We start from the raw sequence: 113,783 nt of genomic DNA, 5'->3' as shown, positions 1-113,783 counted from the left end.
CACGACGTGCACGGCCTCTTCCTCGGCTGGCTCCCCCGCCTCGGCTTCCGCAGCCTCGAACTCGTCGACCTCGTCCGCTCCCTCGACGATGTCGAGCTCATCATCCACGGACTGGTCCGGCTCGATGGCGTCGTTCAGGTTCGGGTCAGACACTGTGGCTGCTTCTTCCTGGATACAAGGGGTGGAACACGCGAAAGGGGCGCCTGGTACGGCGCCCTTCGCAGTCGGCTCAGCCGAAGACGTACTTGGCGGCCTTGTCGAGTCCGAAGTCGATCACGGTCACGAGACCGATCATGATGACCACGAAGACGATGACCACGGTGGTGTAGGTCGTCAGCTGGGAGCGGGTGGGCCAGACGACCTTCCGCAGCTCCGCGACGATCTGACGGTAGAAGAGCGCGAGACGCTTCAGTGGACCCTTCTTGGCGCGCTTTCCGCCCTTACGGGTCTTCTTCTTGTCCTCGGGCACCTCGTCCTGGGCATCAGGCGTGTCGATGGAGCCCACGGCGTCCGTCATTCATCCTCACCTGATTCCGGTCCGGGTCCATGGCCGTGCCGCGCCCGGTCTGAGCCGCACGGCGGAACATTGCTGTACGTACATGCGCACACATCCTGGCGTGAGGAGTGTGTAGCAGGGCCGGAGGGACTTGAACCCCCAACCGCTGGTTTTGGAGACCAGTGCTCTACCAATTGAGCTACGACCCTTTGTGGTGCTCCACCAACGTACCGCATCCGACCGGGTGCTCGGTGTGCACCTGATGCCGCGGCCGGTGAAGGCCAACGAGGTGAGAGTGTACGTGGTCCGAGGCCCGTCGTCGAACAGAAAGCGTCCGCTGGGGCGTTGCGCGTCGAAGATCGGCCGTCGCCGCGTCCGTATCCGGACGGTTGTTCCTGTGTCGTTCAGTCTGTGAAACCCGTGTGCCGGGCGCGTTTCCGGTCTGGAACGATGGCCCCATGAGCGCTGCAACCCCTCCGACCGAGCGCCGGGTCTCCGCCCGCATCGGCGCGATCTCCGAGTCCGCGACCCTCGCCGTCGACGCCAAGGCCAAGGCCCTCAAGGCCGCCGGTCGTCCGGTGATCGGCTTCGGCGCCGGTGAGCCCGACTTCCCGACCCCCGACTACATCGTCGAGGCGGCCGTCGAGGCCTGCAAGAACCCGAAGTACCACCGCTACACGCCCGCCGGTGGTCTGCCCGAGCTGAAGGCCGCGATCGCCGCGAAGACGCTGCGCGACTCGGGCTACGAGGTCGACCCGGCACAGGTCCTCGTCACCAACGGCGGCAAGCAGGCCATCTACGAGGCGTTCGCCGCGATCCTCGACCCGGGCGACGAGGTGATCGTCCCGGCGCCGTACTGGACGACGTACCCGGAGTCGATCCGTCTGGCCGGCGGTGTCCCGGTCGAGGTCGTCGCCGACGAGACCACCGGCTACCGGGTCTCCGTCGAGCAGATGGAGGCCGCGCGCACCGAGAAGACGAAGGTCGTCCTCTTCGTCTCCCCCTCCAACCCGACCGGTGCGGTCTACAGCGCCGAGGACGCCGAGGCGATCGGCCGCTGGGCCGTCGAGCACGGCCTGTGGGTGCTGACGGACGAGATCTACGAGCACCTCGTCTACGGCGACGCGACGTTCACCTCGCTGCCCGCGCTCCTGCCCGAGCTGCGCGACAAGTGCATCGTCGTCAACGGCGTCGCCAAGACGTACGCCATGACCGGCTGGCGCGTCGGGTGGATCGTCGGCCCGAAGGACGTGGTGAAGGCCGCGACCAACCTCCAGTCGCACGCCACCTCGAACGTCTCCAACGTCGCCCAGGCGGCCGCCCTCGCCGCCGTCTCCGGTGACCTGGACGCCGTGGCGACGATGCGCGAGGCCTTCGACCGGCGCCGCAAGACCATCGTGCGGATGCTCAACGAGATCGACGGCGTCCTGTGCCCGGAGCCCGAGGGCGCGTTCTACGCCTACCCGTCGGTGAAGGCGCTGATCGGCAAGGAGATCCGGGGCAAGCGGCCGCAGAACACGGTCGAGTTGGCCGCGCTGATCCTGGAGGAGGCCGAGGTGGCGGTCGTCCCGGGCGAGGCGTTCGGCACGCCCGGGTACCTGCGGCTGTCGTACGCGCTGGGTGACGAGGACCTCGTCGAGGGCGTGTCGCGGATCCAGAAGCTGCTGGCCGAGGCCAGGGACTGACGACGGACCGACGTTCCTTCGGCCGGGCGGCTCGCCTGGCCGTCGGCCTCTCGGCCCGCTTCGAGGGCGGGCATCTTCCGGGTTCCGGGAGGTGCCCGCCCTCAGTCGTGTGTGCGAGCAAGACCACGTTCAGGGATTCCGCTTCCGGGACGGTGGCGGCGTGCGGCAGGATCGGGCGATGGAGCGTGTACGTGATCTCTCTGAACTGCCGAAGGCCCATCTGCACCTGCACTTCACCGGGTCCATGCGCCCGGGGACCGTTCTGGAACTGGCCGACAAGTACGGGGTGCGGCTGCCCGACGCGCTGACGGAGGCGCTGACCAGCGGGGAGCCGCCTCGGCTGCGGGCCACGGACGAGCGCGGATGGTTTCGCTTCCAGCGGCTGTACGACGCGGCGCGCTCGTGCCTGCGGGAGCCCGAGGACATCCAGCGGCTGGTCCGGGAGGCCGCCGAGGAGGACGTCAGGGACGGCTCCGGCTGGCTGGAGATCCAGGTCGACCCGACGTCGTACGCCCCACGGCTGGGCGGGCTGATCTCCGCGCTGGAGATCATCCTGGACGCGGTGGACACGACGGCGCGCGAGACCGGGCTCGGGATCCGGGTGCTGGTGGCCGCGAACCGTATGAAGCACCCGCTGGACGCGCGGACGCTGGCCCGGCTCGCGGTGCGGTACGCGGAACGGGGCGTCGTCGGCTTCGGGCTCTCCAACGACGAGCGGCGGGGCATGGCGCGGGACTTCGACCGGGCGTTCGCGATCGCGCGCGACGGCGGGCTGCTGTCGGCGCCGCACGGGGGCGAGCTGACCGGTCCCTCGTCCGTGCACGACTGCCTCGACGACCTGTTCGCGCACCGGATCGGGCACGGGGTGCGCGCGGCGGAGGACGCGCGGCTGCTGCAGCGGCTCGCCGACCGGGGGGTCACCTGCGAGGTGTGCCCCGCCTCGAACGTCGCACTCGGTGTGTACGAGAAGCCGCAGGACGTGCCGTTGCGCACACTGTTCGAGGCCGGTGTGCCGATGGCCCTCGGGGCTGACGACCCGCTGCTCTTCGGCTCCCGTCTCACCGCCCAGTACGAGATCGCCCGTACCCATCACGGCTTCACGGACGAGGAGCTGGCGGAGCTTGCCCGGCAGTCGATCCGGGCGTCGGCGGCGCCCGCGGACACGAAGGCCCGGCTGCTGGCGGGGGTGGACGCCTGGCTCGCTTCCTGACCGCCGCGGGTCGCTGCGGGCCGCTGCGGGGCGCTGCGGCCCGGATGCGCGGATGCGGCGCGGTCGGCGAGGGGCCGCCGGGTCGCTACAGGCTCACGCCGATCGTCACCGGCTCGTTGACGAGGGTGATGCCGAAGGCGTGGTGGACGCCGGTGACGACCTCGCGGGCCAGGGCGAGGAGGTCCTCGGTGGTGGCCGCGCCGCGGTTGGTCAGGGCGAGGGTGTGCTTGGTGGAGATGCGGGCCGGGCCGGTGCCGTAGCCCTTGGTGAAGCCGGCCTTGTCGATGAGCCAGGCCGCTGAGGTCTTGGTGTGGCCGTCGCCCGCGGGGTAGGCGGGCGGGGTGACGTCGTCGCCGAGCCGGGCGCGCACGCGCGCGTGGAACGCGGCGAACTCGTCGTTCGTGAGGATCGGGTTCGTGAAGAAGGAGCCTGCGGACCAGGTGTCGTGGTCCTCGGGGTCGAGCACCATGCCCTTCCCGGCGCGGAGCTTCAGCACGGTCTCGCGGGCGGCGGCGAGCGGGACGCGGTCGCCGGGTTCCACGCCGAGGGCGCGGGCCGTCTCGGCGTACCTGATCGGGCCCGAGAGGCCGTCGGCGTCCTCCAGTTCGAAGCGGACGCGGAGGACGACGTAGCGGTCGGGGTCGTTCTTGAAGCGGCTGTGCCGGTAGGAGAAGGCGCAGTCGGCGTTCGTGAGGTTGACCGTCTCGCGGGTGCGGCGGTCGTAGGCGACGACCTCCGTGATGGTGGAGGCGACCTCCTGGCCGTAGGCGCCGACGTTCTGGATGGGGGTGGCGCCGGCGGAGCCGGGGATTCCGGCGAGGCATTCGATGCCGGCGAGTCCGGCGTCGACGGTGTGGGCGACGGCGTCGGTCCAGACCTCGCCGGCGGCGAGCTCCAGCTTCGTGCCGTCGAGGGTGACGCCCCTGGTGGCGATGACCAGAGCGGTGCCGGCGAAGCCCTTGTCGCCGATGACCAGGTTGGAGCCCCCGCCGATGAGGAGGAGGGGGGTGCCGGCGTCGTCGGCTTCGCGGACGGCGGCGACCACCTCGTCGTCGGTGGTGGCGGTGATCAGCCGGTCCGCGGGGCCGCCCAGCCGGAAGGTGGTCAGCGGGGCGAGGGGGGCGTCGTGTCGTTCCTGCACGCGCTCAAGAGTACGCAGGACCGCTGTTGGGGCGGGTGCGCGGGTGCGGGTGGGTGGGGGTGCGCGTTCGCCTGGCGGTACGCACCCCCGCACGTCCGTACGCGGCCACCCCGCCGTCGCGGCTGCGCTGCCACGACGACGGGGTACTGGGCTGCGATCCCGTACGGGACTCGGCGGGCCCGACGGCGTGGGCTACGCCGGGACCTCCCGTGGGGTCGGGGTCGGCCGTGTGGGGCCGGGTGCGGGGGTGTGCCTCGGGATGGCCAGGGCTGCCGCTCCCGCCAGGGCCACGATCGCGGCGCCCACGGCCAGTGCGGGGCGCAGGCCGTCCACGAAGGTCTGGGGGGTCTCGTAGCCGCCCTGCGCCGCGAAGATCGAGGACATCACCGCGATGCCGAGGGCGCCGCCGACCTCGCGGAGGGCGTTGTTCGCCCCGGAGGCGACGCCCTGCTCGGTCGTGCGGACGCTGGACATCACCAGGTGGGAGGCGGGGGCGAAGAAGAGGGCCATGCCGACGCCGCTGATGACGAGGCCGGGCAGTTGCACGCTGTAGGAGACGTCCGTGGTGGCGACGTAGCCCAGGTGGGCGAGCCCGGCGGCCTGGAGGAACAGCCCCGCGGCGACGATCGGGCGGCCGCCCATGCGGTCGGAGAGGATCCCGGCGATCGGGGCGACGAGCATCGGCATCCCGGTCCAGGGCAGCATCCGCAGCCCCGCCTCGGTCGGCGAGTAGCCGAGGACGCCCTGCATGTACTGGCTGAGCAGGAAGATCGAGCCGAACATCCCCAGGAACATCAGCATGCTCGCCGCGTTGACGCCGGCGAAGGCGCGGGACCGGAACAGCCGCATCGGGAGCATGGGGTGCGCCGCCCGGGCGCCGTGGAGCACGAAGCCGGTCAGCAGCGCGGTGCCCGCGAGGAGGCCCAGCAGGACCGGGCCGGCCGTCCATCCGTCGGCGGGGCCGCGGACCAGGCCGTAGACGATGCCGAAGAGGCCGCCGCTGGCCAGCAGGGTGCCGGTGATGTCGAGGGGGGCGCCGGTGCCGTGGGACTCCCGGAGGCGGAGGCGGGCGAGCGGGAGCAGGGCGAGGCCCAGCGGAACGTTCAGCCAGAAGATCCACTGCCAGGAGATGTGCTCGGTGAGGGTGCCGCCGATGAGCGGCCCGGAAGCGACGGCGAGACCGTTGACGGCGCCCCAGACGCCGTACGCCATCCCGCGCCGCGCGGGCGGCACCGCGGCCGTGAGCAGGGTGAGCGTCAGCGGCATCATGATCGCGGCCCCGACCCCCTGGACCGCACGGGCGGCGATCAGCGAGTCGATGCCGGGCGCGACGGCCGCCGCGGCGGAGGCCCCCGTGAACACCGTGATGCCCACGAGGAAGAGGCGTCGCCGGCCGAACCGGTCCCCCAGGGCCGCGCCGAACATCAGCAGCACGGCGAAGGTGAGCGTGTACGCGCTGACCGTCCACTCCAGGTCGTGCAGTTCTCCCCCGAGGTCCTCGCGGATGGAGGGCAGCGCGGTGGTCACGACCAGGTTGTCCAGGGCCGCCATGAATCCGGCGACGCTGGTCACGGCGAGTGCCCAGACGGCACCCGCGCGTGTCGGTGAGGTTTCCCTCGTCTCCTTCGGCATCTCTCCCCCAGCGGGTTGATTAGTTATTGATCAATAACTTTTGCGGGCGCGAGAAGGCGGCCGTGCCGCCCGTCCCGCGGTCCGCCTACTTCTCCAGTCGGCCGGTGGCCCGCGCCGACGGGTACATCCCTTCCCAGACCCGGTGTCCGGGCGGGAAGCCCATGGCCACCAGGCAGTTGATGAGCATGCCGCGGGCCAGGAAGTCGGTGGTCTGGCCGGCGTCCGCACCGAGGGGCAGGTGGATCGCGTCCCACAGGCGCATCCAGCCGGCCCGCACGGCCTCACCGAACTCGTGATCGCCGGACTGCTCCGCCGCGCCCACGGCGACGTACATCTGCATCTGCATCATCAGGCGTTCGGGATGCTCGGCGATGACCTTGGTGTACGCGTTGGCCATGGCGTGCAGGGCGTCGTCACCCTCCAGGCCCTCGGCGGCTTCCGTGAACATGCGGATGGTGTCGTCCACGCACCGCTCCGCCGCCGCGAGGAAGATCGCCTTCTTGCCCGGGAAGAGCCGGAAGAGGTACGGCTGCGACACCCCGACCCGTTGGGCGATGGACTCGGTCGACGTGCCGTGATAGCCACCGCGGGCGAACTCGCTCGTCGCCGCCCGGATGACGCTCTCGCGCCGCTCCTCCGCGCTCATCCTCACCATGGAGAGAAAGTTAGTACTCAATCACTAACTTGGTCAAGGGGTCGGTCGGGTGTGCGTAAGGGGCGCCTCTCAGCAGAGGGCGCCCCTCGGGTTCGCCGTGTGCCCGTGGGCGGGTCAGGCCAGCCGTACGACCGCGCGGGACATGCCCAGCACCTTCTGGCCGGCGCTCATGGCCGTGAGGTCGACGCGGACGGTGTTGTCGTCGAGCTTGGCGCCGACCTTCGCGGTGACCTCGATGGTCGCGCCCTGGTCGTCGTTGGGGACGACGACCGGCTTGGTGAAGCGGACGCCGTACTCGACGACCGCGCCGGGGTCGCCGGTCCAGTCGGTGACGACGCGGATCGCCTCGGCCATGGTGAACATGCCGTGCGCGATGACGTCGGGGAGGCCGACCTCCGTGGCGAACTTCTCGTTCCAGTGGATCGGGTTGAAGTCGCCGGAGGCTCCCGCGTACTGGACGAGGGTGGCGCGGGTCACGCCGAAGGTCCGGGCGGGCAGCTCGGTGCCGACCTCGACGTCGTCGTAGGAGATCTTCGCGGTCATCGTGTCCTCACGCCTCCTCGGCCGCGCGGGCCACGAGCTTGGTCCAGGCGGTGACGACGTGCTCGCCCGCCTCGTCGTGGACCTCGCCGCGGACGTCCAGGATGTCGTTGCCCGCGAGCGACTTGATGCCCTCGATGGTCGAGGTGACGGTGAGCCGGTCGCCGGCCCGGACGGGGCGCCGGTACGCGAACTTCTGGTCGCCGTGCACGACGCGGCTGTAGTCGAGCCCCAGCTGGGGGTCCTGGACGACCTGCTGCGCGGCCCTGAACGTGATCGAGAACACGAAGGTCGGCGGGGCGATCACATCGGGGTAACCGAGCGCCTTGGCCGCGTCCGGGTCGGTGTACGCCGGGTTGGCGTCCCCCACGGCCTCCGCGAACTCGCGGATCTTCTCCCGGCCGACCTCGTACGGGTCGGTGGGCGGGTAGGACCGCCCCACGAAGGACTGGTCGAGCGCCATGGGCTCGGCACCTCCTGATTGCTCAGCGGGAACGGCGGCCATCGGCCGGGGCTCGGCGGTCGGCCGCGGGGCTTGGCCCGTACCGGTCGGCGGTACCAGTCGGCAGTACCGGCCGGTACGGGTCACTGAACGACGCGAGGCCGTCCCCGATCTCTCGGGAACGGCCTCGCGTACGAGCCTGATTTATCGCGTCTCGCGGTGCGCGGTGTGCGCGTTGCAACGCGGGCAGTGCTTCTTCATCTCAAGACGGTCCGGGTTGTTACGCCGGTTCTTCTTGGTGATGTAGTTCCGCTCCTTGCACTCCACGCAGGCCAGCGTGATCTTCGGGCGGACGTCGGTGGCAGCCACGTGAGTGCTCCTTGACGAACGGATGGGACAGGTTTAACGCATAGAAGAGTAGCCGATCGAAGGACCGACCCCACAATCGGCTACTGTCAGTAGCGGTGACCGGACTTGAACCGGTGACACAGCGATTATGAGCCGCTTGCTCTACCGACTGAGCTACACCGCTGTGATGCGATCGGGCCCCGCCTGACGGCGGGAACCTTTCACACCAGAGCCCCAATACGGAATCGAACCGTAGACCTTCTCCTTACCATGGAGACGCTCTGCCGACTGAGCTATTGGGGCGAGCGATGAAGACATTACACGCCCCACCGCCGTTCGCCCAAATCCGTTTCCGGGCCCCGCTTCGCCGGGCTCCGCGGGGATCTTCCGGGAGGTGGGCGGGGGCTCGGGCCACCCCTGCAGGGTGGCCCTCCGGCACCCGGGAACCACGCCGGTACGACTATTGCGCTCCTCCGCGCTGCGGCCGTTCTGCCCGCCTAGGCTCGTCTCACTCTGCGTGATCTTGTGTCCCTCACCAGCCGTCCCGTCCCCCAGCCCCCGCCCCACGCCACCCGCCGACCCACCTCCCACCGTCCCGTCCGCCTCCGCCGTCATGAGCAGCCGTCGCCGAGCCTCTGGGAGCGCGATGCCCGACAGCCAGCCGCAGCCGTCCCCCTCCTCGTCCGACCCGCCCTCGGGCCCGGACGAACCCGGCGCCCTGCTGCTGTGCGGGGCGCGGCTCACGGACGGTCGGGTCGTGGACGTCCGGCTGGGCGGTGGCCGCATCGAGGCGGTAGGCACGGCGGGCAGCCTGGGGACGGGCCGTACGGCCGCGTCCGGCGCCCCCGCCGCTCGCGTCGACCTCACCGGCCATCTGCTGCTTCCCGCCCCCACCGAACCCCACGCCCACGGCGACACGGCTCTGTCGGCCGTGGTCGAGGGGCCGGTCCCGTACGACGGCCAGGACATCCAGCGGCGGTTCACCGAGGCCGCCCTGCTGCACCTCGGGCACGGGGCCACGGCGTTGCGCTCGCACGTGCACGTAGGGGACGTCCAGGGGCTCGGGGCGCTGGCGGCGGTGCTGCGGGCGCGGCGGGCGCTGCGCGGGCTCGTCGAGGTGACGGTGGTGGCGATGCCCCGGCTCCTGACGGGGGTGGCGGGGGCGGAAGGGCTCGCGATGCTCCGGGACGCGGTGCGGATGGGCGCCTCCGTGGTGGGCGGCTGCCCCGACGTCGACCCGGACCCCGCCGGGTACGTCGAGGCGGTGCTGGGCGTCGCCTCCGAGCACGGCTGCCCGGTGGACCTGCACACCGACGCCGACGACCCGGCCCGGCTCGCCCGCCTCGCGGCCATGGCGGGCGGGCTGCGCCCCGGCGTGACTCTCGGCCCGTGCGCGGGGCTCGCACGCCTTCCCACCCCGGTCGCGTCCCGCGCCGCCGACCAGCTTGCGGCAGCCGGTGTGGGCGTCGTCGCCCTGCCCCAGGGCGGCTGCGGCACGGTGGACGGCGGGGGCACGGCGCCCGTACGGCTGCTGCGGTCGGCCGGGGTGCGGGTCGCGGCGGGCAGCGGGGCCCTGCGGGACGCGTCCAACCCGGTGGGGCGCGGTGATCCGCTGGAGGCCGCCTATCTGCTGGCCTCGCGGGGCGGGTTGCGCGCGGAGGACGCGTACGACGCGGTGAGCGGGGCGGCGCGGGCGGCCCTGGGCCTGCCCGAGGTGCGGGTGGAGGCGGGCTTCCCCGCCGAACTGCTGGCCGTCCGCGGCGACACGCTCGCCGGAGTGCTCTCCCTGGCCTACACCCGGCTCGTCGTGCACCGGGGGCGTGTGGTGGCCCGCACGAGCGCGGTCCGGGAGTTCTGCGGTTCGGCGACGGGGGCGGCGCCGGACCTTCCCCGGCAGGGGCGGGGTGGGCCGTTCGCGGGGGCGTAGGCGCAGAGGGCGAAGGCGCAGAGGGCGGAGTGAGTATGGCCGTGCGCGGGGGTGGGGAAACGAGCGCGGGCACGCGCGCGTGGGCGTTCTCGTGCTCCACGCGTGCGTGCCCGGTGTCGTACCCGGTGTCGTGCCCGTGTTCAGTGGTGTGCTCAACGGGGGCCGGGGGCGGGGCCGGTGCTGATCACCGGCGGGACCGGCCCCCGGCCCGGGCCCGGTTGAGTCGAGGTCAGACGGAGATCGCGTCGGACGGAGATCGCGTCGGAGATCGCGTCGGACGGAGACCAGCGTCAGATGGCAATCGACGTCGGACCGGCATCGACGTGAGACGACGCCAGACGGGTATCGACGTGAGACGACGTCAGACGGGTATCGACATCAGACGGGAACCGACGTCAGACGCCCAGCATCCCGCCGCCCAAGGGGCCGCCGAAGTCGTCGACCGGGATCTCGGCGGCGCCCTGCGGGGCGCCGATGTCGCCGGCCTTGCCGAAGGTGAGGACCAGGGGGGCCTTGGCGCCCTTGGGGTCCTCGGCGAGCACGGCGAGGTCGGTCTCGATCCGGGTCAGGTCACCGTTCTTGATGGTGAAGTCGACGGCGACCTTCTTGTTCGGCGCGTCCTTCAGGTCCTTGGCGGTGGGGAGTTCGGCGCCCGGCGGCAGGTCGTCCTCCAGCGGCTGGAGCTTGTCGAAGACACCAGTGAGCAGCTCGCGGAAGTTGGCCTTGGCCGTGATGACCTCGGCGCCGTCCTCGCCGTCCTTGGCCTTGAAGGTGACCTCGCGGGCGAACACGCCACGGACGGCGTCGAGGATCTTCTTCTGCGTCCTGGCGTCGAGTTCGTCCCGACCGCCGGAGCCGGAGCCGCCCGCCTCCTCACCGGCCTTCTCCAGGTCGTCGGCGTTGATCTTGACCCAGTCGCCCTCGAAGAGCGGCTTCAGGTGCTGCTCGCTCTCGGGGAGGTCGTCGAGATCGTCGGGCGACGGGAGCGGCATGCCCATCGCGTCGCCCATGGCCTCCATGTCCATGCGGTAGTACATGTAGTCGCCGACGAGCCGGTACTCGGTGATGACCTTCCGGTCGGCCGAGATCTTCATACCGACACCGACGAGGTCCTTCTCCCCGGAGTCGGCCAGCGGCTTCTTCGACTTGACCGCCACGTCGACGCGGAGCCCGGTGAAGAAGTCCGCCATCTCCGGCGGCATTTCCTCGCTGTCGCCGCCCATCAGCGCGGTGAGGTCGTCCTGGTCGGCGTCGAGCCGCATGCCGAACGCCAGCGACTTCTGCTCGCCGAGCCGCTCGACGGCGTTGTCCACCTTCTGCCCCGCGCTGAGGTTCTGGACGGTGCCGCACGCGGCGACCGTGACGAGCACGGCGGCGGCGCAGCCCACCCCGGTGAAGGCGCGGCGAAAGACGGGCGCCCCGGCGGCGGACGCGCGCGCCATGGACGTACGTACGGCGGATGTGTGCATGACGGTGATGACGTCCCCCCTGTGTTTTCGGCGCTCGCCGACACGGCGAACATGGTTGAGACACACGAGGCGCCCGAATGGTTGCGCGGCGAACACAATCGTTCAGGCGTACGGTCGAAGACATGCGCATTGTCATCGCTGGAGGACACGGTCAGATCGCGCTGCGGCTGGAGCGACTGCTCGCCGCGCGCGGGTACGAGGTCGCGGGACTCGTCCGCCGCGCCGAGCACGCCGACGATCTGCGCGCGGCCGGCGCCGAGCCGGTGCGCTGCGATCTGGAGTCGGCCTCGGTGGAGGAGGTCGCCGCGCATCTGCGGGGCGCGGACGCCGCCGTGTTCGCGGCGGGCGCCGGCCCGGGCAGCGGCGCCGCCCGCAAGGACACGGTGGACCGCGGCGCGGCGGTCCTGTTCGCGGACGCGGCGGTACGGGCGGGCGTACGGCGCCACATCGTGGTGTCGTCGATGGGGGCGGACCCGGACCACGAGGGCGACGAGGTCTTCGACGCGTACCAGCGGGCGAAGGGTGAGGCCGACGCGTACGTCCGGGGGCTGGACGCCCTGGACTGGACGATCCTGCGTCCTGGCCGGCTGACCGACGACGCCGGCACCGGTCTCGTACGCCTGGAGGCGTCCACGGGGCGCGGGGCCATCCCCCGCGACGACGTGGCCGCGGTGCTGGCGGAGCTCCTGGAGACCCCGGCCACCGCCGGACTGGTCCTGGAGACGATCAGTGGGTCCACCCCGGTGCCGGTGGCGGTGAAGGCGGTCGCGGGCAACTGAGGGCTGCCCGGCGGGGACGGTCAGACCGGTCAGAACGGTCAGAAGAGGGGCAGCTGGCCGGGGAACTCCGGGACGGCGTATCCGTCGAGCGTGGGCTGGGCCGCCCCGATGTGGGCCTGCCTGCGCGATCCGGGGCACGACACGAGTTCCCCGCTCGCGCCGGGCGGGTCGTGCCGCGCGAACCGGCCGGCCACGACGGCGATCTCACGACGGCACTCGGGGCAGTTCCTGCGGCGCGATGACATGGGGTCAGTGTGCCCGGTGCCGGGGGCCTAATGCTGTGCGCCGGGGGCCGGACGACCTGGTGCTGGGTGCCGGGTACCAGGGGCCGGGTGCGCCGACCCGTACGGCTGTCCGTGGCACGGCGGGGCACGGCGGGGGCGTGACCGGGCGCATGCCGCCGCAACCTGGCGACGTCCCGCTCGTGCTCACGGTGCTCTACGTCCTGCCGAACGGCGCCCCGTTCTCCCAGGACGCCCCGAACCCCGGCTGCTCGTCGAGTAGGCGGGACGCGGGGCGGAGCGAGCAGGCACGCCCAGGGCGACCATGCTTGCACCGCCGCGTGAGACACGTCACCTCCCCGTCGCCGCGGTGCCCGCCCGGACAAAGGTGGCCGCACGACGAAGAGACCCTCTCCGATCCGCTTCTCAACGGATCGGAGAGGGTCTCTCTCCACGTGGCGGCGCCAGGATTCGAACCTGGGTAGGCTAAGCCGACGGATTTACAGTCCGCTCCCATTGGCCACTCGGGCACACCGCCTGGGATCTGCCACCCTTCGAACCGCTTTTCGGCGGTGCTCCGTGGCGACGTCGTAAACGATACCCGATGCGTGGGGGTGCTTCGCCACCTGATTGATCAGCACTCGGAGGGGGCTGGGTGGCTAGGCTTGTCCGGATGCGGCGCGGGACCTGACACCGGGCTCGGCGATCGCCTTTTCGCGCGCGCCGGCACGCATCCGATGGTCCCGACCCGCCTCCCGATACCCCGATACAAGGAGCCACAGGACATGGCCGACTCCAGTTTCGACATCGTCTCGAAGGTCGAGCGGCAGGAGGTCGACAACGCCCTCAACCAGGCCGCCAAGGAGATCTCGCAGCGCTACGACTTCAAGGGCGTCGGCGCCTCGATCTCGTGGTCCGGCGAGAAGATCCTGATGGAGGCGAACTCCGAGGACCGGGTGAAGGCCGTCCTCGACGTCTTCCAGTCCAAGCTGATCAAGCGGGGCATCTCGCTGAAGGCGCTGGAGGCGGGTGAGCCCCAGCTGTCCGGCAAGGAGTACAAGATCTTCGCGGAGATCCAGGAGGGCATCTCCCAGGAGAACGCCAAGAAGGTGGCGAAGATCATCCGCGACGAGGGCCCCAAGGGCGTCAAGGCCCAGGTGCAGGGCGACGAACTCCGCGTGAGCTCCAAGAGCCGTGACGACCTGCAGTCCGTGATCGCCCTCCTCAAGGGCAAGGACTTCGACTTCGCCATCCAGTTCGTCAACTACCGGTAGCCGACCACGCGTAGGGGCTCGACCGGCGGCACCGCCAGGAGTGGTGTCGCCGGTACCACGTGGCCGGTGGGCGCCCGGCCGAACCGGGGGCCCGCCCGTGCTTCCGCGGGCGGGTGTTCTCAGCGCCGGGAGTGGCCGAACAGCAGGCGGTAGGCGATCAGCAGGACCAGTGAGCCGCCGATCGCGGCCGCCCAGGTGGCGCCGTCGTAGAAGTCCTTGCTGATCGGGTGGTCCAGCCAGCGGGCGGAGATCCAGCCGCCGATGAACGCTCCCGCGACGCCGATGAGGGTCGTGCCGATGAAGCCGCCCGGGTCGCGGCCCGGCAGCAGGAACTTGGCGATGGCGCCGGCCAACAGCCCCAGAACGATCCAGCCGATGATGCTCATGCCGTGAACCTGCCCTTCCATGCCGTGCCTGTGCCCCGCCCGGGGTGTTGTCTCCGTCACGTCGAAGCCGTCGGTCGCCCGCCCGGTCCCTGACGGGTTCCGTGGTGCCGGGGCCCGGTCGTCGTGCTCCGTTGTCCTGGAGGACGCCTCCCGTACGTCCGGTGGTTGCGCTGGTCAGTAGGGTGCGGCCCATGACACAGCCCGTTTCGGACGCCCGGTTGCGGCGCACGCTCGGCGTCGGTGACGCGGTGGTCGTCGGCCTCGGATCGATGGTCGGCGCGGGCATCTTCGCGGCTCTGGGTCCCGCGGCGCGCGCCGCCGGGTCCGGGCTGCTCCTCGGTCTCGCGCTCGCGGCAGTCGTCGCCTACTGCAACGCCATGTCCTCCGCCCGGCTCGCGGCCCTCTACCCCGCCTCGGGCGGCACCTATGTGTACGGGCGGGAGCGGCTCGGCGCCTTCTGGGGTTATCTGGCCGGCTGGTCCTTCGTCGTCGGGAAGACCGCTTCCTGCGCGGCCATGGCGCTCACCGTGGGGGCGTACGTCTGGCCCGCACAGGCGCACGCCGTGGCCGTGGCCGCGGTGGTGGCGCTGACGGCCGTGAACTACGGCGGCATCCAGAAGTCGGCCTGGCTGACGCGGGCGATCGTCGCCGTCGTCCTGGCGGTCCTCGCCGCCGTGGTCGTCGTGTGCCTCGCCTCCGGCCGGTCCGACGCCGGGCGGCTGGACGTCGGGGCGTCGGGCGGCGTCGGCGGGGTGCTGCAGGCGGCCGGACTGCTGTTCTTCGCGTTCGCCGGGTACGCGCGGATCGCGACGCTGGGCGAGGAGGTGCGCGACCCGGCGCGCACCATCCCGCGGGCGATCCCCCTGGCGCTGGGTATCGCGCTGGTGGTGTACACGGCGGTCGCGGTCGCGGTGCTGTCCGTGCTGGGGGCGGGCGGGCTCGGGCAGGCGTCGGCGCCGCTGGCCGAGGCGGTACGGGCGGCCGGGGCGCCGGGGCTGGTGCCGGTGGTGCGGGTCGGCGCGGCGGTCGCCGCGCTGGGGTCGCTGCTGGCGCTGATCCTGGGGGTCTCGCGGACGACGCTCGCCATGGCCCGGGACCGGCATCTGCCGGGGGTGCTGGCCGCCGTGCACCCGCGGTTCCAGGTGCCGCACCGGGCGGAGCTGGCCGTCGGCGCGGTGGTCGCCGTGCTGGCCGCGGCCGTCGACGTCCGGGGTGCGATCGGCTTCTCCTCGTTCGGCGTGCTCGCGTACTACGCGGTCGCCAACGCGTCCGCCTGGACGCTGAGTTCCGCGCCGGTCGCGCGGATCGTGCCCGTCGTGGGGCTCGTCGGCTGCGTCGTCGTGGCGTTCGCGCTGCCCTGGGTGTCGGTGGCGGTGGGCGCCGCCGTACTGGGCGCCGGGGCGGCGGCGTACGGCGTGCGGTGGTGGTGGCACCGCCGGGGCCGCGCCGGTCAGTAGCGTCCGGCGAAGGGCTCGTCCGTGGAGACGATCTCGCGGCCCAGCGGCATCAGGGAGAGCGGGACGAGCTTGAAGTTGGCGATGCCGAACGGGATGCCGATGATCGTGACGCACAGCGCCAGGCCCGTGACGATGTGGGTCAGCGCGAGCCACCAGCCCGCCAGGACCAGCCACAGGACGTTGCCGACACACGAGGGCGCGCCCGCGTCACGGCGCTCGATCGTCGTGTACCCGAAGGGCCACAGGGCGTAGACGCCGATGCGGAACGCGGCGATGCCGAAGGGGATGCCGATGATCGTGATGCAGAGGAGGAGTCCCGCGGCGACGTAGCCGAGGAAGAGCCAGAAGCCGCTGAGGACGAGCCAGATGATGTTGAGGATGGTCTTCACTGGGGGCGACCTGCCATCTTCTCGAGTCGGGCGATGCGTTCGGCCATGGGCGGGTGCGTGGAGAACATCTTCGAGAAGCCCTGACCGGGTCGGAAAGGGTTCGCGATCATCATGTGGCTCGCCGTCTCGATGCGGGGTTCGGGGGGCAGCGGGAGCTGTTTCGTGCCCGCTTCGAGCTTGCGCAGGGCGGCGGCGAGGGCCAGTGGGTCGCCGGTGAGCTGGGCTCCGGAGGCGTCCGCCTCGTACTCCCTGGACCGGCTGATCGCGAGCTGGATGAGGCTGGCGGCGAGCGGGCCCAGGATCATGATCAGCAGCAGGCCGAGGAGACCGGGACCGTCGTCGTCGTCGGAGCGGCCGATGGGGATCAGCCACGCGAAGTTGACCAGGAACATGATCACGGAGGCCAGGGCGCCCGCGACCGACGAGATCAGGATGTCGCGGTTGTAGACATGGCTCAACTCGTGGCCGATGACGCCGCGCAGTTCCCGTTCGTCGAGGAGGCGGAGGATGCCGTCCGTGCAGCACACGGCCGCGTTGCGCGGGTTGCGGCCCGTCGCGAACGCGTTCGGGGCGTCGGTCGGGGAGATGTACAGGCGGGGCATGGGCTGCCTGGCCTGGGTGGAGAGCTCGCGGACCATGCGGTAGAGGGCGGGGGCCTCGAACTCGCTGACCGGGCGGGCGCGCATCGCGCGTAGAGCCAGCTTGTCGCTGTTCCAGTAGGCGTACGCGTTCGTGCCGAGGGCGACGACGACCGCGACGATCAGGCCCGTCCGGCCGAAGAAGCTGCCGATGACGATGATGAGTGCGGACAGTCCCCCGAGGAGTACGGCGGTCCTGAGCCCGTTGTGCCGGCGGTGCACGGTACGCCCTCCAAGTCGTGCGGCAGGGGAACCCTTTGCCTGCTGTCGCTGTTGACTCCACTTGTCAGTGGACCCTCCCGTACTGGTCAACGCCAGGCGGGAAGCACTAGTTCCCTTGTGCGTACGGGGCGGGGCGGGGCCGTCCGGGTGAGGGCCGGGCACGGCACGCACGCGTGCGGGGCATCGAGTGCCCACGCGTGCGTGCCGGGTGCCAGGGGGGTGGCTGTGCCTGTCGGGCCGGCCTGCCCTAGAAGAGGGCCGTGTCGGCGAAGCGCAGGATCAGCTGGGGGGCTCCCGACAGGGCGATGCCGACGACTCCGGTGAGGGCGATCGCGAGGGTGAGCGGGGCGGGGACGCGGTGCGGCTGGGCTGCGCCCTCGGGGGCGCGGAACAGCAGCGCGGTCCACTGGAGGTAGTAGAAGAGGGCGATCACGACGTTGACGGCCATGACGACGGCGAGCCAGCCGAGGCCCGCGTCGACGGCCACCGAGAAGACGGTGACCTTGGCGAAGAGGCCGATGATGCCCGGCGGCAGTCCGGCGAGGCAGAGCAGGAAGAAGCCCAGCAGCAGCGCGGTCAGAGGGCTCGACGCGTAGAGGCCGCGGTAGTCGCTGAGGCGGTTGAGGGTGCTGGTGCGGCCGACGAGGGCGGCCACGGCGAAGGCGCCGAGGTTCACGGCCGCGTACATCAGCGCGTAGGCGACGGTGGAGCCGACGGCCCGCTGGGCGTCGTCGGTGTTCTCGGCGTACCCGGCGGCCGCGATCGGCACCAGGAGGTAGCCGGCCTGGCCGACGGAGGACCAGGCGAGCAGGCGGACCGCGCTGTACGCGCGCGTGGAACGCTGTCGGAGGGCGCCGACGTTGCCGACCGTCATGGTGAGGGCGGCCAGCGCGGCGAGGGCGGGGCCCCAGGCGTCGGCGTACGAGGGGAGGGCGACGACGGTGACGAGGACGAGGCCGGAGAAGCCGACCGCCTTGCCGACGACCGACAGGTAGGCGGCCACCGGGAGGGGGGCGCCCACATAGGTGTCGGGGACCCAGAAGTGGAACGGTACGGCGGCCGTCTTGAAGGCGAAGCCGACCAGGGTGAGGACGACGCCGGTCTGGGTGACGGTGTGGAGCTGGCCGTCGACGTTCTGGACGCGGTCGGCGATCTGGGTGAGGTAGAGGGTGCCGGTGGTGGCGTAGACGAAGCTGATGCCGAGGAGACTGACGGCGGTCGCGGTGACGGACGACAGGAAGAACTTCAGGGCCGCCTCGGAGGACCGCTTGTCGCCGTGGCGGATGCCGACGAGGGCGAACGCGGGCAGCGAGGCGACCTCCAGGGCGACGACGAGGGTGGCGAGGTCGCGGGCGGCGGGCAGGAGGGCGGCGCCCGCGGCGGACGACAGCAGCAGGAACCAGTACTCCCCCGCCGGCAGTTCCCTGCGGCCGTCCTTCAGGGCCGTCATCGACAGCAGGGCGGTGAGGAGGGCGCCGCCGAGCACCATGAACTGGATGACGAGGGTGAAGCGGTCCGCGGTGTAGCTGCACACGTCCGGGCTGCCGGTCAGGCAGAAGGTGGCACGGTCGCCGTCCAGGAGCGGCACCAGGGCCAGCAGGGACAGGGCGAGGCCCGCGACGGACGTCCAGCCGAGCAGGGCCTTCTTCCCGTCGTCCACGAAGAGGTCCGCGACCAGCACGACGAGGCCGACGACCGCGGCGATCACGGGCGGCGCGACGGCGAGCCAGTCGACGGACTGGACGACGGACTCGGCCAGTGGCCGGGCCGCCTGCTGGGCCGTCGTCAGGGCCAGGGAGCTCATCGGGTGCCTCCTGCGAGGAGCTGCTGCACGGCCGGGTCGGTCAGGCCGAGGAGGGCCGCGGGCCAGAGACCGGCGAGGACGGTGAGGGCGACGAGCGGGGTCCAGGCCGCGAACTCGTACGTCTGTACGTCGGCGAGCCGCGGCCCCTCCTGCGGGGCGCCGCCCATGCATACGCGGCGGACCACGATCAGCATGTACGCGGCGGTCAGGAGGGTGCCGAACGCGCCGATCGCCATGAAGGTGAGGAAGGCCGGGCGGCTGAGCCCGTCGGCGGGGTCGAACGCGCCGAACAGGGCGAGCATCTCGCCCCAGAACCCGGCGAGGCCGGGCAGTCCGAGGGAGGCGACGGCGCCGAAGGCGAGCAGGCCGCCGAGGCGCGGCGCCCTGCCGTAGAGGGCGGCGCCGGTCTCCTGGGCGAGGCTGTCGAGGTCCGTGGTGCCGGTGCGGTCCTTGAGGGCGCCGACGAGGAAGAACAGCAGGCCGGTGATGAGGCCGTGGGCGATGTTGGCGAACAGGGCGCCGTTCACGCCGGTGGGGGTCATGGTCGCGATGCCGAGGAGCACGAAGCCCATGTGGCCGACGGAGGAGTAGGCGATGAGGCGCTTGAGGTCGCCCTTCGCGCCCGGCCTGGCGAGGGCGAGGCAGGCGAGGGACCCGTAGATGATGCCGACGACCGCGAAGGCGGCGAGGTACGGCGCGAAGGTGCCAAAGCCGTCGGGGGTGATCGGCAGCAGGATGCGGACGAACCCGTACGTGCCCATCTTCAGCAGGACGCCGGCCAGGAGGACCGAGCCGACGGTCGGGGCGGCGGTGTGGGCGTCCGGCAGCCAGCTGTGCAGCGGCCACATCGGGGTCTTCACCGCGAGCCCGATCCCGATCGTCAGAACGGCGATGACCTGCACGGACGTGGTCAGCTCGGGGTGACTGTCAGTGGCGAGTGCCACCATGTCGAACGTGCCCGCCCTGAGTCCGATCAGGAGCAGGCCGAGCAGCATGACCACGGAACCGAGCAGGGTGTAGAGGATGAACTTCCAAGCGGCCTGCGTGCGGTGCTCACCGCCCCAGCGGGCGATGAGGAAGTACATCGGGATGAGCACCGTCTCGAACGCGAGGAAGAACAGCAGCAGGTCGAGGACGGCGAAGGTCGCGAGGGTGCCGGACTCGAGGACGAGCAGCAGGGCGACGAACGCCTTCGGGGACGGGCCCGAGGGCAGCTTGAAGTACGAGTAGAGCGCGCAGAGGAAGGTCAGCAGCGCGGTCAGGACCAGGAGGGGGAGGGAGATGCCGTCGATGCCGAGGTGGAGGCGCACGTCGAGTGCGGGGATCCAGCTGATGTCGGTGCCGGCCTGCATCCTCGACGGGTGGTCGTGGTCGAAGCCGAGCGCGAGGACGATCGCGGCGATGAGCACCACGCCGGTCACGGTGACGCCGTGCCGGAGCACGGCCTGCTCGGGTGACGTCCCCTTCAGCCCCGGCGGGGCGGGCAGGAGAGCGGCGGCGGCGCCGATGAGCGGGCCGACGACGACGAACGCCAGAAGGAACTGCATCACGGACTCGTTGATATCGATCACGCCTGCTCACGCTCCCGTGGCGACGAGAAGGGCGGCGACCACCAGGACGACGGTGCCGGCGAGCAGCGCGCTCACATAGGTCTGCACATTGCCGGTCTGCGCCCGTCGTACGGCCGCGCCGAGCAGGCGGGGCAGGGCGCCCGCGCCGCGTACGTAGGTGTCGACGACCTCGCGGTCGAGGAACCTCACGAGTCGCGCGCCGGACAGGACCGGGCGGACGAACAGGGCCGTGTACACGGCGTCGAGGTGGAAGCCGACGGCGGCGTGGCGGTGCAGTCGGCCGAGCAGGACCCGGGAGGGGTCCGTCGGGTCGGGTGCCGAGGCCACGTCCCCGTAGGCGGGCTCGTGGCTCGCGATGGCCTCCGCCTCGACGGTCGCGGCGTCGGCCTCGGGGTGGGCCGCGACCGCGCCGAGCGGGGTGCGGGCCAGGGCCGTGGTGTACCGCCAGGCCGCGTACGTCACGATGCCGCCGGTGAGGGCGAGGCCGGTGCCGAGGACGGACGTGGTGAGGGTGGGGGCCAGGTCGTCGCCGTCGAACCAGTCGGGGAGGGTGCCGTAGGCGAACCCGCCGAGGGCGAGGGACGGCACGGCGAGGACCCACAGGACCACGGTCATGCTGAGCGGCTGGCGGCCGTGGTCGGGGGCTTCGTCGCCCTGGCCGCGGAAGGCACGCAGCCACAGGCGGGTGGCGTACGCGGTGGTGAGGAGGGCCGTGAGGAGGCCGGCGACGAGGACGGTCCAGCCGGCGGCGCCGGGGACGTGCCCGGCGGACGCGGCGTGGCCCTCGGCGGCGCTCTCGGCGGCGCCGAGGACGGACTCCTTGGAGAAGAAGCCGCTGAAGGGCGGGATCGCGGCGAGCGCGAGGAGCGCCACGGTCATCGTCCAGTACGCGTCGGGGACGCGGGCGCGGAGGTTGCTCATGCGGGACATGGCGGCCAGGGAGTTGGTGCCGGCGGCGTGGATGATCACGCCGGCGGCGAGGAACAGCAGCGCCTTGAAGGCGCCGTGGGAGATGAGGTGGAAGACGGCGGCGCCGCGGTCGCCGACGGCGAGGGCGCCGGTCATGTAGCCGAGCTGGCCGATCGTCGAGTAGGCGAGGACGCGTTTGATGTCGTCCTGGGCGAGGGCGGCGAGGGCCGAGCCGGCCATGGTGACGGCGGCCATCACGGCGAGGACGACCAGGGCCGCCGCGGAGGCGGTGAAGACCGGGAGGAGGCGGGCGACGAAGTAGACACCGGCGGCGACCATCGTCGCGGCGTGGATCAGCGCGGAGACGGGCGTCGGGCCGGCCATCGCGTCGGGCAGCCAGGTGTGCAGGGGGAACTGCGCGGACTTGCCGGCCACACCGGCCAGGAGCAGCAGGGCGATCGGCGTCGGGTGGTCGAGGCCGCCGTCGGCGACGGTGTCGAGGATCCGGGTGAGGCGGAACGACCCGGCGTCCGAGGCGAGGGCGAACAGACCGATCAGGAAGGGGACGTCGCCGAGCTTGGTGACCAGGAACGCCTTGAGGGAGGCGGCGCGGGCCTCCGCGGTCTCCCAGTAGTGGCCGACCAGGAAGTAGGAGCAGATGCCCATGATCTCCCAGCCCACCAGCAGCACCATCAGGTCGCCGGAGTAGACGACGAGGAGCATGGCGGAGGTGAAGAGGGAGACGAGGGCGGCGTACGAGGGGTAGCGCGGGTCGTCGCGCAGGTAGCCCGTCGAGTAGATCTGCACGCAGGTGGCGACCAGGCCGACCACCACGGCGACGAGGGCGGCGAAGCCGTCGATGTACAGGGCGAGGTCGATGGGGACCGAGCCGGTCGGGGTGAGCTGCGTGGCCGCCTCGACGGGGCGGTCGCCGCCCTGGCGTACGGCGACGAGGACGGCCAGGACGAAGGCCGCGAGGGTCGGCAGGACGGCGAGGGGGCGGACGAAGCCGGGGGCGGTGCGGCCGAGGAGCAGGCCGGCGGCGGCGCCGAGGAACGGGAGGACGGGGACGAGGACGGCGAGGGTGGTCGTGGTCACGCGCTGGCCTCGGCCTTCTCGCTCCGCTCGGGGCGCTCGGCGGTGTCGCGGAGCCTGTCGATGTCGGCGGTGCCGCGGTTGCGGTGGACGGCGAGGACGATGGCCAGGCCGATGCCGATCTCCGCGGCGGCGATGGTGATGGTGAACAGGGTCAGGGCCTGCCCGGAGCGGAGGGTCTCCTCGGCGGCCTTGCTGAGCCAGACGTCGAAGGCGACGAGGTTGAGGTTGACGGCGTTGAGCATCAGCTCGACGGACATCAGGACCAGGATCGCGTTGCGGCGGGCGAGGACGCCGTACAGGCCCGTGCAGAAGAGGAGGGCGGAGAGCACGACGGGATAGGCGAGGTGCATCAGCGGACCCCTCCCTCGGACGGGTCGGGGGCGTCGGCCGCGGCCGGGGCGGCCGGGGCCTCGGCAGGGGCGGGTGCGGGCGCCGGGGCGGAGCCGATCGTCGGGGCGGAGCCGATCGTCGGGCCGGAGCCAGTCGTCGGGGCGGAGCCGGTGGCCGGGGCTGAGCCGGTGGCCGGGGTGGAGGGCTTCGGTTCGACGGGCTCCGGCTTGGCCTTGCGGGAGAGGACGATCGCGCCGACCAGGGCGGCGAGGAGGAGGACGGAGAGGGCCTCGAAGGGGAGGACCCAGTTCTGGAAGAGGCTCTCGCCGGTGGTCCTCGTCGAGCCGGCGGCGGGGACGTCGAGGTCGATCCACGTGGTGCGGAAGGCGTCGACGACGACCCAGACGAGGGCGGCGGCAGCGGCGACGGCCACGGTGAGGGCCGCCCAGCGGTTGCCGGAGTCGGCGTCCGGGGAGCGGCCGATCGGGGCCCTGGTCAGCATCAGCCCGAACAGCAGGAGCACGACGACGGAACCGACGTAGATGAGGACCTGGACCCAGGCGATGAACTCGGCGGTGAGGAGCAGGTACTCGACGGCGAGACCGCCGAGCGCCACGACCAGCCACAGGGCGGCGTGCACCAGTTGGCGGGTGGTGACGGTGACGATCGCGGCGCCGAGGGTGACCAGCCCGACGAGGAGGAAGGCGATCTCGACGCCGGCCGGCGAGAGGAAGCCGCGGGTCTCGACGGCGGCCAGCGCGGGGTGCTGGTACGTGGCGGCGAGGGCGACGGCGGCGGTGGGGCTCATGTGTTCCCCTCCCCCGGCTGCGGCTGGTCGGCCTGCTGGGTGGCGGCGATCTTCTCGGCGGTCTTGCGGGCGGCGGCGAGTTCCTTGGGTTCTTCGGCACCGGGGTCGAGGGCGGGCGGGGCCGGGACGGTCCACATCCACTCGCGGAGTTTGTCGCGCTCGTGGGTGAGTTCTCGGATGTCGGTCTCCGCGTACTCGAACTCGGGCGACCAGAAGAGGGCGTCGAAGGGGCAGACCTCGATGCAGATACCGCAGTACATGCAGAGGGAGAAGTCGATGGCGAAGCGGTCGAGGACGTTGCGGCTGCGCTCACGTCCGCCGGGGGCGGCGGGCGGGACGGTCTCCTTGTGGGAGTCGATGTAGATGCACCAGTCCGGGCACTCCCGGGCGCAGAGCATGCAGACGGTGCAGTTCTCCTCGAACAGGCCGATGACGCCGCGGGTGCGGGGCGGGAGGTCGGGCTGGGTGTCCGGGTACTGCTCGGTGACCGTCTTCCGCGTCATCGTGCGGAGGGTGACGGCCAGGCCCTTGGCCAGACCACTGCCGGGGATGGGGGCCATGGTTACCGGATCACCACCTTGACGACGCCGGTGAGGGCGATCTGGGCGAGGGACAGGGGGACGAGGAGGGTCCAGGAGAGCTTCTGCAGCTGGTCCTCGCGCAGCCGGGGGTAGGTGACGCGGAGCCAGATGACGACGAAGGCGAGGACGGCGGTCTTCAGCAGCGTCCACACCCAGCCGAGGCCGTCGGCGCCCCAGGGGCCGTGCCACCCGCCGAGGAAGAGGACGGTGGTCAGGCCGCACAGGACGACGATCCCGGCGTACTCGGCGAGCAGGAACAGGGCGAAGCGGAGGCCGGTGTACTCGGTGTAGGCGCCGAAGATGATCTCCGAGTCGGCGACGGGCATGTCGAAGGGCGGGCGCTGGAGTTCGGCGAGGCCGGCGACGAAGAAGACGATCGCGCCGACGATCTGCCAGGGGAGCCACCACCACTCGAAGGCGTCGAGGATGCCGACGAGGGAGACCGTGCCGGCCGCCATCGCCACCGAGGCGGCCGTCAGGAGCATCGGGAGTTCGTAGGCGAGGAGCTGGGCGGCGGTGCGCAGACCTCCCAGGAGGGAGAACTTGTTCGCGGAGGCCCAGCCGGCCATGAGCGAGCCGAGGACGCCGACGCCCATCACGGCGAGGACGAAGAAGATGCCCGCGTCGATGACCACCCCGACGGCGCCCTCGCCGGGGCCGATGGGGATGGCGAGGAGGACGAGGAGGTACGGGAGCAGGGCGACGGCAGGGGCGAGCTGGAAGATGCGGCGGTCCGCGCCGGCCGGGACGACGTCTTCCTTCTGGGCGAACTTCACGCCGTCGGCGACGAGCTGGGCCCAGCCGTGGAAGCCGCCGGCGTACATGGGGCCGAGGCGGCCCTGCATGTGGGCCATCACCTTGTGTTCCGTCTGACCGATGATCAGGGGGAAGGTGAGGAAGACGACGAAGACGAGGAGGAGTCGCAGGGCGACGTCGAGGGCGTCGTTCACCGCGGGCCTCCTGCGGGGGGTTCGGGGGTGGTGGGGGGGGCGGGGGTGGTGGGGCCTTCGGGAGCGGGGGAAGGCTCGGGGGCGCGGTTCTCGTCGGCGGGCGTCTCGCCCCCGTCACCGGTCTCGTCGGCGGGCGTCTCGCTTCCGTCACCGGGGGTGCGGTCGCCCGGAGCGCCGGGGACCGCGGACGGCTCCGCCGCGGGCGCCGTTCCGGGTGCGGGTTCGGTTCCGGGTGCGGGTTGGGTCCCGGGCGCGGGCTCGGTCACGGAGTCGGACTCGGTCTTGGTCTTGGTCACGGAGTCGGACTCAGTCTCAGTCTCGGGCTCGGTCACGGAGTCGGGCTCGGTCACGGAGTCGGGCTCGGTCTTGGACTGAGGTTCGGTCTCGGACGCCGGTTCGACCGCCGCCGAGGATTCGGCCTCCGGCTTCGAGGGCTGGGCCTTGCGCTCGGGCTCGGCTGCGGGTTCGGGCTCCAGCTCGGACCTCGGCTCCGTCGGGGCGTGCTCCGCCTGCGGTGCCGGCTCCTCGAAGGCCGGGCGGGCGTGGTGCCAGGGGGCGTCGGCGCTGCGGACGGCCGGGCGGGCGGGGCGGCTCTCCGCCGGGCGCTCGGCGGGGGCGCCGCCCGACGGGGTGCGCTGGCTCGCCGAGCCACCGGACGCGGTGCGGGCGCGGCGCGGCGTCGTGGGCGCGGGGGAGGCCGGTGCAGCCGGGGTATCCGCGGCACCCGGCACCGACTCCGCGGCCATCTGACTCGCCGAACCCTGCGCCGCCGTACGGCTGCGACGCGGAGGCGCGGGAGAAGCCGGTGCAGCCGGGGTATCCGCGGCACCCGGCGCCGGCTCCGTGGGCGTCTGGCTCGCCGAGCCCTGCGCCGCCGTGCGGGTCCGCCGTACGGGGCGGTCCCCGGCGGCTCGGGCCGGGCGGTCTCCGGCCGCTCGGGTGGGGCGGGCCGGGGCTGGGGGGAGCTGGCCCTTGAGGGGGCCCCACTCGTTGGGGTCGGGGACGCCGGGCGGGAGCATCTGGCGGCGCTTGGGGCCGCCGTGCTCGGACTCGCCGGGTTCCTTGGCGCCGGGCCACGCCTTGGCGACACGGGCGGCCAGGACGAAGTCCTTGCGCAGCGGGTGGCCCTCGAAGTTCTCGGGGAGGAGGAGGTGGTCGAGGGCGGGGTGTCCCTCGAAGCGGACGCCGAACATTTCGTGGGTCTCGCGCTCGTGCCAGGCGGCACCGGCGTAGACGTCCACGGCGGTGGGCAGCACCGGGGCCGTGTGCGGGACGGTGGTGCGCATCAGGAGGCGGCGGACCGGGGTCAGGGCCACGACATGGGCGGAGACCCGGAAACCGGTGCCGGGCTCGTCGACCGCGCTCAGCCAGTCGAAGTAGGTGCAGCCCAGGGTGGTGCGGGCCGTGGTCAGGGCCGGGATCCAGGAGGCGGACGGGACGTCCACGGTGAGGACGTCGTACGACTCCTCGGCGGTGGCGTCGGCGCCGAAGAGTTCCTCGACGGGGGCGGGCAGCCAGCCGGTCATCGGTCCCCCTCCCCGGTGGAGCTGTCGGTCGGGCCGGTGCCGGCCGGCGGGGCCGGGGGGTGCACCAGGCCGCTCTGGAGGGCTGCCGGTGACGGGCGGCCGGGGGCGGCGAGCCCGGTGGCCGTGGGGGCGCCGTCGGTTCCCGTGGCCGACGTGGCCGTTCCGTAGCCGTAGCGCTCCCCCAGGGACTCCCGCGCGATCTTCTCCTGGAGTTTCAGGATGCCCTGGAGGAGGGCCTCGGGGCGGGGCGGGCAGCCGGGGACGTAGACGTCGACGGGAATGATCTGGTCGACGCCCTTGGTCACCGAGTAGGAGTCCCAGTAAGGGCCGCCGCAGTTGGAGCAGGCGCCGAAGGAGATGACGTACTTCGGCTCGGGCATCTGCTCGTAGAGGCGCTTCACCGCCGGGGCCATCTTGTCCGTGACCGTGCCGGACACGACCATCAGGTCGGCCTGGCGGGGGCCCGGCGCGAAGGGGATGACGCCGAGGCGGATGAAGTCGTGGCGGGCCATCGACGCGGCGATGAACTCGATCGCGCAGCAGGCCAGGCCGAAGTTGAAGACCCAGAGCGAGTAACGGCGGCCCCAGTTGAGGATCACCTTCATCGGCTCCGGGGCGAGGCGGGCGAGGGCGCCCAGCCGCTTGGGCTCCGGGAGGTGCACGGGCTGCGGGGTGGACCCGTCGGCGGGCCGCGCGGCGGGCTGCGCGGCGGTCGTTTCCGGCGTCACGTCCATGCCAGGACGCCCTTCTTGTATGCGTAGAGCAGGCCGACGGCGAGGAAACCGAGGAAGACGAACATCTCCACCAGCGTGGTCGCGCCATAGCCGTCGTCGGCGAAGACGGTCGCCCAGGGGAAGAGGAAGATCGAGTCGATGGCGAAGATGACGTAGAGGAAGGCGTACACGTAGTAGCGGACCTGGGTGTGGGCCCAGTGCTCGCCGACGGGGTCGACGCCGCACTCGTACGTCAGGAGCTTCTCGCGGGTGGGGACCTCGGGGCGCAGCAGGCGTCCCGCGCCGAAGGCGATGGCCACGAAGAGCACGCCCACGGCGGCGAGCAGTCCGACCACCGAGTAGGACTGGAAGTAGTCCGCCGCCACGACGTACTCCGCCGCGACGGCGACGGTCGGTTCCGGCACGTCCGCCCCTCGCTCCCTCACCTGGCGACCTGTGCGTACGCGCTCCGTACGCCAGGCATACGCCGCTGTTCGACGATCTGTACGCACGGGAGTCTAGGCCCTGCTAAAGAGACCGTAAGCAGCCCGTCACAGCTCGGCATGCGCGGGGCCGTGACCTGGGAGTCCGCGCGCCGGGCGGTGGCGGCGACCCGCGCGGGACGAAGGGCCCGGCGGGCGGGGGTGGTGGGCCGGGGGGCTGCGGCGGCGGGTGGGGTTTTCCCCAGGAGGGGCCGGGCGGTTCGCCGCATGGCGCCGGTGGGGCGGGGGCGGGCAGGCTGTGGCCATGACCGAGCAGCCCCTTTCTCCCCAGGCTTCTCCACCGGCCGCGCCCCCAGCCTCTGCACCGGCCTCTCCGCCGGCCTCTCCGCCGGCCTCTCCGCCGGCCTCTCCGCCGGCAGGCCGTGAACGGCCGGCCCGGCGGCCGTTGCCCTCCAGCCGCACGCCCTCCGCACCGCTGCCGCCCGCGCGTCTCGCGTTCGAGGCGCACACGTGGAAGGAGATCGCGCATCTGCTGACGAACCTGCCGCTGGCGCTGATCGGGTTCACGTTCGTGACGACGGTGCTGTTCACGAGTGCGTTCCTGACGCTGACGGTGATCGGTTTCCCGCTGCTCGCAGCCGCCCTGCTGGGGGCGCGGCAGCTGGGCAAACTGGAGCGGATACGGGCGCGGGCGCTGCTCGACGTGACGGTGGACGAGCCGAGTCCGCTGCCGATGCGGGGCGGTGCGGACGGGTTGGTCGCGCAGGTGTGGATGAGCGTGAAGGACCCGGTCGGCTGGCGTTCCATGCTGTACGAGCTGATCCGGCTGCCGTGGGGGATCGCGACGTTCACGATCACCCTCACGGGGTTGTTCGTGGCGTGGCCGGTGCTGCCGTACATCGTGCGAGGGCTGGCGAACGCGGACCGGGCGATGGTGCGGTCGCTGCTGTCGCCGTCGGACGAGCTGGAGCGGCGGATCGCGGAGCTGGAGTCGGACCGGGGCGTCGTGGTGGACACGGCCGCGGCGGATCTGCGGCGCATCGAGCGGGATCTGCACGACGGGGCGCAGGCGCGGCTGGTGAACCTGGCCATGGGGCTCGGGCTGGCGAAGGAGAAACTGCGGGAGGGACAGGTCGACGACGCCGTCGCCTCGATGGTGGCGGAGGCGCACGGCGAGGTGAAGCTGGCACTCCAGGAGCTGCGGGACCTGGCGCGGGGCATCCATCCGGCGGTGCTGACCGACCGGGGCCTGGACGCGGCGCTGTCCTCGGTGGCCTCGCGGTGCACCGCCCCGGTGAAGGTGACGGTCGACCTCCCGGCACGGCCGGCGGCGGCGATCGAGGGGATCGCGTACTTCACCGTCTCGGAGCTGCTGCAGAACGTCAGCAAGCACAGCGGGGCGAAGTCGGCGGCCGTGGACGTCTGGCGGTCCGACGACCGGCTGCTGATCCAGGTGTGGGACGACGGGCGGGGCGGTGCGAGCGTCGACGGCGGCACGGGGATCGCCGGTCTCGCGGAACGGCTGGGCGCGGTGGACGGTCTCTTCATGGTCGATTCCCCGGTGGGCGGGCCCACCACCATCACGGCGGAACTGCCCTGGCGGGACCGGTAGGCGGGGTGGGGTTAACCCCCGGAACCGGACGCCGACGGGCTGGATGGTCCGCCGGGCCGGGGGCGAGGAGGGTGGGAGTACGCCAGATCGTGGCGCGCTCCGGTCGGAGTGTGGGTGAGGAGGAGTGGCGGCTATGGAATCCGCGTACGGGCAGGGGTACGACGGCTGGGACGACTCGGCCGTGGCGCGGCGGCATCGGCTGCCGGCAGGGCTGCGGGCGCCGTTCGAGGGGCGCAGCTGGCGGGAGTTCGGCTATGTGATGCTCGGCTTCCCGATCGGCGTGCTGATGTTCACGTACGCGGTGACGATGCTGTCGGTCGGGGTGGGGCTGCTGGTCACGTTCCTCGGGGTACCGGTGCTGGCGGCGGGGCTCGCCGGGTGCCGGGGGCTCGGCGCGATGGAGCGGGCGCGGGCGCGGGCGCTGCTCGGGGTGGAGGTGGCCGCGCCGGAGCCGCTGCTGGTGCGCAAGCAGGGGGCGCTGGCGTGGATGGGTGCCGTCCTGCGCAGCGGGTCGTCGTGGCGGCAGCTGCTGTACGCGGTGGTGCAGTTCCCGTGGTCGCTGTTCTCCTTCGTGGTCGCCCTGAACTTCTGGGCGTACGGGTGGGCGATGCTGACGTATCCGCTGTGGTTCTGGGTCTTCCCGATGTGGGTCGGGCAGGACGGACTGCAGCTGTACGGCGACGAGGGGCACGCCGTGTACCTCGACAACGCGTTCGAGGTGACCGTGACGGCGCTGGTGGGGCTGCTGTTCACGATGGCCACGCCGTGGATCGTGCGAGGGCTGACGACGGTGGACCGGGTGATGGTGACCGCGCTGCTCGGGCCGTCCCGGCTGGGGGCGCGGGTGGTGGAGCTGGAGTCGGACCGGGGCGTCGTGGTGGACACGGCCGCGGCCGATCTGCGGCGCATCGAGCGGGACCTGCACGACGGCGCGCAGGCGCGGCTGGTCGCGCTGGCGATGGACCTGGGTGTGGCGCGCGAGAAGCTGACCGAGGATCCGCAGGAGGCGGCGCGGATGGTGGACTCCGCGCACGGTGAGGTGAAGACGGCCCTGCGGGAGCTGCGGGATCTGGCGCGGGGCATCCATCCGGCGGTGCTGACCGACCGGGGCCTGGACGCGGCGCTGTCGGCGGTGGCCGCCCGGTGCGCGGTGCCGGTGGTGGTGGAGGTGGATCTGCCCGCGCGGCCGGTGCCGGCGATCGAGGGGATCGTCTACTTCACGGTGTCCGAGCTGCTGCAGAACGTCAGCAAGCACGCGGGCGCGTCCCGGGCCGTGGTGGACGTGTGGAAGGCAGAGGGGCGGCTGATGCTGCAGGTATGCGACGACGGGATGGGCGGCGCCGAGGCGGGGGCGGGGTCGGGGCTCGCCGGGCTGGCGGAACGGCTGGGGGCCGTCGACGGGGTACTGGTCGTGGACTCGCCGGCGGGCGGCCCCACCCGCGTCACCGCGGAGCTGCCCTGGCGGGCGTGACGCGGGGCCCGGCCGCGGGGGCAGGAGGTCGCACGAGACCGGCGGCGGGAGGAACGGAACCACCGCGGGCGCGTCCGGAGCTGGGGACTCCGGACGCGCCGCTCCGTGTCGCGGGGCCGCGACACGGAGTCCGTTCGCCGTGTCTCCGCCACGGTTCACCGATCAGGCACCGGCACGGTTCGCCACGTCTCCGCCACGGTTCACCGATCAGGCACCGGCACGGTGTCCGCTCCGTGCGCCCCGGGTCCCGGTGTCCGTTCCGGGGCTTCCGGTGGCGGTTCCCCAAGTGGTGCGGCCCGTGTCGCGGCGGCGGTAACCGGCCAAGAGGTGGCGGGGTTGTCCCGCCCGGGGGTGTCGGGGTGGCGTGGGGGGACGGGGATGCTGGGATGCTGGGGCGGTCGGGTGGGCCGGCCAGGACGAGGGCCGGCTCCGGTGCTGCGGGGGGGGACGGGATCATGGAGGACAAGGTGCGGGTGGTCATCGCCGAGGATTCGGTGCTGTTGCGGGAGGGCCTCACCCGGCTGTTGACCGACCGTGGCCATGAGGTCGTCGCGGGGGTCGGGGACGGCAACGCGTTGATCAAGACGATCGAGGAGTTCGCGGCGCAGGGCGAGCTGCCCGACGTCGTCGTCGCCGATGTGCGCATGCCGCCCACCCATACCGACGAAGGCGTCCGGGCGGCCGTGCAACTGCGCAAGCAGCACCCGCGAGTGGGGGTGCTCGTGCTGTCGCAGTACGTGGAGGAGCGGTACGCCACCGAGCTGCTCGCCGGGTCCAGCCGGGGCGTCGGCTATCTGCTGAAGGACCGGGTGGCGGACGTGCGGGAGTTCGTCGACGCGGTGGTGCGGGTGGCCGGCGGGGGGACGGCGCTCGACCCGGAGGTGGTGGCGCAGTTGCTCGGGCGCAGCCGCAAGCAGGACGTGCTGGCGGGGCTCACCCCGAGGGAGCGCGAGGTGCTGGGGCTGATGGCGGAGGGGCGCACCAACTCCGCGATCGCCCGGCAGCTGGTGGTGAGCGACGGCGCCGTCGAGAAGCACGTCAGCAACATCTTCCTGAAGCTCGGGCTGTCCCCGAGCGAGGGGGACCACCGGCGTGTACTGGCGGTCCTCACGTATCTGAACTCCTGACGGGGCCGTCCGCACCGGTCGCGCGCGGTGCCCCCTACACTCACCGCCCGTCCCCTACCGCCCCCGGTCACCCCCCGAACACCAGCCGCCCGCCCCCTGTACCCGCGACGCGCCCGACCCGTCAGTACTAGAACCGCCGCTTCCGGGGGAGCGTCTTCTGTGGCAGTTCAGCGGGTGTGCGGGGTGGGGTGGGGCGAGGTCCGCGAAGGGCCGAAAATAGCGCGTCGAACAGTCGAACGGTCAAGGGAAGGTCCGCAGCACCGACGTAGGGTTGGTCTCGGGAGGGCCGCTGGAACGGTCGTTCCCGGACAGCCGCCTCAAGGGAGGTCAAGTTCAGTGACCAGCCAGGTCAGCAGCCCAGCGGAGCAGGCCGACGAGGCCGTTCTCGGAGAACTGGGGGAACAGCGCAAACCGGCGGGGACCAAGGACGTCCGCCGCCTCGATCGGGTGATCATTCGGTTCGCGGGTGATTCCGGTGACGGTATGCAGCTCACCGGTGACCGTTTCACCTCCGAGACCGCCTCGTTCGGCAACGACCTGTCAACCCTGCCGAACTTCCCCGCCGAGATCCGCGCCCCCGCCGGCACCCTGCCCGGCGTCTCCAGCTTCCAGCTCCACTTCGCCGACCACGACATCCTCACCCCCGGCGACGCACCCGACGTCCTGGTCGCCATGAACCCCGCCGCCCTCAAAGCCAACATCACCGACATCCCCCGCGGCGCCGAGATCATCGTCAACACCGACGAGTTCACCAGACGCGCCCTGCAGAAGGTCGGCTACACCACCAGCCCCCTGGACGACGGCACCCTCGACGCCTACCACGTCCACCCCGTGCCCCTGACCACCCTCACCGTCGAGGCACTCAAGGACTACGGCCTCACCCGCAAGGAAGCCGAACGCAGCAAGAACATGTTCGCGCTCGGCCTGCTGTCCTGGATGTACCACCGCCCCACCGAAGGCACCGAGAAGTTCCTGAAGACCAAGTTCGCCAGGAAACCCGACATCGCCGCCGCGAACATCGCCGCCTTCCGCGCCGGCTGGAACTTCGGCGAGACCACCGAGGACTTCGCCGTCTCCTACGAGGTCGCCCCCGCCGCCACCGCCTTCCCCCCCGGCCTCTACCGCAACATCTCCGGCAACCTCGCCCTGTCCTACGGACTGATCGCCGCCTCCCACCAGGCCGACCTGCCGCTCTACCTCGGCTCCTACCCCATCACCCCCGCCTCGGACATCCTCCACGAACTCAGCCGCCACAAGAACTTCGGCGTGCGCACCTTCCAGGCCGAGGACGAGATCGCCGGCATCGGCGCCGCCCTGGGCGCCGCCTTCGGCGGCTCCCTCGCCGTCACCACCACCTCCGGCCCCGGCGTCGCCCTCAAATCCGAGACCATCGGCCTCGCCGTCTCCCTCGAACTGCCGCTGCTGGTCATCGACATCCAGCGCGGCGGCCCCTCCACCGGCCTGCCCACCAAGACCGAACAGGCCGACCTGCTCCAGGCCATGTACGGCCGCAACGGCGAAGCCCCCGTCCCCGTCCTCGCCCCCAGAACACCCGCCGACTGCTTCGACAGCGCCATCGAGGCCGCCCGGATCGCCCTGACCTACCGCACCCCGGTCCTGCTGCTCTCCGACGGCTACCTCGCCAACGGCTCCGAACCCTGGCGCATCCCCGAACCCGGCGAACTGCCCGACCTGACCGTCCAGTTCGCCCAGGGCCCCAACCACACCCTCGACGACGGCACCGAGGTGTTCTGGCCCTACAAACGCGACCCGCACACCCTCGCCCGCCCCTGGGCCGTCCCCGGCACCCCCGGCCTGGAACACCGCATCGGCGGCATCGAGAAACAGGACGGCACCGGCAACATCTCCTACGACCCCGCCAACCACGACCTCATGGTCCGCACCCGACAAGCCAAGATCGACGGCATCGACGTCCCGGACGTCGAGGTCGATGATCCGCACGAGGCACGGACGCTGGTGCTCGGCTGGGGGTCCACCTACGGTCCGATCACCGCCGCGGTGCGGCGGCTGCGGGCGGCCGGGGAGTCGATCGCGCAGGCGCACCTGCGGCACATCAACCCCTTCCCGAAGAACCTGGGCACCGTGCTGCAGCGTTACGACAAGGTGGTGATCCCCGAGATGAACCTCGGGCAGCTCGCCACGCTCATCCGGGCGAAGTACCTGGTCGACGCCCACTCGTACAACCAGGTGAACGGCATGCCGTTCAAGGCGGAGCAGCTCGCCGCGGCTCTCAAGGAGGCCATCGATGGCTGAGACGACGACCGGTGCGACCGGCTCGTCCGGGGAAGGCTCGGGTACGGTCGAGGCGCTCTCGCTCGTCCCCAAGGCCGAGGCCAGGCAGTCCATGAAGGACTTCAAGTCCGACCAGGAGGTGCGCTGGTGCCCCGGCTGCGGTGACTACGCGATCCTCGCCGCCGTCCAGGGCTTCATGCCCGAACTCGGCCTCGCCCGCGAGAACATCGTCTTCGTCTCCGGCATCGGCTGCTCCTCCCGCTTCCCGTACTACATGAACACCTACGGGATGCACTCCATCCACGGCCGCGCCCCCGCCATCGCCACCGGACTGGCCACCTCACGCCGCGACCTCTCCGTCTGGGTCGTCACCGGCGACGGCGACGCCCTCTCCATCGGCGGCAACCACCTCATCCACGCCCTCCGCCGCAACGTCAACCTCAAGATCCTCCTCTTCAACAACCGCATCTACGGCCTCACCAAAGGCCAGTACTCCCCCACCAGCGAAGTCGGCAAGATCACCAAATCCACACCCATGGGATCCCTCGACGCACCCTTCAACCCGGTGTCCCTCGCCATCGGCGCCGAAGCCACCTTCGTCGCCCGCACCGTCGACTCCGACCGCAAACACCTCACCGACGTCCTGCGCCAGGCCGCCGCCCACCCCGGCACCGCCCTCGTCGAGATCTACCAGAACTGCAACATCTTCAACGACGGCGCCTTCGACATCCTCAAAGACCGCCGACAAGCCGAAGAAGCCGTCATCCGCCTCGAACACGGCCAACCCATCCGCTTCGGCACCGACCACGCACAAGGCATCGTCCGCGACGAAACCACGGGTGATCTGAAGGCCGTCACCGTCACCCCCGACAACGAGGCCCGCGTCCTCGTCCACGACGCCCACACCCCCTCCCCCACCACCGCCTTCGCCCTCTCCCGGCTCGCCGACCCCGACACCCTCCACCACACCCCCATCGGCGTGTTCCGCTCCGTCGACCGCCCCGTCTACGACACCCAGATGGCCGACCAGCTGGAGCAGGCCGTCGAGATGAACGGCAAGGGCGACCTGTCGTCGCTGCTCGCGGGCGGGGACACCTGGACGGTCGTCGGCTGACCCGCGAGGCACCTGCAGAGAGGCCCGGTCCGCACGCTCGCCGCGCGGACCGGGCCTCTCCGCATCTCGCCGGACGGGACTCCACCGGGGGTACTTACTTGAAAGTGGGTACTTTCGAAGAGTTAGCGCACTCCCTAGGGTTAGTGGCGCACTCGCCCCCCTGGAGGAGTTTCATCATGAGCATCGTCGTCACCGGAGCGACCGGACACCTCGGCACGTTCGTCGTCGAGGGCCTGCTGGAGAAGGTTCCGGCCGAGCAGATCACCGCCGTCGTGCGCAACGAGGAGAAGGCCGCCGGGCTCGCGGCGCGCGGCGTGAGGATCGCCGTGGCCGACTACAACGCCCCCGAGACCTTCGACGGCGTCATCTCCGCCGGTGACAAGGTCCTGCTGATCTCCGGCAGCGAGGTCGGCAACGACCGCGTCGGGCAGCACAAGGTCGTCATCGACGCCGCCAAGGCCGCCGGTGCCGCGCTCCTGGCCTACACCAGCGCGCCGGGCAGCCTGACGGCGGCGCTCGCGGACGACCACCGAGGCACCGAGGAGGCGCTGCTCGCCTCCGGTCTGCCGTACGTGCTGCTGCGCAACGGCTGGTACAACGAGAACTACACCGAGCAACTCGGCCCGGTGCTGGAGTACAACGCCGTCACGCACGCCGCCGGTGAGGGCCGGGTCTCCTCCGCCGCCCGCGCGGACTACGCGGCCGCCGCGGTCGCCGTGCTGACCGGCGAGGGCCACGAGAACAAGACGTACGAGCTGGGTGGCGACGCCGCCTGGAGCTTCGCCGAGTACGCGGCCGAGCTGAGCCGGCAGACCGGCAAGGAGATAGCGAACAACGCCGTCCCGGTCGACGCCTTCGCCGGCATCCTCACCGGCGCCGGTCTCCCCGAGCCGTTCGCCGCGGTCCTCGCGGGCGTCGACGCGTCCATCGAGAAGGGCGAGCTGGTCGTCTCCTCCGGTGACCTCTCGCGTCTGATCGGCCGCCCGACCACGCCGATCGCGGACTCGATCGCGGCGGCACTCAAGGGCTGAGCCCTCGCATGACGGCCACCCCCGACTGTCATGACCGTATGGCGATACGGGCATGACAGCCGGGGGTCGTCGGCGTTACCTTCGTGGGACCTGGGCCGCGGGGCGCGGCCGGTCGAGAAGGAGGGGCCGTGGCGGCGCAGTCGAAGGGCGAACACCGGATAGGTCTGCTGAACGGCTTCGCGGCGTACGGGATGTGGGGGCTCGTCCCGCTGTTCTGGCCCCTGCTCAAGCCCGCCGGCGCGGTGGAGGTCCTCGCCCACCGGATGGTGTGGTCCCTCGGCTTCGTGGGGATCGCCCTGGTGGTGCTGCGGCGCTGGGCGTGGGCCGGCGAGCTGCTGCGGCAGCCGCGCAAGCTCGCCCTGGTCGCGGTCGCGGCGGCGGTGATCGCCGTGAACTGGGGCGTCTACATCTGGGCCGTGAACAACGGCCAGGTCGTCGAGGCCTCCCTCGGGTACTTCATCAACCCGCTCGTCACCATCGCCATGGGTGTCCTGCTCCTGAAGGAACGGTTGCGGCCCGTGCAGTGGGCGGCGGTCGGCGTCGGCTTCACCGCCGTCCTGGTGCTGACCGTCGGCTACGGACGACCGCCGTGGATCTCCCTCTGCCTCGCCTTCTCGTTCGCGACGTACGGGCTGGTGAAGAAGAAGGTCAACCTGGGCGGCATCGAGTCGCTCGCCGCGGAGACCGTGATCCTCTTCCTGCCCGCGCTGGGCTATCTGCTGTGGCTGGGCGCGCGCGGCCAGTCCACCTTCGGCACCGAGGGCACCGGGCACGCCCTGCTGCTGGCCTCGACCGGGCTGGTGACCGCGCTGCCGCTGGTGTGCTTCGGGGCGGCGGCGATCCGGGTGCCGCTGTCCACGCTGGGGCTGCTGCAGTACATGGCGCCGGTGTTCCAGTTCCTGCTCGGGGTGCTGTACTTCGGCGAGGCCATGCCGCCCGAGCGGTGGGCGGGCTTCGCCCTGGTGTGGCTGGCGCTGTCGCTGCTGACGTGGGACGCGCTGCGGACCGCCCGCCGCTGGGGCGGGGCGCGTACGGCGAAGGCTCAGCCGGAGCCCGCACCGGCAGCCCTGTCGGCGCCCGTGCCGGAGGCCGTACCCGAGGCCGAGGCGGTCGCCCCGAAGCCGGCGGGCTGAGGCGGGCGCTCCCACCGGTACGCTCCGGACCTGCCGCGCGCCTGATCCGCCCCTCTTCAGCGCCTCTTCAGCACGCCCTCAGTACCCCCTCAGCACCTCCTCGGCGTCACGGCGGGCCGCTGCACCGGCGGCCCGCCGTCGCACGGTCCGGCCGCCCCACCTCGCCGTCGGTCGCGGCTTCGCCCGACGAGTCCGACATGCGAACACCTGTGGCCGAATAGCGCTCTTGACGGAAAGTCAGCCCCACCCGCACCATCCTGGCACCTCATTCACTCGGATTCGACATGAACACGCCAACAGCGGTTCACGCGGATCCCTTGGAATTCGGAGCACCCCACATGAAGCTCTCCGTTCCAGTCACCGGGCGTGCCGCTGCCGCCGTCGCCGTCGCGGCGGCCACGCTCTTCACCAGCGGGTCCATAGCGGGGGCGGCCCCCGCCCCGGAGGCGGTGGCCGCCGCGCCCGACCTGCCCGTCGCCAACGTCAAGGCCCACCTCACCCAGTTCCAGTCCATCGCCGCCGCCAACGGCGGCAACAGAGCCCACGGCCGCGCCGGCTACACCGCCTCCCTGAACTACGTGAAGGGCAAGCTGGACGCCGCCGGATTCACCACGACCGTGCAGTCCTTCACGTCCGGCGGCCGCACCGGCTACAACCTCATCGCCGACTGGCCCGGCGGCGACACCGACCAGGTCGTCATGGCCGGTTCGCACCTCGACAGCGTCACCTCCGGCGCCGGCATCAACGACAACGGCTCCGGTTCCGCCGCCGTGCTGGAGGCCGCGCTGACCGTGGCCCGCACCGGCTACCAGCCCACCAAGCACCTCCGGTTCGCCTGGTGGGGCGCGGAGGAGCTGGGCCTGGTCGGCTCGCGCTACTACGTCAACAACCTGTCCTCGGCGAACCGCGCCCGGATCAGCGGCTACCTCAACTTCGACATGATCGGGTCGCCGAACCCCGGGTACTTCGTCTACGACGACGACCCCGCCATCGAGAAGACCTTCAAGGACTACTTCGCGGGCATCGGCGTCCCCACGGAGATAGAGACCGAGGGCGACGGCCGCTCCGACCACGCGCCGTTCAAGAGCGCGGGCGTGCCGGTGGGCGGCCTCTTCACGGGCGCGAGCCGCGCCAAGACAGCCGCGCAGGCCGCCAAGTGGGGCGGTACGTCCGGCCAGGCGTTCGACCGCTGCTACCACTCGTCCTGCGACACGACGTCCAACATCAACGACACGGCGCTGGACCGGAACGCGGACGCGCTGGCGTACGCGGTGTGGGAGTTGTCGGAGTAGGACCCGGCAGCCGGGAACGAGGCAGGAGCCGGCCGGGGACGCGGGCGCCGTGACGGGCGCCGGCCCTTGAGCGTGACGGCAGGAGCCGGCCGGGGACGCGGGCGCCGTGACGGGCGCCGCGCCCGGGAGGGCGGAGCAGGGCGCGGCAGTGCGTCGGCGCCCGCGCTCCGCGCGGGGTGTGTCCGTGTCCGGGGCCGGTCGGTGACGCCATGTCGCGGCCGGCCCCCGGAGGCGTGTCCGTCGCGCGTCGCCCCGCGCCGGTCAGCGGCGGTGGGGCACGCCCGGCCCCGGCGCCGACGCCGGTCGTACGACAGGGGTCGGCGGTCTGGTGGCCGCCGCGGCGGAAGTACGGGGCACGGCGGCGGCGCGTTCGGCGGTGAGGGCGTGGGCGAGAGCCGGGGTGGTGGTCGTCGAGCGGAGGCGGGAGGCGACCGCCGGGGGCATGCGGGAGCCTCGGGCCAGGTCGGCGGCGACCGCGGAGCGCAGGGCGCCGATCCGGGCCAGGTGCGCCCCGAGCCGCTCCGGGCCGAGCGACGCGGCGTCGACGCCCAGGGCGGCTCGTACGGCCGCCGGGTGCGTCGGAACCGGCGCGGCGCCCCTCGCGGGGGCGCGGGCCGGGTCGAGTCCCGCGGAACGCAACGCCGCGGCCCGCGCGCTCCAGGGGGCCTCACCGGGAAGGCGGGACAGGGGCGCACGGGCGCGACGGGGGCCAGGGGCGCCCTGACCGGCGTACGCCGCCGAGGCGCGTGCGGACCGGGCCGCCCGGTCGTCGTCGAGCGTGCGCCAACTCATAGTTCCGGTCAGCTCGTTGACGTGGACCTCCACGCGGGGGCGAGGGGTTCGCTCCGCGGGAGTGGACGGCCGCCGCCGCGTGGTGCGGTGGCGGGCGGCCTCCGGGAGTGACGATGGGGTGGCCGAGTCCCCGGAATGGGGCGGGGCGGCCGGGGTGCGGCCGGCCGTCCGGGGGGTGCCGGCGTGGCGGGGGCCGCCGTGTCCGCTGTCACTGGCCATGGGCGTGCGGGCTCCTCGCGTAGGGGTCGGCGTCCAGGGCGCGGGCCCGTTCGGCGAGGCGGCCCATACGGGTGCGGGCCTTCTCCAGCTGCTCCACGTCGTCGGCGGCGGGACCGGTGTCCGCGGCGAGCTCGGCCCACACGGCGATCAGGTCGCGGCCCAGGTGCAGGCCCTGGAGCGGGTCGCGGACCGCGCGCCAGGCCGCCGCCGCGCTCTGGATGTTGCCGTACGCGGCGCGGGGGTCGCGCAGCCGGTGCCGCAGGGCGGCCAGGTCGAGGGACAGATGGAAGGACCTGAGCGCGTCACCGGCCAGGTAGGCGATGTACGCGGTCAGTTCACGCAGGCGGAGCACCTCGGCGTGCTGGGGACCGAGGGTCGCCGTCGCCTGGGCGACGGTGTGCTCGGCCATCTCCGCGGCCTCCTGGATACGGCCCATCTTCACGGCCTCGTTGATGCGCGAGACAGGTTCAGCGAAGGGCGAGGGGGCGGCCGCCCCGTCGGACTCCTCCAGGTCCAGCACGGACTCGGCGACGGCGTCGAACTCGCGCACGGGGGCGGGCCTGGGGCCGCCTTCCTCGTCCGCCACCTTCCACGGGGGAGCGGAGTACGGGTCGGCCGCGGACTCCTCCGGCGGGGCCGGTGCGAGGGCGGGTTCCGGCGCGGTCACCCGGACCGGGGCCGGCGGCGGAGTGTGCGGCGCCACCGGCGGCCAGGGCTGCGGGTCCAGCGAGACGGGGCCCGACGGCGGGACCGCGTCGGAGAGGTGGGCGCCGACGGGGTCGGGCGCGACGGCGGCCGGGCGCTCCGGCTCCGCCCCGGCCGTGCGGGCCGGGGCCTGGTGCACGGGGGCCTGGGCCGCCGCCGGCTGCCGTCCCGGGGGCAACGGCTGCGGCTCCAGGGCGCTGGGGCTCAACTCCGCTGCGGGCGCGGGCTCGTGCGGCGCGTAGGAGGGCGCGGCGTCCGACGGGTCGGGGGACGCTGCCGACGTGGGGACCGGCGGAGCCTCGGGCGTGTGGACGGCTGCGTCACCCCGCGCGGGGCCGAACTCCCCGGCCGGGGGGAGGGCGACGCCGACGGACTGGTCCGCCGCCTGCGCGTAGGCGCCGGACGGGGGAGCGGTCGCGTGGCCGGAATCCGCTCCTGCCCGCCCGTAGGCGTCCGCCCCCGGCACAGCCGTACCGGCGGACCCGCCGTACTCCCCGGCCGCGGGCCCGGTCGTGGGGGCGGGGTGGGACGTCTCGCCGTGCCGGTGGGGCGCGTCGTCGGGGGTGACGGCGATGCCGGGGAGGGTGAGGGGGAGGTCGGGCGTGCGGGACGGCCGGGCGAGGGGGCCGTCCTCGGGCTCCGGGACGGCGCGCAGCACGAAGGTCGACGGGGCGACGGCGCCAGCCGCCGGCTTCGCCGCGGTGAGCGGCATCGTCGGGGGCTCCCGCCTCGGCTCGGCGGCAGCCGGGGGCTCGGCCGGGGCGCCGGCCGGCTCCTGGCCGGGAGCGGTGGCCTTCGCCGCCGTCAGCGGAAGCGTGCTCGGCTCCCGCCTCGGCCGCTCGGGAGCCACCGGGTGACCGACCGGGTCCCCGGTTGACGGCGGCGGCTCGACCGCTGACGGCGCCGGCTCGACCGCCGACAGCCGCATCGTGCTGGGCTCCCGCTTCAGCTGAGGCTGCGGCTGCGGCTGCGGCGGCTCCTGCACGTGCGGCTGCGGCCGGACATCCCTCTGGGGCGGCTGCTGCCGGACGGGGTGCTGCTGCGACGGCACCCGGGCCTGCACCTGCGGCCGGGCCTGCCCCTGCGGCTGGGCCCGCGGTGGTTCTTCCGGTGCCGTCCGCTCCTGCTCGGGCATCGCCCGTACCGCCGACTCCGGTACCGCGCGCAGCACGTACGTCGACCTGTCCCGGCGCGGGCCCGGCGCGGCGACCGGCTCTGCGGCCGGGGGCGCGGGCGGGGCCGCGGGCAAGGGTGCGGGCGCGGGGCGGGACGTTGGCGTGACGTCCCCCCTCGGCTCGCCGACCTGGACCGGCTCCCCCGCGAAACGGCTGGAGCCGTCGACGTGGATCTGGAGCGGTACGACGTAGCCGATGCGTTCGTCGTGGACCGTGGCGAGGACGGGATGGCCGGTGGCGAGCGCGAGACGGTGGAGGTAGTCGAGCGTGGCGGTCTGCAGGGACTCCCCCGCGGCCGCCGGGACCGGCATGCCGCCGACGGTCGCACCGGCCTCGGCGGAGACCCGTACGTCGATCGGGGTCAGCCCGGCCGGAGCGGGGGCGCGGCCCGCACGCTTGAGTTCCCGCTTCTGTTCGCGGCTGAGTCGAGTCATCGTTCCCTCACTCGGGTCGGGCAGAAGGAGAAACGGCGGACAGGAGGTCGAAGGAGACCGGCGACGCGGGAAACACCGGTTTCCCGCCGGTTCCCGTGTACGACGCCGCGGAGGGCGACGCCGTCGGTTGCGCCGCGGCCTCCACCGTACGCACATCGTCGACCCGCCATGGCTCGCCCTTCCCCGAACGCACCAGCTTCAGATACACCGTGGCCTGTGGACCGGTCCCCGTCCAGCCGTCCCGGCCGTGCGCCTCGCCGTCGACGAACACGGCGCGGTACGCCTCGGTCGCGGTGTCGGAGGGCGCGTCGCCGTCGTCGTCGAACTCCACCTCGACGGTCGTCCACGCCCGGTGCGCCGCCCAGGAGTTCCAGCTCTCGCCCGCGCCGCTCGCGGAGCGGTACGCCCGCTCCGCCCTCCGCTTGTCCGGGGTGAGCCAGCGCGCGGTGCGCAGGAGCGCGTCGTGCGGGCTCATGTCGTACTTGGTGTCGTAGCCGTACGCGACCTCGGCCCACGCCCTGGAGACGGAGGTGGCGTCCAGGTCGTCGACGCCGGACGGACTCGGCACGCGCGCGTCGTCGCCCAGCGGTCTGCCGGACGGCAGCGGGGCCTTGGGGGCGACCGACGGTCCGGCCGAGGCGCCGGGGCCGCCGCCGACCGTCTCGCGGTGGTCCTGCAGACCGCACGCGGTGAGGACCGCCGTGCCGGTCACGGTGGCGAGCACCACCGCCCCCGCCCGGCGGAGCCCGCCGGACGCGCGGCGCCCGCCCGCTCCCGTGCGGGCGCCGGGCCCCCGGCGCCCGTCGTTCCTCCTGACCATCGTCGTCCCCCTCCTCACCTCGGTGTCCTTCCCCGTCGTCATCGTCCGTGCCGTCCCTACAGGCCCAGCCAGGGCGCCGGATCCACGTACGTGCCGTTGCGCATCACCTCGAAGTGGAGGTGGGCGCCCGTCGAGTAGCCGGTGGAGCCGACCGGCCCCACGCGCTGCCCGACCTTGACGTGGTCGCCGGCCTTGACGCTGAGCCCCGCGAGCATGTGGTTGTACGTGGTGGAGATCTGGTCGCCGTCGATGGTCCCGTGGGAGATGACGACGCGGTTGCCGTATCCGTTGGTCCAGCCGGCGAAGGTGACCACTCCGTCGCGGGCGGCCAGCACCGGGGTGCCCGCCGCCACACCGAAGTCGGTACCGGTGTGCAGCTTGCGGACGCCGAGCGTGGGGTGCATCCGCCAACCGTACGGGGAGGTCACGGGCGGGTTGCCGGCCAGCGGCATCGCCATCTGCCTGCCCGGTGGGAGCTTGCCCGGCGGGTCGTCCACCGACTCGTACTTGGCGATCAGGGACTTGATGCGGACGACGTAGTCCTGGGTCTCCTTGTAGGGCGGGATGCCGCCGTACTGCTCGACCGCGCCGGGGCCCGCGTTGTACGCGGCGAGCGTCAGGTCGAGGGTGTCGCCGGCGGCCCGGCCGCGGTCCTTGTAGCCCTGGACCTGCTTGGCAAGCGCGCAGTCGTAGCGGCCCTGCGCCATGATCGCGTCACCGGGGTCGTACGGGGAGGTCCGGCCGTTGCCGTCGTCGTCGCGGCCCCAGGTCCGCCAGGTGCCCGGCATGAACTGGCTCAGGCCCTCGGCGCCCACGGGGGACCGGGCGTTGGGGTTCCAGCCCGACTCCGCCTCGATCTGCGCGGCGATCACGGCCGGCTTGATGATGTCGCACATCGAGCCCGCCTTGAGCACCCACGGCACGTACTCCGCGGGGACCTGTCCGTTCTTGAGGCCGCCGCCGACGCCGCCCTGTTCCTCGGCGTCGGCCTGGCCTCCCCCGCTCACCGCGACCATCATGACCACGGGCATCAGCACGGCCGCGACGGAACCGCCGACGACCCAGCCCGTGGTGGACCCACCCCCGTTGGACATCTGCTCCCCTCAGCGCCGCAGTCCAGTCATGTTCCTGCCAGTCCAGGCCGGCCAGTCGAGTCTCTCCGCTCCCCCGCGCTCCCCGCGTCACCAGCACGTCACAGGCTCGTAGCAGGAACTCACGCCCCAATTCCCAAGCGCCTGAACCCGGGTGAAGATCGGGGGTGAGCACCGCGACGGGACTGCGGACCGCCGACCGCCGACCGCCGACCGCCGACCGCCGACCGCCCGACGGTCCGGCGCGACAGGCCGAGCGGTCGGAACCGCCGACGGCCCGACGCGCCGTCAGACGGTGCCGACTCGGCGGTGCGGCACGCCCGTCGGCGGTGCGGTGGGCCGGTCGGCGGGCCGGTGGTGCCGTCGGGTCGGGGAGACTTCGGTGGTCGGCTGTGGAAGCGGGGGAGAGTGGTGATGCGGTGATGCAGGGGAATGCAGGGCGGGCGGCGGCCGGGCCGGAGATCTGGCTGCGGGGTCCCGTCGGGGAGGCGGAGGCGCCGCCGCAGGAGCCGGAGCCACTGGCGACCGCCGGAGCACGGCGGTTCTCCTGGGTCGCCACGCACGGCGGCGCCGGGTCCACCACCCTCGCCGCGGTCTTCGGCGGTCACGACGCGGGCCGCAACTGGCCCCGGCCGGACCACGGTGAGCCCGGATCCGTGCTGCTGGTGGGCCGGACGCACGCCGCCGGACTCGACGCGGTCTCGCACACCCTCGACATCTTCCGGCGGGGCGACGCGCCGCCGGGACTCGACCTCGACGCGATCGTGCTGGTCGCGGACGCGCCCGGACGGCTGCCGCGGCAGCTCGTGCAGCGCGTCAAGGTGATCGGTTCGGTCGTCGGCGTCCACCGGGTTCCCTGGGTGCCCGCCTGGCGCACCGGCGATCTCACCGGCCCGCCGCCGCGGGAGAGCGCGGCGCTGGCCCGTCTGACCGGGAGGACCCCATGAGCCACACCGTGTACGCCGCGGCCACCACCGTGGCCGGGCCGCCGGGGGCGGTCACCTACGAGCTGAACTACGTGCTGAACATCCTCGCCTGGCTGGTGACGGCGGCCGGGGTGTGCGGGCTGCTGCTCGTCGGCTCCCGGATGGCCGTCTCGCTCCGGTCCGGGGAGGGCGACGAGCACCTCACCCAGTTCGCGATGGTGATGGGCGCCTGCGTCATCGGCGCGACGGCGGGGCCGATCGTGGACTTCGTGATGTGACGGACTGTGACCGAGCGCGGGTGACGGCCCGTCGGTTCCGGGGGAACCGACGGGCCGTCACCGTATCCGCACACCCGCCCCCCCCATTTCGCACACCGGTACGACACACTCCGCTTCTCCGCAGGTCCGGGACTTACTGACGGCACGTCACTGTTGCGGACATGACGAACAGTTCCCGTCTGTCACGACCACGTCACCGCCCGGTGCTGGATCACTACATCGCTTGGCCCAGGGTCACAGGAGTCGCCAAGCTCACAGGGCGACCGGGAACCCGGGCAGCTGACACCGGCCCCGGCAGCGCCCCAAGCACCCATCCGCTCAAGTGAGTTGACGTCGACCGCCCTGCCGCGGCCGGCCGAAACGGGGAGAAACCACATGCTGAACGCGATAGCCACCAAGGCGCAGCAGGCCGTCTACCTGGCGGACGGGAGCGTCCCGAACCCCAACCGCGACGCCCCCGGCGCCCTCACCGGCAAGGTCGACACCGTGCTCGGCATCGTCGCCTGGGCCGGTACCGCGGCGGGCGTCGCGGGCGTGCTGATCACCGGCGCGATGATGGCGATCTCGATGCGCCGCGGTGAGGGCTCGGAGCACATGGGCCGCCTCGGCATGGTCCTCGGCGGCTGTGTCCTCGTCGCCGCCGCCGGCCCGCTCGTGAACTTCGTCTTCGCGTAGTCCGTCAACCGGCGAGTCGAAAGGGGGAGCGACGATGCTGAATTCCGGCCGGGCCCGAGGGGGCAGCGGGGAGTGGGAGCAGCCGTTCTGGCAGCAGCGGGGCTGGATCCTGTCGGCCGGGTTCCTGGGGGTGCTGGTCCTCCTCGCGGCGCTGTTCGCGGTCACCGGCAACGGCGCCGGGGAGTCGTCCGGCGCGTCCGGCGACCCGAGCCCCGCGCCGACCTCGACCTCGGACCGGCGGTCCGGGCCGGACTCCGGTGACGACGGCCCGCAGGACCGCCCGGCCGGCTGCCGTACCGACGACAGCGTGCAGGCCCGGCCCACGAAGGCGCCGCGCGACTTCCACTGGAAGGCCAACGGCACCGGCCTGGTCCCGGTGTCGAGGACGGCGGGACCGCTGAAGTACGACGGGCCGGTCTGGTCCTGCTTCGCCCGCACCCCGATGGGTGCCGTCATGGCCGTCCACTCCATCACCGACCACCTCAGCTACGACGGCTGGCGCGAGGTCGTCGAACGGCAGGTCGTGCCGGGCGCCGGCCGTGACGCGCTGATCCGGACACGTACCCAGTCGGGTGACAAGTCCACGACGGGATCCCCCGACGCCGGCGGCTACACCGGCTTCACGGTCCTGACGTACAACCGCTCGCAGGCGACCGTGATGGTCCTGGTCAGCGGCATGGGGGGCGGCGGCTACGGCTCCGCCTCGGTGACCGTGCGCTGGCAGGACGGCGACTGGAAGCTCGTCCCCGAGGCAGACGGCACGATCTACGGCGGTGTGGCGCAGGTGAGCGGCACCGACGGCTTCGTCACCTGGGAGGCGTGACATGGGCTGCTCCTGGAAGATCTACGACTGCGTCATCGAAGAGGGCGGCAAGCAGTTCACGGAAGGTGCCGTCGTCGTCTTCGCGAAGGCGATCGGTGACGGTGCCTCGGAGGTCCTCAAGGCCCTCAACGGCGTCTGGCTCGGCATCGACGTCGACCAGCCGGCCGGCAACGTCACCCACGGCAACCCCACGATGGATCCGGGCAGTCCGATCGGCCTGATCACCGCGGAGGTCAACTGGATCGTCGCATACGTGGCGGTGACCTCCCTGCTCATCGCCTCGATCCGGATGGCACTGGACCGCAGGGGCCAGTCGATGAAACAGGCCTTCATGGGGATGTGGAAGGTCATCCTCGTGGGCGCGGCGGCCGTACCGGTGGTCACCGCGCTGATGAGGGCGTCGGACGCGTACGCGGCGGACGTGTACGCGAAGTCCGACCTCGGCGACAACGCCTCCGCGATGCTGGGCGTGCTGACGCTCAGCCAGCCCGGTCTGGTGCTGATCTTCGGTCTGCTGGTGATGCTGTCGAGCTTCGTGCAGATCGTGCTGATGTACATCCGCATCGGCGTGCTGATCATGCTGGTGGGCACGCTGCCGCTGGCCGCCGCCTCCTCGATGACCGGGTGGGGCGAGGGCTGGTGGAAGAAGCACGTCGGCTGGCTCGCTGCCTGGCTGCTGTACAAGCCGGCGGCGGCTTTGATCATCTACTCGGCCACGTCGATGACCAAGGACAAGGAGGACCTGGACGCGGTCATCGCGGGCATGGGCATGCTGATCATGGCGGTGTTCGCGCTGCCCGCCCTGCTCAAGCTGATCGTCCCGGCCACGGCCGCCCTCGGCGGCACCTCGGGCGGCACGGTCACCCTCAACGCCGCCAACAGCATCGCCTCCGGCGCGGTCAGCATCGCGGGCAGCGCCGCCGCGGGCGGTGGAGGCGGAGGCGGCGGAGGCGGAGGTTCGGCCCCGCAAGGCTCGCCCTCCACGGGTGCGGGTGCCTCCGGGGGCGCCGGCGCGGGCGGAGCCGGGGGCGCGGGCGCGGCGGCCGGTACGGCGGCCGCGGGCGCGGCCACGGCGGGCGCGGCCGTCGCGGTCCAGGCAGCCGCGGTCGTCGTGCAGACCGGCATGCAGGCGGCGAGCGAGATCACCAACTCCCTCGGCGACAACGACGGGATGAAGGGCCACAACCAGTAGCCCGCCCGCGGGGACCGCGGGGCCGGCCACGACGGCCCCGCAGGGCGCCCGCCCCTGCTGAGCCCCCCCCCGAACTCGTAGGCACTCGGAACCCACGAACCACAGCCGGAAGAAGGATTCCCCATGTCCACCGACGCCCTCACGCGTCCCACTTACGGAAACTGGCGCCGGCCCCGCCGCCCCGGCCTCGGCCCGTTGGGCCTCCTCGGCACCGTGGTCGCCTTCGGCGGACTCCTCGTCGCACTGCTCGCCTCACTCGTCTCGCTGACGGCGGCGATCGTCGTCCTCGTCCCCGTCGGCCTCTTCCTCGCGCCGCTCGCGCTGCGCACGGTCGACGGCCGCAACGTCTATCAGGTGGTCGCGGTGCGTATCGGTTGGTTCAGGCGCAAGGCGAACGGCTCCCACACCTACGTCTCCGGCCCGCTCTCCCGCCGTACCGGCGGCCGCTACCACCCGCCCGGTCTGCTCGCGCGGACGCGGATGCACGAGGGCCGCGACGCCTACAACCGCTCCTTCGGTGTCCTCCACCACCCCGGCCGCAACCTCTACACCGTGGTGCTGGCGTGCGAGCCGGACGGCGGGTCGCTGGTCGACCCCGAGCAGGTCGACATCTGGGTGGCGTCCTGGGGCGACTGGCTCGCCCGGCTGTCGCACGAGCCGGGCCTGCGCGGCGCCCAGGTCGTCGTCGAGACGGCGCCCGACACCGGGACCCGGCTGGCCGCCGAGGTGCTGCCGCGGATCTCGCCGGACGCGCCGGCCGCCGCCCGCGCGGTGATGGAGGAGGTCGTCGCGCGCTACCCGTCCGCCTCGTCGGAGATGCACACGTACATCGCCCTGACCTACGGCCCCTCCGGCGGTCCCAGGCGGAGCGTCGAGGACGTCATCACCGATCTGTCCATGCGGCTGCCGGGCCTGCTGTCGGGTCTGGTCGCGGCCGGCGGCGGCTCCGCCTACCCGCTGTCCGCCGAGCGGCTCTCGGAGGTCGTCCGGGTGGCGTACGACCCGGCCGTCGCCCCCGACGTGCTGAGCGCCCGCGCCGAGCAGTCCACCACCGGGCTGGAATGGGAGGACGCGGGCCCGGCGGCGGCCGTGGAGTCGGTGCAGTCGTACAAGCACGACTCGGGTGTCTCGCGCACCTGGATGCTGACGCTCGCGCCGCGCGGCACCGTCCGCTCCAGCGTGCTGCGGGGGCTGCTCGAACCGGCCGCCGGGACGCGCCGCAAGCGGGTCTCGCTGATCTACCGGCCGATCGACCCGGCGACATCGGCGCGGATCGTGGAGTCCGACCGCCGCGCCGCGCACTTCATGGCCGGCTCCCGGCGCGGTCTCGTCCAGGCGCGGGCCAGTTCCGAGATGCAGGCGGCCGAGCAGACCGCGGCCGAGGAGGCGGCGGGCGCCGGGCTCGTGGAGTTCTCGCTGATGGTGACGGTCACCGTCGACAGCGAGGAGCAGCTCCCGGACGCGGCGATCACCGTGCGCAACCTCCAGGCGTCCTCGCGCATCCTGATGCGCCCCGCCGACCGTATGCAGGCCTCGGCGTTCACCTGCACGCTCCCCGTCGGCCTGCTGCCGTGGGAGCACACCCTCGTCCCGTACCAGATCCGGGAGGCGCTGTGACCAGGTCCGGCTCGTCCGCCACTCGTCCCGCACGACCGCAGGCGGCGCCCCCGCGCGGCTGGCCCGGCCCCGGCGGCGGGCAGGTCGGGCACGTCGACCCGCCCGCGCTGTGGCGGGCGACCACGGTCCAGGCGTGCGGCCTGTGGCCCTTCGCGGCGGGCTCCGGCGCGCCGATGACGGGGGTGCCGCTCGGGCAGCACCTGCAGACCGGGGCCACGGTCTGCGGGGACCCCATCTCCTGGTTCACCCGCGCCCGGTACATCTCCAACCCGTCGCTGTTCATGCTGGGCATGCCGGGTCTCGGCAAGTCCACGCTGGTCAACCGCATGCTGATCGGCATGTCGGCGACCGGGGTCACCCCGCTGGTGCTGGGCGACCTCAAGCCGGACTACGCCGACACGGTGCGGGCGCTCGGCGGCCAGGTCATCTCCATCGGGCGCGGGGTCGGCGGCATCAACGTCCTCGACCCCGGCGCGATGGGCGAGGCGGCGGCCCGGATCGGCGGCGAACGCGGCCGGATCCTCGCGGCGGAGGCGCACGGCCGGGTGCTGAACATGGTCGCGGCGCTCGTCACCATCGTGCGGGGCCGCCCGATGGACGACCACGAGCAGTCGGTGCTGTCGGCGTGCCTGCACCATCTGACGGAGCGGACGAAGCCGGGTCGGGCGCCGCTGCTGCCCGATCTGCTGAAGGTCCTCGACGAGGGCCCGGACCGGGTCCGCGCGGTGACGCTGGACCGGGGCAACGAGGCCCGCTACCAGGAGGCCGTGGACCCGCTGCACCGGTCGCTGCTGGGCGTGCTGGACGGGCCGCTCGGCGACACGTTCGCCTCCGAGACGTCGACCCGGATCGACCCGGCGTCGCCCGCGGTCTGCGTGGACATCTCCCGGATCGGCGAGGCGGACACCCAGCTCACGGCGGCGGCGATGCTCGCGGCCTGGTCGGACGGGCTGGGCACGGTGGCGGCGGCGCACGCCCTCGCCGACGCGGGCCTCGCCCCCCAGCGCTGGTTCTTCACCGTCCTCGACGAGCTGTGGCGCCCCCTGCGGGCCGCCTCCGGCATCGTCGAACGCATCGACGCGCTGACCCGTCTGAACCGGTCCCTCGGCCTCGGCGACGCGAAGATCACCCACACGCTGAAGGACGCGGAGGCACTCGGCAGCGAGGCCGACCGGGCGAAGGCTCGCGGCTTCGTGGAGCGGGCCGGGATGGTGGTGTGCGCGGGCCTGCCGCGTACGGAGATGCGGGAACTCGGCGAGATCGTCGGCCTGTCGGAACGCGAGATCGAACTCGTGTCGTCCTGGTCGTCCCCGCCGGGCTGGGCCAGCACGGGCGGGAACGAGGAGCCGCCGGGCCGCGGCCGCTTCCTCATCAAGGTGGGCGGACGGCCCGGCATCCCGATCAAGGTGTCGATCACGGACACGGAGCGGGAGCTGCACAACACGAACACGCGGTGGAACCGGCCGACGTTGTCCAAGGGCGCCTCATAGCTCGGGGGTTGCGGGTGCGTCGTGGCTTCTCGCGCCCCTGAGGAGCGACCGGGGCTGCGCCCCGTGCTCTTGCAGGAAGAAGGGCGCGGGGAACCGCGACCAGCCCCCACCCACCCGCACCCGCCGCACCCCCTGCCGCGCGCACCGGAGCGGGGTCGAAGGGGCGGCGCCCCCGACGACGGGACGGGTAGGGGCGGCGGGGGCGAGGAAAGCCACATCGATCGACCGACGGGGGAACCAGGACATGAGTACACGCAAGAAACCGCACAGCACCGCCGACGACCTCCTCCCTTGGGTCGTCCCCGGCGTCGCCCTCCTCGCCGGCACCCTCTTCTTCACCGCCTGGCTCGGCGGCACCCTGGGCGCCGCCCTCACCGGCAACGGCTGGGACCCGCCGCCGTTCACCCTGGACACGATGTCCACCCTCGTGAAGGAGGGCCCGGCCACCGTCTGGCCGTCGACGTCGACCGGCGCGATCACCGCCGGCGTCGGCACCGTGTTCGGCGCGGCCGTCGCCCTCCTCGTCGCCCCGGTCGTGCTGATCCGCCGCCGCGGAGCGAAGCCCTCCGGTCTGGCCGGCCGCAGGGAACTGGCCGGTCTCCTGCCGAAGGGCGCCGCCGCCCGCGCCCGCCGGCTCCGCCCGTCCCTGCCGAGGTCGGGCCGTCTCGACCCGGACGACACGGGCAACCTGCTGGGCAACCTGGACCCCGGCGGCCCGGAGCTGCGCAGCAGCTACGAGGACGTGGAGCTGGACCTGATGGCCCCGCGAGCGGGCAAGTCCACCGGCATCGCCGTGCCGCGCGTCCTGCGCGCCCGCGGCAGTGTCCTGCTGACCTCCAACAAGTCGGACGTCTACAGCGTCACGCGCGCCGAACGCGAACGCGTCGGCACGGTGTGGACGTTCGACCCGCAGGGCATCGCCCACACCCCGCGCGGCCTGTGGTGGGACATGCTCGCCGACGCCGCGACCATCGAGGGCGCCCGCCGCCTCGCCGGTCACTTCGTCGGCGCGGTCAACGACGACGCCTCCAAGCGGGACTTCTGGATCTCCGCGGCCCAGAACACCCTCACGGCCCTGTTCCACGCGGCCAACCGCGGGGGACGGCAGGTCGGGGAGGTGCTGGCGTGGCTGGCGGACCCGGCCGACCGCACCCCCGTCGACCTGCTCCGGGACGCGGGCATGACGGCCCTGGCCGACCAGCTCCAGGGCACCGTGCAGGGCGCGGTGGAGACCCGCGACGGCATCTACGAGACGGCCCGCCAGTGCGTGGCCTGCCTGCTCGACCCGGCGATCGCGGCCTGGGTGAGCCCGGACCCGGATTCGCCGCAGTTCCTGCCCGAACGGCACGTCCTCTCCTCGGACACGCTCTACCTGCTCTCCAAGGACGGCGGCGGCTCGGCGGCCGGTGTGATCGCCGCGTGCGCGGACTCCGTGCTGCGCGCGGGCGTCGTCGCCGCCGAGCGGATGGGCGGCCGCCTCGACCCGCCGATGACGGCCGTGCTGGACGAGGCGGCGAACGTCTGCCGCATCTCCGACCTGCCCGACCTGTACTCGCACTTCGGTTCGCGCGGCATCAACGTCGTTACACTGCTGCAGAGTTACCGGCAGGGCACGCGCGTGTGGGGCGACGCGGGGATGGACGCGCTGTGGGGCGCCGCCACCATCAAGCTGCTCGGCGCGGGCCTCGACGACGCGGACTTCGTGGAGAAGGTCTCCCGCCTGGTCGGCGAGCACGATGTGTCGACGGTGAGCTACTCCCGCAGCAGGGACGGCAGGTCGCGCTCCACGTCGTACCGCCTGGAACGCATCCTGCCCGCCGACCGCATCCGCGCGCTCCCCAAGGGCACGGCACTGCTCCTGGCCACCGGCATCAAGCCCGCCATGGTCCGGCTCCGCCCCTGGTACGCCGAACCGGGCGCCGACCGCATCCAGGCCGCCGCCCAGGCCGAAGTGAAGGCCATCACCGCCCGCGCCGCAGAGAAGGCAGTCCGATGACCACGCCCCAGGAACAACCCGAAGCGCCGCCGTTCATCCTTTACCTGGACGGCGAGGACTACGCCGAGGAGATGCGCAACCTGGCCCTGTGGGTCTCCGACCTCCTCCTGCCCGTCTACGGCCGCGAGGTCACCTCCCAGCAGCCCTGGTGCCCGCGCTGGTGGGAACACCTGGAGGCGGTGGCCCGGCTGCACGGCCTGTGGCTGGCCTGGCAGGAATGCACCGACCCGTCCGCCGGCGCCTCGGGCCCCGCCGTCTGGCACCGGGACCACCTCGGCCCCGTCCTCACCGAACTCCGCTCCCCCATCGGGCCGTTCGCGGGGTGCAAGGAGGGGAGCCATCGGGCGAAGGCGGTGCCGGTGGTCGAGGCGTACGACGGCTGATCTGCACAGCGGACGAGAACGCTGAGAACACGAAAGACCCACGTACAACGCGCAATCGGAGGAACGGCACATGCGCAGGACTAGGGCGGCCGTGGCGGCGACGGCCCTGACCGGGCTGCTGCTCGCCGGATGCGGATCGGACGGCAACAACGGTCCCGAGGCCGACGAAGACGACAAGAAGTCCGGTGAGAGCGTCTCCCTCGCAGAGTTCGCTGTACCCTCCGCGTACGACTCCACCAAGAGCTGGGACCACGAGATCGACTGGGGCACGGAAGACACCAGCGCGGACCCGGTGACGACGGATGGGGAGACGGTCGCGTACATCATCCAGTCCGGCGGCAGGTACGCGGTCCAAGCTCGCGACGCCGCCACGGGCGTCAAAGGCAGTCGGGCCTCCCAGGACATCGCGCCCGGGGCAGCCGACCCGGGGAAGACCTCCGTCGGCGGGTTTGTAAGCGGAACCTTCGCCGGGGTCGGCAGCGGCATGTTCCTTGCCACCTGGACGTCAGCAGACGGATCGGACACCCGGCTCTGGTCGGCCCACGACCTGAACAGCGGCCGGATGCTGGCCAGTACGGCATGCGGCGAGGAGGGCACGGACAACGTCACCGCTGCCGTGACCTCCCCCAACGGCAGCTATCTCGCGCTTGATTCCGTCGTCTTCGACGTCAAGGCGGGCAAGGGACTCTGCCTGGTCGGCGACGGCATCCGGCGGACCATCAACATCCGCGCCCTCGCGGACGACGGCAGCGTGTACGGCGAGATGGACGCCGACAACGGAGGCAAGTCCGCGATCGAGCTGAACGTGAACACCAACTCGCCCAAGGCCCCGGCCGAGGGGACACAGCTCCCGGCAGCGGTGCCGAAGGAGGGCGCGGTGTTCACCTTGCGGGAGAACGGCGCCGGTCCGCGGGTGTCGGTGCGCCCGGAGCGCCAGTGATGGATCGGGTGCGGGACTGACAACGGTGCCGAAGGCCGCTCCTGCGGCCCAGGCCTACACGACAAAGGAGTTGGCGATGCAGTGGACCGTCCACGGAGAACGCGCGATCCACGACACCTCCTGGGTACGCCTGCGCTCACTGGACGTCGAGCAGCCCGACGGCACCCGGACCGACTACCACGTGGTCAGGCTGCGAGACGTCGCAGTGACGGCCGCCGTCGACGACCAGCGACGCGTGCTGATGATGTGGCGCCATCGCTTCGTCACGGATACCTGGGCGTGGGAACTGCCCATGGGCCTGGTCGACGACGGTGAGCAGGCCCCGCAGGCGGCAGCACGGGAGCTGGAGGAGGAGACGGGCTGGCGGCCGCGGTCGCTGCGTGAGTTGGCATACGCGGAACCCGCGGCCGGCATCACCGACGCCCGCCACTTCGTGTTCCGCACGGATGACGCCGTACGGATCGGCACCCCGACCGAACGGAACGAATCGGACCGCCTGGAGTGGATTCCGCTTTCCCGGGTCGCCGGAATGATCGGCCGCCAGGAGATCGTCAGCAGTGCCACGCTGGTCGGCGTCATGGCACTGCTGCTGGACATCAACCCTGCGGCGGGCTGAAGCGATCGATGTCGGCGAGGATGGACCGCTTCCGCTCCAGCGCGCTTTCGATCCTCTCCCGGGTGAACCGGGTCGGGTCCTTGGCGTACAGCTCACGCCCGAGCCTCGAGGTGAACCGGTGCTCCGGAATCCGGTCCTCGCCTTCCGGGAGGAACTTGAGGACTTCCTCGAAGGCGGCGATCGCGTACGCCGTCTGCGGACGGATCTCGCGGTGCTCGGCGAGCGTCGTGTTCAGCAGGCGAAGCCCGGACTCGGTCGACGCTCGGTCACCGATCCACAGGAACTCGCCCGGATCAATGATGCTCGAGGGCTCGGCTCCGCCGAACGCCGGAGGCGCGGGCGGCAGTTCCTCGGACATGCGGAACTCAAACGTCCGTGTGCGGCCGCACTGGGGACACACGCCCTCGTACACCGCGACCAGGGCTCCGTCCTGGTCCTCCAGGCGGTGCTCCCTCTCGAACTCCTCCGCGCCGCAGACGCAGGCGTGGAGGTCCATGTAGAGGTGCGCTTCCTGCATCGAACGAGCGATCAACATGGCATGATCCTACGGGCATCAAGACGCCGGAGGGGGAGACGTCGGTGAGCCAGGACAACGATCCAAGGCGTCCTGAAGAGGTCGTCATCACAGCCACAGACGTCCTGGGTACCGGCTTCCGTGCCAGCAGCGGCACGCGCGCCCCGGAGGAACGCCTCCGGGCCGACGCCGAGGCCGCGCTCCCCACGGTGGTCCAGGCCCTGTACGCCGACCGGCTGCGCTCGCACGGGATCACCGAGGAGGGCGACCGGCGCTTCTTCACACTCAGTGACGAGCGCGGCAAGACGCTGACCATCCGTCTGGAGGCCGCGTCCCTGCCCGAGCGAACCGTGGCCCGCAGCTTCGTCAACACCACGTCCGACAACCATGTCGTGCAGATCTCGGACCGCATCGCACCCGAGCAGATCGGCCGTGCGCTGAGCCACGAGGTCAACGAACTGCTCTCCGTACGGGAACGGGCGGCCCGTGCCGAGGCCCCGGCCGCACAGGACATGCTGACCCGCCGCGCCGCGCTGCCGGCCAGGCCCGAGCTGTCCGATGAGGATCTGGGGCGGATCGGCGAGCTGAACTACCTCGCAGCCCGTATGTGCGACGGAACCCTCACTCCTGAGCAGCGCTCGGATGCCCGCGGCGAGCTCTCCCAGCTGATCGATCACACCGGCCTGCGCCCCAGTGCGCCGGCCGAGAACACTGCGGCCCGTGAGATCGAGCAGTACGCGGCCAGGATCCGGACCGACATCGTGGAACCGCACCTGACTCCGCAGGCGGTCGTCGCGCTGGGCGAACTCGGCAAGCCGGTCGAGCAACTCGGCGCGTCCGACGCCCAGGTCGTCCTGGACCACCGGGCACGCGTCGAGCAGGCCCGCACGAATCAGGCGCCCGTGGGCACGTCCCGGTCCTTCCCACTCCCAGGCCGGCGCCCCGACGGCACGCCCCTCACCCGCGAGGAGCTCGGTGCCGCACGGGACGAGGCGGCCCGGCAGCGAACCTCGGTCAGCGCTCAGACGCTGGACCAGCTCCGCGCGGAGGCCGCCTCCCTACCCCAGGGGCAGTATCCGCAGCGCCAGATCATGATCGGCGGTGGCGCCGCACTCGCTGGACGTGACCCCGACGCACTGCTCGTCGACTCGCGCGGACGATGGCACGTCGACCCGATCAAGGGCATCGTGCAGTCCGCGGACCAGGTGCGGCACCTCAGGGAAGTGGGGTGGAATCCCTACGAGTTCGGGGACCCCGAGGAGCGCGTCTCGCTGGCCGCCCTGCAACTCTGGGAAGACACCGCGGCCACGCGCGGTCCTCTGGTCGACGGACGCGCCACGCTGGCCCTCGACGACAAGGGCCGCCTGCTCGCCGAGATCACGCCGATGGACGGCACGCCACCCGTGAAGGTCGAGGTGGTGGGGACGCCGCTCGTGGCCACCGGTGTCCCGCCCGAGGTCGTTCCGGGGGTGGACCGCAAGACACCCACGGTGGCGGAGGCCACGGAGGTTCTCGACGGTCACCTCACTGCGGTAGGCACTCCCGAGGCGCTTCAGGCCCGTGACCGGCTGGCCGCGCTGCCCGCGGGGGAGGGCCGTGCGGCCGCGTCGTTGCAGGTTCTCGCCGATCCCCGGGTGGCCGAGGCACTGGAATCCGCGACCGATCCGAGGGTCGCCGGCGCCCGGACCACCCTGGATGCGGTCGCCAAATGGGAGGAAGCCAGTAACGCCGCACCGGGACGAGTCCTCCTGGGCGACGAGGTGGGGGACGGGACATACGACCCGACGGTCGCCGACAACTGGGTGATCGCCGGAATCGGTGGTGGGGCCATCGCCAATACGGAGATCATCCTGGAGGGCAACCCGAACGCCCGGGTGACCATGGTGGGAACGGCGGCGCCCTGGGTGCTGCACAACGACGCCCAGTATCTGGCGATGCGTCGGCAGTACGACGCCGAACTCGGCGGCAACGGACGGCTGGTCACCGTGGCCAACCAGCGACTGGGCGCCGTCGAGACGGTCCGGACACCGGAGGGCGGCGTACGGCTGAAGGCGCTCCACGTCGAGGGAGACGCGTATGTCGCCTGCCTCGGCCGAGTGGCACGGCTGCCCCAGGCTGCGGACACCCTCGACCGCTGGGCACGGCAGCAGGGCGGTCAGGTCCAGGGTGAACTGCTCTTCGACAAGAACGAGCAGTATCTCGGCTACCGACTCCACTTCCACGTCGACGACCGGAAGCACACGGTCGATGTGACCGGAGCCGCGTCCCGCATGCTGCCCGGCAACATCTTCAGCCAGCAAGACATGGCGAAGCTGGCCGTCATCGACCGCAAGACGGCCCCGCCGGAGAGCGGGAACGTGGCCGCCGGCTTCATGGCCACCGCCCTGCAAGCTGACAACATGGCCAAGCACCGGGCTGAGCAGATGACCGTGGGGCAGTCGGCCAAAGCACCTGGGGTCGCACCGGGCGCAGGGGGAAACCCGCTGTCGGCCACGGCCCGTCTCCAGTCCGCCCAGAGGCGATCCACGACGAACTCCCCCACCCGTCCGACACCGGGCACCACCACCCCCACCCCCACCCAGCCGCCGCGCATCCCGCGCCCGCCACAGCAAGGAGGCGGCGGGGGCACACACAAGCGATGAGTCACGCGTGAACTGGTGCCCTGGACCAACGGACGGAGAACCGGGAAGAGAGTGATCGCGGCTGACGAACCCGCCGTGGACGAGCGGCGGCGGGTGCTGATGATATGGCGGCACCGTTTTCGTCACGGACACCTGGGGCTGGGAGCTGCCCATGGGGCTGGTGGAGGACAGGGAACGGCCCGAGGCGGCAGTGGCACGGGAGTTGGAAGAGGAGACGGGGCTGGCGCCCCGGGTCGCAGCGCGCACTGGTCCACGCGTAGCAGATCCCCGCGATGATCGGCCACCGGGAGATCGTCAGCGGCGTCATGGCGCTCCTCCTGGACCTGCCGACCCCCGACACCGCCGCAGGCTCATGAGCACAGACACGCTCGGTCCCCTTGCCCTCCTCGGCCGTGGCGCCGTTCGCACGTTTTCCGTACGCCGCTGCCGAGGCCGAGCGACCGGCCCCACCGGTCCCCACCGGCCCACGATCGCCTCGCGGTTGCCCGGCGGCGACACCACCGCCTCACCGCGCCTCACCGCGCCTCACCGCGCCTCACCGCGCCTCCGGCGGAGCGTCTACGCGGTGATGTCCCGCGAGGTGAACCGTGCCCAGGCCGCCGAGCCGAACACCGCCGCGTACAGGGCCTGGAGGCCGAGGTTGCGCTGGAGGTCGTCCCAGTAGACCGGCTCGCGCATGAGGTCGGCGAAGGACAGCCAGTAGTGGGAGAAGAAGTACGGGTGGAGGGCGTCGAGCTGCGGGATCTGGTCGAGGATCTGGACGGTGATGAGCAGCCCGACCGTGGTCGCCATCGCGGCGATGCCGCTGTTCGTGAGGGTCGAGACGAAGAGTCCCAGCGCGGCGATCCCGAGCAGCGACGCGGCCACCGCCAACGCGATCAGCAGCGCGCGGAGGAGTCCCTCGCCGAAGCCGATGCGTGTCCCGGAGATCGTCGTCACCTCGCCGAGGGGGAACAGCAGCGCTCCGACGGCCAGCGCGGACGCCGCCACGACCAGGGTCGCGACCAGGCAGAACGTCATCACCGTGGCGTACTTGGTGAGCAGCAGCCGGGTGCGGCCGGCGGGCGCGACCAGCAGATAGCGGAGGGTGCCCCCGTTGGCCTCCCCGGCGATCGCGTCCCCCGCGACGACACCGACCGCCATCGGCAGGAAGAAGGGCAGGGTCACGGCCAGTGCCGTGAACACCAGGAACAGCCCGTTGTTGGTGATCTGCGCGATGAACGCCGGGCCCTCGCCGCCACCGCCACCTCCGCCCGGACCGCCGCCCGCCGACGACCCGTCGCCGGTCTCGATCCTCACGGCGATCCCGACGAGCACCGGCACGGCCGCGAGCACGGCGAGCAGCGCGAGGGTCCGCCACCGCCGGAAGGTGGTGAGCAGCTCGCTGCGGAACAGCCCGGAGGTCCACAGCCGGCTCGGCGCGCCGCCCGCCCCCACGGCCCTCGGAACGGCCGCGACAGCCGCTGCGGCCCCACCGTCGGCGGTGTCCCTGTGCTCAGCCCGCGACATCGAAGCCCTCCCCCGTCAGTGCCAGGAACGCGTCCTCCAGGGAGGCGCGTTCGACGCCGAAGCCGCGTACCCGGACGCCCGCGGTGACCAGCGCCGCGTTCAGTTCGGCGAGGTCGCGGTCCGGTGGTTCCCCGGTCACCCGGTCCTCCGTCACCACGACGTCACCGACCCCCTGCTCCTTGAGCACCCGGGCGGCGTCCGCCGGGTCGGGGGTCGTGACGACGAGCCGGCCCCGGGCCCCGGTGGCCAGTTCGGCGACCGGGCCCTGGGTGATCAGCCGGCCCCGCGCCATCACGGCGGCGTGCGTGCACACCTGCTCGATCTCGTCGAGCAGATGGGAGGAGAGGAAGACGGTGGTGCCGTCGGACGCAAGCGCGCGGACCAGGGTGCGGATCTCCCGCATGCCCTGCGGGTCGAGCCCGTTGGTCGGCTCGTCGAGGACGAGGAGGCGGCGCGGCCGCAGCAGCGCCGCCGCGAGGCCCAGCCGCTGCTTCATGCCCAGCGAGTACGCCTTCGCCTTCTTGCCGGCGGCTGCCGTGAGCCCGACCCGGTCCAGTGCGGCCCCGACGCGTGCGTGCCGGGTGCGGGGGTCGGCGGTCGGGTCGGCGGCGTCGTACCGGAGGAGGTTGTCGCGGCCGGAGAAGAACCCGTACAGCGCGGGCCCCTCGATGAGGGCGCCGACCTCGGGCAGGACGGTGCGGGCGGATCGCGGCATGGGCCTGCCGAGGACCTCGGCGGTACCGGAGGTCGGCTCGATCAGGCCCATGAGCATGCGGATGGTGGTGGTCTTGCCCGAGCCGTTGGGACCGAGGAAGCCGAAGACGCTGCCCGCGGGGACGGTCAGGTCGAGACCGTCCACGGCGAGCTGCCCGCCGCGGTAGCGCTTGGTGAGCGCGCGCGTGGAGATCACCGCCGCACCGGCGCCCGCCCTCGCACCGACGCCGTCCGAGCCCGGGTCCGGGTCCGCGCCCGGGTGCGGGTCCGGTGCGGCGGCGGACTGTTCCTGCATGGCTCCCTCATTCACGTCACGTACGGGCGTACGCCGTACGACCGCACACCCGTTCGGACGCACGGCGTACGGCGTACGGGCCTACCGGTCGGCGTCGGCCGCCTTCACGAGCGCGTCCTTGGTGACGGCGCCCGCGTACACCTTGCCGTCGTCGGTGAACAGGACGTTGATCAGGCGGGTCTTGAAGACCGTACCGGAGCCGAAGTCGCCCTTGACCTGGTCGCCCAGGGAGTTCAGGAACCCGTCGACGCGGCTGTCACCCAACGACTCGGAGCCGCCGGTGGGCATGCCGCCCTCGGCCCCGCTGTCGATCACGGCGATGGCGCTCCAGCCCTTGCCGACGGTCTTCAGCCCGGCCCCGGCTTCGCCCCCGGCCGCGCCCGTGCCGAAGTCCGCACCGAAGTCCTTGCCGAGGTCCGCACCGAAGTCCTCGCCGAACTCCTTGCCGAAGTCCTCGCCGAACTCGTCGGCCTTGTCGCCGCGGTGGCCGGACTTCTCCACCTCGTCGGCCTCGGTGACCTTCGCGCCCTTCGGCGGGGTGAAGTCGAAGGTGGAGGCGCTGGGCTTGCCGAAGTCGACCTGGGTGAAGCCGGCGTCCACGACGGCCGAGCCGCCGCTCGCCGGGGTCAGCGTGAACTTCAGGGGCAGCCCCGTCTTCGCGTCGACGGCGATGGAGATCGCGCCGACCGTCGAGCCGGACTGCCTGGGCGCGATCACCAGCTTGTACGCGTCGCGCCCGGCGACCTGCGCGGTCCCGTCGACGGTCACGGACGTGGTGTCGTCGACGGCCTTCAGGGCCTCCTCGGCCAGCTGCCGCGGCGTGGCGGGCACGTCCTCGCGGCCCTTCCCGTCCTTGCCGCCCTTGCCCTCCTCTCCGGCGCCGGTCGCGTGGTACACCTCGTTCGAGGCGCTGTCGTACGCCCACACCTCGTCGCCGTTGTGGATGAGGCTGTACTCCGAGGTCTTGTCCAGCAGGGACAGCTTCTGCTTGTCCGGGCCGTCGGTGGCGATCCGCAACGTGTGGGTGCCGGAGGCGAGTTCGAGCAGCTTGGAGGACGGGTCGGCGGAGGAGCCGGCACCGCCGGAGGAACCCTGCGCACCCAGGGTGTCGGCGAGGCCGCCCAGGTCGGGCAGGCCGAGATCCGTGGTGACCTTCACCGTTCCGGACACGCGCTGTACGTCCGAGGCGGCGATCTTCTCGATGAGTTCCTGCGCGCTGATCTTCGGCAGATCGGGATCACCGGAGCCGGCGAAGGCCGGGACGAGACCGATGGTCGCCGCCGCCACGCCCAGCACGGTGGCCGGGACGACGTACCGCGCGGCCTTGCGGCGTCGCGCCGAACGCATCTCCTCGGCCTCGGCCGCGAGCACGGCCGCGTCACCGGCGCGGGCGCTGTCGTCGGATTCGTACGGTGCCATGTGTGCCTTACCTCCGTCGTCGGCGGCGGCTTCCACTGAGAGCCGCCATTCTCACCCGAATCGGTGAGGAGTGGTGATACCCATCTGACCAAATCGGCGGAGGGGAATCGTCAGACTCGGGGCTCAACTCGACGTACTGCTACGGGATGACACGGCAACTGCGACGGGATGACGGCACCCGGGGAAACCCGTAGGGGACGGACAACCGCAGGAGCGAGGGAGAAACCGGAGGACCCAGGTACAACCGGAGGCCCGGGAGGGAGCCCGAGGACCGGGAAGCGGCCCGAGGACCGAGAGGAAGCCAGCGGGCCGAGAGGGAGCCAGCGGGCCGAGAGGTGGAGCCGACGGACCGGGGCCCTGGAGCCGGGGCCCTAACCGGCCCGGTCCCTAACCGGCCCGGTGCACCACCGCGTCGCACAGCTCGACCAGGGCCTCCTTGGCTCCGCACTGCGGCAGGGGTGCCAGGACCGCCCGCGCCTCCTCCGCGTACCGCACGGTGTCCCGGCGGGCCTGTTCGAGCGCGGGGTGCACCCGGAGACGGGCCAGGGCCTCGGCGTGACGCGCGTCGTCGGTGAGGTCGGAGTCGAGCAGTTCGCACAGGGCGAGGTCGTCGGGCTCGCCGAGCCGGCCCGCCCGCTCGCGGAGCCGCAGCACCGGCATGGTCGGCACGCCCTCGCGGAGGTCCGTACCGGGGGTCTTGCCGGACTCGTGGGAGTCGGAGGCGATGTCGAGGACGTCGTCGGCGAGCTGGAACGCGACGCCGAGCCGCTCCCCGTACTGGGTGAGCACGTCGACCACGGTCTCGTCGGCGCCGGCCATCAGCGCTCCGAGCCGTCCGGCGACGGCGACCAGCGAGCCGGTCTTGCCGCCGAGCACGTCGAGGTAGTGGTCGATGGGGTCGCGGCCGTCGCGGGGCCCGGCGGTTTCCAGGATCTGCCCGGTGACCAGCCGCTCGAACGCCTCGGCCTGGATGCGGACGGCGTCGGGGCCGAGGTCGGCAAGGACGTGGGAGGCACGGGCGAAGAGGAAGTCGCCGGTCAGGACGGCCAGGGAGTTGCCCCACCGCGCGTTGGCGCTGGGCACGCCCCGGCGGACCTCGGCCTCGTCCATGACGTCGTCGTGGTACAGCGTGGCCAGATGCGTCAGCTCGACCACGACGGCCGACGGGACGACCCCGGGCGCGTACGGGTCGCCGAACTGGGCGGCGAGCATCACGAGCAGCGGACGGAACCGCTTCCCGCCCGCGCGCAGCAGATGCTGGGCGGCCTCCTGGATGAAGGGGACCTCGCTCTTGGTGGCCTCCAGCAGACCCTCCTCGACGGCAGCCAATCCGGCCTGGACATCGGCTTCGAGAGCCTGGTCCCGCGCGCTCAGCCCGAACGGCTCGACGACGGTCACGAGGGTTCTCCTGTCTGCTGACGTCTGCTGACGATCACACGGTCGGTCTAGGTCGGTCTCACGGTCGATGACACAGTTTGTCGATCTGTCGCTGCCATCACCCGAGTCAGCGTATCCGGTCACCTTTCGATCACCACGAGCGCCCACGGGTTCGACCCGCACAACACGGACGGGCGCCCGAAATATTCCCGATCATGGGATATGTGCAGATATTCGTCGGCACGCGCGCCACGGCAGTGACACTCCAGCCGGACACCCGCCCGGGTACCCACTCGGACACCCACCCGGGTACCCACTCGGACACCCACCCGGGTACCCACTCGGACACCGATCCGGACACCCACCCGGACACCCCTTCACCACCCACCCGAGCCCCTGGCTCCCACGCGGCCAGCACCCCGATCGACCCCACCCTCCGGTGACCGAAATGCACCCCTGTGCACCACTCTCGCCCCACCCCGCACATCACCCCAAACCGGCCTTTCAGGCAACCCGAGTTGACCGTTTTGCGCGTTACCCGCACTTCACCCCACTCCTCCCGTGAGTTGAGTCACGCGGACCCCGTGTCACACTCCGTCACCCCCTCCCCGGTTTCCCTTTGCAGTAGGCAAGTTGAGATGCGCAAAGCGCGCGAACCCGACGCCCATTTCGGGCAAACTCAAGGTCAACTACACCCATATGCGGATTCGGGGCTTGTTCCTCTCGTGTGCTCTCGCATACGTTCACTCCCCGTCCGGACGGACCGCCGAATCCTGCCGCCGCCCGGACTCCCACACCCGACCACTCGACCACGCACGGCAGGAGCGGGGGACCCAGGTAAGCCGCCGGTCCGGCATTCCCCACCGGACCGGCTCGGGGTGAAGCCACGCACGGACCACCGGCGCGCGCCGCACGCACAGCGCACGCCGGCTGGCCGAGTACGGCCGGGCACCTCCAGCCCGAACCCGACAGCTCACCTCGCAGGCGACGGAGAGGAATCAGTCATGCCCGGACGAGGCAAGCACCACCGTTCCAGAACCAGCGCGCTCAGCCGTGCCGTCATCGCCGCCGGCACGGGCGGGGTCGCCCTCGTACTGCCGCTCACCGCGGTCGGCACCGCAAGCGCCGCCCAGCCGACCCAGGCCGCCGCCTCCGTGCAGTCGGCCGCGCGGACCGCGCAGGCCGTCGTCCCGAAGTCCGTCACCTACACCGTCGTCTCCGGAGACACCCTGTCCTCGATCGCGCGGAAGCACGGTGTCAGCGGTGGCTGGCAACAGCTCTACAAGGACAACCGCAAGACCGTCGGCGACGACCCGCAACTGATCCGCCCGGGCCTGAAGCTGAAGCTCAAGGCGACGAAGACGACCGCGGCGCCGAAGAAGCCGGCGGTCACGAGCAAGCCGGCCGGCACGGTGGCCCAGGCCACGCCGGCGTCCGTCAAGACGTACGCGAACAACCTCGACGGCTGGATCCGGGAGTCGCTGGACATCATGGCGCGCAACGGGATCCCCGGCTCGTACGACGGCATCCACCGCAACATCATGCGGGAGTCCTCCGGCAACCCCCAGGCCATCAACAACTGGGACTCCAACGCCGCCGCGGGCACCCCGTCGAAGGGCCTGCTCCAGGTCATCGACCCGACCTTCGCCGCGTACCACGTGCCCGGCACCGCCTACGACCCGTTCGACCCGGTCGCGAACATCACGGCGGCGTGCAACTACGCCGCCGCGCGGTACGGCTCGATCGACAACGTCTTCGGCGCGTACTGATCCCGCCGGGCCCTCGGGCCGGTCCGTTCCCTGTCCGTTCCCCCCGGGTCCCCGGCCCGGGGGGAACGGGCGTTCAGGCGAACAGCCGCTCAAGCACCACCGCGATCCCGTCGTCCTCGTTCGACAGGGTCACCTCGTCGGCGACGGCCTTGAGTTCGGGGTGGGCGTTGGCCATGGCGACCCCGTGCGCGGCCCAGTCGAACATGGGGATGTCGTTGGGCATGTCCCCGAAGGCGATGGTCTCGCCCGGCGTGAGGCCGAGGTGTTCGGCGGCCAGGGCGAGACCGGTGGCCTTGGTGATGCCGCACGGCTGGAGTTCGACGGTGCCGGGCCCCGACATGGTGACCGTCGCCAGCGAACCGACCGCCGTGCGCGCCGCCGAGGCCAACTCGTCGTCCGACAGGTACGGGTGGCGCAGCAGCACCTTGCTGATGGGCTCGCACCACAGGTCGTCCCGGCGCGGTACGCGCAGGGCGGGCAGCGTGGGGTGCGGCATGAGGTAGCCGGGCTCGATCAGGGTGAGGCCGTCGACGCCGTCCTGGTCGACGGCGGCGTACACCTGGCCGACCTCCGCCTCGATCTTGCCGAGCGCGGTCTCGGCTAGCTCCCGGTCGAGGGTGACCGACCAGAGCATCCGGTCCGCGCCGGGGTCGTACAACTGCGCGCCCTGGCCGCACACCGCGAGCCCCCTGTTGCCGAGGTCGTCGAAGAGGGGGCGCACTCTCGGCGCCGGCCGTCCCGTCACCACGAGGTGCTGAGCACCGGCCTCCGTGGCCTGCGCCAATGCGGCGAGGGACCGATCGGAGAGCGTGTCGTCACTGCGCAGGAGCGTTCCGTCCAGGTCAGTGGCGATGAGTGAATATGCGGTGGGAGCGGCCATGATCAGAGAATACGGATGCCGACCCCCATCGGTTCGCCCGGAACCAGCCGACGTCAACTCCCCTTGTCCGAACCCGTGTTCATCGCCGGGGGCGCCGACGGCGCCCGAACGAGGGGCACGCAGGACACCGCGCGCCCGACCCCTTCGCGCCCGCACCGGCTCGCCCCCGCAGCGCACGCGCCCGCCCGCCCCCGCCGACCCCGAGGCCGTCCCCGTGTCGGCGTGATCCGGGCGGCGCTCCCAGCGAAAGGAGCGTCGTCTGCCCGGAGGGCAGGCCCGGCGGCGTCCGGTGCGTGCGATCGCACGGCGGAGGGTCGCCCCGATACCGCTGGTACCGCGACGATCCCGACAAAGCGGCGAGCGTGCGTGCCGGACGCCGCCGGGCAGACGGGACTTTCGAAACACGCTCTAGCCGTGCGCGCCCGCGAGATGCCGGGCCAGCCGGGGCGAGGCGAACTCCGTCCCGCACACGAACCGCATCACCGGCCCGTACGAGGCGGCCGCCGGCAGCCCCGTGAAGTACAGCCCCGGAATCGACGACCGGAATCCGGCCCCCAGCACCGGCGTCCCCCGGCTCACCTCCAGCCTGGTCCGCAGTTCGTGGCCGAGGAAGCCCATCGCCCCGAGGTCCACCCGGTACCCGGTCGCCGCCACGACGTGGTCGGCGGCCATCTCCTCCGTGCGCCCGTCGTGCCCCCGCACCACGAGCCGTGGCCCTCCGTCGATGACGCCGCCGCGCACCACCCGGTCGACCTCCCGCACCTCGACGTGCCCCTCGAAGCGCTCGCGCAGCCACCACGCCCCGAGTGGCCCGAGCACCCGGCGGACCAGGTGGTGGCGGACCCCGGCGGGCAGGTACCGGTACGGGTGCGGGTAGTAGCTGAGCGCCCACAGCGACCAGGCACGCCCGAACGGCGACTCCGGCCGCAGCCGCGGCTGCCGCCACGGCGGCGCCCCGAACGCCACCGCGCCCCGGCCCCGCGCGACCACCCGCACCCGGGCCCCCGCCTCGGCGGCCAGGACGGCCGTCTCCAGCGCGGACTGCCCGGCCCCCACGACGATCAGTTCCTTGCCGGCGAACCGTCCGAGGTCGTGGTGCTGGGAGCTGTGGGAGACCGGCCCGCCGGGGGTGGGCCCGTCGCCGGCCGCCCCCGCCAGCTCGGCCGGCACGTGCGCGAGCCCGAACAGTCCGCTGGCCACGACGACGGCCCGCGCGGTGAAGGACTCCCCCGAGTCCAGCTTCAGTTCGAAGCCGCCGCCCCCACCGCGGTCCACGGAGACGACCCGCACCCGCTCCAGCTCGGGCACCAGCCGCTGCTGGAACCACTCGCCGTAGGAGACGAAGGTCTCCACCGGGATGATGTCCTCGTCCGTGACCAGCCGACGGACGCCCGCCGCGTCGCAGTAGTCGCGCAGGGTGTTGCCGCGCTGCGGCGCGTCGATGCTGGACGCGGCCGGTGTCGACTTCAGGAGCATCCCGGCGGGCATGCTGTCCCGCCAGCTGACCATGGGTTCGCCGAAGACGCGGACCGCGATGCCGTGCGCCCGCAGATGGGCGGCGGTGGACAGACCGAACGGCCCGGCGCCGATGACTGCTACCGGTTGGATCACGAAGTCCCTCCCCAGGACGCGATGTGCCTGCTTCGTGCACTGCCTAGCCGTGGAGCCCGAAGCGGTCGCCCCCGCCGACCCACCGGCCCCGACCCCCCTGGCGCGACCGGCGGAACCGAGTGGACCGGCGGAACCGGCCGGACCGCCCCGACCGCCCGGCCCGGCCGGCCCCACTGACCCCGCTGGCCTCTCCAGCCCGGTTGGCCCGGTTGGCCCGGTTGGCCCGCCACAGTTGGTAGAGGTGCTTCGCGCCCGGTCGCACGAAGCGCGCGAGCATCGTGAGGAACGGCATCGGGTCGTCACCCGCGAGCCACGCCAGCTCCGTACCGTTCGCGCGGGCGGGCGCGTGCGGGGTGGTGTACCCGCTGCGCCGGTAGGCGAGCAGGGCCGGCAGGTCGATGTTCTCCACGATGTACCGCCGCCCGGCGAGCTGTTCCCCCTCCGGCACCGGACGTCCGGTCAGATCCAGGTGCAGGGCGCGTACGACGTCGATTCCCGCCTCGTTCTCGAAGATCCGGAACTGCGCGCCCATCCGCGGGTTGAAGTCGAGCAGTTTGTACAGCCCGTCCCTGCGGTCGAAGCGCAGATCCAGGTCGATGACGCCACTGAAGCCGATCTGCTTGATGAACCGTGCCGCGATGTCCGCCAGTTCCGGGTTGTCGACGATGTAGGCGTTCGCCGTCATCCCCGCGTGCGGCGGCCACGAGCGCACCTTCACCCCGGTGAACAGGGCGAGCGGTGCGGAGTCCGCGTCGAAGTAGGCGTGCACGATCCAGTCCTCGGCGTCCTCCCGGGGCAGGTACTCCTGGAGGATCACCCCGGGCCGCCCGCCCCATCCGCGGGCGAGCCGCAGCAGCGCCTCGGGGCTCTCGATCCGGGTCGTCCCGTTGACGGCGGGCTGCCGGCGCCGTTCGAACGCCTCCCGGTTCTTGGCCACCACCGGGAAACGGGCCCGTGCCGCGAACCGCTCGACCTCGTCGTACGACTGCGGGAAGGCGGCGGTCGGACTGGCGACGCCGTGCTCGACGCACAGCTCGTGCAGCCCCTGCTTGCTGGCGAGGCGGCGCGGCAGCTTGGCGTCGACGCGCGGGAACAGGAACACCGGCCCCAGCGCGTCCTGGTGCTCGGCGATCAGCACCGCGGCCTCCTCGTCGGTCGGCACGAGCACGGTCGGCCGTCCGATCTCCCGCCCGATCCTGAGCAGCCCCTCGACCAGACGTTCGGGCTCCTCGGTCCCGGTGGTGGGCCAGACGAACGCCCGCCGCAGGTACCGCGAGAGGGCGGCCGGTGTGCAACGGTCCTCGGTGATCGCGTACATGGGCACCCCGAGCCGCCCCAGACTGCGGATCGCCCCGACACCACCGTGGTGCAGCGGATAGTCACCGAACTTGACGATGAGCCCGGGAACATCCCGATCCACCGGGATCGGCGCACGCCCGGCGCCCCTGGCCACGGGTCCCCCCACGTGTCCCCCTCACCGGACCCGGACCCACCCCGTCCGTGCCCCCAGAGGACGCTAAGCCGGAATCATCCACTCCGACCCTCCCCTATCAGGACATTGCGAACTCTTTAGACACTCCCCGTTCCCGTCATCGCCCCGTAACGTGTGCCGCGACCAGACGGAACGCCGGCACGCACGAGAGCGAGGCAGCACCCCATGCCCCCCTTCGACGTCCCCGAAGGCCACCCCTTCGGTCCGCACAACCTCCCTTACGGCGTCTTCTCCCTCTCGGACTCCGACACCCGCTCCGTCGGGGTCCGCCTGGGCGACCACGTCCTCGACGCGGCGGGGGCGGCCCGTGCCCTGGGCTCCCCGTACGCCGCCCTCCTCGCCCACACGACCCTCAACCCCCTGCTCGCGGCGGGCCGCACCGCCTGGTCGGACGTCCGCCGGGCCCTCACCGCCTGGGTGACCGTCCCCTCCCACCGCGAGACGATCAGCCCCTTCTTCCACCCCCTCGACTCCGTCACGCTGCACCTCCCCTTCGAGGTGGCCGACTACGTCGACTTCTACGCCTCGGAGAACCACGCCCGGAACGTCGGCCAGATCTTCCGCCCCGACTCCCCGGACCCCCTGACCCCCAACTGGAAGCACCTGCCGATCGGCTACCACGGCCGGTCCGGCACGGTCGTCGTCTCCGGCACCGACGTGGTGCGCCCCTCCGGCCAGCGCAAGGCGCCCGCGGACCCGGCGCCCGTCTACGGCCCCTCGGTCCGTCTCGACATCGAGGCGGAGGTCGGCTTCGTCGTGGGGACGCCCACCCGCATGGGCCACCCGGTCCCCCTCTCCGGGTTCCGGGACCACGTCTTCGGCGTGACCCTCCTCAACGACTGGTCGGCCCGTGACCTCCAGGCCTGGGAGTACGTGCCGCTGGGCCCCTTCCTCGGCAAGTCCTTCGCCACCTCGGTCTCACCGTGGATCACCCCTCTGGACGCCCTCGACGAGGCCCGCGTGGCCCCGCCGTCCCGGACCCACGACCTCCTTCCCTACCTCGACGACTCCGCCGAGGACCCCGGCGGCTACGACCTGCGCATCTCGGTCGCCGTGAACGGCCACGTGGTCGCGGAGCCCCCCTTCTCCACCATGTACTGGACCGCCGCCCAGCAACTGGCCCACATGACGGTCAACGGGGCCTCCCTGCGCACCGGCGACCTCTACGGCTCCGGCACGGTCAGCGGCCCCGCCGCCGACCAGCGGGGCTCCCTCCTCGAACTCACCTGGAACGGCCGCGACCCCCTGGACCTCCCCACCGGCAAGCGCACCTTCCTGGAGGACGGCGACGAGGTGACCCTCACAGCCTGGGCCCCCGGCGCGAACGGCACGAGGATCGCGCTGGGCGAGGTGACGGGCAGAATCGTCCCGTCACCGCAGTAGGGACAGCGTCCCGGCCGGCGGGGCCCTCTCGATCCTCCGGGCCCGCCGGCGGCGGACCACGACGGGCACAAGGGGCCACGCCCGCCCTGGCTAGGCCCAGTCGTCGTCGGGTTCAGGCTCGTCCTCGGGCCAGTCGTAGAAGCTGTCCGCGTCCCCGGCGCCCCCGTCACGCGCAGGGCCCGCCGACCTTCCGGAGCCCGCCGCCGCGGGGGCCGAGGCTCCGGAAGCCGCCCCTCCCGAAGCCCTCGAAGCCCCCGGATCCGCCGAGTCCGCCATCGCCGTGGATTCCGTCCCCGCGGCCTCCGCCGCCGGTGTCTCCTGGGACGCCGCGCCGCCGAGTGAGGCGAGCACCCCGAGGACGCCCTCCCCGTACGTGGCCAGCTTCTTCTCGCCGATGCCGCTGATCGTGCCGAGTTCGGCCACGGACGTGGGTCCCATCGAGGCGATCTCCCGGAGCGTGGCATCGTGGAAGATCACATACGCCGGTACGCCCTGTTCGCGGGCCTGCTCGGCGCGCCACGCCCGCAGCGCCTCGAAGACCGGCTGCAGTTCCTCCGGCAGTTCCACGACGGCCGCCCTGGCCTTCCGCTCGCCACGCCCGGAGCCCGACGAACCCGACGCCGACGCCGACCGCGAGGTCACCGGCTTCTTCGGCTCCTTGCGCAGGGCCACCTCCCGCTCCCGCCGCAGCACCTCCCCACTGGCCTCGGTGAGCACCAGCGTGCCGTACTCCCCCTCCACCGCGAGCAGGCCCTGCGCGAGCAACTGCCGTACGACGCCGCGCCATTCGCCCTCGGACAGCTCCGCGCCGATGCCGAAGACGGACAGCTGGTCGTGGTCGAACTGGATGACCTTCGCGGTCCGCCGCCCCAGCAGGATGTCGACGATCTGCACGGCCCCGAACTTCTGCCCGCGCTCCCGCTGCAACCGCACCACCGTGGAGAGCACCTTCTGCGCCGCGACCGTGCCGTCCCAGGTCTCCGGCGGGACGAGGCAGGTGTCGCAGTTGCCGCAGCCGCCGGGGGTCGGTTCCTGGCCGAAGTAGCGCAGGAGCTGTCCGCGTCGGCACTGGGCCGTCTCGCACAGCGCCAGCATGGCGTCGAGGTGGGCGGCGGCCCGGCGGCGGAACGCCTCGTCGCCCTCCGAACCCTGGATGAGCTTGCGCTGCTGTATGACGTCGTTCAGTCCGTATGCCATCCATGCCGTGGACGGCAGCCCGTCACGGCCGGCGCGGCCGGTCTCCTGGTAGTAGCCCTCGACCGACTTCGGCAGGTCCAGGTGGGCGACGAACCGTACGTCGGGCTTGTCGATGCCCATGCCGAAGGCGATCGTGGCGACGACCACGAGCCCTTCCTCGCGCAGGAACCGCGACTGGTGCGCCGCGCGGGTGCCCGCGTCGAGACCGGCGTGGTACGGCACGGCCTGGATGCCGTTGCCGCTGAGGAACTCGGCCGTCCGCTCGACCGAGTTGCGGGACAGGCAGTAGACGATGCCGGCGTCGCCCGGGTGCTCCTGCCGCAGGAAGGACAGCAGCTGCTTCTTCGGGTCGGCCTTGGGCACGATCCGGTACTGGATGTTGGGCCGGTCGAAGCTGGCCTCGAAGTGCCGCGCCTGCGGCATGGCGAGCCGCTCGGTGATCTCCCGGTGCGTGGCGCGGGTCGCGGTGGCCGTGAGCGCGATGCGGGGAACGTCGGGCCAGCGCTGCCCCAGCAGCGACAGGTTCAGGTAGTCGGGCCGGAAGTCGTGTCCCCACTGGGAGACGCAGTGCGCCTCGTCGATCGCGAAGACGGAGATCTTGCCGCGGGCGAGGAGGTCGAGGGTGGCGTCGAGGCGCAGCCGCTCCGGGGCGAGGTAGAGCAGGTCCAGCTCGCCGGCGAGGAACTGGGCCTCGACGACGCGCCGCTCGTCGAAGTCCTGCGTGGAGTTGATGAACCCCGCCTGCACGCCGAGCGCCCGCAGCGCGTCCACCTGGTCCTGCATCAGCGCGATCAGCGGGGAGATCACGATGCCCGTGCCCGGACGGACGAGGGCCGGGATCTGGTAGCAGAGGGACTTGCCGCCGCCGGTCGGCATGAGGACGACGGCGTCGCCGCCCGCCACCACGTGGTCGATGACCGCTTCCTGCTCGCCCCGGAAGGCGTCGTAGCCGAAGACGCGGTGCAGCACGGCCAGCGCCTCGCTCTCCGCCGGCCGCCCCGTGCCCGGGCCCGCCGTCGGCGTCCCGCCGCCGTCCGGCCGTGGGGTGGCCGGGGCGGACTCGCCGTCCTCCGGTTCTGCCGCCGCCGTCGTCCTGCCCTCGTCCGCCATCACACTCGTCCCGCCCGTCCCGATCATCGTCCGTCCCCCGTGCCTGCGTGCCCCGTGCTCCGCGCCCTGGTGACGCGCCCTGTGTACCGCGCCTTGTGTTCCGCGCCGTCCGCGTTTCCTCCAGCCCCTGCCACGATAGGCGCCCGCACCGACAGCCTCAGAGTTATCCACAGGCTCCACCCGTCGGAGATCTCGGCCGGTGGCCGTGCCTCAGCCCATCGGACGCCCCGCATGGCAGGCGCCCGGGGGCCGGGCGATGCTGACGCGGGAGGGGGGCCCGCCACCCCACGCCCCGGGCGCCGCCCCCGCGCGCCCCCTTCTCCCCCGCAAGGAGCTCCGCGACATGTCCCCGTTGAAGGCCGCCCGCGCCCTCGCCCTGGCCACCGCCGTCATGTGCACCGCGGCCCCCGCGCACGCCGACTCCCTGTACGGCCCCTCGCCGGGCACCTGGCACGGACTGGGCGAGACCTACCTCGCGACGTCGACGTACGCGTACGAGCCGTTCCCCGCCCGCGACGGGTACGAGGGCGCCGAGGAGTGCGCCGTCCTGCCCGGCGAGGGCGGTATGGGCTACCACTACGTCAACCCGGACAACATCGACTCGCTCGAACCCTCCGAGCCCGCCGCGCTGCTGTACGAGCAGAAGGACGGCAGGCGCGGGCTGGTCGCGGTGGAGTGGATCGTCCGGGACACCGGCCAGGCCCGCCCGATGTTGTTCGGCAGGCAGTTCGGCGGCCCGTTCACCGACGTCCCCGGTCTGCCGAAGCACTACGCGCTGCACGCCTGGCTGTACAAGGAGAACCCGAAGGGTGTCTTCCACCCCTGGAACCCCGAGGTGCGGTGCCCCATCGACAGGCCGAGGCCCACACCCTGACCCGGCACCGCAGCCCGCGCCGCGCACACGAAAGGGACCCGGCCCCAGGGGGCCGGGTCCCTTCGTCCCGTCGCCGCCGAGCTGAGCGTCAGCGCACGAACACTCCCGCCTGGCTCGCCAGATCCAGGAAGTACTGCGGTGCCACACCCAGGACGAGCGTGACGGCCACGCCGACCCCGATCGCGGTCATGGTCAGCGGTGACGGCACGGCGACCGTCGGGCCCTCGGGGCGCGGCTCGCTGAAGAACATGAGCACGATGACGCGGATGTAGAAGAACGCGGCGATCGCCGAGGAGATCACACCGACCACGACGATCGCGCCGGCGCCGCCCTCCGCGGCGGCCTTGAACACGGCGAACTTGCCCGCGAACCCGGAGGTCAGCGGGATGCCCGCGAAAGCCAGCAGGAACACCGCGAACACGGCCGCGACCAGCGGTGACCTCCGTCCCAGCCCGGCCCACTTGGAGAGGTGGGTCGCCTCGCCGCCCGCGTCCCGCACGAGCGTGACCACGGCGAACGCGCCGATCGTCACGAACGAGTAGGCGCCCAGGTAGAACAGCACCGAGGAGACGCCGTCCGGCGTGGTCGCGATGACACCGGCGAGGATGAAGCCCGCGTGCGCGATCGACGAGTACGCGAGCAGGCGCTTGATGTCGGTCTGGGTGATCGCGACGATCGCGCCGCCCAGCATGGTGACGATGGCGACGGCCCACATGACCGGCCGCCAGTCCCAGCGCAGACCGGGCAGGACGACGTACAGGAGCCTGAGGAGCGCGCCGAACGCCGCCACCTTCGTGGCCGCGGCCATGAAGCCGGTGACCGGGGTGGGGGCGCCCTGGTACACGTCGGGCGTCCACATGTGGAACGGCACCGCGCCGACCTTGAACAGCAGGCCCATGACGACCATGGCGGCGCCGATGAGGAGCAGCGCGTCGTTGCCCATGGTGCCGGCGAGAGCCGGGGTGACCTCGCCGACGGTGCCGTCGACGACCCGGGCGATGGTGCCGTACCGCACGGAGCCCGCGTAGCCGTACAGCAGGGCGATGCCGAAGAGGGTGAACGCGGAGGCGAAGGCGCCGAGGAGGAAGTACTTGACCGCGGCCTCCTGCGACATGAGCCGCTTGCGGCGGGCCACGGCGCACAGCAGGTACAGCGGGAGCGAGAACACTTCCAGGGCGATGAACAGGGTCAGCAGGTCGTTCGCCGCGGGGAAGATCAGCATCCCGCCGACGGCGAACAGCAGCAGCGGGAACACCTCGGTGGTGGTGAAGCCCGCCTTGACGGCGGCCTTCTCGCTGTCGCTGCCGGGGACGGACGCGGCCTGTGCGGCGAAGGAGTCGACGCGGTTGCCGTGGGCCGCGGGGTCCAGTCGCCGTTCGGCGAAGGTGAACACGCCGAGGATGCCGGCGAGGAGGATCGTGCCCTGCAGGAACAGGGCCGGTCCGTCGACGGCGACGGCGCCCATCGCGACGATGCCCGACTTGGTCGTGGCGTATCCGCCCGCCGCGAGCGCGATCACCGCGGCGAAGGCGGCGGCGAGCGCGACCACGGACAGGAAGACCTGGGCGTGGTAGCGGGTCCTGCGGGGGACGAACGCCTCGACCAGCACGCCGAGGATGGCCGCCCCGATGACGATCAGGGTGGGCGACAGTTGCCCGTATTCGATGTCCGGCGCGCCGATCTTGTCGATCGGCTCGGCCGCCGTTGTCCACAGGCTGTGGACGGCTGATGCGCTCACTTGGCCGCCTCCACCTCGGGCTGGGGGTCCTTCTTCTCCACGTCGGACAAGGTCTGCTTGACCGCCGGGTTGACGATGTCGGTGACGGGCTTCGGGTAGACGCCCAGGAAGATCAGCAGGACGATCAGCGGGGCGACCACGACGAGTTCCCGCACCCGCAGATCGGCCATGCCCTCGACCTCGGCCTTCACCGGGCCCGTCATCGTCCGCTGGTAGAGGACGAGGGTGTAGAGCGCGGCGAGGACGATGCCGAAGGTGGCGATGATCCCGACGACCGGGTAGCGGGCGAACGTGCCGACCAGGACCAGGAACTCACTGACGAACGGGGCGAGCCCCGGCAGCGACAGGGTGGCGAGGCCACCGATCAGGAAGGTGCCGGCGAGCACCGGGGCGACCTTCTGGACACCGCCGTAGTCGGCGATGAGCCGCGATCCGCGCCGGGAGATCAGGAACCCGGCGACCAGCATGAGGGCCGCGGTGGAGATGCCGTGGTTGACCATGTAGAGCGTCGCGCCCGACTGGCCCTGGCTGGTCATCGCGAAGATGCCCAGGACGATGAACCCGAAGTGGGAGATCGACGCGTAGGCGACCAGCCGCTTGATGTCGCGCTGGCCGACCGCGAGCAGCGCCCCGTAGATGATGCTGATGAGGGCGAGGACGAGGATCGCGGGCGTCGCCCAGGTGCTGGCCTCCGGGAACAGCTGGAGGCAGAAGCGGAGCATCGCGAAGGTGCCGACCTTGTCGACGACCGCCGTGATCAGGACGGCGACCGGGGCCGTCGACTCCTGCATGGCGTTGGGCAGCCAGGTGTGCAGCGGCCACAGCGGGGCCTTCACCGCGAAGGCGAAGAAGAACCCGAGGAACAGCCACCGCTCGGTGTTGGTCGCCATGTCCAGGGTGCCGTTGGCGCGGGCCTCGGCGATCTGGGTGAGGGAGAAGTTCCCGGCGACGACGTACAGGCCGATGACCGCGGCCAGCATGATCAGGCCGCCGACCAGGTTGTAGAGGAGGAACTTCACCGCGGCGTACGACCGCTGGGTGGACGCCGCCTCCTCGCCCCGCGCCGCGGTGGCGGCAGATCGGTACGAGCCGTGGGCCCGGTCCCCGAAGCCGCCGATGAGGAAGTACATCGGGATGAGCATGGCTTCGAAGAAGATGTAGAAGAGGAAGACGTCGGTGGCCTCGAAGGAGATGATCACCATCGCCTCGACGGCCAGAATGAGAGCGAAGTAGCCCTGAGTCGGTCGCCACCGCTTGCTCCCTGTCTCCACGGGGTCGGCGTCGTGCCAGCCCGCGAGGATGATGAACGGGATCAGCAGCGCGGTGAGCGCGATCATCGCGACGGCGATGCCGTCGACGCCCAGTTCGTAGCGGACCCCGAAGTCCTTGATCCAGGCGTGGGACTCGGTGAGCTGGTAGCGGTCGCCGCCGGGGTCGAAGCGGACCACGACGACCGCGGCGAGCACCAGGGTGGCCAGCGAGACGATCAGCGCCAGCCATTTCGCGGCGGCCCTCCGGGCGGCCGGTACGGCGGCCGTGGCGATCGCACCCAGGGCCGGGAGCACCGCCGTCGCTGTCAGCAGAGGAAAGGACATCGGTATCAGACCGCCCTCATCAGCAGGGTCGCGGCGATGAGGATCGCAGCGCCGCCGAACATCGAGACCGCGTACGACCGGGCATAGCCGTTCTGGATGCGGCGCAGCCGCCCGGAGAGGCCGCCCATGCCGGCCGCGGTGCCGTTGACGACACCGTCGACCAGGGTGTGGTCGACGTAGACCAGGGATCGGGTGAGGTGCTCTCCGCCGCGCACGAGGACCACGTGGTTGAAGTCGTCCTGGTAGAGGTCGCGGCGGGCGGCCCGGGTGAGCAGCGATCCGCGCGGGGCGACGACCGGGACGGGGCGGCGCCCGTACTGGAGCCAGGCGAGACCGACGCCGAGGACCATCACGGCGACCGTGGAGGCGGTGACCGCCGCGGCGCCGATCGGCGGGTTCCCGTGCGCGTGGCCGGTGACGGGCTCCAGCCAGTGGATGAACCGGTCGCCGATGCTGAAGAACGCGCCCGCGAAGACCGATCCGACGGCCAGCACGATCATCGGGACCGTCATGACCTTGGGCGACTCGTGCGGGTGGGGTTCGCCCTGGGCGCCGTGGTGTTCGGCGGCGGGCTCCACGTCCGGCTCCGCGGGGGAGGCGGACGGCTGGTTGCGCCAGCGCTCCTCGCCGAAGAACGTCATCAGCATCACGCGGGTCATGTAGAACGCGGTGATGGCCGCGCCCAGCAGGGCCACGCCGCCGAGGATCCAGCCCTCGGTGCCGCCCTTGGCGAACGCCGCCTCGATGATCTTGTCCTTGGAGAAGAAGCCGGACAGGCCGGGGAAGCCGATGATGGCGAGGTAGCCGAGGCCGAACGTGATGAAGGTGATCGGCATGTACTTGCGGAGGCCGCCGTACTTGCGCATGTCGACCTCGTCGTTCATGCCGTGCATGACCGAACCGGCGCCGAGGAACAGCCCGGCCTTGAAGAAGCCGTGCGTCACCAGGTGCATGATCGCGAAGACGTAGCCGATGGGGCCGAGGCCGGCGGCGAGCACCATGTAGCCGATCTGCGACATGGTCGAACCGGCGAGCGCCTTCTTGATGTCGTCCTTCGCGCAACCGACGATCGCACCGAACAGCAGCGTGACCGCGCCGACCACGGTGGTCACCAGCTGGGCGTCCGGGGCGGCGTTGAAGATGTCGGCGGAGCGGACGATCAGGTAGACGCCGGCGGTCACCATGGTCGCGGCGTGGATGAGGGCCGAGACCGGGGTCGGGCCCTCCATCGCGTCCCCGAGCCAGGACTGCAGCGGCACCTGGGCGGACTTGCCGCAGGCGGCGAGCAGCAGCATCAGGGCGATGGCGGTGAGCTTGCCCTCGGTCGCCTCACCGGTGGCCTCCAGGACCGGCCCGAAGGCGAACGTCCCGAAGGTGGTGAACATCAGCATGATGGCGATGGAAAGGCCCACGTCACCGACGCGGTTGACCAGGAAGGCCTTCTTCGCGGCGGTGGCGGCGCTCGGCTTGTGCTGCCAGAAGCCGATGAGGAGGTAGGAGGCGAGACCGACGCCCTCCCAGCCGACGTACAGCAGCAGGTAGTTGTCGGCGAGGACGAGCAGCAGCATCGCCGCGAGGAACAGGTTCAGATAGCCGAAGAAACGGCGGCGGCGCTCGTCGTGCTCCATGTATCCGATGGAGTACACGTGGATGAGCGAGCCGACTCCGGTGATCAGCAGCACGAACGTCATCGACAGCTGGTCGAGCTGGAAGGCGACGTCCGCCTGGAAGCCCCCGACGGGGATCCAGCTGAACAGGAACTGGTGCATCGCGCGGTTCTCGGGGTCCTTGCCGAGCATGTCGGCGAAGAGGACGACACCGACGACGAACGAGGCGGCGGCGAGGACGGTGCCGATCCAGTGGCCGACGGCGTCGAGGCGCCGGCCGCCGCACAACAGGACCGCGGCTCCGAGCAGGGGCGCCGCGATCAGCAGCGCAATCAGGTTCTCCACGATTCTTCCGACCCCTTACAGCTTCATCAGGCTGGCGTCGTCGACCGAGGCCGAGTGGCGGGAACGGAACAGCGACACGATGATCGCGAGTCCGACCACGACCTCCGCGGCGGCGACGACCATCGTGAAGAAGGCGATGATCTGGCCGTCGAGATTGCCGTGCATACGGGAGAACGCGACGAGGGCGAGGTTGCAGGCGTTGAGCATCAGCTCCACGCACATGAACACCACGATCGCGTTCCGCCTGATCAGGACGCCGGTGGCGCCGATCGTGAACAGCAGGGCGGCGAGATACAGGTAGTTGACGGGATTCACTTCGATGCCTCCCCGCTCTTGCCGCTGTTGGTGCGCTCCAGGCGGTCCTCGGCGCGCTGCTCCAGGGCCTTGAGGTCGTTCAGCGCCTCGGTCGACACGTCGCGGACCTGACCGCGGTCCCGCAGCGTCTTGCTGACGGTCAGGTCGGACGGGGTGCCGTCCGGCAGCAGGCCCGCGATGTCGACCGCGTTGTGCCGGGCGTAGACGCCGGGGGCCGGCAGCGGCGGGAGGTGCTTGCCCTCGCGGACGCGCTGCTCGGACAGTTCGCGCTGGGTCTTGGCGCGCTCGGTGCGCTCGCGGTGGGTGAGCACCATCGCGCCGACGGCGGCCGTGATCAGCAGGGCGCCGGTGAGCTCGAAGGCGAACACGTACTGGGTGAAGATGAGGGCGGCGAGGCCCTCCACGTTGCCCCCGGAGTTCGCCTGGCCGAGGCCGTTGAACTCGGTGAGCGACGCGTTGCCGATGCCCGCGACGAGCAGGATGCCGAAGCCGAGGCCGCACAGCAGGGCCAGCCAGCGCTGGCCCTTGATGGTCTCCTTCAGGGAGTCCGCCGCGGTGACGCCGACGAGCATCACCACGAACAGGAACAGCATCATGATCGCGCCGGTGTAGACGACGATCTGCACGATGCCCAGGAAGTAGGCGCCGTTGGCGAGGTAGAACACCGCCAGGACGATCATGGTGCCGGCCAGGCAGAGCGCGCTGTGCACGGCCTTCTTCATGAAGACGGTGCACAGGGCGCCGATCACGGCGACGGTGCCGAGCACCCAGAACTGGAAGGCCTCACCGGTGGAGGTGGTGTAGGCGGCGAGGTGGTGCGTCATCGGCCGACCGCCTTCTCCGACGCGGGCTCGTCCTCACCGGAGGTGGAGGCGCCCTCCTGCGGCACCTCGCCCTTGGAGAGGGCGACCTGCCGCTCGGTGCCCGGCGCGGCCTCGGTGACCAGGCCCCGGTAGTAGTCCTGCTCGTCGGTGCCCGGGTAGATAGCGTGCGGCGTGTCGACCATGCCGTCGTCGAGCCCGGCGAGCAGCTGCTCCTTGGTGTAGATGAGGTTCGCGCGGCTGGAGTCGGCCAGCTCGAACTCGTTGGTCATCGTGAGCGCGCGGGTGGGGCACGCCTCGATGCACAGGCCGCACAGGATGCAGCGGGCGTAGTTGATCTGGTAGACGCGGCCGTACCGCTCGCCCGGCGAGTAGCGCTCCTCGTCCGTGTTGTCCGCGCCCTCCACGTAGATCGCGTCGGCGGGACAGGCCCAGGCGCACAGCTCGCAGCCCACGCACTTCTCCAGGCCGTCCGGATGGCGGTTGAGCTGGTGCCGGCCGTGGAACCGCGGAGCGGTGGTCTTCTCCTGCTCCGGGTACTGCTCGGTCAGCCGCTTCTTGAACATGGCCTTGAAGGTCACGCCGAAGCCGGCGACGGGGTTCTGGAAACCCGGCTTGGTCTCCTTGGGCTCATCAGCCATCGGACGCCTCCCTCCCATTCGAAGATCCGTCACTTTCAGTATCGGACCCACCACTGACAATCAGCTCCCGTTCGCGGCGCGGGCGCCTGCGCGGCACCGGCGGGAGGATCTGTCCGGGCAGGGGCGGTACGGGGAATCCGCCGGCCATCGGGTCGAAGGCGGCCGGTTCGGCGGGCTGGTCCCGGCTCTCTCGCCTGTCGCGGAAGATGTCCGCGACGAACGACAGCAGGAACAGCACGACGACGGCACCGGCGACGTACAGCGCGATCTGGGCGAAGTCGTAGTTCTCGTTGCGCAGGGTCCGCACGGTCGCGACCAGCATCAGCCAGACCACGGAGACCGGCAGCAGGACCTTCCAGCCGAGCTTCATCAGCTGGTCGTAGCGGACGCGCGGGAGTGTGCCGCGCAGCCAGATGAAGAAGAACAGCAGCAGCTGCACCTTCACCACGAACCAGAGCATCGGCCACCAGCCGTGGTTGGCGCCCTCCCAGAAGGTGCTGACGGGCCACGGGGCCCGCCACCCGCCGAGGAAGAGGGTCACCGACACCGCCGAGACCGTCACCATGTTCACGTACTCGGCGAGCATGAACATCGCGAACTTGATCGACGAGTACTCGGTGTTGAAGCCGCCGACCAGGTCGCCCTCGGACTCCGGCATGTCGAACGGGGCGCGGTTGGTCTCCCCGACCATGGTCACGATGTAGATCACGAACGAGACCGGCAGCAGCACGATGTACCAGCGGTCCTGCTGGGCCTCCACGATCGCCGACGTCGACATCGACCCGGAGTAGAGGAACACCGAGGCGAACGCGGCGCCCATGGCGATCTCGTAGGAGATCATCTGCGCGCAGGAGCGCAGGCCGCCCAGCAGCGGGTAGGTCGAGCCGGAGCTCCAGCCCGCCAGGACGATGCCGTAGATGCCGACGGACGCGACCGCGAGGATGTAGAGCATCGCGATCGGCAGGTCGGTGAGCTGCATCGTGGTGCGCTGGCCGAAGATCGAGATCTCGTTGTTCGCGGGGCCGAAGGGGATCACCGCGATCGCCATGAAGGCCGGGATGGCCGCGACGATCGGCGCGAGGACGTAGACCACCTTGTCCGCGCGTTTGACGATGACGTCTTCCTTGAGCATCAGCTTGATGCCGTCGGCGAGCGACTGGAGCATGCCCCAGGGGCCGTGCCGGTTGGGGCCGATGCGCAGCTGCATCCAGGCGACGACCTTGCGTTCCCACACGATGGAGAACAGCACGGTGATCATCAGGAAGGCGAAGCAGAACACCGCCTTGATGACGACCAGCCACCAGGGGTCGCGGCCGAACATCGAGAGGTCCTCAGCGGCGAGGTAGTACGCGCTCATGCCTCCACCTCCTCGGGGGCCTCGGCGGCGGGCGTGGCGGGGCCGATACGGACGAGTGCGCCGGGCTGCGCCCCGGTGTCGGAGGCGACGCCCGAGCCTGCGGAGTTCAGCGGCAGCCAGACGACACGGTCGGGCATGTCGGTGACCTGCAGCGGGAGCGCGACGACGCCCCCGGGTCCGGTGACCGCCAGCAGGTCACCGTTCTTGACGCCGGACTCGGCGGCCGTCGCGGCGGACACGCGCGCGTGCGCGGCGTGCCGGGTGCCGGCGAGCGCCTCGTCGCCGTCCTGGAGACGCCCCTGGTCCAGCAGCAACCGGTGTCCGGCCAGGACGGCCTCCCCGGCGGCGGGCCGCGGCAGCCCGGCGGCGATCTCCACGGGTTCGGTGGCCCGCGGACCGTCCCAGGCCCCGAGCCGGTCCAGCTCCGCGCGCGTGGTGCGCAGGTCGGGCAGTCCGAGGTGGACGTCCATGGCGTCGGCGAGCATCTGCAGCACCCGCCCGTCGGTGGGTGCCAGTCGGCGGGTCATCTGGTCGGGCTTGAGCGCGGCCTCGAACGGCCGGACCCTGCCCTCCCAGTTGATGAAGCTGCCCGCCTTCTCGGCGACCGCGGCGACCGGGAGGACGACGTCGGCGTGGTCGGTGACCTCGCTGGGCCGCAGTTCCAGGGAGACCAGGAAGCCCACCGCGGACAGCGCCTCACGCGCGCGTGCCGGTTCGGGCAGGTCGGCGACCTCGACCCCGGCCACCACCAGGGCCCCGAGCTCTCCGGTGGCGGCGGCCTCGACGATCTGTCCGGTGTCGCGGCCGTAGCGCAGCGGGAGCTGGGCGACGCCCCAGGCGGCGGCGATCTCCTCCCGCGCGCGGGGGTCGGTGGCCGGGCGTCCGCCCGGCAGCAGCGACGGCAGCGCGCCGGCCTCGATCGCGCCGCGCTCCCCGGCCCGGCGGGGGATCCACGCCAGCCGGGCGCCGGTGAGGGCGGCGGCCCGTACGGCGGCGGTGAGTCCGCCCGCCACCCCGGCGAGCCGCTCGCCGACGACGATGACGGCGCCCTCGGTGCGCAGCGCCGCGGCGGCCTCGGTGCCGTCGCCTTCGAGTCCGGCGCCGCTCGCGAGGGCGTCCAGCCACTCGGTCTCGGTGCCGGGCGCGGCGGGCAGCAGGGTGCCGCCGGCCTTCTCCAGGCCGCGGGTGGCGTGCGTGGCGATCGAGAACACCCGCATCTTGCGCTTGCGCCAGGCCTTGCGGAGGCGCAGGAAGACGCCGGGTGCCTCCTCCTCGGCCTCGAACCCGACGAGGAGGACGGCGGGCGCCTTCTCCAGGGCGGCGTACGTGACGCCCTTGCCGTCGAAGTCGTGGCCGCGGGCGGCGACCCGGGCGGCCAGGAAGTCGGCCTCCTCGCCGCTGTGCACGCGCGCGCGGAAGTCGATGTCGTTGGTGTCGAGCGCCACGCGCGCGAACTTGCTGTACGCGTAGGCGTCCTCGACGGTGAGCCGGCCGCCGGTCAGGACGCCGGCCCTGCCGCGCGCGGCGAGCAGTCCCCGGGCGGCGGCCTCCAGGGCCTCCGGCCAGGACGCCGGTTCCAGAACGCCCTCCTCGTTGCGGACGAGGGGGGTGGTGAGCCGGTCGGGGCGCTGCGCGTAGCGGAACGCGAAGCGTCCCTTGTCGCAGATCCACTCCTCGTTGACCTGGGGGTCGTCGGCGGCGAGCCGCCGCATGACCTTGCCGCGGCGGTGGTCGGTGCGGGTGGCGCAGCCGCCGGAGCAGTGCTCGCACACGGACGGCGAGGAGACGAGGTCGAAGGGCCGGGAGCGGAACCGGTACGCCGCCGAGGTCAGCGCGCCCACGGGGCAGATCTGGATGGTGTTGCCGGAGAAGTACGACTCGAACGGATCGCCCTCGCCGGTGCCCACCTGCTGGAGCGCGCCCCGCTCCAGCAGTTCGATCATGGGGTCGCCGGCGACCTGGTTGGAGAAGCGGGTGCAGCGGGCGCACAGCACGCACCGTTCGCGGTCGAGGAGCACCTGCGCGGAGATCGGTACGGGCTTCTCGTAGGTGCGCTTGCGGCCCTCGAAGCGGGACTCGGACTGGCCGTGCGACATGGCCTGGTTCTGCAGGGGGCACTCGCCGCCCTTGTCGCAGACGGGGCAGTCCAGGGGGTGGTTGATGAGCAGGAGCTCCATCACCCCCTTCTGGGCCTTCTCGGCGACCGGGGAGGTGAGTTGAGTCCGGACGACCATCCCGTCCGTACAGGTGATCGTGCAGGACGCCATGGGCTTGCGCTGGCCCTCGACCTCGACGATGCACTGGCGGCAGGCGCCGGCCGGGTCGAGGAGGGGGTGGTCGCAGAAGCGGGGGATCTCGATGCCGAGCTGTTCGGCGGCCCGGATGACCAGGGTGCCCTTGGGCACGCTGATGTCGACGCCGTCGATGGTCAGCGAGACGAGATCTTCCGGCGGGACCGCCGCCTCGCCGCCCCCGGAGGGAGCGCTTGTCGTCACGGTCATGCGTTCACCTCCGCGTGCTTGTCCTTGTCCGCCCAGGCGGTCGACTTGGCCGGGTCGAAGGGGCAGCCCCGGCCCGTGATGTGGTCCTCGTACTCCTCGCGGAAGTACTTCAGGGAGGAGAAGATCGGTGAGGCGGCGCCGTCGCCGAGGGCGCAGAACGACTTGCCGTTGATGTTGTCGGCGATGTCGTTGAGCTTGTCGAGGTCGCTCATGACGCCCTTGCCCGCCTCGATGTCGCGCAGCAGCTGGACGAGCCAGTACGTGCCCTCGCGGCAGGGGGTGCACTTGCCGCAGGACTCGTGGGCGTAGAACTCGGTCCAGCGGGTGACGGCCCGGACGACGCAGGTGGTCTCGTCGAAGCACTGGAGCGCCTTCGTGCCGAGCATCGAACCCGCGGCGCCCACTCCTTCGTAGTCCAGGGGGACGTCGAGGTGCTCGTCGGTGAACATCGGGGTCGAGGAGCCGCCCGGTGTCCAGAACTTGAGGCGGTGGCCGGGCCGCATGCCGCCGCTCATCTCCAGCAGCTGGCGCAGGGTGACGCCGAGCGGGGCCTCGTACTGGCCGGGGCTGGCGACGTGGCCGCTGAGCGAGTAGAGCGTGAAGCCGGGGGACTTCTCGCTGCCCATCGACCGGAACCATTCCTTGCCCCGGTGCAGGATGGCGGGAACCGACGCGATCGACTCGACGTTGTTCACGACAGTGGGACAGGCGTAGAGGCCTTCCACCGCAGGGAAGGGAGGACGTAGTCGCGGTTGGCCGCGGCGGCCTTCGAGCGAGTCGAGCAGCGCGGTCTCCTCACCGCAGATGTACGCGCCGGCGCCCGCGTGCACGGTGATGTCGAGGTCGAGTCCGCTGCCCAGGATGTTCTCGCCGAGGAAGCCCGCCTCGTACGCCTCACGGACGGCCTCGTGCAACCGCCGCAGGACGGGGACGACTTCACCCCGCAGATAGATGAAGGCGTGCGACGACCGGATGGCGTAGCACGCGATGATCATGCCCTCGATGAGGCTGTGCGGGTTCGCGAAGAGGAGCGGGATGTCCTTGCAGGTTCCGGGCTCCGACTCGTCGGCGTTGACAACGAGATAGTGCGGTTTTCCGTCCCCCTGCGGAATGAACTGCCATTTCATTCCGGTGGGGAAGCCCGCGCCGCCGCGGCCGCGCAGGCCGGATTCCTTGACGTACGCGATGAGGTCGTCCGGCGTCATGGCGAGCGCCTTGCGGAGTCCCTCGTAGCCGTCGTGGCGTCGGTAGACGTCCAGGGTCCAGGACCTGTCCTCGTCCCAGAAGGCCGACAGTACGGGTGCGAGCAGCTTCTCGGGGCTGGTGCCCTTGATCTCGGGTGCCAACGTCATCACTCCCCCTCCTCGGCGGTGGGCCCCGCAGGGTGGGCCGGGTCGGAGGCCGAGGTCTCCTGCGGCGCGTCGTGCGAGCTGAGGTGCTCGCCCGGTGACGGCTCGTGCGCCGCGTCCTGCGGCTCGTCGTGCGGGCCGCCGTCGCGCGGGTGCACCACGCGCGCGGTCGCGGTCTCCCCCTTGGCCAGGCGGAGGCCCACCAGGGACGCGGGTCCGGCGCCGCCGCTCGCCTCGACGGCCCCGGGCCGCTCGTCGGGGAAGCCGGCGAGGATGCGCGCGGTCTCCTTGAAGGTGCACAGCGGCGCCCCGCGCGTGGGCTCGACCTGTGCGCCCGCCCGCAGGTCGTCCACGAGCCGCTTGGCGCTGTCGACGGTCTGGTTGTCGAAGAACTCCCAGTTGACCATCACGACCGGCGCGAAGTCGCAGGCCGCGTTGCACTCGATGTGCTCCAGGGTGACCTTGCCGTCGTCGGTGGTCTCGCCGTTGCCGACGCCGAGGTGGTCCTGGAGCGCCTCGAAGATCGCGTCGCCGCCCATCACCGCGCACAGGGTGTTGGTGCAGACGCCGACCTGGTAGTCACCGCTCGGCCGGCGGCGGTACATGGTGTAGAAGGTGGCGACCGCGGTGACCTCGGCCGTGGTCAGGCCGAGCACCTCGGCGCAGAACCGCATGCCGGTGCGGGTGACGTGGCCCTCCTCGGACTGCACGAGGTGCAGCAGCGGCAGCAGCGCGGAGCGGGAGTCGGGGTAGCGGGCGATGACCTCGGCCGCGTCCCGCTCCAGCCGGGCTCGAACGTCGTCCGGGTAGTCGGGCGCGGGCAGCTGGGGCATGCCCAGGCTGACTCCCTCGGGGGTGGTGGTCACCGGTCGACGCCTCCCATCACGGGGTCGATGGACGCGACGGCGACGATGACGTCGGCGACCTGGCCGCCCTCGCACATCGCCGCCATGGTCTGCAGGTTGGTGAAGGACGGGTCGCGGAAGTGGACCCGGAAGGGGCGGGTGCCTCCGTCGGACACGGCGTGCACCCCGAGTTCGCCCTTGGGTGACTCGACCGCCGCGTACGCCTGTCCCGGCGGGACGCGGAAGCCCTCGGTCACCAGCTTGAAGTGGTGGATCAGGGCCTCCATGGAGGTGCCCATGATCTTCTTGATGTGGTCCAGGGAGTTGCCGAGGCCGTCCGGTCCGAGGGCGAGCTGCGCGGGCCAGGCGATCTTCTTGTCCTCGACCATGACCGGTCCGGGCTGCAGCCGGTCCAGGCACTGCTCGACGATCCTGAGCGACTGGCGCATCTCCTCCAGCCTGATCAGGAAGCGTCCGTAGGAGTCGCAGGTGTCGGCGGTCGGGACGTCGAAGTCGTACGTCTCGTAGCCGCAGTACGGCTGGGCCTTGCGCAGGTCGTGCGGGAGGCCGGCGGAGCGCAGGATCGGGCCGGTGGCGCCGAGGGCCATGCAGCCGGCCAGGTCGAGGTAACCGACGTCCTGCATACGGGCCTTGAAGATGGGGTTCCCGGTGGCGAGCTTGTCGTACTCGGGGAGGTTCTTCTTCATCTTCTTCACGAACTCGCGGATCTGGTCCACCGCGCCGGGCGGCAGGTCCTGGGCGAGTCCGCCGGGCCGGATGTACGCGTGGTTCATGCGCAGGCCGGTGATGAGCTCGTAGATGTCGAGAATGAGTTCACGATCACGGAAGCCGTAGATCATGATCGTGGTGGCGCCCAGTTCCATGCCGCCGGTGGCGATGCACACCAGGTGGGAGGAGAGCCGGTTCAGCTCCATCAGGAGCACGCGGATGACCGAGGCGCGGTCGGGGACCTGGTCCTCGATGCCGAGGAGTTTCTCGACCGCGAGGCAGTACGCCGTCTCGTTGAAGAACGGCGTCAGGTAGTCCATGCGCGTCACGAACGTGGTGCCCTGCGTCCACGTGCGGTATTCGAGGTTCTTCTCGATGCCGGTGTGGAGGTAGCCGATGCCGCAGCGGGCCTCGGTGACGGTCTCGCCGTCGATCTCCAGGATGAGCCGGAGCACCCCGTGGGTGGAGGGGTGCTGGGGGCCCATGTTGACGATGATGCGCTCGTCGTCGGACCTGGCCGCGGTCTCGGCGACCTCGTCCCAGTCGCCGCCGGTGACCGTGTAGACGGTGCCCTCGGTGGTCTCGCGCGCCGAGGCGGCGGACTCCGCCGATGCGTGCTGCGTGCTCATGAGTACGACCTCCGCTGGTCCGGAGCCGGGATCTGGGCGCCCTTGTACTCGACGGGGATGCCGCCGAGGGGATAGTCCTTGCGCTGCGGGAAGCCCTGCCAGTCGTCCGGCATCATGATCCGCGTCAGCGCGGGGTGGCCGTCGAAGACGATGCCGTAGAAGTCGTACGCCTCGCGCTCGTGCCAGTCGTTCGTCGGGTAGACGGCGACGAGCGACGGGATGTGCGGGTCGGCGTCGGGGGCGGAGACCTCCAGGCGGATCAGCCGGTTGTGGGTGATCGAGCGCAGGTGGTAGACGGCGTGCAGTTCGCGGCCCTTGTCGCCGGGGTAGTGGACGCCGCTGACGCCCGTGCACAGTTCGAAGCGGAGGGCCGGGTCGTCGCGGAGGGTGCGGGCGACGGTCGTCAGGTACTCGCGCTCGATGTGGAGGGTGAGCTCACCGCGGTCGACGACGGTCCTGTCGATCACGTTCTCCGGGACGAGGCCCTGTTCCTCCAGGGCGCCCTCCAGTTCGTCGGCGACCTCGTCGAACCAGCCGCCGTAGGGGCGGGTGGCCGGGCCGGGGAGCCGGATGGAGCGGACCAGGCCGCCGTAGCCGGAGGTGTCGCCGCCCTTGTCGGCGCCGAACATGCCGCGCTGGACGCGGATCTCCTCGCCGCCGTCGCCGCGCTGGCCGGGGAGGTTGGAGGCGGAGAGGTCCTTCTCGGGGTTGGGTCCGCCGTTGCCGTTCGCGGCGCTCATCGCAGCAGCCCCTTCATCTCGATGGTGGGGAGCGCCTTGAGCGCGGCTTCCTCGGCCTCGCGGGCCGCTTCCTCCGCGTTCACGCCGAGCTTGGACGTCTGGATCTTCTGGTGGAGCTTGAGGATCGCGTCCATCAGCATCTCGGGCCGCGGCGGGCAGCCGGGGAGATAGATGTCGACGGGGACGATGTGGTCGACGCCCTGGACGATCGCGTAGTTGTTGAACATGCCGCCGGACGACGCGCAGACCCCCATGGAGATCACCCACTTCGGGTTCGGCATCTGGTCGTAGACCTGCCGCAGCACCGGCGCCATCTTCTGGCTCACCCGGCCGGCCACGATCATCAGGTCGGCCTGGCGCGGCGAACCGCGGAACACCTCCATGCCGAAGCGCGCCAGGTCGTAGCGGCCGGCGCCCGTGGTCATCATCTCGATGGCGCAGCAGGCGAGGCCGAAGGTGGCGGGGAAGACGGACGCCTTGCGTACCCAGCCCGCGGCCTGCTCGACGGTGGTCAGCAGGAAACCGCTCGGCAGTTTTTCTTCGAGTCCCATGGTCTTAAAGGCCCCTCAGTCCCATTCCAGGCCGCCGCGACGCCAGACGTACGCGTAGGCGACGAAGACGGTGAGCACGAAGAGCAGCATCTCCACGAGCCCGAAAACACCCAGGGCGTCGAAGGTGACGGCCCAGGGGTAGAGGAAGACGATCTCGATGTCGAAGACGATGAAGAGCATCGCCGTCAGGTAGTACTTGATGGGGAAACGCCCGCCGCCGGCCGGCGTGGGGGTGGGCTCGATTCCGCACTCGTAGGCCTCTAGCTTGGCCCGGTTGTAGCGCTTCGGGCCGATCAGCGTGGCCATGATCACGGAGAAGATCGCAAAGCCTGCCCCGAGGGCTCCCAGTACGAGGATGGGCGCATAGGCGTTCACCGCTCCTCGCTCCTCTCAGTCGGCACTGACTGCTGGCGGTTGCGTGGACCGGCTCCCCGCTCCTCCTGTTCCGCGAACACCGCCTGTCCCGACGAAGATCGCGAACATGTGAAGCAGGTCACAAGCCCAACTGCCCCGCATCTTATGCCTGTGGGTCTGTGATCTGCGACACGGGGTGCGGCACCGAGTTTGTGATCTCCACCACCTGACGAAGGATCATGAAGTCGGATGAGCGGCGATCTTCATACACGAAGCGCCAGAGTGATCACCAGAAGTGACAATTTCGATCGTCGCCGCAGGTGAGAGGGGGCGTCTCCATATCAAGAGAGTTCCCCTGCATGCAAATTGGCGCTGGACGGGCCCTCTTGCTAGAGCACCGCGTTCACACATCAGAGGGAGGCTCGGTGACGAATGTGGACGCGTGCGCGCGTTCACGAGCGACCCCGGCCGGCGATCATGGGCGCGTACCGGCCACCCCGGTGATCACTCTGTGACCTGCGCCACATCGGATCGAGATCAAATCCACCGGGCTTGGCCACTCGGTGCGATCGATGGTAAGCACAGGGCAATTCGGACGTAATCACGAAAGCACATGATCAAAGCCCTGAACGGTCGTGTCCACTTTGCCCGTTACGCCGTCAATAAAGAGTGACGCTCAGGGAATTTGGGGCTTCCGTTGAACAACTGTGGCGCACCACACGTTGCTTGAAGGTATGGAGGAGCCCCTGGTACCGCTTGTACCCATGTCCCACACCGCTCACATACGCAGCCACCGGAAGCCCCGCCGCAACGCGTCGTCCTCGATCGCGGTGCGCGCGGGGGTCGCCGGTGGCATCCTCAGCACCGTGGCTGTGGCCGGCGCGTCAGCGCAGGCCGTCGCCGCGGAGTCGGTGACGCAGACCCTCGAACTGCCCACCCTCACGGCCGACCTGGCCACGCAGGCAGCGCAGTCCGCGGACGCCACGCAGCAGATGGCGGCCGACTACCAGCTGCAGGCCGAGCGTGACGCGGCCGCCGAGGCGGCGGCCAAGCAGGCCGACAAGGACCTGGCGAAGGCCAAGAAGGAAGAGGCCCGCAAGAAGGCCGCCGAGGAGGCGGAGCGCAAGGCCGCCGCCGAGCGCGCCTCGCGGGACAGCACACGGACGACCCTCACCACGAACTCCGCCTCGACGGCCCCGCCGGCCAGCGGCAGCGTCGAGACGGTCATCGCCTTCCTCGAGGCCCAGCTGGGCGACGCGTACGTCATGGGCGCCACGGGGCCCAACGCGTGGGACTGCTCGTCGCTGGTGCAGGCCGCGTTCAAGCAGGTCGGCGTGAGCCTCCCGCGGGTCTCGCAGGACCAGTCGATGCAGGGCACGGACATCCCGCTGTCCCAGATCCAGCGTGGCGACATCCTGTACTGGGGCGGCAAGGGTTCCGCCTACCACGTGGGTGTCTACCTCGGTGGCGGCAAGTACCTCGACGCGGCCAACCCCTCCAAGGGCGTCGTCGTCCAGGACCTGTCGGGCTACCCGGCGTCGGGCGCGGTACGCGTGCTCTGAGCCGGTCCACCGACCGCTCGCCGTACGGAAGGGCCGTCCGCCCCTGAGGGGCAGGCGGCCCTCCGGCATGCCCCCGCACGGGCCGTGGCGGGCCCGGGAGCGCCGTTCGACCCGAGCTGAGGGTGCGGTGAGGGGCGGGGCGGCACGCGTGCCCCTCACCGCCCTTCAGGCGCTCCGGCCCCACAACCGGTGACACTCAAGGGCGTTGTGTGACGAAAGGGACGTCGTTGGGCGGCCCCGAACGACCGCGGGCCCCGGAGCTGTCGCGTCCGGGGCCCGCGGCGGGGCGTGTTCGGCCCGTCAGGCCTTGGGGGCCACCTTCGAGAGGCCGTTGATGACGCGGTCCATCGCGTCGCCGCCCGTGGGGTCGGTGAGGTTGGCGAGGAGCTTCAGCGTGAACTTCATCAGCAGCGGGTGGGTGAGGCCCCGCTGCGTGGCGAGCTTCATGATCTTGGGGTTGCCGATGAGCTTCACGAAGGCGCGGCCCAGCGTGTAGTAGCCGCCGTAGGTGTCCTTCAGGACCTGCGGGTAGCGCTGGAGGGCGAGTTCGCGCTGGCCGGGGGTGGCGCGGGCGTGCGCCTGGACGATGACGTCGGCGGCGATCTGGCCGGATTCCATGGCGTAGGCGATGCCCTCGCCGTTGAAGGGGTTCACCAGGCCGCCGGCGTCGCCGACGAGCAGCAGGCCCTTGGTGTAGTGGGGCTTGCGGTTGAAGGCCATGGGCAGGGCGGCGCCGCGGATCGGGCCGGTCATGTTCTCGGGGGTGTAGCCCCAGTCCTCCGGCATGGAGGCGCACCAGGCCTTCAGGATCTCGCGCCAGTCGAGCTCCTTGAAGGCGGCGGAGGTGTTGAGGACGCCCAGACCCACGTTGGACGTGCCGTCGCCCATGCCGAAGATCCAGCCGTAGCCGGGCAGCAGGCGGTCCTCGCCCGGACCGCGCCGGTCCCACAGCTCCAGCCAGGACTCCAGGTAGTCGTCGTCGTGGCGCGGGGAGGTGAAGTACGTGCGGACGGCGACGCCCATCGGGCGGTCCTCGCGGCGGTGCAGGCCCATCGCGAGGGAGAGGCGGCTGGAGTTGCCGTCGGCTGCCACCACCAGCGGCGCGTGGAAGGTGACTTCCCGCTTCTCGCCCGAGTCCGGGTCGCCGAGCCTGGCCGTGACGCCGATGATGCGGCCCGTGCGGTCGTCGACGACGGGACCGGCCACGTTGCAGTTCTCGTGGAGGCGGGCGCCGGCCTTCTGGGCCTGGCGGGCGAGCTGCTCGTCGAAGTCGTCACGCTTGCGGACGAGTCCGTAGTCGGGGTAGGAGGCGAGATCCGGCCAGTCGAGCTGGAGGCGGACCCCGCCGCCGATGATCCGCAGGCCCTTGTTGCGGAGCCAGCCGGCCTCCTCGGAGATGTCGATGCCCATGGACACCAGCTGCTTGGTCGCGCGGGGCGTGAGACCGTCGCCGCAGACCTTCTCCCGCGGGAAGCTGGTCTTCTCCAGCAGGAGCACGTCGAGCCCGGCCTTCGCCAGGTAGTACGCGGTGGTGGAACCGGCTGGCCCGGCCCCGACGACGATCACATCGGCGGTGTGTTCGGTAAGGGGCTGGGGCTCGGTCACGACGGGTTCTCCCCAAGAGGTAGTTGGAGCACTGGAAGACCAGAAAACAGGTGCCGACAGGCATCGGACATGGGCAGTCTATTCAGCGGAACCTGATCACCGGCTGAAGGGCTGCCCCTGTGAACCGAGCTCTGCCCGACGTACGGCTGCGTGTCCCCACCGACGAGGACGCCTTCGCGTGGCACCGGATCTTCGACGATCCCGACGTCATGGAGTTCCACGGCGGCCGGTCCGCCGAGCTGTCCGTCTACGAGGAGCTCACCGCGCGCCAGCGCCGTCACGACGCCGAGTACGGGTTCTGCCTGTGGACCATGCTCGACGAGGAGGGCCGGGCCATCGGCTTCACCGGCGCCCAGCCGTGGCCGCAGAGCTGGGGGCCGGCCGGGGAGATCGAGATCGGCTGGCGGCTCGCCCGCGACCACTGGGGCAAGGGGTATGTGACGGCCGCCGCCCTGCTCACCCTGGAGCGGGTGCGGGCGGCCGGCGTCCGGAGCGTCGTCGCCATGGTCAACGCCCGCAACGAGCGCTCCATAGCGGTCACCCGACGGCTGGGCATGGAACTGGCCGAGACCTTCACGACGCCCACCTCGCACCAGGTGGGCCACTGCTACCGGCTGGCGCTCTGACCCGCCGGGCGGCACCTCCAGGCCCACCCGCCCCCGTTTCGTGACGCAGAGTCGCGACGTCATGGACCGCGTCGTTCGGCGGTACCCGCCGCCGGGCGCAGCGGTGCCGCGAGGCGCGGTGGGGACCGTCCGGTTCACGCCGGGCGACGCCGGCGGAGGGGTGCGCGAACCCGGCGCGGCGGCCCTCCCCCGGATCGCGGGGAGTCGGACGCGCCGGGGGAACCGTTCCCGGTGCGGCGGTAGGACCGCGCGCTACTTCTGCAGGTACAGGATCGCGACCGCCACGCCCCCGCCGACCACGAAGGCCGCCGCGATGGTGAGGATCCACATCAGCGCGCGTCCGCGCGGCCTCGCGACCGGCCCGGCCGGGAGCTGGTGGCCGATCTCGACCATCGGGACCTCGTACGGCTCGACGGGATGGGACGGGTGCGTCGGCGGGTTCTGCGGGGTCGGCCGGCTGTGCGGGGCGGGCTGGAGCGGCCGGCTCTGCTGGGGCGCCTGGCCCTGCTGGGACTGGTGGGACTGCTGGGACTGGTGGGGCGGGAGTGGGGCGGGGTGGGACGGGACGCCGCTCGGCATCGCGGGGACCGGGGGTGGGATCACTCCCGTGCGGGCGCCGGCCATCTGCACCAGGTAGGGGGCCAGGAACGCCGCCGCGAAGATCCAGAGCAGGCCGAAGAGCATGGCCTCGGCGAGGTCGAGGCCCACGTCGGCCCGGCCGGCGGCGGAGAGGCCGCCCCAGAAGTCGGTCCTGGCGGAGCCGGACGCCTCCATCCCGAAGCCGCTGACGCCGGCGAGAAGGAGGAAGAGGCCGAAGAAGACAGCGGCGGCGAGGAGTTGCTCGCCCCGGCCCGCGGACCGGCGGGCGGCCAGCACACCGAGGACCAGGGCGCAGACCGCGCCGAGCGCCAACGCGCCCACGACCGCCCAGGCGTTGACGGCGTCACCCAGCTCCGACAGTCCGAACGACTCGCGTTCGAAGCCGCCGTAGGGGCTGGATCCGCCGAGGCCGTAGCCGCCGGAGGAGTCGCCCCCGTAGGAACCGTCACCGAAGGCGCCCGAGCCGTTCCCGTAGGCGTCGTCGCCGTACGACGAGTCGTCCCCGTACCGCGAGCGGCCCGCCTCGGCCTCGACGGACGCGCCCCAGGAGACGCCGAGGAAGGTGAGGGCGATGTTGGGCAGCACGAACAGCGCGATGAGCAGCGGGTCGATGTCGTTGTCCCAGTCGGCCCTGACGTCGTCGCTCGACGCGAGGGTGATGAGGGCGACGAGCGAGCACAGGGCGAGCACGATCGCCATGGCGCGTACGGCCGTTCCGGTCGCCCGGAACAGGGAGCGCGGGCCGGGGCGCACGGCCAGCCAGGCGGCCAGGTCGTCACGCTGCAGCACCCCGCCCGAGACGGCCGCGGTGAGCACCAGCGCGCCGAGCGCGGCGAGCCACGGTGACGTGGAGACCTCGGCGAGGGCGACGGTGGGCTGCGCGAACAGCCCGAGCAGCAGGACGGCGACGGCCACCAGCAGCGTGACCCGCACGGCCGCTTCGAGCCCGGCGGAACGGCCGGGGACACCGGAAGCGCTGGGCACGCCGGGTGCGCCGGGGACGGTCCAGCCGGCGCCGGGTCCGGCGAAACCGGCGTACCCGGCCCGGGTCGCCAGACGGGTCCGCAGCTGCCGTACGCCCAGGTAGAGCGCGACGACGAACAGCAGCGTCACCGTGAGCGGGACCAGGGTGAGCGTGAAGCCGGCCTCGACGGTCCGGAGGTCGCCGGAGTAGCCGCCGCCGGTCTCGGAGACCTCGAAGCCGCCGCCGACGCCCTGGAGGAGCGAGGCGAGGGCGATGCCCACGCGGTCCCCGAAGCCGACGACGTCCTCCCCGTCCTGGCCGTAGTCGGGCAGGGCCAGGGCGACGGCGCCGCCGAGGAGCAGCAGCACCGGCCAGAGCGCCGCGAGCGCCGATCCGGCCCAGTCACCGCGTAAGGCCCGCCCCAGGAAGGCGCCCAGCGACGAGGGGCGGGAGGGGACCGGGGCGTGCTGGGGAGGCGGGGGCGGCGGCCCGCCGGGGGGTCCGCCCGCGGCCGGTCCCGCCGACGGCGGTGGAGGGGTCGCGGGCGGGGCCGCGGGAGGGGCGGCCGGCGGGGCCGAGGGGACCGGTATGCGTTCCCGCCCGCACTTCATGCAGTAACGCGCGTCGTCGGGACCGGGGGTCCCGCAGTGCGGACAGTAGGACGTCATGGAACGCTCCGTCATCCAGGGAACTCGTGCCGTGATCGGACGTGGACACACGTGTACTGCGCGTGTGGCGACGTATCAAACGGACGGCGTTTTCCGTTGACCGGTTCCCATCAACAGGGCGCCCTGCACGGCATGCCCCTTACGGGTGAGCCTTGAACCCCCGGTGCAGGGCGACGACCCCTCCGGTGAGGTTGCGCCAGGCGACCTTGTCCCAGCCGGCCTTCTGCAGCCGCTCGGCGAGACCGGCCTGGTCGGGCCAGGCGCGGATGGACTCGGCGAGGTACACGTACGCGTCGGGGTTGGACGACACGGCGCGGGCGGTCGGCGGCAGCGCCCGCATCAGGTACTCGGTGTAGACGGTCCGGAACGGCGCCCACGTCGGGTGCGAGAACTCGCAGATCACGACCCGCCCGCCGGGCTTGGTCACCCGGTACATCTCGCGCAGCGCGACGTCCGTGTCCTGGACGTTGCGCAGGCCGAAGGAGATGGTCACCGCGTCGAAGGTGTCGTCCTTGAACGGCAGCCGCGTGGCGTCGCCCGCGGTGAACGGCAGCCAGGAGGTGCGTTCCTTGCCGACCCGGAGCATGCCGAGGGAGAAGTCGCAGGGGACGACGTACGCGCCGGTCCGCGCGAAGGGCAGCGAGGAGGTACCGGTGCCGGCCGCGAGGTCCAGGACCTTCTGGGCGGGGCGGGCGTCCACCGCCCGGGCGACCTCCTTGCGCCAGCGCCGGTCCTGCCCGAGGGACAGCACGTCGTTGGTCAGGTCGTACCGTTCCGCCACTCGGTCGAACATAGAGGCGACTTCGTGCGGCTGCTTGTCCAGGGATGCGCGGGTCACGGGCCCATTGTGGCAGGAGGGGCCGAGCGCCCACGCAGCGCCTGTCCCGGCCATCACGGCATGGGCGTGTTTCGAAAGTCCCGTCTGCCCGCCGGGCAGACGACGCTCCTTTCGAAACACGCCCATGGCGCGCGGCCCGGTGTGATTGGTTTCCCGAGTGAGCAGCGTGAGGAATTCCCGAGAACCGGTCACCGCCCTGATATCCGTGTTGTCCGCACTGCTCCTGACCTGCGCGGGCTGCGCCACGGGGCCGACGCGGTCCGCGTCCGCGCCGGGCGCCCCCGACGCGAGGGCGACGGCCGGCGAGGCGGAGGCGGGACCCTCCACGGGGTACGCGCCCTACGTGGACGCCACGCGGGCATCCGACCTCGACGACGCCGGGTCGCCGGCCGCGTACCACCTCGCCTTCGTGATCGCCGACGGCGACGCCTGCGAGCCCGCGTGGAACGGGGCGACCGCGCTCGGCGACCCGGCGGTGAAGTCCCGTATCGCGGCGCTGACGCGGTCCGGGGCGTCGGTGCGGGTGTCGTTCGGCGGGGCGTCGGGGACGGAACTGGCCGACGTCTGCGCCGGCGCGGACGACCTCGCCGACGCGTACGGCGCGGCGCTCGACGCCGCCGGGGCGACGGCCGCCGACTTCGACGTGGAGGGCGACGCGCTGAAGGACGCCGACGCGGTGGACCTGCGGTCCGAGGCGATCGCCCGCCTGCAGCGGGACCGGCCCGGCCTCACCGTCTCGTTCACGCTGCCCGTGATGCCGTCCGGTCTCGACGACGACGCCCTCGCCCTGCTCGACTCGGCGAACGACGCGTCCGTGCAGGTCTCCACCGTCAACATCATGACCATGAACTACGCCAGTTCGTACGACGGCGACATGGGCGACTACGCGGAACGGGCCGCGAGGGCGACGCACCGGCAGGTGCGGGACGTGTTCGGGACGTCCAAGGCCACGGCGTGGCGGGCGCTCGCCCTCACCGCGATGCTCGGCGTCAACGACGTGGAGAACGAGACGTTCACGCTGGAGGACGCGGCGCAGGTGCGGGAGTTCGCGCAGGAGAAGGGCATCGCCTGGGTCTCCCTGTGGGCGACGTTCCGGGACCGGCGGTGCGGGGGCGGGGCGAGGGACGCCCTGACCGACTGCAGCGGGGTCGAGCAGGAGGACGGCGCGTTCGCGGAGGCGTTCTCGGGGTGAGCCGCCTGGTGCGCCGGCCCCGTCGTCAGCGGCGGCGGTGCACCAGGCGGCCCGCGCAGACCGTCGCCACGCAGGTGCCCGTCGCGTCGAACACCGCCAGGTCCGCCCGGCCGTCGTCGACGATCGCCGGGGGGCGGGGACCGGCGAGCACGACGACGTCGTTCCGCTCGGCGGCGGCACGGAGTTCGGGGGTGCCCGCGTGGTCCTCCAGCACGGCGGTCGCCCCGGACTTCAGCACCCCGTGGACGCGTTCCCGCGGGGTGGGCGCGTCGGGGAGCGGGCCCTCGTGGACGCGGGCGGGGCCGAGCACACCGGGCCACCGGCGGACGCGGGCGCCGGGGAACCGTTCCTGGAGCTCCTCCAGCGGTCCGGCGGCGCGGACCCGGGCGCCCTCGACGACCACGGCGCCGTCCCTGACGGGCTCCGGGTCGTCCCAGCTGAGGCGTACCTCGTCGGCGGCGTGGATCGTCAGCATGCGCGGGCTAGTTGGACGCGAGGATCTTCAGCTCGGGATGGGCCGTGCCGCCCTCGATCGCCGTGGAGGAGATGTGGGACATCACGCGCGCGTCGACGGGGTCGTCGGCCGGGTCGTCGTGGACCACGAGGTGTTCGTACGTCGTGGAGCGCTGGGCCGGGACCCGCCCCGCCGTGCGGATCATGTCGATCATTTCCTGGAGGTTGGAGCGGTGCTTGGCACCGGCCGCCGAGACGACGTTCTCCTCCAGCATGACCGAGCCGAGGTCGTCCGCGCCGTAGTGCAGCGTGAGCTGGCCCGCGTCCTGGCCGGTGGTCAGCCAGGAGCCCTGGATGTGGGCGATGTTGTCCATGAACAGCCGGGAGATCGCGATCATCCGCAGGTACTCGAAGATCGTGGCCTGGGTGCGGCCCTTCAGGTGGTTGTTCATCGGCTGGTAGAGGTACGGGATGAAGGCGCGGAACCCGCCCGTGCGGTCCTGTACGTCCCGGATCATGCGCAGGTGCTCGATGCGCTCGGCGTTGGTCTCACCGGTGCCCATCAGCATGGTGGACGTGGACTCCACGCCCAGCCGGTGCGCGGTCTCCATGATCTCCAGCCAGCGCTCGCCGGACTCCTTGAGCGGCGCGATGGCCTTGCGGGGGCGCTCGGGGAGCAGTTCGGCACCGGCGCCCGCGAAGGAGTCGAGGCCGGCGGCGTGGATGCGCCGGATCGCCTCCTCGACGCTCACCTTGGAGATCCTGGCCATGTGCTCGACCTCGGAGGCACCGAGGGAGTGGATGACCAGCTGCGGGAACTCCTTCTTGATGGCGGCGAAGTGCTTCTCGTAGTACTCGACGCCGTAGTCGGGGTGGTGGCCGCCCTGGAACATGATCTGGGTGCCGCCGAGTTCGACGGTCTCCGCGCAGCGGCGCAGGATGTCGTCGAGGTCGCGGGTCCAGCCCTTGTCCTTCGCCGTGGGCGGGGCGTAGAACGCGCAGAACTTGCACGCCGTCACGCAGACGTTCGTGTAGTTGATGTTGCGCTCGATGATGTACGTCGCGATGTGCTCGGTGCCCGCGTACCGGCGGCGGCGCACCGCGTCCGCGGCGGAGCCCAGCGCGTGCAGCGGGGCGTCGCGGTAGAGGTCGAGCGCCTCCTCCGGTGTGATCCGCCCACCCTCGGCGGCACGGTCGAGAACGGACTGGAGGTCGGCCTTCTCGGTCACCGGGAGCGTCCCTTTCGTAAGGGTTGGACGGACCACGCCAGCCTACGCCAGCCGCCACGACCGGCCGACGTCAGCCCTGACGTGCCCGCCCACGTCCGGGACGTCACGCCGCGTAGGCCTCCAGGAGCAGGCCCGCGTACGCTCCCCCGATCATGAACGGTCCGAGGGCGACGAGTTGCCGGCGGGCCGCCCGGCCGCGCACGGCCTGGACGACGGTCCAGACGCTGCCGACGACCGCGCCGGCGAAGGTGCCGACGTACAGGGCGCCCCAGCCGTACCAGCCGAGGACCGCGCCGAGGCCCACGGCGAGCTTCACGTCACCGAAGCCGAGGGCGAGGGGGCGGATGAGGAACAGGAGGAAGTACGCGCCGCCGAGGGTGAGGGCGCCCAGCGCCGCGGTGCGCCACTCCCCCGCGTGTTCCGGGGTGACGGCGGCGCCGCCCAGGAGGAGGAGCGCGAGGGCGGCGAAGGGCAGGGTCAGCGGATCGGGGAGGCGCTGCACCTTGAGGTCGACCAGGACGAGGAGCACACCGACCGGGGTGAGCAGCAGCCAGACCCCGAGCTCCGGACGCACGCCGGTGGCCAGGGCGAGGGAGGCGCAGACGACGGCGGTGAGCAGGGCGACGGCACGGGTGCTCGGGCCGTAGGTGCAGGGGGCGGGGGACGTGGGGGCAGGGAGTGTGGTCGCGGGAGGCGTGGTCGCGGGGCCGGGAGCCGGGCAGCGGGCTCGGCCCAGCCAGCCGTGGGCCGGGCCGGTGAGGGGGTGGCCCGCGGGGCAGGTGGTCTGCCAGGGGGAGTCCTCGTCGACGGCGAAGCGGTAGGCGGGGCGGGGCAGCAGGGCGCCTGCCGCCGCGCCCCAGAGGGCGGCGGCTGCCGTCAGGGCGGTCAGCCAGAGGTCCGGATCCACGGGGTCAGCCTAGGGGGGTGCGGCGTGGGGCCGGCGAGGGTTTAACGCCCCCGCAGACCCTGCCCGTCCCGTCCTCCAGGGGCCGCTTCCCCTTAGACCTCCAGGGGCCGCTTCCCTTTCGACCCCGCCGGTTCTCCGTTCGGGTGGGCGGGGTTCGTCCGGGGGCGCGGGAACGGCGTGGGCCGGTCGCGCGGTTCACCGCGTCCCTAGGGGGCCGCGGGCGCCGCGTAGCAGCGGACCTTCACCGTCTGTTCGGGGCTCCATCGCTGTTCGACCGTGGCCAGGTGGTGCCAGCCGAGGCGTTCGTAGAGGGTCGCGGCCGCGACGTCGGACTCGACGACGTCGAGCACCGGGTGCAGGGCGCGGCCCCGTGCCTCGGCCGTGGCCCGCGCCACCAGCAGCGCGCCGATCCCGTGGCCCCGGGCCGCCGGGGACACGAACAGCCGGTTGACCACGGCGGTCGTCTCGGCGCCCACCGCGGCGCGGGCGGCCCAGAGGCCGGGCGCCGCGTCCGTGTCGTCGGGGTGGGAGAGGCCGATGTGGCCGACGACGCGGTCGTCGAGTTCCGCCACCCACGCGGCGACGAGCGGGGCCGGGGTCAGCCAGAGCTTCGGGCGCTCGGGCCAGTTCACCGGGTAGCCGTCCTGCTCGTGGACCGCCGCCAGGACCCGCGCGCAGGCGTCGAGGTCGTGGTCGGTCCTCGGCCGGACGGCAGGGAGGTGAACCGGGGGCGCGTCGGCGGCGCTGTCGTTTCTCACGGCGGCATCGGACCACGGTCCCCCGCCCGGGACCACTGGATTCCCACGGATCCCTACCGCAGCTTCTTCAGCCGGGCCGTCGGGTCACCGGCGTCCGCGTTGTCCGCGGCGTACTGGAGCGCGTCGCCGTCGAGGGTGAGGGTGACGACGTGGGTGTTCCTGGTGCAGGTGCCGGGGTTGTTCTCGGTGTCGGCGATGCTGGTGGCCAGGACGTGTGCGTCCGTCACCTTCTTGAGGACGAGCTTGTCGTCGCAGGCCCCGCCCAGGGGGTCGACCGAGCGGAAGGTGCCGAGGTCCCCTCCCACGGTGGTCTGTTTCAGGGTGACCCGGAACGTGCCGGCCGGGAGCTTGCCGTCCAGGGCGTAGCCGTCGCCCTCCCAGGTGCCGAGGTACTTCGCCGGTACGTCGCCCTTCGTGTCGCCGGGGGCCTCGGAGGCGCCCGCGGTCGCCGACGGCGCGGGGGCCGCGGCGTCACCGTTGCCGTCGTCCTTGCTCTGGAGCACCCCGAAGACGAACACCGACCCCAGGCTCACCGCCGCGAAGGCCCCCGCCACGGCCAGCGCGATCGAACAGCTCACTCTCCGGCCGCGCCCGTTCGCCTCGGCCGTCGAGGCGGCGGCCACGCTCAGGGAGAGCCTGCCGGGGGTGCCCGGCGGCACGGTGTCCGCCACCGCGGCGTCCGCGCGTGCGCCGGGCACGTACGTGGCGGGGCCGGAGTGCGCGGACGGCGCCGACGACATCGACGGCGCTGACGGCGCCATGACGGGCGGCGGCCCGAACGTGCCGCTCACACCATCCGCCCCACCGGCCCCACTCGCACCACTCGCCCCACCGACTGCGGCAACCCCACCGCCCGGCGTGGCATCCGTTGTCGGCGGCGTACCCGGCTCCCCCACCGAAGGGCTGCTGAACTCCACCGGACCGGAGAGGCCCGGTTCCGTCGCGTCCAGGTTGAGGAGCCGGACGGCGCTGCGGCCGACCTGCTCGACGAGCGAGCCGGGGAGCCAGCCGGCCGCGACCAGGCGGGCGGCGCCGTCGGGGGCGAGGGCGCGGGCCAGCTCGTCCGGGGCGGGCCGGGCGCCCGGGTCCTTCGTGAGGCAGTGCTCGACCAGCTCGCGCAGGCCACCCCGCAGACCGTCCAGCCGGGGCGGCTCGTGGACGACCTTGTAGAGGAGCGCGGCGGAGGAGTCGCCGGGGAAGGGGGACTCCCCGGTCGCGGCGTACGCGAGGACCGCACCGAGGGAGAAGACGTCGGCGGCGCCGGTGACGCCCTGGCCGAGGATCTGCTCGGGGGACATGTAGCCGGGGGAGCCGATGGAGACGCCCGTGGAGGTGAGGGAGGCCGTGCCGTCGGTGGCGCGGGCGATGCCGAAGTCGATGAGGAGCGGGCCGTCCACGGTGAGCAGCACGTTGGAGGGCTTCACGTCGCGGTGGACCAGGCCCAGCGCGTGGACGGCGGAGAGCGCCTCGGCGAGGCCGGCGCCCAGCACCCGGACGGTGTGCTCGGGCAGCGCGCCGCCGTCCGCGACGGCCGCCGAGAGGGAGGGTCCGGCCGCGTACCCGGTCGCCACCCAGGGGACGGACGCCTCCGGGTCGGCGTCGAGGACGGGGGCCGTCCAGGCGCCGCCCACCCGCCGGGCGGCCTCCACCTCGCGACGGAAGCGGGCCCGGAACTCCTCGTCCAGCGCGAAGTGCGGGTGCACCACCTTCACGGCGACGGTGCGTCCGCCGGCGCTGCGTCCGAGGTAGACCCGGCCCATCCCGCCGGAACCGAGCCGGCCGAGCAACCGGTAGGGCCCCACGGCCGTGGGTTCGCCGACGTCGAGCGGCTGCATCGCCCCACCCCTCCCCCGCACTTCCCCTCCAGGGCTCCTCAGCAGCGTAGTGCCGTACGCCCGCAGGAGAATACGGACGCCGCACGTCAGTCCCGCAGAACCCGGAATGCGTCGAACCGATGTCCGGCGACGGCTCGGTGACCGGCGGAGGAATTCCTCAGGAAAGCAGCTCCACCTTCACATCCGCCGGAAATCCCGTGGTGGGCCCGACCCGGCGGGCGAACTCGGCGACCGCCCGCAGCTGCGGGGCGCCGAAGCGGAAGTCGAGGGTGGTGAAGTACTGCTCCAGGACCCGCTCGTCGAAGGCCTCCCAGCGGGCGGCCTGCTCCGCGACCTTGGCGACCTCGACCAGGGAAAGGTCACGGGAGGCCAGGAACGCCTCGTGGACCTGCCGGGTGACCTGCGGGTTCCGCTCCAGGTAGTCCCGGCGCGCCGCCCACACCGCGAAGACGAACGGCATCCCCGTCCACTCCTTCCACATGGCACCCAGGTCGTGCACCTGGAGGCCGTAGGTGGGGCCGTCGAGCAGGTTGGCCCGCAGCGCCGCGTCGCCGATGAGCACGGCCGCCTCCGCCTCCTGCATCATCAGCGAGAGGTCGGGCGGGCAGGTGTAGTACGACGGCCGCACGCCGACGCTCTCGGCCAGCAGCAGCTGCGCGAGGCGTACGGAGGTGCGCGAGGTGGAGCCGAGGGCGACGCGGGCGCCGTCCAGACGTTCGAGGGGGACCTGCGAGACGATGACGCAGGACATCACCGGACCGTCGCAGCCGACCGCGATGTCGGGGAAGGCGACCAGGTCGTCGGCGTTGCGGAGGAACTCGACGAGGGTGATGGGGCCGATGTCGAGGTCGCCGCGCACCAGCTGCTCGCTGAGCTTCTCCGGGGTGTCCTTCGTCAGCTCGAAGTCGAGGAGCGTGCCCGTTCTCGCGAGCCCCCAGTACAGGGGCAGGCAGTTCAGGAACTGGATGTGGCCTACACGCGGCCTGGTGCGAGAATTGTCCACATCGCGAGGCTAGACCTCATGAGGTACGGTCCGGGGACCGGGGTACCGAGCGGCGGGCACGAGGCGATCGAGGGACGGTCGTCAATCCGGCGCAACGATCACTCAAACATCTGGGTGACGTGATCTTGACCTCTATTGCTTCCGGCTGCCCGCGTGCTAGGCTCGCCGCAAGTTGCAGTTTGGTTTCCCTTGCAGTACAGAGCCTGCGGAGCATGTAACCGCAGGCTCTAGTCGTTTTCAGACGTATGCAGTTGTGCGGCACTGTTTCACACTTGCAGGTTCTGGAGCAGGGCGACCCTTTGGGCCCAAGGAGGGCTTATGGCTACCGGAACCGTTAAGTGGTTCAACGCCGAAAAGGGCTTTGGTTTCATCGCCCAGGAAGGCGGCGGCCCCGACGTCTTCGTTCACTACTCCGCGATCAACGCCAACGGGTTCCGTTCGCTTGAGGAGAACCAGCAGGTCTCCTTCGACGTGACCCAGGGTCCGAAGGGCCCGCAGGCGGAGAACGTCACCGCCATCTGAGGCCGTTCCAGTCTCTGATCCGGACCTGAAAGCAGTACCCAAGGAGTCCCGCGCCGCACGGCAACGGGACTCCTGCCTTTTTCCCTGCTTTTCCCGACGGGCCGCGACCGTCGAATGGGCCGCGCCTATCGGATGGCCCGCGCCTATCGGATGGCCCGCGACCGTCGGGTGGCCCGCGACCGTCGAATGGGCCGCGCTTATCCGACGGGCCGCGACCGATGGGCAGCGCCTATCGGATGGGCCGCGCCTATCGGATGGCCCGCGACCGCCGGATGGCCCGCGACCGCCGGATGGGCCGCGACCGTCGGATGGGCCGCGACCGTCGGATGGGCCGTGCCTTTCAGATGTGCTGCATGACGAGCACGAACGACGTTCCCGGCGCCAGCGCCTCGTACGAGTGCGGGACGTCGCCCCGGAAGGCCATGTAGTCACCCGGCCCCAGCACGACCTCCTCGCCCCGCGGGCCCGCCTTCACCCGGCCCGTGCTCACGGTGAGGTGTTCGACCGTCCCCGGGATGTGCGGCTCCGACTCCCGCACCGACCCCGGTTCCAGCCGGGTGCGGTAGATGTCGCGGCGGGCGCCCGGCGGGCTCGCGGAGAGCAGCACCGCCGTGTAGCTGGAGTGCTCGGAGTGGACCGCGGGGCCCTCCCCCGCCCGGACGACCTGCACCGCGGGCGCCGGCGGTTCGATCAGCGCGCTGAACGGCACCCCGAGCGCCACGCCCAGCGCCCACAGCGTCTCCATGCTCGGGTTGCCGCTCGCCGCCTCCAGCTGGGACAGCGTGGACTTGGCGATCCCGGCGCGTTTGGCCAGCTCGGAGAGGGAGAGCCCGGCGCGGGCGCGCTCCCGGCGCAGGGCGGCGGCGATCCAGTCGAGCGGGAGGCGCGCCGGGGGTCCCCCGTCGCTCCGCGTCCGTCCGGCGGCGTTCTCGGGCGCTGCGTCGGCCATGTCGTTCGCTCCAGAAGTACGATCGTTCGCCTTGACGAACAGGATGCCTGCTGTTCATTGTAGGAAACATGCGTTCGCTTCTCCGAACAGGCCGCGTCCGGCGTCCGGACGTCCCCGACCCCGAGCTGCTCCGCGACATCGCCCTGGTGTGCGCGGCCGGGGGTGTCGTCGGACTCTCCTTCGGCGCGATCTCGGTGGCGGGCGGGCTCCCGGTGTGGGTGCCGGTGGTGATGTCGGTCGTCGTGTACGCGGGGGCGGCGCAGTTCAGCGCGGTGGGCATCCTGCTGGCCGGGGGCGGCCCGTTCGCGGCGGCCGCCACGGGGCTGCTGCTCAACACCCGCAACGCGGCGTTCAGTCTCGCGGTCGCCGACGTCCTGGGCCGGGGCCGGCTCACCCGGCTGGTGGGGGCGCACCTCGTCACCGACGAGACGGCGGCCTTCGCCCTGGCCCAGCGCGATCCGGTACGGCGCCGGGTCGCGTTCTGGGTCTCCGGGATCGGCCTGTTCACCACGTGGAACGTCTGCGTCCTCGCGGGTGCGCTCGCCGGGTCCGCCCTGGGCGACACCGCCGCGTACGGCCTCGACGCCGCCTTCCCCGCCGTGCTCGCCGCACTCGTCCTGCCCGCCCTGCGCGAGCGGCCTCCGGTACGGCGGGCCGCGCTGCTCGGGGCGGTGGTGGCGCTGGCGGCCACCCCGCTGACCCCCACCGGGGTCCCCGTGCTCCTCGCGCTGGCCGGTCTGCTCGCCTGGCGGCCCTCGACGCGGGGGAGGGCGGCGGCATGACCGGCGGGGTCGTCGTCGCGACGCTGGTCCTGGCGGTGGGGACGTACGCCCTCCGGCTCACCGGCCCGCTGCTGCACGGGCGGATCGAGGTCCCCGCACGCGTCCGGGACCTACTGGCCGCCGCGGCCGTGGTGCTCCTGGTGGCCCTGCTCACCACGGGCGCCCTGACCGAGTCGGGCGGCACCGCGGGCTGGGCCCGACCCGCCGGGGTCCTGGTGGGAGGCGTACTGGCATGGCGGAGGGCGCCGTTCGCGGTGGTGGTGCTGGGGGCGGCGGCGACGGCGGGGGTGCTGCGGGCGATGGGGGTGCCTTAGGCGTAGGCGACGGCACGGTCGGGGCATCTCCAGCAAGCGACCCGGCCGGGCACACGCCCACCTCTCGGGCCCGCCCCCCGTACGACGCCTGCCCCCCGTACGACGCCTGCCGCTCGCACGACGCCTTCCCCCCGTACGACGCCTGCCGCTCGCACGACGCCTTCCCCCCGTACGACGCCTTCCCCCCGTACGACGCCTATCTCTCGTACAGCCCCTCGATCTCCGTCGCGAACGCCTTCTCGATCGCCTCCCTCCGCAGCTTCATCGACGGGGTCAGGTGGCCCGCCTCCTCCGTGAAGCCGCCGGGGACGACGGTGAAGCGGCGGATGGACTCGGGGCGGGAGACCAGGCGGTTGGCCTCGTCCACCGCCCGTTGGAGGACGCCGCGCAGTTCCGGGTCGTCCACGAGGAGTTCCGCGGGCACGGCGTGCTTGCCGTTCATCTGGCGCCAGTGGGTGATGCCCTCGGGGTCCAGGGTCAGCAGGGCGGTGACGTACGGGCGGCGGTCGCCGACGACCATGGCCTGGGCGATCAGCGGGTGGGAGCGGAGCCAGTTCTCCAGCGGGGCCGGGGCCACGTTCTTGCCGCTGTCGGTGACCAGGATCTCCTTCTTGCGGCCGGTGATGGTGAGGTAGCCCTCCTCGTCGAGCCGGCCGATGTCGCCGGTGGCGAACCAGCCGTCGGGGCTCGTGGGGACGACCCCGCCGACCTGCGGGTCCCAGTAGCCGCGGAAGATCTGGCCGCCGTGGAGGAGGATCTCGCCGTCGGCGGCGATGCGCACGCGTGTCCCGGGCAGCGGCCGGCCGACCGTGCCGAGGCGGGGGCGCACCGGCGGGGTGACCGTCACGGCCGCCGTGGTCTCCGTCATGCCGTAGCCCTCGAAGACGTCGATGCCGGCGCCGGCGAAGAAGGCGGCCAGGCGGCGGCCGAGCGGGGAGCCGCCGCAGATGACGTAGCGGACCCGGCCGCCGAGGGCGTTGCGGATGCGGCGGTAGACGAGGGGGTCGTAGAAGGTGCGGGCCGCCTTGAGGAAGGCGGTGGGGCCGGGGCCGGTGCCCTGCTGCGCGGACTCCAGGGCCTCGCCGTAGCGGCGGGCCACCGCGGCGGCGCGGTCGAAGGAGGAGGCGCGGCCCATGCGTTCGGCGGACGCGCGGGCCGTGTTGAAGACCTTCTCCAGGACGTACGGGATGAGCAGCAGGAACGTCGGGCGGAACGACTTCAGGTCCGCGAGCAGGTCCTGCGTGCGGAAGCTCGGCGAGTGGCCGACGCGGATCCGGGCCCGCATGCAGGCGATCGCCACCATGCGGCCGAAGACATGGGCGAGCGGGAGGAAGAGGAGGGTGGACGCCTCCTCGTCGGTCTTCGCCCGGAAGATCGGGTAGAGGAGGTCGATCGCGTTGTCGACCTCGGCGAAGAAGTTGCCGTGGGTGAGGGCGCAGCCCTTGGGGCGGCCGGTGGTGCCCGAGGTGTAGATGAGGGTGGCGAGGGTGTCGGGGCCCAGCACCCCGCGCCGGACGGCGACTTCCTGGTCGGACACGTCCCGGCCCCGCTCGGCGAGGCGGTCCATGTGGCCCTTGTCGAACACCCACATGTGGCGGAGGTCGGGGATGCGGTCGATTTCGGGGCCGAGGGCGGCGGCCTGGGCGGTCGTCTCCACCGCGAGGGCGACCGCGCCGGAGTCCTGGAGGATCCAGCGGGTCTGGAAGTCGGAGGAGGTGGGGTAGACGGGGACGGTGACGAGCCCCGCCGCCCAGGCCGCGAAGTCCAGCAGCGTCCACTCGTACGTCGTCCGCGCCATGATGGCGATCCGGTCGCCCGGCGTCAGGCCCTCGGCGATCAGGCCCTTCGCCACGGCGAGCACCTCGGCGGCGAACTCGGCCGCGGTGACGTCCCGCCAACGACCGCCGTGGCCACTGCCACTGCCACTGCCACTGCCAGTGGTACTGCCGTTGACGTCGTCGTGCTTGCGGCTGAGGACGACCGCGCCGGGGTGGTGGTCCGCGTTGTCGAAGGGGATGTCCGCGAGCGAGCCGTAGGTGCCGGGCGTGACCAGCGGGGGGACGTACGCCTCTCGTACCGTGCCGTCCAGCCGCTTCAACTCGGGTTCCACGAGCAGGGGTTCGCTGTGATCGGAGGGGGACACGGGCGGCTCCTGGGCGTTCGGTGTGCCCGGATCGTACGGGGTCGGTGTGTGAGGTTCGTGTGAGTGTGGAGGTGGTCCGGGGATGTTCCGGGGGTGGGGATGTGCAATGTCGTGCGATGCTCCGCCGCAGGTCACAGAGGCGCCGCATAACCTGAGGGTCACTCATCTCCCCGGCCCGCGCCCCTGCCTCCCGCACCCTTACCTCGGGTAACCTGACTGAGGAGTAAGAAGTTCGCCGCACCGGGGAGAAGCCGGGGAGAAGGGGAAACCGTCCGATGCCTCAGCTCACCCTCACCGGTCCGCCGCTCCTCCCGCCCCTGCTCGCGCGGGGCGCCCTGCTCTCCCCGTGCAAGAGCCTCCGGCTGCCCCGTACGGCCGCCGCCCGGCACGGCGACGGCACGGTCGGCCGGCTGGACCGGCTCGTCCTGCCCGGCGTGCGGATCGACCTCGCGCGGCTCGCCGCGTACGAACGGGTCTGCGGCTTCCCCACCGGCGAGGACGCCGTCCCGCTCACGTATCCGCACGTCCTCGGTTTCCCGCTCGCCATGCGGATCATGTCCGGCCGCGCCTTCCCGCTGCCCCTGCTGGGACTCGTCCACACCTCGATCGAGATCACCCGCCGCCGACGGCTGCCGGCCACCGGGGAGTACGAGCTGACGGTGTACGTGGACGGGTTGACGCCGCACCGCCGGGGCACCGAGGCCACGGTCGTGACGGAGGTACGGGACACCGGCGGCGACGGCGGCTGGGACGAGATCGCCTGGGAGTCCCGCAGCACGTACCTCGCCCGGCACCGGTCGGGCGAGGCCGCGAACCCGGCCGACGGGGACCGGCGGCCGACGACCGCGCCACTCCCCGCCACCGCCGCCACTGTCGGTGACGGTGACGGTAGCGGTAGCGGTAGCGGCAGTGACGGCGCCGTCGTCGGTGACGCCGACGGCCCGGACGCGCCGCCCGCGGCGTTCGCCGCCAGGGTCCGACGCGCGTCGGCTCCCGCGCCGCTGCCCGCGCTCGCCGAGTGGCGGCTCGGCGCGGATGTGGGACGGCGCTACGGGGCGGTCTCGGGCGACCGGAACCCCATCCACCTCCACCCCCTCGGCGCCCGCCTCTTCGGGTTCCCGCGCGCCATAGCCCACGGCATGTGGACCGTCGCCCGCTGCCTCGCCGAGCACGGCACGCCCCCGGCGGCCCTGGTCCGCGCCGAGTTCCGCGCACCGGTCCCCCTCCCGAGCACCGTCACCTACGCGGCGGACGGCCGCTCCGGCGGCGACTTCGAACTCCGCGGCCCGGACAACGGGGCCGGGGAGCGGGCGCGGCGGGTGCACGTGACGGGAAGCGTGTATCCGCTGCTCCACTGACCTGGGCTACGGCGCGCCCGCTCGACGCCCGGCCGCGTCGGCGCCGACGGCCCGGAGCCGTGCCAGGCACTCGGCGACGAAGGCGGGGAAGGCGTCCCGGTAGTAGGAGATGCCGCTGACGCCCGCCGCGATGGCCCAGGCGCGGGCGCGGTTCCAGGTCGCGTCGTCGAGGTTCAGGGCGTCCCGGTAGGCCTGGCGTGCGCGCGGGGGCAGGTCCCAGAGCGTGGAGTGCTCGGCGTCGGGAAAGCCGACCGAGAGCCATCCGAAGTCGATGACTGCGTGGAGCCTGCCCTCCCTGACCAGGAGGTTGGTGGGCTTGAGGTCACCGTGCAGCCACACATGCGGTCCGGAGGGCTCGGGCAGGGCGAGCGCGGCCCGCCACAGCTGTTCCAGGACATCGACGTCCAGTTCGGTGCCCACGGTGGCCCGGCAGTCGTCGAAACATCCGCTGATCCACCGGTCACACGGGCCCAGGGCACCGCCGCGGTACCAGCTGAGGGCATCCGTGCGCACCGCTCCCATGAGGTCGATCTCGTGGAGGTCCCGCACGAACGCGGCCAGATCGGCTCCGAGGAGGGCCCAGTCCTGGACGGTGTCCGGGCCGACCTCGTAACCGTCGATCCAGCGGTGGACCGACCAGGCGAGAGGGAAGGCACCGGTGGGCGTCCCAGCGTGGACCGGCTCGGGAATCGGATACGAGAGCAGGGGCGCCAGCCGGGGAAGCCACTCCTGTTCCTTCCGCACGGCCCGTCCCTTTTCCGCGGTGCGGGGAAGTCGTACGAGCAGGTCGTCGCCCAGCCGGTACATGGTGTTGTCCGTCCCCGCGCCCGCGTGCGACAGCGGCAGGTCGGCCCACTGCCGGCACTGTGCCTGGAGCAGCGACCGGACCAGCGTCTCGTCGACCGGGATCTCACCCTCGTGAAGCGTCACACCGGGAATCCCACCGCAGCGGGGCCCGGAGACCAACGACTTTCCGCACCGGTGGAAGGGGCGGCGCCCGCGCGCCGGTGGCGTGGTGACGCGGCGGAGTGGTGGGAGCTGGGGCGCGTCGTGCGGGTGGGGGTTCGGCCGGGGTCCGGGGCACCGGGCCGGCACGGGGGTGTCTAGGCCGGGGCGGTGTCGGCCGGTGGGGTCCACGGGTGGCCGTCCATCAGGTTGCCGAGGCCGGACCAGGCGAAGTTCATGAGGGTGGCGGCGGCCTGGCGGGCCGTGAGGCCGGGCGTGGTGTTGGCCCAGGCCGCGAGGGCTTCGGCGGCGCCGACCAGGGCCTCGGCGAGGCCGGCGACCTCGCGTTCGGGGAGGGACGGGTCGCGGCGGGCCTCTCGGGCGGCGACCAGGATCAGCCCCGTCACGAACGCCACCATCTCCTCGCGCATCGCGGCGACCTCGGCGGCGAAGGGTTCCCCGTGCGTCCGGGCCTGGAGGTGCAGGACGGCCCAGGCGTCCGGGTTGCGCGCGGTGTGCGTGAAGAACGCCCGCAGCCCTTCCCAGAGCTGCCGGTCGGCGGGCAGCTCGGGGTTGACGCCCTCGCGCACGGCGGTGGTGAGCGCCTCGGCCTCACGGCGGATGCAGGCGGTGAAGAGGTCTTCCTTCGAGTTCAGGTACAGGTACACCAACGGCTTGGACACGCCCGCCAGTTCGGCGATCTCGTCCATGGAGGCGGCGCGGTAGCCGCGCTGCCCGAACGTCCGCACGGCCGCGTCCAGCATCTGCTGTTCCCGTACCGCCCGGGGCATCCGTTTGTTCTTCACAGCACCCATGCGGGCAAGCGTACGGTTCTGCCGCCGGGAAAGATCCGGTCCGGCGGCGGGGCTACGAAGCCTTGACGCCCTCGGGGGCCTCGGCGGTCCCGGAAGCCTTGGCGGGCTCGTCGCCGTCGCGGTCCTCCGCGGACGGGGTGTTCCCGCTGCGGGCCACGTCGTCCGCCTCGTCCTCCTGGCTGCGGTTGGCGGCGAGGTTGGACTTCACGCGGCCGATGGAACGGTCGAGGCGCGGGGCGATCTGTTCCGAGGCCCGGTCGCGCTCCTTGCGCAGGGCCACGAAGCTGATCGGCGCGGAGACGACGAGGGCCAGCATGATCATCCACATGCCGTTGGAGGCGCCGAGACCGCGGGGGGCGATACCGGAGTAGACGAGGGCCCAGACGACCACGAAGCAGCCCACGAAGATCCCGAGGCGCATCAGTGTGTAGCGGAGCATCTCAATCCACTCTTCCGTTTCCGTACCGGACGTTCCCAAGGGCCACCGTCCAGTGAAGCACGGTCGGGGGGCGATCTTGCACGGGGGTACGGGCGGCGGTGCGGGCGCGGCTCAGGTCAGGTCAGGTCAGGTCAGGTCAGGTCAGGTCAGGTCAAGGACAAGAGCATCGTGATGTCGTCGCGGTGGTCGCCGGGGGCGACCCGGATGGCGCCGGGGACGCGGCCGACCTCCTTGTAGCCGCAGGCGGCGTAGAAGTGCTCCAGGCCGAGGCCGCCGCGACAGGTGAGGCGGACGGCCTCGATGCCGTCGAAGCCGCGGGCCGCGTCCTCGGCCGCCCTCATCAGGTCGCGGCCGTAGCCCTTGCCCTGGTGGGAGGGGTGCACCATCACCGTGTACAGCCACACCCAGTGCGTCATCAGGCGGTGCGTGTTGAAGCTGAAGAACGCGGTGGCCGCGGGCGCGCCCGCCGCGTCGAACCCGACCAGCAGCCGTTGCCGGCCCTCCGCCAGGCCCACCATGTGCTTCACCAGCTCGGGCCGTATCGCCTCCGGCGACACCGGCGCCACGAACCCGACGGCTCCACCGGCGTTGGAGACGTCCGCCCAGAGGTCGAGGATGCCGTCGCGGAGGTCGGGCGTGAGGGGCGGGTCCAGCTGGAAAGTAAGGGCCATGGGGCGAGATTAGCCATTACGTTCGGTGGCGCTCAAACGGATTCGGATCGTGGACACGTGTGCTGGAGCATGAAGGACGGGCAGCCACAGGCCCGAACCATCAGGGACGCAGGCCCCACCCATCACGGACGCAGGCCCCACCCATCCGGGACGTAGACCCGCCCTGTCAGGGGCCCGGGGAGCTGCGCGAGCAACCCCCGGCCCCTGGGCACCCGGCCCCCCTCACACCCGCATGGGCTGCGGGGACTCCCGCCGCAGCGGGTCCGCTCCCTCGTACTCGCGGATGATCTCGTACCGCGTGTTCCGCTCCACCGGCCGGAACCCGGCGTCGCGGATGAGGTCGAGCAGGTCCTCCCGGGTCAGCTTGTTCGGCGTGCCGTAGTTGTCCGCGTCGTGCGTGATCTTGTACTCGACGACCGAGCCGTCCATGTCGTCGGCGCCGTGCTGCAGCGCGAGCTGCGCGGTCTGGACGCCGTGCATCACCCAGAAGACCTTCACGTGCGGGACGTTGTCGAACAGCAGCCGCGACACCGCGAACGTCTTCAGCGCCTCCGCACCCGTCGCCATCCGCGTCCGCGCCTGGAGCCGGTTGCGGACCTTGCCGTCCTTCATGTCCACGAAGTCGTGCTGGTAGCGCAGCGGGATGAAGACCTGGAAGCCGCCGGTCTCGTCCTGCAGCTCACGCAGCCGCAGGACGTGGTCGACGCGGTGCCGGGGCTCCTCGATGTGGCCGTAGAGCATGGTGCACGGAGTCTTCAGACCCTTCTCGTGCGCCAGGCGGTGGATCCGCGACCAGTCCTCCCAGTGGGTGCGGTGGTCGACGATGTGCCGGCGGACCTCCCAGTCGAAGATC

Annotated in this window: 102 protein-coding genes, 4 tRNA genes and 1 pseudogene (2 of these 107 running past the window's edge); 37 read left to right on the top strand and 70 right to left on the bottom strand. The window is 72.0% G+C overall.

Annotated elements, in window-relative coordinates:
* From nusG to GSY65_RS22320, 3 genes are all read right to left on the bottom strand, one after another.
* Positions 1-153, bottom strand: the 5' end (the start) of a protein-coding gene (gene nusG, locus GSY65_RS22330) for a transcription termination/antitermination protein NusG (protein WP_159771660.1). 663 nt of this gene lie to the left of the window's left edge; only the first 153 of its 816 coding nucleotides appear in the window; the start codon lies at positions 151-153; its stop codon lies off the left edge, out of view.
* Between the two features lie 76 nt (positions 154-229).
* On the bottom strand, positions 230-517 hold the full coding sequence (gene secE, locus GSY65_RS22325) for a preprotein translocase subunit SecE (protein WP_033528314.1): 288 nt from the start codon (positions 515-517) through the stop codon (positions 230-232).
* 115 nt (positions 518-632) lie between these two features.
* A tRNA-Trp gene (locus GSY65_RS22320) sits at positions 633-705 on the bottom strand.
* Positions 706-954: 249 nt separating this feature from the next.
* On the opposite strand from GSY65_RS22320, the gene GSY65_RS22315 reads away from it, so the two are divergent.
* Entirely contained in the window at positions 955-2,181 is a 1,227-nt protein-coding gene (locus tag GSY65_RS22315; RefSeq protein WP_159771657.1) for a pyridoxal phosphate-dependent aminotransferase, read from the top strand.
* A gap of 178 nt (positions 2,182-2,359) precedes the next feature.
* Positions 2,360-3,391 carry an adenosine deaminase gene (locus GSY65_RS22310; protein ID WP_159771654.1) on the top strand — a complete coding sequence of 344 codons (1,032 nt, stop codon included), beginning with the start codon at positions 2,360-2,362 and terminating at the stop codon, positions 3,389-3,391.
* Between the two features lie 85 nt (positions 3,392-3,476).
* On the opposite strand, the gene GSY65_RS22305 is transcribed toward GSY65_RS22310, so the two are convergent.
* The 8 genes from GSY65_RS22305 to GSY65_RS22270 form a co-directional block, all read right to left on the bottom strand.
* Positions 3,477-4,550, bottom strand: coding sequence for a UDP-N-acetylmuramate dehydrogenase (locus GSY65_RS22305; RefSeq protein WP_268978261.1), 1,074 nt, complete (start codon positions 4,548-4,550; stop codon positions 3,477-3,479).
* Between the two features lie 174 nt (positions 4,551-4,724).
* Positions 4,725-6,164: an MFS transporter gene (locus tag GSY65_RS22300; protein WP_159771649.1), complete on the bottom strand. Its 1,440-nt coding sequence runs from the start codon at positions 6,162-6,164 to the stop codon at positions 4,725-4,727.
* A gap of 85 nt (positions 6,165-6,249) precedes the next feature.
* Positions 6,250-6,819 (bottom strand): TetR/AcrR family transcriptional regulator, encoded by a 570-nt coding sequence (locus GSY65_RS22295; protein ID WP_201452626.1) that lies wholly within the window; start codon positions 6,817-6,819, stop codon positions 6,250-6,252.
* Between the two features lie 114 nt (positions 6,820-6,933).
* Complete coding sequence (locus GSY65_RS22290) at positions 6,934-7,362, bottom strand: MaoC family dehydratase (RefSeq protein ID WP_159771646.1); 429 nt, start codon at positions 7,360-7,362, stop codon at positions 6,934-6,936.
* Positions 7,363-7,369: 7 nt separating this feature from the next.
* On the bottom strand, positions 7,370-7,822 hold the full coding sequence (locus GSY65_RS22285) for a MaoC family dehydratase N-terminal domain-containing protein (protein ID WP_159771643.1): 453 nt from the start codon (positions 7,820-7,822) through the stop codon (positions 7,370-7,372).
* A gap of 183 nt (positions 7,823-8,005) precedes the next feature.
* Positions 8,006-8,170 (bottom strand): 50S ribosomal protein L33, encoded by a 165-nt coding sequence (gene rpmG / locus GSY65_RS22280; protein WP_003948671.1) that lies wholly within the window; start codon positions 8,168-8,170, stop codon positions 8,006-8,008.
* Between the two features lie 90 nt (positions 8,171-8,260).
* Positions 8,261-8,333: transfer RNA gene (locus tag GSY65_RS22275), tRNA-Met, on the bottom strand.
* Between the two features lie 46 nt (positions 8,334-8,379).
* Positions 8,380-8,452, bottom strand: a tRNA-Thr gene (locus GSY65_RS22270).
* A gap of 343 nt (positions 8,453-8,795) precedes the next feature.
* Here GSY65_RS22270 and GSY65_RS22265 point away from each other — a divergent pair.
* Positions 8,796-10,076: an amidohydrolase family protein gene (locus tag GSY65_RS22265; RefSeq protein ID WP_159771640.1), complete on the top strand. Its 1,281-nt coding sequence runs from the start codon at positions 8,796-8,798 to the stop codon at positions 10,074-10,076.
* Between the two features lie 395 nt (positions 10,077-10,471).
* Here GSY65_RS22265 and GSY65_RS22260 read toward each other — a convergent pair whose 3' ends face one another.
* Positions 10,472-11,545, bottom strand: a complete 1,074-nt coding sequence (locus tag GSY65_RS22260; protein ID WP_236579976.1) for a hypothetical protein — start codon at positions 11,543-11,545, stop codon at positions 10,472-10,474.
* Between the two features lie 122 nt (positions 11,546-11,667).
* Between GSY65_RS22260 and GSY65_RS22255 the strand changes: the two genes are divergently transcribed.
* Positions 11,668-12,324, top strand: a complete 657-nt coding sequence (locus GSY65_RS22255; RefSeq protein WP_159771638.1) for an SDR family oxidoreductase — start codon at positions 11,668-11,670, stop codon at positions 12,322-12,324.
* A 38-nt stretch (positions 12,325-12,362) separates the two neighbouring features.
* Here GSY65_RS22255 and GSY65_RS22250 read toward each other — a convergent pair whose 3' ends face one another.
* Together GSY65_RS22250 and GSY65_RS22240 are read right to left on the bottom strand one after the other, a co-directional pair.
* On the bottom strand, positions 12,363-12,569 hold the full coding sequence (locus GSY65_RS22250; RefSeq protein WP_159771635.1) for a hypothetical protein: 207 nt from the start codon (positions 12,567-12,569) through the stop codon (positions 12,363-12,365).
* Positions 12,570-13,001: 432 nt separating this feature from the next.
* Positions 13,002-13,083: transfer RNA gene (locus GSY65_RS22240), tRNA-Tyr, on the bottom strand.
* Between the two features lie 247 nt (positions 13,084-13,330).
* On the opposite strand from GSY65_RS22240, the gene GSY65_RS22235 reads away from it, so the two are divergent.
* Complete coding sequence (locus tag GSY65_RS22235; RefSeq protein ID WP_159771632.1) at positions 13,331-13,819, top strand: YajQ family cyclic di-GMP-binding protein; 489 nt, start codon at positions 13,331-13,333, stop codon at positions 13,817-13,819.
* 119 nt (positions 13,820-13,938) lie between these two features.
* Here GSY65_RS22235 and GSY65_RS22230 read toward each other — a convergent pair whose 3' ends face one another.
* Complete coding sequence (locus tag GSY65_RS22230) at positions 13,939-14,205, bottom strand: GlsB/YeaQ/YmgE family stress response membrane protein (protein ID WP_055539388.1); 267 nt, start codon at positions 14,203-14,205, stop codon at positions 13,939-13,941.
* A 191-nt stretch (positions 14,206-14,396) separates the two neighbouring features.
* Here GSY65_RS22230 and GSY65_RS22225 point away from each other — a divergent pair, with 191 nt between their 5' ends.
* Entirely contained in the window at positions 14,397-15,662 is a 1,266-nt protein-coding gene (locus tag GSY65_RS22225; protein ID WP_159771629.1) for an APC family permease, read from the top strand.
* On the opposite strand, the gene GSY65_RS22220 is transcribed toward GSY65_RS22225, so the two are convergent.
* The 12 genes from GSY65_RS22220 to GSY65_RS22165 all read right to left on the bottom strand — a co-directional run bounded on the left by GSY65_RS22220 (position 15,656) and on the right by GSY65_RS22165 (position 27,626).
* Positions 15,656-16,051, bottom strand: coding sequence for a YccF domain-containing protein (locus GSY65_RS22220; RefSeq protein WP_159771626.1), 396 nt, complete (start codon positions 16,049-16,051; stop codon positions 15,656-15,658). The two genes, GSY65_RS22225 and GSY65_RS22220, sit on opposite strands and share 7 nt — an antisense overlap.
* Positions 16,048-16,911: a zinc metalloprotease HtpX gene (gene htpX / locus GSY65_RS22215; protein WP_159771623.1), complete on the bottom strand. Its 864-nt coding sequence runs from the start codon at positions 16,909-16,911 to the stop codon at positions 16,048-16,050. Before htpX ends, GSY65_RS22220 begins: the two co-directional genes overlap by 4 nt.
* 247 nt (positions 16,912-17,158) lie before the next feature.
* Positions 17,159-18,715, bottom strand: coding sequence for an NADH-quinone oxidoreductase subunit N (locus GSY65_RS22210; RefSeq protein WP_159771620.1), 1,557 nt, complete (start codon positions 18,713-18,715; stop codon positions 17,159-17,161).
* Entirely contained in the window at positions 18,712-20,286 is a 1,575-nt protein-coding gene (locus GSY65_RS22205; RefSeq protein ID WP_159771617.1) for a complex I subunit 4 family protein, read from the bottom strand. Before GSY65_RS22205 ends, GSY65_RS22210 begins: the two co-directional genes overlap by 4 nt.
* Before the next feature lie 6 nt (positions 20,287-20,292).
* The gene (locus GSY65_RS22200) at positions 20,293-22,293 is read right to left on the bottom strand and encodes an NADH-quinone oxidoreductase subunit 5 family protein (protein WP_159771614.1); all 2,001 of its coding nucleotides are present in this window, start codon (positions 22,291-22,293) and stop codon (positions 20,293-20,295) included.
* A complete protein-coding gene (nuoK, locus tag GSY65_RS22195) occupies positions 22,290-22,643 on the bottom strand; it encodes an NADH-quinone oxidoreductase subunit NuoK (RefSeq protein ID WP_159771611.1) in 354 nt (117 codons plus the stop codon). The genes GSY65_RS22200 and nuoK (GSY65_RS22195) overlap by 4 nt, the downstream gene beginning before the upstream one ends.
* Positions 22,643-23,431 carry an NADH-quinone oxidoreductase subunit J family protein gene (locus GSY65_RS22190; RefSeq protein WP_236579974.1) on the bottom strand — a complete coding sequence of 263 codons (789 nt, stop codon included), beginning with the start codon at positions 23,429-23,431 and terminating at the stop codon, positions 22,643-22,645. Before GSY65_RS22190 ends, nuoK (GSY65_RS22195) begins: the two co-directional genes overlap by 1 nt.
* Positions 23,428-23,991, bottom strand: a complete 564-nt coding sequence (locus GSY65_RS22185) for a NuoI/complex I 23 kDa subunit family protein (protein WP_159771608.1) — start codon at positions 23,989-23,991, stop codon at positions 23,428-23,430. The genes GSY65_RS22190 and GSY65_RS22185 overlap by 4 nt, the downstream gene beginning before the upstream one ends.
* A 2-nt stretch (positions 23,992-23,993) precedes the next feature.
* A complete protein-coding gene (locus tag GSY65_RS22180; protein WP_159771605.1) occupies positions 23,994-24,962 on the bottom strand; it encodes a complex I subunit 1/NuoH family protein in 969 nt (322 codons plus the stop codon).
* Positions 24,959-26,488 carry an NADH-quinone oxidoreductase subunit C gene (locus GSY65_RS22175; protein ID WP_159771602.1) on the bottom strand — a complete coding sequence of 510 codons (1,530 nt, stop codon included), beginning with the start codon at positions 26,486-26,488 and terminating at the stop codon, positions 24,959-24,961. Before GSY65_RS22175 ends, GSY65_RS22180 begins: the two co-directional genes overlap by 4 nt.
* Entirely contained in the window at positions 26,485-27,222 is a 738-nt protein-coding gene (locus GSY65_RS22170) for an NADH-quinone oxidoreductase subunit B (RefSeq protein WP_159771599.1), read from the bottom strand. Before GSY65_RS22170 ends, GSY65_RS22175 begins: the two co-directional genes overlap by 4 nt.
* Positions 27,213-27,626, bottom strand: coding sequence for an NADH-quinone oxidoreductase subunit A (locus GSY65_RS22165; protein ID WP_055523485.1), 414 nt, complete (start codon positions 27,624-27,626; stop codon positions 27,213-27,215). Before GSY65_RS22165 ends, GSY65_RS22170 begins: the two co-directional genes overlap by 10 nt.
* Before the next feature lie 463 nt (positions 27,627-28,089).
* Here GSY65_RS22165 and GSY65_RS22160 point away from each other — a divergent pair, with 463 nt between their 5' ends.
* The 8 genes from GSY65_RS22160 (at position 28,090) to GSY65_RS22125 (ending at position 38,677) form a co-directional block, all read left to right on the top strand.
* On the top strand, positions 28,090-29,256 hold the full coding sequence (locus GSY65_RS22160) for a sensor histidine kinase (protein ID WP_236579972.1): 1,167 nt from the start codon (positions 28,090-28,092) through the stop codon (positions 29,254-29,256).
* Between the two features lie 133 nt (positions 29,257-29,389).
* Entirely contained in the window at positions 29,390-30,727 is a 1,338-nt protein-coding gene (locus GSY65_RS22155; protein WP_159771593.1) for a sensor histidine kinase, read from the top strand.
* Between the two features lie 455 nt (positions 30,728-31,182).
* Complete coding sequence (locus GSY65_RS22150) at positions 31,183-31,854, top strand: response regulator transcription factor (protein WP_159771590.1); 672 nt, start codon at positions 31,183-31,185, stop codon at positions 31,852-31,854.
* 336 nt (positions 31,855-32,190) lie between these two features.
* Positions 32,191-34,128, top strand: coding sequence for a 2-oxoacid:acceptor oxidoreductase subunit alpha (locus GSY65_RS22145; RefSeq protein ID WP_159771587.1), 1,938 nt, complete (start codon positions 32,191-32,193; stop codon positions 34,126-34,128).
* Positions 34,121-35,221 carry a 2-oxoacid:ferredoxin oxidoreductase subunit beta gene (locus tag GSY65_RS22140; RefSeq protein ID WP_159771584.1) on the top strand — a complete coding sequence of 367 codons (1,101 nt, stop codon included), beginning with the start codon at positions 34,121-34,123 and terminating at the stop codon, positions 35,219-35,221. Before GSY65_RS22145 ends, GSY65_RS22140 begins: the two co-directional genes overlap by 8 nt.
* A gap of 176 nt (positions 35,222-35,397) precedes the next feature.
* Positions 35,398-36,252 (top strand): NAD(P)H-binding protein, encoded by an 855-nt coding sequence (locus GSY65_RS22135; protein WP_159771581.1) that lies wholly within the window; start codon positions 35,398-35,400, stop codon positions 36,250-36,252.
* A gap of 128 nt (positions 36,253-36,380) precedes the next feature.
* Positions 36,381-37,385 (top strand): EamA family transporter RarD, encoded by a 1,005-nt coding sequence (gene rarD, locus GSY65_RS22130; RefSeq protein WP_159771578.1) that lies wholly within the window; start codon positions 36,381-36,383, stop codon positions 37,383-37,385.
* Between the two features lie 338 nt (positions 37,386-37,723).
* Positions 37,724-38,677: a M28 family metallopeptidase gene (locus GSY65_RS22125; protein ID WP_159771575.1), complete on the top strand. Its 954-nt coding sequence runs from the start codon at positions 37,724-37,726 to the stop codon at positions 38,675-38,677.
* 261 nt (positions 38,678-38,938) lie between these two features.
* Here GSY65_RS22125 and GSY65_RS22120 read toward each other — a convergent pair whose 3' ends face one another.
* The 4 genes from GSY65_RS22120 to GSY65_RS22105 all read right to left on the bottom strand — a co-directional run bounded on the left by GSY65_RS22120 (position 38,939) and on the right by GSY65_RS22105 (position 43,916).
* On the bottom strand, positions 38,939-39,469 hold the full coding sequence (locus GSY65_RS22120) for a hypothetical protein (RefSeq protein WP_201452625.1): 531 nt from the start codon (positions 39,467-39,469) through the stop codon (positions 38,939-38,941).
* A 208-nt stretch (positions 39,470-39,677) separates the two neighbouring features.
* Positions 39,678-42,002, bottom strand: a complete 2,325-nt coding sequence (locus GSY65_RS22115; RefSeq protein ID WP_159771572.1) for a hypothetical protein — start codon at positions 42,000-42,002, stop codon at positions 39,678-39,680.
* A 7-nt stretch (positions 42,003-42,009) separates the two neighbouring features.
* On the bottom strand, positions 42,010-42,864 hold the full coding sequence (locus GSY65_RS22110; RefSeq protein WP_236579971.1) for a hypothetical protein: 855 nt from the start codon (positions 42,862-42,864) through the stop codon (positions 42,010-42,012).
* Between the two features lie 14 nt (positions 42,865-42,878).
* Positions 42,879-43,916 (bottom strand): peptidoglycan DD-metalloendopeptidase family protein, encoded by a 1,038-nt coding sequence (locus GSY65_RS22105; RefSeq protein WP_159771569.1) that lies wholly within the window; start codon positions 43,914-43,916, stop codon positions 42,879-42,881.
* A 419-nt stretch (positions 43,917-44,335) separates the two neighbouring features.
* On the opposite strand from GSY65_RS22105, the gene GSY65_RS22100 reads away from it, so the two are divergent.
* The 11 genes from GSY65_RS22100 (at position 44,336) to GSY65_RS22050 (ending at position 54,849) form a co-directional block, all read left to right on the top strand.
* On the top strand, positions 44,336-44,860 hold the full coding sequence (locus GSY65_RS22100) for a DUF6668 family protein (RefSeq protein ID WP_159771566.1): 525 nt from the start codon (positions 44,336-44,338) through the stop codon (positions 44,858-44,860).
* The gene (locus GSY65_RS22095; protein ID WP_159771563.1) at positions 44,857-45,117 is read left to right on the top strand and encodes a hypothetical protein; all 261 of its coding nucleotides are present in this window, start codon (positions 44,857-44,859) and stop codon (positions 45,115-45,117) included. Before GSY65_RS22100 ends, GSY65_RS22095 begins: the two co-directional genes overlap by 4 nt.
* A gap of 375 nt (positions 45,118-45,492) precedes the next feature.
* On the top strand, positions 45,493-45,792 hold the full coding sequence (locus tag GSY65_RS22090) for a hypothetical protein (protein WP_159771560.1): 300 nt from the start codon (positions 45,493-45,495) through the stop codon (positions 45,790-45,792).
* 34 nt (positions 45,793-45,826) lie between these two features.
* A complete protein-coding gene (locus GSY65_RS22085; protein ID WP_159771558.1) occupies positions 45,827-46,615 on the top strand; it encodes a hypothetical protein in 789 nt (262 codons plus the stop codon).
* A 1-nt stretch (position 46,616) separates the two neighbouring features.
* Positions 46,617-47,807 (top strand): hypothetical protein, encoded by a 1,191-nt coding sequence (locus GSY65_RS22080; RefSeq protein WP_159771555.1) that lies wholly within the window; start codon positions 46,617-46,619, stop codon positions 47,805-47,807.
* Positions 47,808-47,930: 123 nt separating this feature from the next.
* On the top strand, positions 47,931-49,424 hold the full coding sequence (locus tag GSY65_RS22075; RefSeq protein ID WP_159771552.1) for an SCO6880 family protein: 1,494 nt from the start codon (positions 47,931-47,933) through the stop codon (positions 49,422-49,424).
* Positions 49,421-50,914: an ATP/GTP-binding protein gene (locus GSY65_RS22070; protein ID WP_236579968.1), complete on the top strand. Its 1,494-nt coding sequence runs from the start codon at positions 49,421-49,423 to the stop codon at positions 50,912-50,914. The genes GSY65_RS22075 and GSY65_RS22070 overlap by 4 nt, the downstream gene beginning before the upstream one ends.
* Positions 50,915-51,158: 244 nt before the next feature.
* A complete protein-coding gene (locus tag GSY65_RS22065; RefSeq protein WP_159771549.1) occupies positions 51,159-52,910 on the top strand; it encodes a type IV secretory system conjugative DNA transfer family protein in 1,752 nt (583 codons plus the stop codon).
* Entirely contained in the window at positions 52,907-53,293 is a 387-nt protein-coding gene (locus GSY65_RS22060) for a DUF4913 domain-containing protein (RefSeq protein WP_159771546.1), read from the top strand. Before GSY65_RS22065 ends, GSY65_RS22060 begins: the two co-directional genes overlap by 4 nt.
* A 70-nt stretch (positions 53,294-53,363) precedes the next feature.
* A complete protein-coding gene (locus GSY65_RS22055) occupies positions 53,364-54,233 on the top strand; it encodes a hypothetical protein (RefSeq protein ID WP_159771544.1) in 870 nt (289 codons plus the stop codon).
* A gap of 76 nt (positions 54,234-54,309) precedes the next feature.
* Positions 54,310-54,849, top strand: coding sequence for an NUDIX hydrolase (locus GSY65_RS22050; protein ID WP_159771541.1), 540 nt, complete (start codon positions 54,310-54,312; stop codon positions 54,847-54,849).
* On the opposite strand, the gene GSY65_RS22045 is transcribed toward GSY65_RS22050, so the two are convergent.
* Positions 54,830-55,384 carry a hypothetical protein gene (locus tag GSY65_RS22045; protein ID WP_159771538.1) on the bottom strand — a complete coding sequence of 185 codons (555 nt, stop codon included), beginning with the start codon at positions 55,382-55,384 and terminating at the stop codon, positions 54,830-54,832. The two genes, GSY65_RS22050 and GSY65_RS22045, sit on opposite strands and share 20 nt — an antisense overlap.
* Before the next feature lie 44 nt (positions 55,385-55,428).
* Here GSY65_RS22045 and GSY65_RS22040 point away from each other — a divergent pair, with 44 nt between their 5' ends.
* Positions 55,429-58,005, top strand: coding sequence for a hypothetical protein (locus GSY65_RS22040; protein ID WP_159771535.1), 2,577 nt, complete (start codon positions 55,429-55,431; stop codon positions 58,003-58,005).
* 15 nt (positions 58,006-58,020) lie between these two features.
* Positions 58,021-58,256: pseudogene (locus GSY65_RS34750) on the top strand (NUDIX domain-containing protein); the annotation flags it as partial.
* Between the two features lie 307 nt (positions 58,257-58,563).
* Here the strand turns inward: GSY65_RS34750 and GSY65_RS22030 are convergent.
* The 4 genes from GSY65_RS22030 to GSY65_RS22010 all read right to left on the bottom strand — a co-directional run bounded on the left by GSY65_RS22030 (position 58,564) and on the right by GSY65_RS22010 (position 63,340).
* On the bottom strand, positions 58,564-59,514 hold the full coding sequence (locus GSY65_RS22030) for an ABC transporter permease (protein WP_236579966.1): 951 nt from the start codon (positions 59,512-59,514) through the stop codon (positions 58,564-58,566).
* Positions 59,501-60,523, bottom strand: a complete 1,023-nt coding sequence (locus GSY65_RS22025; protein ID WP_159771532.1) for an ABC transporter ATP-binding protein — start codon at positions 60,521-60,523, stop codon at positions 59,501-59,503. Before GSY65_RS22025 ends, GSY65_RS22030 begins: the two co-directional genes overlap by 14 nt.
* Before the next feature lie 81 nt (positions 60,524-60,604).
* A complete protein-coding gene (locus tag GSY65_RS22020) occupies positions 60,605-61,942 on the bottom strand; it encodes a LolA family protein (RefSeq protein ID WP_201452624.1) in 1,338 nt (445 codons plus the stop codon).
* A gap of 387 nt (positions 61,943-62,329) precedes the next feature.
* Positions 62,330-63,340 (bottom strand): polyprenyl synthetase family protein, encoded by a 1,011-nt coding sequence (locus GSY65_RS22010; protein WP_055520257.1) that lies wholly within the window; start codon positions 63,338-63,340, stop codon positions 62,330-62,332.
* 983 nt (positions 63,341-64,323) lie between these two features.
* Here GSY65_RS22010 and GSY65_RS22005 point away from each other — a divergent pair.
* Positions 64,324-65,088, top strand: a complete 765-nt coding sequence (locus tag GSY65_RS22005) for a transglycosylase SLT domain-containing protein (RefSeq protein WP_159771523.1) — start codon at positions 64,324-64,326, stop codon at positions 65,086-65,088.
* A 73-nt stretch (positions 65,089-65,161) separates the two neighbouring features.
* Here the strand turns inward: GSY65_RS22005 and GSY65_RS22000 are convergent, their stop codons facing one another.
* From GSY65_RS22000 to GSY65_RS21990, 3 genes are all read right to left on the bottom strand, one after another.
* Positions 65,162-65,968, bottom strand: coding sequence for an HAD family hydrolase (locus GSY65_RS22000; RefSeq protein ID WP_159771520.1), 807 nt, complete (start codon positions 65,966-65,968; stop codon positions 65,162-65,164).
* A 408-nt stretch (positions 65,969-66,376) separates the two neighbouring features.
* A complete protein-coding gene (locus tag GSY65_RS21995; protein ID WP_159771517.1) occupies positions 66,377-67,579 on the bottom strand; it encodes an FAD-dependent oxidoreductase in 1,203 nt (400 codons plus the stop codon).
* A gap of 43 nt (positions 67,580-67,622) precedes the next feature.
* Positions 67,623-69,005, bottom strand: a complete 1,383-nt coding sequence (locus GSY65_RS21990; RefSeq protein ID WP_443043302.1) for a carboxylate--amine ligase — start codon at positions 69,003-69,005, stop codon at positions 67,623-67,625.
* Between the two features lie 231 nt (positions 69,006-69,236).
* On the opposite strand from GSY65_RS21990, the gene fahA reads away from it, so the two are divergent.
* The gene (gene fahA, locus GSY65_RS21985; RefSeq protein ID WP_159771514.1) at positions 69,237-70,454 is read left to right on the top strand and encodes a fumarylacetoacetase; all 1,218 of its coding nucleotides are present in this window, start codon (positions 69,237-69,239) and stop codon (positions 70,452-70,454) included.
* Positions 70,455-70,544: 90 nt separating this feature from the next.
* On the opposite strand, the gene recQ is transcribed toward fahA, so the two are convergent.
* Positions 70,545-72,788, bottom strand: coding sequence for a DNA helicase RecQ (recQ, locus tag GSY65_RS21980; RefSeq protein WP_236579962.1), 2,244 nt, complete (start codon positions 72,786-72,788; stop codon positions 70,545-70,547).
* 316 nt (positions 72,789-73,104) lie between these two features.
* On the opposite strand from recQ, the gene GSY65_RS21975 reads away from it, so the two are divergent.
* Positions 73,105-73,635, top strand: coding sequence for a hypothetical protein (locus GSY65_RS21975; RefSeq protein ID WP_159771511.1), 531 nt, complete (start codon positions 73,105-73,107; stop codon positions 73,633-73,635).
* Positions 73,636-73,723: 88 nt separating this feature from the next.
* Here the strand turns inward: GSY65_RS21975 and nuoN are convergent, their stop codons facing one another.
* Genes nuoN through GSY65_RS21905 form a run of 14 tightly spaced genes read right to left on the bottom strand, consistent with a single transcriptional unit; the run spans position 73,724 to position 89,773 of the window.
* A complete protein-coding gene (gene nuoN, locus GSY65_RS21970; protein WP_159771508.1) occupies positions 73,724-75,373 on the bottom strand; it encodes an NADH-quinone oxidoreductase subunit NuoN in 1,650 nt (549 codons plus the stop codon).
* Positions 75,370-76,968, bottom strand: coding sequence for an NADH-quinone oxidoreductase subunit M (locus GSY65_RS21965; protein ID WP_159771505.1), 1,599 nt, complete (start codon positions 76,966-76,968; stop codon positions 75,370-75,372). The genes nuoN and GSY65_RS21965 overlap by 4 nt, the downstream gene beginning before the upstream one ends.
* A 5-nt stretch (positions 76,969-76,973) precedes the next feature.
* Positions 76,974-78,920: an NADH-quinone oxidoreductase subunit L gene (nuoL, locus tag GSY65_RS21960; RefSeq protein ID WP_159771502.1), complete on the bottom strand. Its 1,947-nt coding sequence runs from the start codon at positions 78,918-78,920 to the stop codon at positions 76,974-76,976.
* Between the two features lie 15 nt (positions 78,921-78,935).
* A complete protein-coding gene (gene nuoK / locus GSY65_RS21955; RefSeq protein ID WP_009310327.1) occupies positions 78,936-79,235 on the bottom strand; it encodes an NADH-quinone oxidoreductase subunit NuoK in 300 nt (99 codons plus the stop codon).
* Positions 79,232-80,059: an NADH-quinone oxidoreductase subunit J gene (locus GSY65_RS21950; RefSeq protein ID WP_159771499.1), complete on the bottom strand. Its 828-nt coding sequence runs from the start codon at positions 80,057-80,059 to the stop codon at positions 79,232-79,234. The genes nuoK (GSY65_RS21955) and GSY65_RS21950 overlap by 4 nt, the downstream gene beginning before the upstream one ends.
* Positions 80,056-80,697, bottom strand: coding sequence for an NADH-quinone oxidoreductase subunit NuoI (nuoI, locus tag GSY65_RS21945; RefSeq protein ID WP_159771496.1), 642 nt, complete (start codon positions 80,695-80,697; stop codon positions 80,056-80,058). The genes GSY65_RS21950 and nuoI overlap by 4 nt, the downstream gene beginning before the upstream one ends.
* Positions 80,690-82,054, bottom strand: coding sequence for an NADH-quinone oxidoreductase subunit NuoH (gene nuoH, locus GSY65_RS21940; RefSeq protein ID WP_159771493.1), 1,365 nt, complete (start codon positions 82,052-82,054; stop codon positions 80,690-80,692). The genes nuoI and nuoH overlap by 8 nt, the downstream gene beginning before the upstream one ends.
* Positions 82,051-84,555 carry an NADH-quinone oxidoreductase subunit G gene (locus GSY65_RS21935; protein WP_159771490.1) on the bottom strand — a complete coding sequence of 835 codons (2,505 nt, stop codon included), beginning with the start codon at positions 84,553-84,555 and terminating at the stop codon, positions 82,051-82,053. The genes nuoH and GSY65_RS21935 overlap by 4 nt, the downstream gene beginning before the upstream one ends.
* Positions 84,552-85,907 carry an NADH-quinone oxidoreductase subunit NuoF gene (gene nuoF, locus GSY65_RS21930; RefSeq protein WP_159771487.1) on the bottom strand — a complete coding sequence of 452 codons (1,356 nt, stop codon included), beginning with the start codon at positions 85,905-85,907 and terminating at the stop codon, positions 84,552-84,554. The genes GSY65_RS21935 and nuoF overlap by 4 nt, the downstream gene beginning before the upstream one ends.
* Positions 85,907-86,737 carry an NADH-quinone oxidoreductase subunit NuoE gene (gene nuoE, locus GSY65_RS21925; RefSeq protein WP_159776248.1) on the bottom strand — a complete coding sequence of 277 codons (831 nt, stop codon included), beginning with the start codon at positions 86,735-86,737 and terminating at the stop codon, positions 85,907-85,909. The genes nuoF and nuoE overlap by 1 nt, the downstream gene beginning before the upstream one ends.
* Positions 86,738-86,766: 29 nt before the next feature.
* A complete protein-coding gene (locus GSY65_RS21920; protein WP_159771484.1) occupies positions 86,767-88,107 on the bottom strand; it encodes an NADH-quinone oxidoreductase subunit D in 1,341 nt (446 codons plus the stop codon).
* Positions 88,104-88,847 carry an NADH-quinone oxidoreductase subunit C gene (locus tag GSY65_RS21915; RefSeq protein ID WP_159771481.1) on the bottom strand — a complete coding sequence of 248 codons (744 nt, stop codon included), beginning with the start codon at positions 88,845-88,847 and terminating at the stop codon, positions 88,104-88,106. The genes GSY65_RS21920 and GSY65_RS21915 overlap by 4 nt, the downstream gene beginning before the upstream one ends.
* Positions 88,844-89,398: a NuoB/complex I 20 kDa subunit family protein gene (locus tag GSY65_RS21910; protein ID WP_003998928.1), complete on the bottom strand. Its 555-nt coding sequence runs from the start codon at positions 89,396-89,398 to the stop codon at positions 88,844-88,846. The genes GSY65_RS21915 and GSY65_RS21910 overlap by 4 nt, the downstream gene beginning before the upstream one ends.
* Before the next feature lie 15 nt (positions 89,399-89,413).
* Positions 89,414-89,773: an NADH-quinone oxidoreductase subunit A gene (locus tag GSY65_RS21905; RefSeq protein ID WP_009310323.1), complete on the bottom strand. Its 360-nt coding sequence runs from the start codon at positions 89,771-89,773 to the stop codon at positions 89,414-89,416.
* A gap of 713 nt (positions 89,774-90,486) precedes the next feature.
* On the opposite strand from GSY65_RS21905, the gene GSY65_RS21900 reads away from it, so the two are divergent.
* A complete protein-coding gene (locus GSY65_RS21900) occupies positions 90,487-91,314 on the top strand; it encodes a C40 family peptidase (protein ID WP_159771478.1) in 828 nt (275 codons plus the stop codon).
* 300 nt (positions 91,315-91,614) lie between these two features.
* Here GSY65_RS21900 and GSY65_RS21895 read toward each other — a convergent pair whose 3' ends face one another.
* Positions 91,615-92,919: a geranylgeranyl reductase family protein gene (locus tag GSY65_RS21895; RefSeq protein ID WP_159771476.1), complete on the bottom strand. Its 1,305-nt coding sequence runs from the start codon at positions 92,917-92,919 to the stop codon at positions 91,615-91,617.
* 119 nt (positions 92,920-93,038) lie between these two features.
* Between GSY65_RS21895 and GSY65_RS21890 the strand changes: the two genes are divergently transcribed.
* Positions 93,039-93,545: a GNAT family N-acetyltransferase gene (locus GSY65_RS21890; protein WP_159771473.1), complete on the top strand. Its 507-nt coding sequence runs from the start codon at positions 93,039-93,041 to the stop codon at positions 93,543-93,545.
* 252 nt (positions 93,546-93,797) lie between these two features.
* On the opposite strand, the gene GSY65_RS21885 is transcribed toward GSY65_RS21890, so the two are convergent.
* Positions 93,798-95,777, bottom strand: coding sequence for a zinc-ribbon domain-containing protein (locus GSY65_RS21885; protein ID WP_159771470.1), 1,980 nt, complete (start codon positions 95,775-95,777; stop codon positions 93,798-93,800).
* Positions 95,778-95,916: 139 nt separating this feature from the next.
* Complete coding sequence (locus GSY65_RS21880) at positions 95,917-96,615, bottom strand: demethylmenaquinone methyltransferase (protein WP_159771467.1); 699 nt, start codon at positions 96,613-96,615, stop codon at positions 95,917-95,919.
* A gap of 166 nt (positions 96,616-96,781) precedes the next feature.
* On the opposite strand from GSY65_RS21880, the gene GSY65_RS21875 reads away from it, so the two are divergent.
* Positions 96,782-97,807, top strand: coding sequence for a chitinase (locus GSY65_RS21875; RefSeq protein ID WP_201452623.1), 1,026 nt, complete (start codon positions 96,782-96,784; stop codon positions 97,805-97,807).
* 25 nt (positions 97,808-97,832) lie between these two features.
* Here the strand turns inward: GSY65_RS21875 and GSY65_RS21870 are convergent, their stop codons facing one another.
* The 6 genes from GSY65_RS21870 to GSY65_RS21845 all read right to left on the bottom strand — a co-directional run bounded on the left by GSY65_RS21870 (position 97,833) and on the right by GSY65_RS21845 (position 103,992).
* Positions 97,833-98,282, bottom strand: a complete 450-nt coding sequence (locus tag GSY65_RS21870) for an imidazolonepropionase-like domain-containing protein (RefSeq protein WP_159771464.1) — start codon at positions 98,280-98,282, stop codon at positions 97,833-97,835.
* A 7-nt stretch (positions 98,283-98,289) separates the two neighbouring features.
* Complete coding sequence (gene mqnC / locus GSY65_RS21865) at positions 98,290-99,489, bottom strand: cyclic dehypoxanthinyl futalosine synthase (RefSeq protein ID WP_159771462.1); 1,200 nt, start codon at positions 99,487-99,489, stop codon at positions 98,290-98,292.
* 103 nt (positions 99,490-99,592) lie between these two features.
* Positions 99,593-100,396, bottom strand: coding sequence for a prepilin peptidase (locus tag GSY65_RS21860; protein WP_159771459.1), 804 nt, complete (start codon positions 100,394-100,396; stop codon positions 99,593-99,595).
* Between the two features lie 206 nt (positions 100,397-100,602).
* Positions 100,603-101,154 (bottom strand): GNAT family N-acetyltransferase, encoded by a 552-nt coding sequence (locus GSY65_RS21855; RefSeq protein WP_159771456.1) that lies wholly within the window; start codon positions 101,152-101,154, stop codon positions 100,603-100,605.
* Positions 101,155-101,207: 53 nt separating this feature from the next.
* Positions 101,208-102,989 carry a serine/threonine-protein kinase gene (locus tag GSY65_RS21850; RefSeq protein WP_159771453.1) on the bottom strand — a complete coding sequence of 594 codons (1,782 nt, stop codon included), beginning with the start codon at positions 102,987-102,989 and terminating at the stop codon, positions 101,208-101,210.
* 157 nt (positions 102,990-103,146) lie between these two features.
* Positions 103,147-103,992, bottom strand: coding sequence for a menaquinone biosynthetic enzyme MqnA/MqnD family protein (locus GSY65_RS21845; protein WP_159771450.1), 846 nt, complete (start codon positions 103,990-103,992; stop codon positions 103,147-103,149).
* A gap of 318 nt (positions 103,993-104,310) precedes the next feature.
* On the opposite strand from GSY65_RS21845, the gene GSY65_RS21840 reads away from it, so the two are divergent.
* Positions 104,311-104,514 carry a cold-shock protein gene (locus tag GSY65_RS21840; RefSeq protein ID WP_043442843.1) on the top strand — a complete coding sequence of 68 codons (204 nt, stop codon included), beginning with the start codon at positions 104,311-104,313 and terminating at the stop codon, positions 104,512-104,514.
* A 340-nt stretch (positions 104,515-104,854) separates the two neighbouring features.
* Here the strand turns inward: GSY65_RS21840 and GSY65_RS21835 are convergent, their stop codons facing one another.
* Positions 104,855-105,463 (bottom strand): helix-turn-helix domain-containing protein, encoded by a 609-nt coding sequence (locus tag GSY65_RS21835; protein ID WP_159771447.1) that lies wholly within the window; start codon positions 105,461-105,463, stop codon positions 104,855-104,857.
* A 68-nt stretch (positions 105,464-105,531) separates the two neighbouring features.
* Here GSY65_RS21835 and GSY65_RS21830 point away from each other — a divergent pair, with 68 nt between their 5' ends.
* Both GSY65_RS21830 and GSY65_RS21825 read left to right on the top strand, forming a co-directional pair.
* Positions 105,532-106,245 (top strand): AzlC family ABC transporter permease, encoded by a 714-nt coding sequence (locus GSY65_RS21830; RefSeq protein WP_159771444.1) that lies wholly within the window; start codon positions 105,532-105,534, stop codon positions 106,243-106,245.
* Positions 106,242-106,559 carry an AzlD domain-containing protein gene (locus GSY65_RS21825; protein WP_159771441.1) on the top strand — a complete coding sequence of 106 codons (318 nt, stop codon included), beginning with the start codon at positions 106,242-106,244 and terminating at the stop codon, positions 106,557-106,559. Before GSY65_RS21830 ends, GSY65_RS21825 begins: the two co-directional genes overlap by 4 nt.
* 196 nt (positions 106,560-106,755) lie before the next feature.
* Here the strand turns inward: GSY65_RS21825 and GSY65_RS21820 are convergent, their stop codons facing one another.
* Positions 106,756-108,702: an AMP-dependent synthetase/ligase gene (locus GSY65_RS21820; RefSeq protein WP_159771438.1), complete on the bottom strand. Its 1,947-nt coding sequence runs from the start codon at positions 108,700-108,702 to the stop codon at positions 106,756-106,758.
* Positions 108,703-108,977: 275 nt separating this feature from the next.
* Between GSY65_RS21820 and GSY65_RS21815 the strand changes: the two genes are divergently transcribed.
* The gene (locus tag GSY65_RS21815; RefSeq protein ID WP_159771435.1) at positions 108,978-110,060 is read left to right on the top strand and encodes a MaoC family dehydratase; all 1,083 of its coding nucleotides are present in this window, start codon (positions 108,978-108,980) and stop codon (positions 110,058-110,060) included.
* Positions 110,061-110,066: 6 nt separating this feature from the next.
* Here the strand turns inward: GSY65_RS21815 and GSY65_RS21810 are convergent, their stop codons facing one another.
* From GSY65_RS21810 to mqnE, 5 genes are all read right to left on the bottom strand, one after another.
* A complete protein-coding gene (locus GSY65_RS21810; protein ID WP_159771432.1) occupies positions 110,067-110,990 on the bottom strand; it encodes an aminoglycoside phosphotransferase family protein in 924 nt (307 codons plus the stop codon).
* A gap of 173 nt (positions 110,991-111,163) precedes the next feature.
* A complete protein-coding gene (locus GSY65_RS21805; RefSeq protein WP_159771429.1) occupies positions 111,164-111,820 on the bottom strand; it encodes a TetR/AcrR family transcriptional regulator in 657 nt (218 codons plus the stop codon).
* A gap of 52 nt (positions 111,821-111,872) precedes the next feature.
* On the bottom strand, positions 111,873-112,259 hold the full coding sequence (locus tag GSY65_RS21800; RefSeq protein ID WP_159771427.1) for a DUF4229 domain-containing protein: 387 nt from the start codon (positions 112,257-112,259) through the stop codon (positions 111,873-111,875).
* Between the two features lie 146 nt (positions 112,260-112,405).
* Positions 112,406-112,930 (bottom strand): GNAT family N-acetyltransferase, encoded by a 525-nt coding sequence (locus GSY65_RS21795; RefSeq protein WP_159771424.1) that lies wholly within the window; start codon positions 112,928-112,930, stop codon positions 112,406-112,408.
* Positions 112,931-113,152: 222 nt separating this feature from the next.
* Positions 113,153-113,783: the 3' portion of an aminofutalosine synthase MqnE gene (gene mqnE / locus GSY65_RS21790; protein ID WP_159771421.1), read on the bottom strand. It continues 533 nt past the right edge of the window; the window shows 631 of its 1,164 coding nt (coding positions 534-1,164); its start codon lies off the right edge, out of view; the stop codon is at positions 113,153-113,155.

Origin of the sequence: Streptomyces sp. HM190 (assembly GCF_009857135.1) — a bacterium.
Lineage (GTDB): Bacteria > Actinomycetota > Actinomycetes > Streptomycetales > Streptomycetaceae > Streptomyces > Streptomyces heilongjiangensis.
The sequence above is the reverse complement of the archived record's forward strand: the minus strand, read 5'-3'. Positions and strand labels throughout refer to the sequence as shown.

Coding starts and splice junctions, on each gene's coding strand:
- GSY65_RS22170 (WP_159771599.1), bottom strand. CDS start 27,222: ATGGACGTGACGCCGGAAACGACCGCCGCGCAGCCCGCCGCGCGGCCC.
- GSY65_RS21825 (WP_159771441.1), top strand. CDS start 106,242: ATGACCGGCGGGGTCGTCGTCGCGACGCTGGTCCTGGCGGTGGGGACG.
- fahA (WP_159771514.1), top strand. CDS start 69,237: ATGCCCCCCTTCGACGTCCCCGAAGGCCACCCCTTCGGTCCGCACAAC.
- GSY65_RS21800 (WP_159771427.1), bottom strand. CDS start 112,259: ATGCTCCGCTACACACTGATGCGCCTCGGGATCTTCGTGGGCTGCTTC.
- GSY65_RS21915 (WP_159771481.1), bottom strand. CDS start 88,847: ATGAGCGCCGCGAACGGCAACGGCGGACCCAACCCCGAGAAGGACCTC.
- GSY65_RS22175 (WP_159771602.1), bottom strand. CDS start 26,488: ATGACCGGCTGGCTGCCCGCCCCCGTCGAGGAACTCTTCGGCGCCGAC.
- GSY65_RS22315 (WP_159771657.1), top strand. CDS start 955: ATGAGCGCTGCAACCCCTCCGACCGAGCGCCGGGTCTCCGCCCGCATC.
- GSY65_RS22155 (WP_159771593.1), top strand. CDS start 29,390: ATGGAATCCGCGTACGGGCAGGGGTACGACGGCTGGGACGACTCGGCC.
- GSY65_RS22290 (WP_159771646.1), bottom strand. CDS start 7,362: ATGACCGCGAAGATCTCCTACGACGACGTCGAGGTCGGCACCGAGCTG.
- GSY65_RS22095 (WP_159771563.1), top strand. CDS start 44,857: ATGAGCCACACCGTGTACGCCGCGGCCACCACCGTGGCCGGGCCGCCG.
- GSY65_RS22065 (WP_159771549.1), top strand. CDS start 51,159: ATGAGTACACGCAAGAAACCGCACAGCACCGCCGACGACCTCCTCCCT.
- nuoF (WP_159771487.1), bottom strand. CDS start 85,907: ATGACGTTGGCACCCGAGATCAAGGGCACCAGCCCCGAGAAGCTGCTC.
- GSY65_RS22265 (WP_159771640.1), top strand. CDS start 8,796: ATGCCCGACAGCCAGCCGCAGCCGTCCCCCTCCTCGTCCGACCCGCCC.
- nuoH (WP_159771493.1), bottom strand. CDS start 82,054: ATGAGCGCGTACTACCTCGCCGCTGAGGACCTCTCGATGTTCGGCCGC.
- GSY65_RS21920 (WP_159771484.1), bottom strand. CDS start 88,107: ATGAGCACGCAGCACGCATCGGCGGAGTCCGCCGCCTCGGCGCGCGAG.
- GSY65_RS22045 (WP_159771538.1), bottom strand. CDS start 55,384: ATGTTGATCGCTCGTTCGATGCAGGAAGCGCACCTCTACATGGACCTC.
- GSY65_RS22120 (WP_201452625.1), bottom strand. CDS start 39,469: ATGAGTTGGCGCACGCTCGACGACGACCGGGCGGCCCGGTCCGCACGC.
- nuoK (WP_159771611.1), bottom strand. CDS start 22,643: ATGCACCTCGCCTATCCCGTCGTGCTCTCCGCCCTCCTCTTCTGCACG.
- nuoI (WP_159771496.1), bottom strand. CDS start 80,697: ATGGCTGATGAGCCCAAGGAGACCAAGCCGGGTTTCCAGAACCCCGTC.
- GSY65_RS21935 (WP_159771490.1), bottom strand. CDS start 84,555: ATGACCGTGACGACAAGCGCTCCCTCCGGGGGCGGCGAGGCGGCGGTC.
- GSY65_RS21840 (WP_043442843.1), top strand. CDS start 104,311: ATGGCTACCGGAACCGTTAAGTGGTTCAACGCCGAAAAGGGCTTTGGT.
- GSY65_RS22115 (WP_159771572.1), bottom strand. CDS start 42,002: ATGACTCGACTCAGCCGCGAACAGAAGCGGGAACTCAAGCGTGCGGGC.
- GSY65_RS22085 (WP_159771558.1), top strand. CDS start 45,827: ATGCTGAATTCCGGCCGGGCCCGAGGGGGCAGCGGGGAGTGGGAGCAG.
- GSY65_RS22260 (WP_236579976.1), bottom strand. CDS start 11,545: ATGCACACATCCGCCGTACGTACGTCCATGGCGCGCGCGTCCGCCGCC.
- GSY65_RS21870 (WP_159771464.1), bottom strand. CDS start 98,282: ATGCTGACGATCCACGCCGCCGACGAGGTACGCCTCAGCTGGGACGAC.
- GSY65_RS22030 (WP_236579966.1), bottom strand. CDS start 59,514: ATGTCGCGGGCTGAGCACAGGGACACCGCCGACGGTGGGGCCGCAGCG.
- GSY65_RS22135 (WP_159771581.1), top strand. CDS start 35,398: ATGAGCATCGTCGTCACCGGAGCGACCGGACACCTCGGCACGTTCGTC.
- GSY65_RS22140 (WP_159771584.1), top strand. CDS start 34,121: ATGGCTGAGACGACGACCGGTGCGACCGGCTCGTCCGGGGAAGGCTCG.
- GSY65_RS22185 (WP_159771608.1), bottom strand. CDS start 23,991: ATGGCCCCCATCCCCGGCAGTGGTCTGGCCAAGGGCCTGGCCGTCACC.
- GSY65_RS21835 (WP_159771447.1), bottom strand. CDS start 105,463: ATGGCCGACGCAGCGCCCGAGAACGCCGCCGGACGGACGCGGAGCGAC.
- GSY65_RS22225 (WP_159771629.1), top strand. CDS start 14,397: ATGACACAGCCCGTTTCGGACGCCCGGTTGCGGCGCACGCTCGGCGTC.
- GSY65_RS22300 (WP_159771649.1), bottom strand. CDS start 6,164: ATGCCGAAGGAGACGAGGGAAACCTCACCGACACGCGCGGGTGCCGTC.
- GSY65_RS22000 (WP_159771520.1), bottom strand. CDS start 65,968: ATGGCCGCTCCCACCGCATATTCACTCATCGCCACTGACCTGGACGGA.
- GSY65_RS22250 (WP_159771635.1), bottom strand. CDS start 12,569: ATGTCATCGCGCCGCAGGAACTGCCCCGAGTGCCGTCGTGAGATCGCC.
- GSY65_RS22090 (WP_159771560.1), top strand. CDS start 45,493: ATGCTGAACGCGATAGCCACCAAGGCGCAGCAGGCCGTCTACCTGGCG.
- GSY65_RS22235 (WP_159771632.1), top strand. CDS start 13,331: ATGGCCGACTCCAGTTTCGACATCGTCTCGAAGGTCGAGCGGCAGGAG.
- GSY65_RS21830 (WP_159771444.1), top strand. CDS start 105,532: ATGCGTTCGCTTCTCCGAACAGGCCGCGTCCGGCGTCCGGACGTCCCC.
- secE (WP_033528314.1), bottom strand. CDS start 517: ATGACGGACGCCGTGGGCTCCATCGACACGCCTGATGCCCAGGACGAG.
- GSY65_RS21900 (WP_159771478.1), top strand. CDS start 90,487: ATGGAGGAGCCCCTGGTACCGCTTGTACCCATGTCCCACACCGCTCAC.
- GSY65_RS22005 (WP_159771523.1), top strand. CDS start 64,324: ATGCCCGGACGAGGCAAGCACCACCGTTCCAGAACCAGCGCGCTCAGC.
- GSY65_RS21885 (WP_159771470.1), bottom strand. CDS start 95,777: ATGACGTCCTACTGTCCGCACTGCGGGACCCCCGGTCCCGACGACGCG.
- GSY65_RS22310 (WP_159771654.1), top strand. CDS start 2,360: ATGGAGCGTGTACGTGATCTCTCTGAACTGCCGAAGGCCCATCTGCAC.
- GSY65_RS22050 (WP_159771541.1), top strand. CDS start 54,310: ATGCAGTGGACCGTCCACGGAGAACGCGCGATCCACGACACCTCCTGG.
- GSY65_RS22080 (WP_159771555.1), top strand. CDS start 46,617: ATGGGCTGCTCCTGGAAGATCTACGACTGCGTCATCGAAGAGGGCGGC.
- GSY65_RS22190 (WP_236579974.1), bottom strand. CDS start 23,431: ATGAGCCCCACCGCCGCCGTCGCCCTCGCCGCCACGTACCAGCACCCC.
- GSY65_RS21975 (WP_159771511.1), top strand. CDS start 73,105: ATGTCCCCGTTGAAGGCCGCCCGCGCCCTCGCCCTGGCCACCGCCGTC.
- GSY65_RS21850 (WP_159771453.1), bottom strand. CDS start 102,989: ATGCAGCCGCTCGACGTCGGCGAACCCACGGCCGTGGGGCCCTACCGG.
- GSY65_RS21910 (WP_003998928.1), bottom strand. CDS start 89,398: ATGGGACTCGAAGAAAAACTGCCGAGCGGTTTCCTGCTGACCACCGTC.
- GSY65_RS22100 (WP_159771566.1), top strand. CDS start 44,336: ATGCAGGGGAATGCAGGGCGGGCGGCGGCCGGGCCGGAGATCTGGCTG.
- GSY65_RS22230 (WP_055539388.1), bottom strand. CDS start 14,205: ATGAGCATCATCGGCTGGATCGTTCTGGGGCTGTTGGCCGGCGCCATC.
- GSY65_RS22295 (WP_201452626.1), bottom strand. CDS start 6,819: ATGGTGAGGATGAGCGCGGAGGAGCGGCGCGAGAGCGTCATCCGGGCG.
- GSY65_RS21815 (WP_159771435.1), top strand. CDS start 108,978: ATGCCTCAGCTCACCCTCACCGGTCCGCCGCTCCTCCCGCCCCTGCTC.
- GSY65_RS21965 (WP_159771505.1), bottom strand. CDS start 76,968: ATGTCCTTTCCTCTGCTGACAGCGACGGCGGTGCTCCCGGCCCTGGGT.
- GSY65_RS22255 (WP_159771638.1), top strand. CDS start 11,668: ATGCGCATTGTCATCGCTGGAGGACACGGTCAGATCGCGCTGCGGCTG.
- GSY65_RS21950 (WP_159771499.1), bottom strand. CDS start 80,059: ATGACGCACCACCTCGCCGCCTACACCACCTCCACCGGTGAGGCCTTC.
- GSY65_RS22210 (WP_159771620.1), bottom strand. CDS start 18,715: ATGAGCTCCCTGGCCCTGACGACGGCCCAGCAGGCGGCCCGGCCACTG.
- GSY65_RS21805 (WP_159771429.1), bottom strand. CDS start 111,820: ATGGGTGCTGTGAAGAACAAACGGATGCCCCGGGCGGTACGGGAACAG.
- GSY65_RS22055 (WP_159771544.1), top strand. CDS start 53,364: ATGCGCAGGACTAGGGCGGCCGTGGCGGCGACGGCCCTGACCGGGCTG.
- GSY65_RS22075 (WP_159771552.1), top strand. CDS start 47,931: ATGTCCACCGACGCCCTCACGCGTCCCACTTACGGAAACTGGCGCCGG.
- GSY65_RS22285 (WP_159771643.1), bottom strand. CDS start 7,822: ATGGCGCTCGACCAGTCCTTCGTGGGGCGGTCCTACCCGCCCACCGAC.
- GSY65_RS22020 (WP_201452624.1), bottom strand. CDS start 61,942: ATGGCACCGTACGAATCCGACGACAGCGCCCGCGCCGGTGACGCGGCC.
- GSY65_RS22150 (WP_159771590.1), top strand. CDS start 31,183: ATGGAGGACAAGGTGCGGGTGGTCATCGCCGAGGATTCGGTGCTGTTG.
- GSY65_RS21795 (WP_159771424.1), bottom strand. CDS start 112,930: ATGGCCCTTACTTTCCAGCTGGACCCGCCCCTCACGCCCGACCTCCGC.
- GSY65_RS22110 (WP_236579971.1), bottom strand. CDS start 42,864: ATGACGACGGGGAAGGACACCGAGGTGAGGAGGGGGACGACGATGGTC.
- GSY65_RS22025 (WP_159771532.1), bottom strand. CDS start 60,523: ATGCAGGAACAGTCCGCCGCCGCACCGGACCCGCACCCGGGCGCGGAC.
- GSY65_RS22060 (WP_159771546.1), top strand. CDS start 52,907: ATGACCACGCCCCAGGAACAACCCGAAGCGCCGCCGTTCATCCTTTAC.
- nuoE (WP_159776248.1), bottom strand. CDS start 86,737: ATGCCCCAGCTGCCCGCGCCCGACTACCCGGACGACGTTCGAGCCCGG.
- recQ (WP_236579962.1), bottom strand. CDS start 72,788: ATGATCGGGACGGGCGGGACGAGTGTGATGGCGGACGAGGGCAGGACG.
- GSY65_RS22105 (WP_159771569.1), bottom strand. CDS start 43,916: ATGTCCAACGGGGGTGGGTCCACCACGGGCTGGGTCGTCGGCGGTTCC.
- GSY65_RS22125 (WP_159771575.1), top strand. CDS start 37,724: ATGAAGCTCTCCGTTCCAGTCACCGGGCGTGCCGCTGCCGCCGTCGCC.